This is a genomic window from Kribbella lupini (assembly GCF_039529595.1).
Classification (GTDB): Bacteria; Actinomycetota; Actinomycetes; order Propionibacteriales; family Kribbellaceae; genus Kribbella; species Kribbella lupini.
The window spans coordinates 2,609,776-2,693,741 of sequence record NZ_BAAANC010000002.1; the positions used below are offsets into that span (position 1 = coordinate 2,609,776).

At 70.0% G+C, this 83,966-nt stretch carries 81 protein-coding genes and 2 pseudogenes (1 of these 83 running past the window's edge); 51 read left to right on the plus strand and 32 right to left on the minus strand.

Features of this window, described 5'->3' with window-relative positions:
* A protein-coding gene (locus ABD235_RS25780; protein WP_344178470.1) for an aminoglycoside phosphotransferase family protein crosses the window boundary here: on the minus strand, positions 1-426 show its 5' portion. Its footprint begins 258 nt before the window's first position; the window shows 426 of its 684 coding nt (coding positions 1-426); its start codon is at positions 424-426; its stop codon lies beyond the left edge, outside the window.
* A gap of 77 nt (positions 427-503) precedes the next feature.
* The gene (locus tag ABD235_RS25785; RefSeq protein ID WP_344178472.1) at positions 504-908 is read right to left on the minus strand and encodes a PPOX class F420-dependent oxidoreductase; all 405 of its coding nucleotides are present in this window, start codon (positions 906-908) and stop codon (positions 504-506) included.
* Between the two features lie 770 nt (positions 909-1,678).
* On the opposite strand from ABD235_RS25785, the gene ABD235_RS25790 reads away from it, so the two are divergent.
* From ABD235_RS25790 to ABD235_RS25800, 3 genes are all read left to right on the plus strand, one after another.
* Complete coding sequence (locus tag ABD235_RS25790) at positions 1,679-2,290, plus strand: hypothetical protein (RefSeq protein WP_344178474.1); 612 nt, start codon at positions 1,679-1,681, stop codon at positions 2,288-2,290.
* Positions 2,290-2,640: an ArsC/Spx/MgsR family protein gene (locus tag ABD235_RS25795; protein WP_344178476.1), complete on the plus strand. Its 351-nt coding sequence runs from the start codon at positions 2,290-2,292 to the stop codon at positions 2,638-2,640. The genes ABD235_RS25790 and ABD235_RS25795 overlap by 1 nt, the downstream gene beginning before the upstream one ends.
* Positions 2,641-2,850: 210 nt before the next feature.
* Complete coding sequence (locus ABD235_RS25800; RefSeq protein ID WP_344178478.1) at positions 2,851-3,729, plus strand: hypothetical protein; 879 nt, start codon at positions 2,851-2,853, stop codon at positions 3,727-3,729.
* Positions 3,730-3,732: 3 nt separating this feature from the next.
* On the opposite strand, the gene ABD235_RS25805 is transcribed toward ABD235_RS25800, so the two are convergent.
* Complete coding sequence (locus ABD235_RS25805) at positions 3,733-4,884, minus strand: pyridoxal phosphate-dependent aminotransferase (RefSeq protein ID WP_344178480.1); 1,152 nt, start codon at positions 4,882-4,884, stop codon at positions 3,733-3,735.
* Between the two features lie 67 nt (positions 4,885-4,951).
* Positions 4,952-6,925 (minus strand): glycosyl hydrolase family 28-related protein, encoded by a 1,974-nt coding sequence (locus tag ABD235_RS25810; protein WP_344178482.1) that lies wholly within the window; start codon positions 6,923-6,925, stop codon positions 4,952-4,954.
* Positions 6,926-7,042: 117 nt separating this feature from the next.
* Here ABD235_RS25810 and ABD235_RS25815 point away from each other — a divergent pair, with 117 nt between their 5' ends.
* Positions 7,043-7,909: a DMT family transporter gene (locus ABD235_RS25815; protein ID WP_344178485.1), complete on the plus strand. Its 867-nt coding sequence runs from the start codon at positions 7,043-7,045 to the stop codon at positions 7,907-7,909.
* Here ABD235_RS25815 and ABD235_RS25820 read toward each other — a convergent pair.
* Positions 7,906-8,604: a FadR/GntR family transcriptional regulator gene (locus ABD235_RS25820; RefSeq protein WP_344178488.1), complete on the minus strand. Its 699-nt coding sequence runs from the start codon at positions 8,602-8,604 to the stop codon at positions 7,906-7,908. The genes ABD235_RS25815 and ABD235_RS25820 overlap by 4 nt on opposite strands.
* A gap of 208 nt (positions 8,605-8,812) precedes the next feature.
* Here ABD235_RS25820 and ABD235_RS25825 point away from each other — a divergent pair, with 208 nt between their 5' ends.
* The 3 genes from ABD235_RS25825 to ABD235_RS25835 are packed head-to-tail and all read left to right on the plus strand — an operon-like array spanning position 8,813 to position 11,943.
* The gene (locus ABD235_RS25825; RefSeq protein ID WP_344178490.1) at positions 8,813-10,126 is read left to right on the plus strand and encodes an ABC transporter substrate-binding protein; all 1,314 of its coding nucleotides are present in this window, start codon (positions 8,813-8,815) and stop codon (positions 10,124-10,126) included.
* A gap of 3 nt (positions 10,127-10,129) precedes the next feature.
* Positions 10,130-11,110, plus strand: coding sequence for a carbohydrate ABC transporter permease (locus tag ABD235_RS25830; protein WP_344178492.1), 981 nt, complete (start codon positions 10,130-10,132; stop codon positions 11,108-11,110).
* The gene (locus tag ABD235_RS25835; protein ID WP_344178494.1) at positions 11,107-11,943 is read left to right on the plus strand and encodes a carbohydrate ABC transporter permease; all 837 of its coding nucleotides are present in this window, start codon (positions 11,107-11,109) and stop codon (positions 11,941-11,943) included. The genes ABD235_RS25830 and ABD235_RS25835 overlap by 4 nt, the downstream gene beginning before the upstream one ends.
* Positions 11,944-11,979: 36 nt before the next feature.
* Here ABD235_RS25835 and ABD235_RS25840 read toward each other — a convergent pair whose 3' ends face one another.
* Positions 11,980-12,165, minus strand: a complete 186-nt coding sequence (locus ABD235_RS25840; RefSeq protein ID WP_344178496.1) for a hypothetical protein — start codon at positions 12,163-12,165, stop codon at positions 11,980-11,982.
* Positions 12,166-12,217: 52 nt separating this feature from the next.
* Between ABD235_RS25840 and ABD235_RS25845 the strand changes: the two genes are divergently transcribed.
* Positions 12,218-12,985, plus strand: a complete 768-nt coding sequence (locus ABD235_RS25845) for an SDR family NAD(P)-dependent oxidoreductase (RefSeq protein ID WP_344178498.1) — start codon at positions 12,218-12,220, stop codon at positions 12,983-12,985.
* A 267-nt stretch (positions 12,986-13,252) separates the two neighbouring features.
* Entirely contained in the window at positions 13,253-14,047 is a 795-nt protein-coding gene (locus ABD235_RS25850) for a hypothetical protein (protein ID WP_344178500.1), read from the plus strand.
* 52 nt (positions 14,048-14,099) lie between these two features.
* On the opposite strand, the gene ABD235_RS25855 is transcribed toward ABD235_RS25850, so the two are convergent.
* On the minus strand, positions 14,100-14,960 hold the full coding sequence (locus tag ABD235_RS25855) for an SDR family oxidoreductase (RefSeq protein ID WP_344178502.1): 861 nt from the start codon (positions 14,958-14,960) through the stop codon (positions 14,100-14,102).
* A 115-nt stretch (positions 14,961-15,075) separates the two neighbouring features.
* Here ABD235_RS25855 and ABD235_RS25860 point away from each other — a divergent pair, with 115 nt between their 5' ends.
* The 3 genes and pseudogenes from ABD235_RS25860 to ABD235_RS25870 form a co-directional block, all read left to right on the plus strand.
* Entirely contained in the window at positions 15,076-15,444 is a 369-nt protein-coding gene (locus tag ABD235_RS25860; RefSeq protein ID WP_344178504.1) for a winged helix-turn-helix transcriptional regulator, read from the plus strand.
* 38 nt (positions 15,445-15,482) lie between these two features.
* Positions 15,483-15,773, plus strand: coding sequence for a hypothetical protein (locus tag ABD235_RS25865; protein WP_344178506.1), 291 nt, complete (start codon positions 15,483-15,485; stop codon positions 15,771-15,773).
* Positions 15,770-17,569 (plus strand): annotated as a pseudogene (locus ABD235_RS25870) (helix-turn-helix domain-containing protein); the annotation flags it as partial. The gene ABD235_RS25865 and the pseudogene ABD235_RS25870, both read left to right, overlap by 4 nt.
* 537 nt (positions 17,570-18,106) lie before the next feature.
* Here ABD235_RS25870 and ABD235_RS25875 read toward each other — a convergent pair.
* Positions 18,107-19,015: a LysR family transcriptional regulator gene (locus ABD235_RS25875; RefSeq protein WP_344178507.1), complete on the minus strand. Its 909-nt coding sequence runs from the start codon at positions 19,013-19,015 to the stop codon at positions 18,107-18,109.
* A 268-nt stretch (positions 19,016-19,283) separates the two neighbouring features.
* On the opposite strand from ABD235_RS25875, the gene ABD235_RS25880 reads away from it, so the two are divergent.
* The gene (locus ABD235_RS25880; RefSeq protein ID WP_344178510.1) at positions 19,284-20,156 is read left to right on the plus strand and encodes a LysR family transcriptional regulator; all 873 of its coding nucleotides are present in this window, start codon (positions 19,284-19,286) and stop codon (positions 20,154-20,156) included.
* A 71-nt stretch (positions 20,157-20,227) separates the two neighbouring features.
* On the opposite strand, the gene ABD235_RS25885 is transcribed toward ABD235_RS25880, so the two are convergent.
* The 3 genes from ABD235_RS25885 to ABD235_RS25895 all read right to left on the minus strand — a co-directional run bounded on the left by ABD235_RS25885 (position 20,228) and on the right by ABD235_RS25895 (position 22,767).
* Entirely contained in the window at positions 20,228-21,052 is an 825-nt protein-coding gene (locus ABD235_RS25885) for an aldo/keto reductase (RefSeq protein WP_344178512.1), read from the minus strand.
* Between the two features lie 62 nt (positions 21,053-21,114).
* Entirely contained in the window at positions 21,115-22,200 is a 1,086-nt protein-coding gene (locus tag ABD235_RS25890; protein ID WP_344178514.1) for a winged helix DNA-binding domain-containing protein, read from the minus strand.
* 75 nt (positions 22,201-22,275) lie between these two features.
* Entirely contained in the window at positions 22,276-22,767 is a 492-nt protein-coding gene (locus ABD235_RS25895) for an RDD family protein (RefSeq protein ID WP_344178516.1), read from the minus strand.
* Positions 22,768-23,096: 329 nt separating this feature from the next.
* Between ABD235_RS25895 and ABD235_RS25900 the strand changes: the two genes are divergently transcribed.
* The 12 genes from ABD235_RS25900 to ABD235_RS25955 all read left to right on the plus strand — a co-directional run bounded on the left by ABD235_RS25900 (position 23,097) and on the right by ABD235_RS25955 (position 36,796).
* Entirely contained in the window at positions 23,097-24,071 is a 975-nt protein-coding gene (locus ABD235_RS25900) for an ABC transporter ATP-binding protein (RefSeq protein WP_344178519.1), read from the plus strand.
* Positions 24,068-24,901: an ABC transporter permease subunit gene (locus ABD235_RS25905; protein WP_344178520.1), complete on the plus strand. Its 834-nt coding sequence runs from the start codon at positions 24,068-24,070 to the stop codon at positions 24,899-24,901. Before ABD235_RS25900 ends, ABD235_RS25905 begins: the two co-directional genes overlap by 4 nt.
* A 162-nt stretch (positions 24,902-25,063) precedes the next feature.
* Complete coding sequence (locus ABD235_RS25910; protein WP_344178522.1) at positions 25,064-27,082, plus strand: hypothetical protein; 2,019 nt, start codon at positions 25,064-25,066, stop codon at positions 27,080-27,082.
* Positions 27,082-27,267 (plus strand): hypothetical protein, encoded by a 186-nt coding sequence (locus tag ABD235_RS25915; RefSeq protein ID WP_344178525.1) that lies wholly within the window; start codon positions 27,082-27,084, stop codon positions 27,265-27,267. The genes ABD235_RS25910 and ABD235_RS25915 overlap by 1 nt, the downstream gene beginning before the upstream one ends.
* 77 nt (positions 27,268-27,344) lie before the next feature.
* Positions 27,345-27,527, plus strand: coding sequence for a hypothetical protein (locus ABD235_RS25920; RefSeq protein ID WP_077018661.1), 183 nt, complete (start codon positions 27,345-27,347; stop codon positions 27,525-27,527).
* 115 nt (positions 27,528-27,642) lie between these two features.
* Positions 27,643-27,828, plus strand: coding sequence for a hypothetical protein (locus ABD235_RS25925; protein ID WP_077018662.1), 186 nt, complete (start codon positions 27,643-27,645; stop codon positions 27,826-27,828).
* 95 nt (positions 27,829-27,923) lie between these two features.
* Entirely contained in the window at positions 27,924-29,831 is a 1,908-nt protein-coding gene (locus ABD235_RS25930; protein WP_344178530.1) for a TOMM precursor leader peptide-binding protein, read from the plus strand.
* A gap of 37 nt (positions 29,832-29,868) precedes the next feature.
* Entirely contained in the window at positions 29,869-31,491 is a 1,623-nt protein-coding gene (locus ABD235_RS25935) for a SagB/ThcOx family dehydrogenase (RefSeq protein ID WP_344178534.1), read from the plus strand.
* The gene (locus ABD235_RS25940) at positions 31,488-34,283 is read left to right on the plus strand and encodes a lantibiotic dehydratase (protein WP_344178536.1); all 2,796 of its coding nucleotides are present in this window, start codon (positions 31,488-31,490) and stop codon (positions 34,281-34,283) included. The genes ABD235_RS25935 and ABD235_RS25940 overlap by 4 nt, the downstream gene beginning before the upstream one ends.
* A complete protein-coding gene (locus tag ABD235_RS25945) occupies positions 34,273-35,298 on the plus strand; it encodes a thiopeptide-type bacteriocin biosynthesis protein (protein ID WP_344178538.1) in 1,026 nt (341 codons plus the stop codon). Before ABD235_RS25940 ends, ABD235_RS25945 begins: the two co-directional genes overlap by 11 nt.
* The gene (locus tag ABD235_RS25950) at positions 35,295-36,536 is read left to right on the plus strand and encodes a M50 family metallopeptidase (protein WP_344178540.1); all 1,242 of its coding nucleotides are present in this window, start codon (positions 35,295-35,297) and stop codon (positions 36,534-36,536) included. The genes ABD235_RS25945 and ABD235_RS25950 overlap by 4 nt, the downstream gene beginning before the upstream one ends.
* Complete coding sequence (locus ABD235_RS25955; RefSeq protein WP_344178542.1) at positions 36,536-36,796, plus strand: hypothetical protein; 261 nt, start codon at positions 36,536-36,538, stop codon at positions 36,794-36,796. Before ABD235_RS25950 ends, ABD235_RS25955 begins: the two co-directional genes overlap by 1 nt.
* Here ABD235_RS25955 and ABD235_RS25960 read toward each other — a convergent pair.
* Together ABD235_RS25960 and tdh are read right to left on the minus strand one after the other, a co-directional pair.
* Positions 36,793-37,974: a glycine C-acetyltransferase gene (locus ABD235_RS25960; protein ID WP_344178544.1), complete on the minus strand. Its 1,182-nt coding sequence runs from the start codon at positions 37,972-37,974 to the stop codon at positions 36,793-36,795. The two genes, ABD235_RS25955 and ABD235_RS25960, sit on opposite strands and share 4 nt — an antisense overlap.
* Positions 37,974-39,023 (minus strand): L-threonine 3-dehydrogenase, encoded by a 1,050-nt coding sequence (gene tdh / locus ABD235_RS25965; protein WP_344178754.1) that lies wholly within the window; start codon positions 39,021-39,023, stop codon positions 37,974-37,976. The genes ABD235_RS25960 and tdh overlap by 1 nt, the downstream gene beginning before the upstream one ends.
* A gap of 105 nt (positions 39,024-39,128) precedes the next feature.
* Here tdh and ABD235_RS25970 point away from each other — a divergent pair, with 105 nt between their 5' ends.
* From ABD235_RS25970 to ABD235_RS25980, 3 genes are read left to right on the plus strand one after another with little or no spacing between them, the layout of a single operon-like run.
* Positions 39,129-39,761, plus strand: coding sequence for a class E sortase (locus ABD235_RS25970; RefSeq protein WP_344178547.1), 633 nt, complete (start codon positions 39,129-39,131; stop codon positions 39,759-39,761).
* 16 nt (positions 39,762-39,777) lie between these two features.
* The gene (pyrE, locus tag ABD235_RS25975) at positions 39,778-40,323 is read left to right on the plus strand and encodes an orotate phosphoribosyltransferase (protein WP_344178549.1); all 546 of its coding nucleotides are present in this window, start codon (positions 39,778-39,780) and stop codon (positions 40,321-40,323) included.
* On the plus strand, positions 40,323-41,018 hold the full coding sequence (locus tag ABD235_RS25980) for a hypothetical protein (RefSeq protein WP_344178551.1): 696 nt from the start codon (positions 40,323-40,325) through the stop codon (positions 41,016-41,018). Before pyrE ends, ABD235_RS25980 begins: the two co-directional genes overlap by 1 nt.
* On the opposite strand, the gene ABD235_RS25985 is transcribed toward ABD235_RS25980, so the two are convergent.
* Complete coding sequence (locus ABD235_RS25985) at positions 41,019-41,846, minus strand: IclR family transcriptional regulator domain-containing protein (RefSeq protein WP_344178553.1); 828 nt, start codon at positions 41,844-41,846, stop codon at positions 41,019-41,021.
* A gap of 72 nt (positions 41,847-41,918) precedes the next feature.
* The gene (locus tag ABD235_RS25990) at positions 41,919-43,397 is read right to left on the minus strand and encodes an amidohydrolase family protein (protein ID WP_344178555.1); all 1,479 of its coding nucleotides are present in this window, start codon (positions 43,395-43,397) and stop codon (positions 41,919-41,921) included.
* A gap of 166 nt (positions 43,398-43,563) precedes the next feature.
* Between ABD235_RS25990 and ABD235_RS25995 the strand changes: the two genes are divergently transcribed.
* The 8 genes from ABD235_RS25995 (at position 43,564) to ABD235_RS26030 (ending at position 52,310) form a co-directional block, all read left to right on the plus strand.
* Positions 43,564-44,742, plus strand: a complete 1,179-nt coding sequence (locus ABD235_RS25995; RefSeq protein ID WP_344178558.1) for a CaiB/BaiF CoA transferase family protein — start codon at positions 43,564-43,566, stop codon at positions 44,740-44,742.
* The gene (locus ABD235_RS26000; RefSeq protein WP_344178560.1) at positions 44,739-45,530 is read left to right on the plus strand and encodes a citryl-CoA lyase; all 792 of its coding nucleotides are present in this window, start codon (positions 44,739-44,741) and stop codon (positions 45,528-45,530) included. The genes ABD235_RS25995 and ABD235_RS26000 overlap by 4 nt, the downstream gene beginning before the upstream one ends.
* A gap of 30 nt (positions 45,531-45,560) precedes the next feature.
* On the plus strand, positions 45,561-46,424 hold the full coding sequence (locus ABD235_RS26005; RefSeq protein WP_344178562.1) for a DODA-type extradiol aromatic ring-opening family dioxygenase: 864 nt from the start codon (positions 45,561-45,563) through the stop codon (positions 46,422-46,424).
* Positions 46,421-46,780: a hypothetical protein gene (locus ABD235_RS26010; RefSeq protein ID WP_344178564.1), complete on the plus strand. Its 360-nt coding sequence runs from the start codon at positions 46,421-46,423 to the stop codon at positions 46,778-46,780. The genes ABD235_RS26005 and ABD235_RS26010 overlap by 4 nt, the downstream gene beginning before the upstream one ends.
* A gap of 17 nt (positions 46,781-46,797) precedes the next feature.
* Positions 46,798-47,769, plus strand: a complete 972-nt coding sequence (locus tag ABD235_RS26015; protein ID WP_344178567.1) for a quinone oxidoreductase family protein — start codon at positions 46,798-46,800, stop codon at positions 47,767-47,769.
* Between the two features lie 76 nt (positions 47,770-47,845).
* Positions 47,846-48,628, plus strand: a complete 783-nt coding sequence (locus ABD235_RS26020; RefSeq protein ID WP_344178569.1) for a LemA family protein — start codon at positions 47,846-47,848, stop codon at positions 48,626-48,628.
* Between the two features lie 199 nt (positions 48,629-48,827).
* On the plus strand, positions 48,828-51,806 hold the full coding sequence (locus ABD235_RS26025) for an AfsR/SARP family transcriptional regulator (protein ID WP_344178571.1): 2,979 nt from the start codon (positions 48,828-48,830) through the stop codon (positions 51,804-51,806).
* Between the two features lie 129 nt (positions 51,807-51,935).
* On the plus strand, positions 51,936-52,310 hold the full coding sequence (locus ABD235_RS26030) for a hypothetical protein (RefSeq protein ID WP_344178574.1): 375 nt from the start codon (positions 51,936-51,938) through the stop codon (positions 52,308-52,310).
* A 15-nt stretch (positions 52,311-52,325) separates the two neighbouring features.
* Here the strand turns inward: ABD235_RS26030 and ABD235_RS26035 are convergent, their stop codons facing one another.
* Positions 52,326-53,042, minus strand: coding sequence for a DedA family protein (locus tag ABD235_RS26035; protein WP_344178756.1), 717 nt, complete (start codon positions 53,040-53,042; stop codon positions 52,326-52,328).
* 27 nt (positions 53,043-53,069) lie between these two features.
* Here ABD235_RS26035 and ABD235_RS26040 point away from each other — a divergent pair, with 27 nt between their 5' ends.
* The 4 genes from ABD235_RS26040 (at position 53,070) to ABD235_RS26055 (ending at position 56,139) form a co-directional block, all read left to right on the plus strand.
* A complete protein-coding gene (locus ABD235_RS26040; protein ID WP_344178576.1) occupies positions 53,070-53,738 on the plus strand; it encodes a TrmH family RNA methyltransferase in 669 nt (222 codons plus the stop codon).
* On the plus strand, positions 53,735-54,520 hold the full coding sequence (locus ABD235_RS26045) for an endo alpha-1,4 polygalactosaminidase (protein WP_344178578.1): 786 nt from the start codon (positions 53,735-53,737) through the stop codon (positions 54,518-54,520). Before ABD235_RS26040 ends, ABD235_RS26045 begins: the two co-directional genes overlap by 4 nt.
* Before the next feature lie 137 nt (positions 54,521-54,657).
* Complete coding sequence (locus tag ABD235_RS26050; RefSeq protein WP_344178580.1) at positions 54,658-54,921, plus strand: hypothetical protein; 264 nt, start codon at positions 54,658-54,660, stop codon at positions 54,919-54,921.
* A gap of 27 nt (positions 54,922-54,948) precedes the next feature.
* Positions 54,949-56,139 carry an alpha-amylase family protein gene (locus ABD235_RS26055; protein WP_344178582.1) on the plus strand — a complete coding sequence of 397 codons (1,191 nt, stop codon included), beginning with the start codon at positions 54,949-54,951 and terminating at the stop codon, positions 56,137-56,139.
* On the opposite strand, the gene ABD235_RS26060 is transcribed toward ABD235_RS26055, so the two are convergent.
* From ABD235_RS26060 to ABD235_RS26085, 6 genes are read right to left on the minus strand one after another with little or no spacing between them, the layout of a single operon-like run.
* A complete protein-coding gene (locus ABD235_RS26060; RefSeq protein WP_344178585.1) occupies positions 56,128-57,867 on the minus strand; it encodes an FAD-dependent oxidoreductase in 1,740 nt (579 codons plus the stop codon). The genes ABD235_RS26055 and ABD235_RS26060 overlap by 12 nt on opposite strands.
* A complete protein-coding gene (locus ABD235_RS26065) occupies positions 57,864-58,721 on the minus strand; it encodes an intradiol ring-cleavage dioxygenase (RefSeq protein ID WP_344178588.1) in 858 nt (285 codons plus the stop codon). Before ABD235_RS26065 ends, ABD235_RS26060 begins: the two co-directional genes overlap by 4 nt.
* Before the next feature lie 11 nt (positions 58,722-58,732).
* Complete coding sequence (locus tag ABD235_RS26070) at positions 58,733-59,938, minus strand: thiolase family protein (RefSeq protein ID WP_344178590.1); 1,206 nt, start codon at positions 59,936-59,938, stop codon at positions 58,733-58,735.
* Positions 59,935-61,014, minus strand: coding sequence for a maleylacetate reductase (locus ABD235_RS26075; RefSeq protein ID WP_344178592.1), 1,080 nt, complete (start codon positions 61,012-61,014; stop codon positions 59,935-59,937). The genes ABD235_RS26070 and ABD235_RS26075 overlap by 4 nt, the downstream gene beginning before the upstream one ends.
* Positions 61,007-61,759 carry a CoA-transferase subunit beta gene (locus ABD235_RS26080; protein WP_344178594.1) on the minus strand — a complete coding sequence of 251 codons (753 nt, stop codon included), beginning with the start codon at positions 61,757-61,759 and terminating at the stop codon, positions 61,007-61,009. The genes ABD235_RS26075 and ABD235_RS26080 overlap by 8 nt, the downstream gene beginning before the upstream one ends.
* On the minus strand, positions 61,752-62,570 hold the full coding sequence (locus ABD235_RS26085; RefSeq protein ID WP_344178596.1) for a CoA transferase subunit A: 819 nt from the start codon (positions 62,568-62,570) through the stop codon (positions 61,752-61,754). The genes ABD235_RS26080 and ABD235_RS26085 overlap by 8 nt, the downstream gene beginning before the upstream one ends.
* Before the next feature lie 60 nt (positions 62,571-62,630).
* Here ABD235_RS26085 and ABD235_RS26090 point away from each other — a divergent pair, with 60 nt between their 5' ends.
* A complete protein-coding gene (locus ABD235_RS26090) occupies positions 62,631-63,413 on the plus strand; it encodes an IclR family transcriptional regulator domain-containing protein (RefSeq protein WP_344178598.1) in 783 nt (260 codons plus the stop codon).
* A 596-nt stretch (positions 63,414-64,009) separates the two neighbouring features.
* Here the strand turns inward: ABD235_RS26090 and ABD235_RS26095 are convergent.
* A complete protein-coding gene (locus tag ABD235_RS26095) occupies positions 64,010-65,029 on the minus strand; it encodes an SIS domain-containing protein (protein ID WP_344178601.1) in 1,020 nt (339 codons plus the stop codon).
* A gap of 142 nt (positions 65,030-65,171) precedes the next feature.
* On the opposite strand from ABD235_RS26095, the gene ABD235_RS26100 reads away from it, so the two are divergent.
* Both ABD235_RS26100 and fbaA read left to right on the plus strand, forming a co-directional pair.
* Positions 65,172-65,894, plus strand: a complete 723-nt coding sequence (locus tag ABD235_RS26100) for a GntR family transcriptional regulator (protein ID WP_145803939.1) — start codon at positions 65,172-65,174, stop codon at positions 65,892-65,894.
* Positions 65,895-66,058: 164 nt separating this feature from the next.
* Positions 66,059-67,084: a class II fructose-bisphosphate aldolase gene (fbaA, locus tag ABD235_RS26105; RefSeq protein WP_344178605.1), complete on the plus strand. Its 1,026-nt coding sequence runs from the start codon at positions 66,059-66,061 to the stop codon at positions 67,082-67,084.
* A 60-nt stretch (positions 67,085-67,144) separates the two neighbouring features.
* On the opposite strand, the gene ABD235_RS26110 is transcribed toward fbaA, so the two are convergent.
* The 3 genes from ABD235_RS26110 to ABD235_RS26120 form a co-directional block, all read right to left on the minus strand.
* Positions 67,145-68,434: a hypothetical protein gene (locus tag ABD235_RS26110; RefSeq protein ID WP_344178608.1), complete on the minus strand. Its 1,290-nt coding sequence runs from the start codon at positions 68,432-68,434 to the stop codon at positions 67,145-67,147.
* An 83-nt stretch (positions 68,435-68,517) separates the two neighbouring features.
* Complete coding sequence (locus ABD235_RS26115) at positions 68,518-69,654, minus strand: type IV toxin-antitoxin system AbiEi family antitoxin domain-containing protein (protein ID WP_344178611.1); 1,137 nt, start codon at positions 69,652-69,654, stop codon at positions 68,518-68,520.
* An 88-nt stretch (positions 69,655-69,742) separates the two neighbouring features.
* A complete protein-coding gene (locus tag ABD235_RS26120) occupies positions 69,743-70,192 on the minus strand; it encodes an HNH endonuclease (protein ID WP_077018696.1) in 450 nt (149 codons plus the stop codon).
* A gap of 145 nt (positions 70,193-70,337) precedes the next feature.
* On the opposite strand from ABD235_RS26120, the gene ABD235_RS26125 reads away from it, so the two are divergent.
* The 3 genes from ABD235_RS26125 (at position 70,338) to ABD235_RS26135 (ending at position 72,897) form a co-directional block, all read left to right on the plus strand.
* Positions 70,338-70,745, plus strand: coding sequence for a DUF3151 domain-containing protein (locus ABD235_RS26125; protein ID WP_344178614.1), 408 nt, complete (start codon positions 70,338-70,340; stop codon positions 70,743-70,745).
* Between the two features lie 43 nt (positions 70,746-70,788).
* On the plus strand, positions 70,789-71,526 hold the full coding sequence (locus ABD235_RS26130) for a 2-phosphosulfolactate phosphatase (protein WP_344178616.1): 738 nt from the start codon (positions 70,789-70,791) through the stop codon (positions 71,524-71,526).
* Positions 71,527-71,694: 168 nt separating this feature from the next.
* On the plus strand, positions 71,695-72,897 hold the full coding sequence (locus ABD235_RS26135) for an MFS transporter (protein ID WP_344178618.1): 1,203 nt from the start codon (positions 71,695-71,697) through the stop codon (positions 72,895-72,897).
* On the opposite strand, the gene ABD235_RS26140 is transcribed toward ABD235_RS26135, so the two are convergent.
* On the minus strand, positions 72,888-73,706 hold the full coding sequence (locus tag ABD235_RS26140; protein ID WP_344178621.1) for a DUF6597 domain-containing transcriptional factor: 819 nt from the start codon (positions 73,704-73,706) through the stop codon (positions 72,888-72,890). The genes ABD235_RS26135 and ABD235_RS26140 overlap by 10 nt on opposite strands.
* A gap of 57 nt (positions 73,707-73,763) precedes the next feature.
* Here ABD235_RS26140 and ABD235_RS26145 point away from each other — a divergent pair, with 57 nt between their 5' ends.
* Both ABD235_RS26145 and ABD235_RS26150 read left to right on the plus strand, forming a co-directional pair.
* Positions 73,764-74,252 carry a VOC family protein gene (locus tag ABD235_RS26145; protein ID WP_344178623.1) on the plus strand — a complete coding sequence of 163 codons (489 nt, stop codon included), beginning with the start codon at positions 73,764-73,766 and terminating at the stop codon, positions 74,250-74,252.
* 303 nt (positions 74,253-74,555) lie between these two features.
* Positions 74,556-75,848 carry an adenylosuccinate synthase gene (locus tag ABD235_RS26150; protein WP_344178625.1) on the plus strand — a complete coding sequence of 431 codons (1,293 nt, stop codon included), beginning with the start codon at positions 74,556-74,558 and terminating at the stop codon, positions 75,846-75,848.
* Positions 75,849-75,925: 77 nt separating this feature from the next.
* Here the strand turns inward: ABD235_RS26150 and ABD235_RS26155 are convergent, their stop codons facing one another.
* Complete coding sequence (locus ABD235_RS26155; RefSeq protein WP_344178627.1) at positions 75,926-77,923, minus strand: protein kinase domain-containing protein; 1,998 nt, start codon at positions 77,921-77,923, stop codon at positions 75,926-75,928.
* A 129-nt stretch (positions 77,924-78,052) separates the two neighbouring features.
* Here ABD235_RS26155 and ABD235_RS26160 point away from each other — a divergent pair, with 129 nt between their 5' ends.
* Positions 78,053-78,373 (plus strand): DUF1330 domain-containing protein, encoded by a 321-nt coding sequence (locus ABD235_RS26160; protein ID WP_344178629.1) that lies wholly within the window; start codon positions 78,053-78,055, stop codon positions 78,371-78,373.
* A gap of 47 nt (positions 78,374-78,420) precedes the next feature.
* Here ABD235_RS26160 and ABD235_RS26165 read toward each other — a convergent pair whose 3' ends face one another.
* The 3 genes from ABD235_RS26165 to ABD235_RS26175 all read right to left on the minus strand — a co-directional run bounded on the left by ABD235_RS26165 (position 78,421) and on the right by ABD235_RS26175 (position 82,337).
* Entirely contained in the window at positions 78,421-80,493 is a 2,073-nt protein-coding gene (locus ABD235_RS26165) for a sialate O-acetylesterase (RefSeq protein WP_344178631.1), read from the minus strand.
* Positions 80,494-80,600: 107 nt separating this feature from the next.
* A complete protein-coding gene (locus ABD235_RS26170; protein ID WP_344178633.1) occupies positions 80,601-81,719 on the minus strand; it encodes a class I SAM-dependent methyltransferase in 1,119 nt (372 codons plus the stop codon).
* A 51-nt stretch (positions 81,720-81,770) separates the two neighbouring features.
* Positions 81,771-82,337, minus strand: a complete 567-nt coding sequence (locus ABD235_RS26175) for a TetR/AcrR family transcriptional regulator (RefSeq protein WP_344178635.1) — start codon at positions 82,335-82,337, stop codon at positions 81,771-81,773.
* Positions 82,338-82,431: 94 nt separating this feature from the next.
* Between ABD235_RS26175 and ABD235_RS26180 the strand changes: the two genes are divergently transcribed.
* Positions 82,432-83,289, plus strand: coding sequence for an SDR family NAD(P)-dependent oxidoreductase (locus ABD235_RS26180; protein WP_344178637.1), 858 nt, complete (start codon positions 82,432-82,434; stop codon positions 83,287-83,289).
* Between the two features lie 15 nt (positions 83,290-83,304).
* Complete coding sequence (locus ABD235_RS26185) at positions 83,305-83,868, plus strand: DUF4232 domain-containing protein (protein WP_344178640.1); 564 nt, start codon at positions 83,305-83,307, stop codon at positions 83,866-83,868.
* Here ABD235_RS26185 and ABD235_RS26190 read toward each other — a convergent pair.
* A pseudogene (locus ABD235_RS26190) lies at positions 83,865-83,966 on the minus strand (IS481 family transposase); the annotation flags it as partial. The gene ABD235_RS26185 and the pseudogene ABD235_RS26190 sit on opposite strands and share 4 nt — an antisense overlap.

Consider the following 83,966-nt stretch of genomic DNA (forward strand, 5'->3'; position numbering starts at 1 on the left):
CGCCTTCGACGACACGCACCACACCCACGCCATGTACCCGACGTCCTCCAACGGACTCCCCGGCGCAGCCAGATCGAAGTCGATGAAGGCCACCGGTACGCCGTTCCGGAAGACCGCGTTGTTGGGTCCGAGGTCGTGATGGCAAACCACTGGCTGACTCCCCGCGAGGTGGCTGCCGCGAGTTGCCTCATGCAACTCCCGCGCCAACGCGCCTGCCGCGGCGACCTGTGCGTCGGACCAAGTCCGAAACTTCTCCGGAACCAGCCCTGGCAGATAGCTCAAGATGTCCCGCCCGGTGTCGTCCTGCCCGAGCCAGCGAGGCGCTCCAGCGAATCCGCGCTGTTCCAGGTGCCGGAGCACGGAGGCGGCAAAGGGCGAGGCCGGTCGGCGCACGGTGCTGCCGACACGCACAACACCCCGGGTCATCCGGCCTCCCCGGAGAACGACCTCTTCCTCAGCAACCGGCGAGCCCTCCCCGGTCTCGCCGTCGAGGACCACGAAGTTCAGCCGCGGGTGACGACGTGGTGCGGGGTGATGCGGACGACGACCCGGCGGACCTCGGGCGGAAGCTCGGCGTACTCGGCGGCGGCCTCGGCACCCGCGTACTTGGTGGCGAGCGCCTGGGCAACCACCCGGTCGACGTCTTCGGTGATGCTCGCCGTGCCGCGGATCTCGGCGTACCGAAGCGGATCGGTGGCGTCGATGACGATCAGACTGGTCCGCGGTTCGGCCTCGAGGTTGCGGATCTTGCGCAGCCCCGCGGTCGACGAGATGAGCACATCGTCGCCGTCGCGCCCGACCCAGACAGCGGACGTCTGCGGACTCCCGTCGGCGTTGACCGTCGCGAGGACGGCGAGATTCGCACCGTCGAGCAGTTTGCGGGCGTGGTCGTCCAGTTCGTTGGTCACCCAGCGGAGTGTAGATCCGCGCAGGGCTGACCTCTTCGACGTTGGTCCAGCCCGCGGGATCGGTACGACGGCGGTGGCCGTCGTGCCTCCGGTGCTGCAATTCGGGCTGACTCAGCCTCCTTGCCGACGATCGTGTCGTTGGGGGACCATCCGAACGATGTCGGCAGCGAGTACGGCGCTCGCGACCGTCGGGCGGTTGCTCGCGCGCTGCCGCTGCCGCGCTCGATGCCCCTGCCCCGCCCGCGCCGCTCGACGCCCCCGCCCCGCCCGCCCCGCCCGCGCCGCTCGGCGTGCGCGCTGACGGGTGCGGCGCGGCCGATCCGTCGGGCCTGGACGGTACCCCGATGACGCTCCTCGCGGGGTGCGGGCGGGCGGTTGGGCGATCTGGGAGGATCGGGGGAAGGAAGCGGAGGACACCCATTCACATGAGCGACCACCCCGGCGGCCCCGCCGCCCCGCACAACCCCGACGAGCCCACCCCGGCCGACGCCCCTGAGCAGACCCCGCCGGTCATCGGCCAGCCGGCGCCGTCGGCCGAGCAGCCGACCTCGCCGACGCCCGAGCAGCCGACGCAGGTCGCGCCTCGGTCAACTTCTTCGGCCCCTGCTCAGCCGACGCAGGCAACGTCGCCGGACGCCGCTCAGTCGATGCCATCGAATGACCAGGCGACGCCTTCCGGTGGTGAACAGTCGACATCGGGCAGGGCTCTACCGCCCGTTGCAGGTGGTGGGGTGCCGGCTCAGGGTGAGCAACCAGGGCCTTATCAAGGGGTGTTTGGCGCGGGTGGGCAGGCGCCGTCAGCTGGGCCTCAGTACGACTCGGCGGCGGGGGCTGAGCGGCCGGGGCCGTACGGCGGGGCGTTTGGGCAGCCGGCCGGTGGGTTGCCGTCGGGCGGTCAGGGCGGCGGGTTCGGGCAGCCGGGGGCCAGGCAGGGTGGCTACGGGCAACCAGGTACGCCGCCCAGCAACCAGTGGGGGCAGCCGGCGCCGTACGGGTATCAGCAGGGCGTGGTGGCGCCGCCGAAGCAGGTGACGATCGCTTCGGTGATTTCGTTCGGGCTGGGTGGGTTGTGCATCCTGCTCGGGCTGTTCGCGTTGACGTCGGCGGGCGACGAGATCGCCGAGACGCTGACCGGCGACGCGGGGGCGCGCGGACTGGTGGTCGCGTTGATCCTGATCTGCGGGGCCGCGTACATCCTGCCGGCGATCTACCTGCGCAAGCGGCGTCCGTGGGCACGGATCATGCTGATCGTCGTCGCGGCGCTCGGGATCATGGGCGGCGTCAGCGCGCTACCGGGCAGCCTGCTCGGGCTGGCGCTGCATGTCGCCCTGCTGGTGATGATGCTGCAGCAGCCGACCAAGCTCTGGTTCACCCACCGCTGATGGAGATCTGGGTCAACCCGGCCTGCTCCAAGTGCCGAGCCGCCACGGCCGCGCTCGACGAAGCCGGCATCGACTACACCGTACGGCGCTACCTCGACGATCCGCCCACGGCCGAGGAACTCAAAGCGACCCTCGAGCGCCTCGACCTGGATCCCTGGCACGTCGCCCGCATGAACGAGCCCGCGGCGAAGGCCCTCAAGTCTCTCCCCAAGGACGCCGCCCACCGCGCCGACTGGATCGCCGCGATGGTCGCCGACCCGATCCTCATCCAGCGCCCGATCATCACCGCCGACGACGGCACCACAGCCGTAGCCCGCGACCCCGAATCCCTCGCCCGCTTCCTGCCGTAAGCGCCGCCCTCAGCATGCGGTCGAATCTCGCGCCCGGGACCTCGGACACCAAGCGGGCACCTCGGACAGGGTATTTCCTGTTCAAGGTCCCCTGATCCTGTCCGAGGTCTTACCCGGAGGTGGGAACCATCGTGGGGGCGCGGCCCGTCTGAGCGGGCGCGGGGGTGAGTGGTTCTTGTCCTGGGCTCCCGCTGACTCGAAGGGAGTTTCATGCGTTCATCGCTTCTCTCCGGTGCGTCGGTGGCTGTTGCTGCCGTGGCCGGGCTGGTGCTCAACCCGCTGCAGGCGACGGCGGCGGTGGCCGACGTGCCGGCTGACTGTGGCGTCTACACCTCGGCGTACCGCTCGGACGGGCAGCGGCTGGCGTACGGGTACACCGCCCAGAAGACCAGCGTCATCTCCTACCCGGGCGACAAGCTCGCGTGGGTGCCGTCGGCGCACCAGCAGCTTGGTGGCGCCGGTGACACCGATCTGTTCATCAGCACGGAGGTCGCGGCGCATCCGACCGACGGCTATCTGTACCGCCTCGACCGGCGGGGTGAGCGCACGAACGGCGTCTGGAAGATGACGCAGAACACCGCGACCCGGATGAAGTCCGGCTTCGCCAACACCCGGGTCCTTGCCAGCGGCACCTACCTGTACCGGGTGGCGGGCACCTCGCTCTACCGGTACCAGCTGACCTGGACGAACGGCGTACCGACGCTGTCCACGCCGACGACGTTGAAGACGACCGGTTGGGACTCGGTGAAGACGCTGACCTTCGAGCGCACCGAGGGCACCGGCGCGGCGGCTGTCGACGTACTGGTTGGCACGAAGACGAACGGTGAGCTGAAGGAATGGCGGATCAACCTCGCCACCCCGACGACGATCGGCTCGACTGTACTGCGGGCCAGCGGGTGGAGCTCGTTCGCCAGTCTCAGCACGGGGTACTGCCAGTCGCACCCCCACGGCCGTCCGATCCTCGGCATCGCCGCGACCGGCAGCGCGTCGGTCTACTTCGACGCCAACGCGACCGACCGGATCGGCACCGACATCAAGGGCGGCTCACTCGGCTCGCTGGGCTGGACCGCGAAGGCGTACGGGCAGTAGTCGTCAGAGCTTGGTGAGGCGGTTGAGGGCCTCTTCGAGGACCTCGCGTTTCTTGCAGAACGCCCAGCGGACCAGCGGACGGCCGGCGTCGATGTTGTCGTAGAAGACCTGGTGGGGGATGGCGACGACGCCGGTCTTCTCCGGGAGCATGCGGCAGAACTCGACGCCGTCGGTGTGGCCGAGGGGACGGATGTCGGTGGTGACGAAGTACGTGCCCTGTGGGCGGTGGACGCCGAAGCCGAGGGACTCCAGGCCGTCGCAGAGCAGGTCGCGGCGGTGCTGGAGGTCGGCGCGCAGGCCGTCGAAGTAGTCGTTGCCCAGGGCAAGGGCTCCGGCGACGGCGGGCTGGAAGGGGGCGCCGGAGACGTAGGTGAGGAACTGCTTGGAGGTGTTCACCGCGGTCACGACCTCCGGCGTACCGGTGACCCAGCCGATCTTCCAGCCGGTGACCGAGAACGTCTTGCCGGCGCTGCCGATCGAGACGGTGCGGTCGGCCATGCCCTCGTACGCCGTGAGCGGGCGGTGCTGCCCGCCGTCGTAGATGAGGTGCTCGTAGACCTCGTCGGTGATCACGACGAGGTCGTGCTCGACGGCGAGCGCCGAGACGCCGCGCAGCTCCTCGTCGGTGAGCACGGTGCCGGTCGGGTTGTGCGGGGAGTTGATCAGCAGGACCTTCGTCCGCGGGGTGACGGCGGCGCGGAGCTCGTCGAGGTCGAGGCGGAAGTCGGGGGCGCGCAGCGTGACCGGTACGCGGCGGCCGCCGGCCATCGCGATGCAGGCGGCGTACGAGTCGTAGTACGGCTCGAGGGCGATCACCTCGTCGCCTGGTTCGACGTACGCGAGCAGCGCGGCGGCGATCGCCTCGGTGGCGCCGGTGGTGACGAGCACCTGCGTGTCGGGGTCGTACTCGAGCCCGTAGAACCGCTTCTGGTGGTCCACGATCGCCTGCCGGAGCGCGGGGATGCCGCGGCCCGGCGGGTACTGGTTGGCCCCGGCGCGGATCGCGGCGATCGCCGCCTCGAGCACGGAGCCGGGCCCGTCGGTGTCGGGGAAGCCCTGCCCGAGGTTCACCGCCCCCGTCCGCACCGCGAGCGCCGACATCTCGGCGAAGATCGTCGTCCCGAGCCCGTCCAGCCGCTGAGCATGTGCACGCATGCCACGACAGTAGTACGACGAGCCGCCGCGCCGCCTCGGGTGTCCAAGGCGGCGCGGCGTCCGGTGGTCAGTTCCAGGGAGACGGCGCAGGCGGCGGAACGACCGGGGGTCGGTCCTCGCACCAGGAGGCGTTCGTCCAGCCGCCGTCGTTGCCTTCCAGCAGCTGAACGTTGAACTCGGGTGGGCCTTCGAAGTGGAAGGTGCCGCAGTTGTTGATGAAGGGGGCGCCCACGTTGCGGGCGTCGACGTTCTCGAAGGTGGCGCCGCCGCCGACTCGGGCGTTGACGACGTTGGTGCCGGTGCCGTCCACGCGGATGTTGCGAACAGTCACGTTGGTCAGCGAGTACTCGTCCTTGACCGGCCAGTCGACGACGAACATGAACGCGTTGTACGTCGAGTCGAGGAACGAGCTGTCGGTGATCTCGATCTGGCCCTCCATGTCGGACTGGAGGGCGTAGAGCCAGATCGCGCCGAGGCCGAGGTCCCAGTTGAGGTCTCGGGGAGCGCCGCGGACTGTGGTGTTGCGGGCGAAGACGAGCTTGCCCTCGAACGGCGTCGAGGTGAACCGGGAGCCGGCGTGCAGCGTGCTGCCCTCTCGGATCGGGTCGGCGACCAGGTTGTCGGTGACGGCGTTGTCGCGGCCGCCGTAGATCGCGATGTTGTTGGCCAGCACCGGCGTCTGGACCGTGTTGTGGTCGTACACGTTGTTGTGGTTGACCAACCCGGCCGAGTTCACCTCCGACCACATCGCCAGCCCGTCGTCGCCGCTGTTGCGGACGAAGTTGTTCGTCGCCCGCACGGTGGAGACGCCCAGGTGCAGGTTCATCCCGTCGGCGATCTGGTCGACGATGATGTTGTCGCGGATCAGCAGCCCGTCCATCGGGCCGTCGAGCCAGATCCCGACCTTCGTGTGGTGCAGGTACAGCCCGCGGATCGACGAACCGCCGCCGATCGCACCGCCGACACCGTTCACCTGGTCGGTGTCGATCCGGTCCCGGACGTCGCTCTCGATCGCGAAGTCGGCCAGGTGCACGTGCGTGCTGCCACCGTCAGCGGCGTACTTCCCGTAGAAGCCAGGCGCCCAGTGCACCGACTTGTCGGGCGCGGGCTGGGCCAACGGAAGCACCGACCCCTTGATGATCGACCACCAGTTCCCGGCGCCCTGGACCGTCACCTTGTCGACGACGATGTGCCGGTTCACCTGGAACGTCCCCGCCGGGATGAACACCGACCAACCGATCTTCCGTGCCGCGGCGATCGCCCGGTCGATGGCCGGCGCAGCGTCCCGCCGCCCGGTCGGATCAGCGCCGAAGAGCCTCACATCAAGAGAGCGAGCAGGCGCCTTCTTCGGCGGCGCGACCAGCTCGAAGTCCGCGACGTCCAGCACGTACCAGGACGCGGGCGTGCTCCGCGGGATCTCGAACCGCACCCGGTCCCCCGCGCGATAGGTCTTCCCGAGCAGCAGCCGCTGCTCGTCGTAGAAGTGGTTCGGCCGGAACGGCTTGGTCACCGGGTCCGGCTCCGGCTTCCACCAACCGGGGATCGGGTCGACCTGAGGGTCGTTCGAGAACGGGTACATCCCGTACAGCCAGGCGTACTCCGAGGTCAGCGTCATCGTCTGCTTGCGCTTGCCGTTGACCGTGACGTCGAGCGGCGCGCGCAGGCCGCCGCCGTCCGCCGTGTCCGGGATGCTGTAGCGCAGGGTCAACGCGTTCGCGGGACGGGTGAGCGTGAACTCGACGTACTGGCCGCGCTCGGTCAGCCGTACGGCGGTCCGCCCGGAGGCCTCGGCGGGCAGCGTGTACGCCTCGCGGCTGGGGCCGATCCGCTCGCCGTTGGTGAAGGCGTTCTCGGCCTCCTGCTCGACGAACGGGACGGTCGCGCCGCGACCGGCGACGAGCGCCGGGTCGAGGCCCGCGCGCGTCTCCCGGGGCGCAGGGCGCGAATCAGCCGCGGCAGTCAGCGCGGAACCGGACAGCAGAGCGCCGATCACGATGCCGGTGACCACTAGGCGGCGACGGAACCTCAGGTGGTGGGACAAGGGAACCCCCTCGGACGTTGGTGCCCGGACAGTACGGCTGTACGACGGATCGTTGCAAGATCTCGACAGCAGAAAGAAATTTCCGGGCAATCAAGGCGGGTGGGAGACTACGAGGCGGTGAACTCGACAGCGCTTTCCCTCGTCCTCGGTGCCGCCGTCCTGCATGCCGCCTGGAACTTCGCGGCCAAGCGCGTACGACGGGGTGGCGCGGCCTTCGTCTGGGCCTATTACACCGCCGCGAGCATCCTCCTGCTCCCCGCGCTGGTGATCGCGTTGATCACCTCGGACGTCCACCCGCACTGGAACTGGGCCGTCGCGGCCCTGGTCACGGCGGTGCTGCACATCGGCTACGGCATCGTCCTGCAACGCGGGTACGACGTCGGTGACCTCTCCGTGGTCTACCCGGTCGCGCGAGGAACCGGCCCGCTGCTGTCGGTCGCCTTCGCGGTGCTCCTCCTCGGCGAGCGCCCGGGCGTGCTCGGCCTGGTCGGTGCCGCGCTGATCATCGCGGGCGTGCTCGGCATCAGTGGTGGCCGAAGGCAACAGTCGGCGCGCGGCGGGGTGAAGGCCGGCATCGTGTACGGCGTGGCGACCGGCGCGCTGATCGCGGCGTACACGTTGTGGGACGCGTACTCCGTCACCGACCTGGCCGTGCCGCCGCTGATCTACTTCGCCGCGGCGTCGATCCTGCAGAGCCTCCTGCTCGCGCCTCAGGTGCTGAGCAAGCCGCAGCCGTTGCGTCTGCTCTGGAAGGAGAACAAGCGCGAGATCATCGCGGTCGGGCTGCTGTCGCCGATCGCGTACCTGATGGTGCTGTACGCGATGCGGCTCGCGCCGGTGAGCCTGGTCGCACCGGCGCGCGAGGTGAGCATCGTGCTGAGCGGACTGGCAGCCTGGCTGGTTCTAGGCGAAGCAGACGCAAGACGCAGATTGATTGGCAGCGCTGTCGTACTGGCCGGCATTGTTGCGATCGCCGTTGCTTAGGGCAAGTCGACCTGCGGCACCGGACGCAGCGCTCGCAGCCAGAGCTCGGTCTGCGCGATGTGTGCCGACGCGGCAGTAGCGGCCGCGGCAGGATCGCGGTGAGTGATCGCCGCGAGGATCGCCCGGTGCCCCAGGTCGCTGGTGCGCTTGATCGCTTCGAAGTCCGCGCCGGGCTCGAAGATCCGGTAGTGCCCGCCGCGGCCGCGGATCACGCCGGTGAGCGCGGTGACCGTGGGGTTCCCGCCGGCTTCACAGATCGCGCCGTGGAACTCGGCGTCGAGGACCTGGATCTCGGTCGCGTCGGTCGTCTTCTCCAGCCGGTCGAGGATGTCGGCCAGTCGCTCGGCCAGCGCCGGGTCCTGCCGCGCGGCGGCGGCCGCGGTCGCGTGCGCCTCCAGGATCCGCCGGACCTCGAGCAGCTGCAGCACGCCTTCCAGCGGGATCAGCTCGACCGACAGCGAGAACCGGCTGATGATCTCCGCCGGGTCCAGCGCGGACACGTACGTTCCCGAACCGTGCCGGGACTCGATCACGCCCAGCGCCGCCAGCGACCGGGTTGCCTCGCGCAACGAGCTGCGGGAGACCCCGAGGTGGTCGCACAGTTCCGGTTCCGGCGGGAACTTCGCCCCCGGGCCGAGCTCGCCGGACGCGATCATCTGCCGCAGACCGGTCAGCGCGCGATCTGTCGCCGCCATCGCCGCCTCCTCCCGTTGCCGCCCGACGTACCGGCGTACTGATGTCCCGACGTACCGCCGTACTGATGTTAAGTCCTCAGACCACTTACGGTCACATCTTCGGCAAGTTCTTGTCCACCCCGCGCAAATCCGGTTAATGTGCGGACAACGGCTGACCAATTCGTCTGATGTCCCCACTCCTGGCCCACATCCCCTGAGGAGAAGCGCCATGCGTCACCGATCGATGTTCGCACCCCTGACCGCCGCGCTCGCCGCCGCCACGCTGGTGCTCACCGCGTGCGGCCCCGGCCCGGCCGAGAAAGCCCAGAGCGGCGGTGAGGTCAAGCTCCAGATGGTCGAGAGCCTGACCAACCCGACCCGTACGGCGCTGCTGAAGAAGCTGATCGCCGACTTCGAGGCGGCCAACTCCGGCGTGAAGGTGCAACTGATCTCACCGCCGACCAACCAGGCCGACCAGAAGATCCAGCAGATGCTGCAGTCCGGCAAGGGCGTCGACGTGCTCGAGGTCCGCGACACCACGGTCGGGCCGTTCTCGACCAACAAGTGGATCTACGACATGGCGCCGGACCTGAAGGACTGGGACGGACTGCAGGCCCTCACGCCGAACGCGCTCGCCGTGACCCAGCAGGGCGGCAAGTCGTACATGGTCCCGTACGGCTTCTACGGCCTGTCGCTGTTCTACCGCAAGGACCTGGTCCAGCAGGCCGGCTTCGCCGGGCCGCCGAAGAGCTGGTCGGAGATGGTCGAGCAGGCCAAGAAGATCAACGACCCGGCCAAGAACAAGTACGGCTACTCGTTCCGTGGCGGGCTCGGCGGTGCGGGCAACGCGATCGCGGTGATCTCCGGCTACGTGATCGACGACATCAACAAGGACAACGCGTTCAAGCTGACCAGCGGCAAGACGATCTTCTCGTCGCCGAAGGCGGTCGACGCGCTGAACCTGTACCTCGACCTGTTCAAGAACGCCTCCCCGCCGTCCTCGGTCAGCTGGGGCTACCCGGAGATGGTGCAGGGCTTCACCTCCGGTACGACGGGCTTCCTGCTCCAGGACCCCGAGGTGATCGCCACGGTCCGCGAGTCCAAGACGATCAAGGAGGACCAGTGGGGCACGGCGCCGCTGCCGGTCGGCCCGACCGGTAAGGCCGCGCAGCCGCTGGCCAACGCCGGCTGGGGTGTCGCGCAGGGCAGCGAGCACAAGGCCGAGGCGGTCAAGCTGGTCAAGTTCCTCACCTCGGGCGACGCCGCGCTGACGTTCTCGAAGGAGAACAGCCTGGTCCCGATCCTCAAGTCGGCCGCCGACGACCCGTTCTTCAAGGACGGCCCGTGGGCGTCGTACGTCGCGATGAACGCCTCCCCGGAGACCTACGTCGTGGTCACCCAGCCGCGCGGCGTGCCGTGGTCGACCGAGTGGGGCAACAAGGCCGACGCCGACGTGCAGAAGCTGATCACCGGGAAGGCCCAGCCGGCCGAGATCCTGAAGAGCTGGGACGAGTACTGGACGAAGAAGTGGGCCGGGAACTGATTCATGGCCGTCACTGAGACCAGGCCGGCCGCGAGCTCCCGCCGTACGGCGGGCTCGCGGCCCCCGGCCGGACGACGGCGGCGGTTCACCGGCCGGACCGCGCTGGTGCTGCTCGCCTTCATGCTGCCCGCGATCGTGTTCGTCGGGCTGTTCACCTACTACCCGTTGCTCAACGGCATCTCGATGGCGTTCCGCAACTACAACCTGAACGACCTGTCCGACACCTCGTGGGTCGGACTGAAGAACTTCCGCACGCTGGTCGGCGACGAGATGTTCCGCGGCACCGTGCGCAACTCGATCGTCTGGGTGGTCGGGTCGCTGGTACCGCAGTTCCTGATCGGGTTCACGATGGCGCTCTGGCTGCGGCGCAAGTTCCGCTTCCGCGGTGCGTACCAGGCGCTGGTGTTCTTCCCGTGGGCGGTGTCGGGGTTCCTGATCGGGATCCTGTTCCGCTGGATGTTCAACGGCGAGTTCGGCGTGGTCAACGACCTGCTGATGAAGACGCACCTGATCGACACCCCGGTGCCGTGGCTGGCCGACGCGAAGTACGCGATGGTCGCGGTGATCGCCGCGAACGTCTGGTACGGCGTGACGTTCTTCGCGATCATGATCCTGGCCGCGCTGCAGTCGGTGCCGGACGAGCTGTACGAGGCGTCCGCGATCGACGGCGCCGGCAAGGTCCGGACGCTGTTCAGCATCACGATCCCGTCGATCCGGACCACGCTCGCGCTGACCGTGCTGCTGCGGGTGATCTGGACGTTCAACTCGCCCGAGCTGATCTTCGGCATGACCGGCGGCGGGCCTGCGAACGAGACGCACATCGTGACGTCGTACATGATCCAGGTGACGCAGGAAGGCGACTACGGACGGGCCTCCGCGATGGGCGTGATGGTGGTGTTCGTGCTGGTGCTGTTCGCGATCTTCTACCTGCTCGCGGTCCGGACCCGTAACCCGCGCACTCGACGGAAGGTGGTGGCCGGATGATTCTCGACCAGACACTGGCCGGCAAGGTCGCGAAGTTCACCGGGCTCGGGATCTGCCTGGTGCTGACGGTGTTCCCGCTGTACTGGATCCTGGTCACGTCGTTCAAGGACCCGGGGTCGATCTTCGCCTACCCGCTGAAGTACTGGCCGGCGGACTTCTCACTGGCCAACTACACCGGGCTGTTCGAGCAGTCGAACTTCGGGGTGTTCATCGGCAACAGCCTGATCGTGTCGCTGGCCGCGGCCGCGGTGGCGACCGTGGTGTCGCTGCTGGCGGCGTACGTGCTGGCGCGCTTCGAGTTCGTGTCCAAGGGCGCGGTGATGGGCGCGTTCCTGGTCACGCAGATGATCCCCGGCTTCATCGCGCTGGGGTCGCTGTACATCCTGATGACCAGGCTGTACCTGGTCGACAGCCGCGCCGGCCTCGTGCTCGTGTACGTCGCGGTCTCGATCCCGCTGTGCACGGTGATGCTCCGGGGCTTCTTCGAGAACGTCCCCGCGTCGCTCGAAGAGGCCGCGATGGTCGACGGCTGCTCGCGGCTGTCCGCGCTGTTTCGCGTGCTCGTCCCGGTGATGACGCCCGGCATCGCCGCGTCGTTCATCTTCAACTTCGTGAACTGCTGGAACGAGCTGTTCCTGTCGGTCACCCTGCTCAACAGCGACAGCAACAAGACCGTCCCGGCCGCGCTGAACGGCTTCATCTCCAGCTACAACATCGACTGGGGCTCGATGTCGGCGGCCGCCGTGCTGTCGATCATCCCCACCATGATCCTGTTCGCCGTCGCCAGCCGCTACATCGTCCAGGGCCTCACCGCGGGAGCGGTCAAGGAGTAGAGGAAAGCCGTCAGGTCCCACACCCGCCAGCGGCGGTCACCAAGCACTTCGTACGCCGTACCGCTGCTGCCGGGTGATCCATCGAGTAGTCGATGCGGTGCTCGAACAACCGGCACGCAGGTACTCGCGGATGCGGATGTTCATCTGGTCGGCGAGGCCGGTGGACGGTGGGTAGAGGGTGTTGTCGAGATCCAGTACCCAGGTGTCCACGTGGGCGAGCATCTGGTCAGGATAGTGACAGACTGGGGGCATTCACCGACGGAGGGAGAGTGGCGTGGCTACTGCGCTGGTGACCGGGCCCACGGCGGGGATCGGGCGGGCTTTTGCGGACAAGCTGGCTCGGGAGGGGTACGACCTGGTGCTGGTGGCCCGGGACGAGGGGCGGCTGAAGGAGGTCGCGACCGAGATCAGCCGGCTGCACGGGGTGGCTTGTGAGGTGCTGGCGGCGGATCTGACGGATCCGGCCGAGCTGGCGCTGGTCGAGCGGCGGTTCGCGGACGGGCCGATCGAGGTACTGGTGAACAACGCCGGGTTCGGGCAGAAGAAGCCGTTCTGGGCGAACACGATCGAGCAGGAGGAGAAGCAGCTCGACCTGCTCGTGCGCGTCGTACTGCGGCTGACGCACGCCGCGGTGCTGCCGATGATCGAGCGGGGATCCGGCGCGGTGGTGAACGTGTCGTCCGTGGCCGGGTTCGTGCCGCGCGGGACGTACGCCGCGCACAAGGCCTGGGTGACAAGCTTCTCCTCGGGACTCGCGATCGAGCTGCACGCCAAGGGCGTCGCGGTGATGGCGCTGGCTCCGGGCTTCGTGCACACCGAGTTCCACGCGCGGATGGGGATGGACAAGAGCGCCGTCCCGTCGTTCCTCTGGCTCGACGCGACCGACCTGGTCGACGAGGCCTGGAAGGATCTGATGCAGGGCAAGGCGATCTCGATCCCGTCCTGGCGCTACAAGCTGATCGCGGCCGGCGCCCGCTACGTGCCGCGCACGCTGATCGCGCGCTTCTCCACCCTCGGCCTGGACGGCCGGCGCCGCGGCTGAAAGTTGCTGTCGGCAACACTTTGCCGGGTTGGGCTGCTCGGCGGCGACGAGACGCCGTGCCGGGTCTGACGCTCGTCGACGCCTGGGAGTTCGCCGTACGCAGTACCGCGACGCGCCGGTCGACGGCGTCCGGCCGTCGGGCCACGCGGCGGTGCTCGCGGTGATCGGGAACTGAGACACCGAAACCGGCGAGAAATCCGGGCCGAACCAAACCGTGCTCGCTAGCGTCCATCTGGTCGAGGCAGTGACGAGCAGAAGGTTGACGACATGTCCGTACGGGGATGGAAGGCCGTGGCCGGTTTGGCGCTGCTGCCGCTGGCGCTGGTTGCCTGTGGCAGCGACAAGCCGGGAACGGGCGGTCCGGCTGGTCCGGCCGCCGTAAGCAGCACGCCGGTGCCCAGCGAGACACCGTCCCAGACGCCGACCGGAACGCCTTCGAGCACCCCGCCGGCGACGCCCACCGCGACACCCACCGGCGTGCCCACGCCGACGAAGACTCCGGGGAAACCAGTGGAGACACCGACGCCGCTCAAGCCGATCCGCCTGACCAACTCGATGCTGCTGACCGGCGGCGAGGTCGCCAAGGGCGATCCCAAGCGCGGCTGGGCCGCGACCGGCGGCAGTGCCAGTACGCCGATCTGCGGTCCCGGGTCGACCCGCGGAGACGGAGTGCTGGGAGCGCTCAGCCGCAACTACACCAACGGGCTCGACGCGTCGGGCGGCCAGTGGCTGACCCGGTACAAGGACGCGGCGACCGCCACCGCGGCGTACGACTCGATCCTGAAGACCATCGCGTCGTGCAAGGCGGCCCGACCGGCTCCGACGCACGCGCGCAAGATCACCGAGGACCGCGCGGTCGCGGTCGGCGACGCGACCCGGATCGTCCGCTGGTACGACTACCCGCTGCCGTCGGACCAGGGCAGCGAGGACGGCGGCTTCCCGTACGCCGTGACGCGCAAGGGCGCGATCGTGTCGGTGGTCGCGTTCCGCGAGATGGGCAAGGGCATCAAGCCCGCCCACTTCGAGGCGATCGCGCGCTCGGCGGCGGCGCGGCTCGCCTGAGACCTGGGGGAAGGGGGATCCGTGGACACGTGTCCACGGATCCCCCTTGGGACTACTGGAAGACGGTGCGGACGGTCTCGGCCAGCGGCGTGGTGGGGCGGCCGATCAGCCGCGACAGGTCGCCCGGCGTACCGGCCAGGCGGCCGCGGGAGATCGCGTCGTCGACGTCCGCGAGGACCTTGGCGAGCCCCTCGGGCAGACCGAACCCGAGCAGCAGCGCGAGGTTGTCGTCGTGGCTGAGCGTCTTGTGCACGACCGGCTTCCCGGTCTGCTGCTCGATCTCGGCGGCGAGCTCACCGAACGTCCACGCGTGGTCGGCGCTCAGCTCGTACGCCTGGTTGAGATGCCCGTCCGTGCGCAGTACGGCGGCTGCTGCGGCGGCGAAGTCCGCCCGCGGCGCGGGCGCGACCCGGCTGTCCGGCGCGACACCGTTGGCGATCACGCCGCCCTCGACCGCAGGGGCTACGCCCTCGACCATCATGTCGGCGTACCAGTTGTTGCGCAGGAACGTGTGCGGCAGCCCGGAGTCGAGGATCGCCTGCTCGGTCGCACGGTGGTCCGCGGCGAGCAGGAAGTCCGCCTCGGGACCGCCGAAGATCCCCGTGTACGCGAGCTGCGCGACCCCCGCGGCCTTGGCCGCGTCGATCACGACCTGGTGCTGCGGGATGCGCCGGCCCGGCTCGCTGCCCGAGATCAGCAGCACCCGGTCGCCGGCCGCGAACACGCCGTCGAACGACTCCGGCTGGTCGTAGTCCGCGATCACGACCTGAGCGCCCCGCTCGGCCAGGTCGGCCGCCTTCTCCTTGCTCCGGGCAACGGCCTTGATCTCCCCGGCCGGCACCCCCGCCGCCAGCAGGTCCTGGACGACCAGCCGGCCCAGCGCTCCGGTCGACCCCGTCACAACGATGCTCATAGCTCTGTTCTTCCTCCGGTTCGAGTGCGTGTAGCACTCACCGTAGTCGGGGTACTAACTTTACGAAAGTACCCACTTTGAAGTAAGGTACTAGTCGTCGAGTGAGGAGAGGTCCATGACCGTCGTATCCCCTGACGTGAACCGCGTCGGCTGCCCGTCCCGCGTCATCCTGGAACACGTCACCAGCCGCTGGGGCGTCCTGGTCCTGGTCGCCCTGCTCGACCGCTCCTACCGCTTCAGCGAGCTCCGCCGCCACATCGAGGGCGTCAGCGAGAAGATGCTCGCCCAGACCCTCCAGTCCCTCGAACGCGACGGCTTCGTCCACCGCGCCGCCCAGCCGGTCATCCCGCCGCGCGTCGACTACTCCCTCACCCCCCTGGGCACCGAGGCCGCCACCCACGTCCGCAGCATCACCGAGTGGGTCGAGTCCAAGGTCCCCGAGGTCCAGAACGCGCGCCTGGAGTACGACGAAGCCCGCACCTGACGTTGCCGCCGGCCAACCCCAGGCCGCAGGATGAGCCGGTGAACCCCCGCCCCGGTTTCGCCCAACCGCCCTTGAGTGATTTCACCGGCCGGGCGGAGTCTGTCGACGAGCTGCTGGACCTGGTGAGGAACCCCGAGCGGGCAGCGCCGGAGATCGTGCTGTCTGCCATCGGAGGAATGGGCAGGGTCGGCAGAGCGGACGAAGCACACGAGGCGTGGCGGCGGGCGGCGATGCTCTACGACCGAGAAGCCGACGCCCGTGCCGCCGGCGTACGGCGGTTGCTGGCTGAGTCGCCGCCGGACCGTGGCAGAGCAGGACAGGGGCGGTGACCGCCGGTACCGGGTTCGCTCAGCTGCTCCGTGGTTTCCGCCTACGTTCGGGACTGACCCAGGAGCGCCTCGCAGAACTCTGCGGTCTCAGCTCGCAAGCCGTGAGTGCTCTCGAGAACGGTCGCCGTCGATACCCCCGCTCAACCACGGTGGATCAACTCAGCGGGGCCCTGGCTCTCGACGCCGATGATCGCCGTCGCTTGATCGCGGCGGCTCGGCGGCCGAAGGTGCCGAACGTTCGCGGCGGCGTGCCTCGGCAGTTGCCGCCGCCGTTGAGCGACTTCATCGGACGCTCGCGGGAACTCGACGAGCTCGTTGCGTTGCTGAGGTCTCCGGCAGCGGCGGCTCCTGGCATCGTCATCTCGGCGATCGGTGGAATGGGTGGGGTCGGCAAGACGGCCCTGGCGGTGCAGGCGGCGTCCCAGACTCTTGACGGGTTCCCGGACGGGCAGCTTTATCTCAATCTGCGGGGCGGGACGGAGCCGCGAACGGCCGAGGACGCGTTGGGCGCGCTGCTGGGGGCTCTAGCGCTGTCTATTGGCGAGACGATGTCCGTCGACGTGATGGCTTCGCGGTACCGGAGTGCTCTGGCCGGCCGGCGGATGCTGATCGTGCTCGACGACGCGGCGAGCGGTGAACAGGTGCAGCCGCTGCTGCCAGGCACGGCGGGAGTCGTGGTGATCGTCACGAGTCGTCAGCGGCTCACGACCTTGCCGGGGGCACGCCACATCGGCCTCGAGGTGATGCAGGAAGATGAAGGGCTCGACCTGCTACGCGAGGTGGTCGGAGCGGCGTGGGTCGACCGGGATCCAGAGGCCGCGAGGGAGGTCGTACGCCGTTGCGGCCTGCTCCCCTTGGCAATCCGTGTGGCCGGCGTCCAGGCGGCGAGGTCGGACGGCGGTCTTCGCGAACTCGCGCACCGGCTGGCCGAGGACTCAGAGCGCCTGGATCTCCTGTCGGGCAGTGTCGCGATGTCCCTCAAAACGCTCGCCAAGGGAAGCAACCTCGATCAGGCAGCCGCCCGGTCGTTCGTGTTGCTTTCGGTCTTCGACGGGGATCGGTTTCCTCTGCGTGCTGCGGCTGCGGTACTGGACCGGACACTTGCCGAGACCGAGAGCCTGCTCGAGCGGTTGGTGGACATCCACCTGCTCGAAACCCCTGCGTTGCATCAGTACCGGATGCACGACCTGGTTCGTGCCGTCGCCCGCGCGGACGCCGATCGTGTGCTCGACGAATCCGGCTGGGACCAGCTCCGCCGCCGCGAAGCCGATTGCTATCTCGCGATGCTCTGGCGCTTCGACGAGCTGGCCTGCGGTCCGGAGAAGTACGGTTCTCGAGGCGCGGTGCCCTGGTCGGCAGGTGCCGAGGACGTGACCGATCAGGAGCTGGCCGGCGACTGGCTCGAGGCCGAGCTTCCGAACTTGGTCCGCCTCATCCGCCGTACCGCGCAAGACGGCGAGTCGCAACTGACCGCCGTACGGATGGCCCTTGGGATGCCGAAGCTCTCCAACCACTTGATGCGCTTCGGTGAGGCACATCAGGCCCTGGCCGCGGTCGTAGACCTCCCGATCACGCTCGATCCACGGCTCGAACTCGGTGTGCTCTACCAGATGGGCTTCGCCTACAGCACCCTCGGCTTGTACGAGCAGGCCGTCCCGTGGCGGCAGCGAGCACTGCCACTGGCCCGCGCTCTGGGCGATCCTGAGGCGTTGGCGGCCGTCCTCACCGACCTCGGTTACAACCTGGGGCGCTCGGGCCGGGCGGCCGAGGGCTTGCCGTACGCCGAGGAGGCGCTCACGCTGACCGAAGCTCATCCGGGCGCAGGCAGGTACAGGATCGGTGCGCTGATCGGCTTCGGTGCCCTGACGGGGTGGTTGGGAGACCTGGACCGGCAGTGGTCCGCCTTCGAGCAGGCGATGGCGATGATGCCCGCGCGCAAAGCACCCGCGGTCGATGCGGTCCACTGCAACCTGATCGGGCAAGCGCTCATGGAGAGCGGCAACCGCGACGCCGCCGTACGTGTCCTCACCGAAAACCTCGACCTGGTGCGGCGACTGGGGACCGAGGTGGTCGAGTGCGACACCCTGGAGACTCTCGGCCGGGCATGGCTCGTCGCCGGCGATCATGCCCGGGCGCGCGGCGTACTGGAGACAGGTCTTGCCATCGCGGTCCGCCACCCGGGTGACCACCGGGAGGGGCGTCTACGCCACTACCTCGGCCAAGCGTTGGCTGGTCTCGAGTTGGCCGAAGAAGCTCGCGATCAGTGGGAACGAGCACAGGTTCTCTACAGCAGAGTCGCCGATCCGCGGGCGGAGGTTGTGCAGGGCTTGTTGTCAGAACTCCAGCTGGGCGGCGGTCTCGGCGAGGGTTTTGCAGGTGGCGGTGATCAACGGATGGTCGGCTCGCGCTCGCCGGGTGGCGATCAGGACCCGGCGGGTGGGGGTCGGGGGCTGCAAGGGCCGGATGACGGCCGGCGTGGTCGGCGGGAGGGTGAGGCGGGGGACCAGGGAGACGCCCGCGTTGGCGGCGCAGAGGGCGGCTACTGAGCGGAAGTCGTCTGAGGTGTGGACGATGCGGGGCTGGAAGCCGGCTTGTTCGCAGGCGAGGAGGACCACGTCGCGGATGGGGTTGCCGACGGAGGTCATGACCCAGTCGTCGGTGGCGAGGGCGGTGAGGTCGACCAGCGGTGAGGAAGCGGCGGGGTGGGTCGGGGGCAGGACGGCGACGAAGGGCTCGGCGTACAGCGGGGTGAGGGTGAGGCGGTGGTCGTCGGTGGGGCGGGGGGAACCTCGGTGTTCGACGGTGACGGCGAGGTCGACCTCGCCGTCGAGGAGTTGGGTGAGGGCCTGGTGGCCTTCGGCGTCCTGGACGACGAGGCGGAGGCCGGGGGTGGTTTCGCGCAGGCGGGCGAGGGACGGTGCGACCAGGAGGCTGATCGCGGTGGCGAAGGCGGCGATGCGGAGTTCGCCGTTGGTGCCGTCGGCGTACAGGCGCAGCGCGTCCTCGGCGCGTTCGACCTCGGTGAGGATCGTGTCGGCGTGGGTGAGCAGCAGGCGGCCGGCCGAGGTGATGGCGACGCGGCGGCCGCGGCGTTCCAGCAGCTCCTGGCCGACCTCGGACTCGAGGGCGGCCAGTTGCTGGGAGACGGCGGACGGCGTCAGGTGCAGGACCTCGGCGGCCGCCGTCACGGTGCCGTGGTCAGCAAGGGCCCGCAGTACTCGCAACCTGCGCACTTCGATCACGGCGATCAGCTTCGCACACGCCCTGCGGACGACGTCGCGCCCAGCGGCGCAGGGCGCGCAGCGGGTGCCGGCGCGGGACCTCGACGTACGGTACGACGGGCGCGTTGGGCAGCGCGGAGTTGATCTCGCGGCGGACTTTCTCGATCACTGTTACGGGGAAGACGTACACGGTGGTTCCTTTCGTCTCTTCGACGGTAGGTTCGCGTGTCTTCATGCGTCCAATGAAAGTTCTGGCCAAACTTCATGCAGCAGATGCATGATCAGGTCCATGGAACTCCGGCAGCTGCAGTCGTTCGTGGTCGTCGCCGAGGAGCTCAACGTCGGCCGCGCGGCGGTCCGCCTGCACCTGACCCAGCCCTCGCTGAGTCGTCAGATCGCTGCGCTGGAACGCGATCTCGGCGTCGAGCTGTTCGCCCGGGTGAAGAAGCGGTTCGTGCTCACCGCGGCCGGCGCCGCATTCCTCGACGACGCGCGGGACCTGCTGCGGCGGGCGGACGACGCCGTACTCACCGCACAGCGCACACAGCGCGGTGAGGTCGGGAAGCTGCGGTTGCGGTTCGTGCAGTCGGCGACGTTCGAGGCGTTGCCGCGGCTGCTCGGCGCGTTCCGTACGGCGTACCCGGAGGTCGTGCTCGACCTGGAGACGATGACGACGATCAACCAGACCGAGGCGTTGCGCGACGGCCGGATCGACGTCGGCCTGCTGCGCTTCCCGTACGACGAACCAGGGCTGCTGTCGAAGGTCGTCTCCGAGGACCCGCTGGTCGCCGCGTTGCCGGCCAAGCACCCGCTGGCCAAGCGGCGCCGGGTCGCGCTGACGGACCTGGCCGCGGACGAGTTCATCCTCTACACCCGGGCGACCGGGCCGTCGGTGCACGACGTCATCGTCGGCTACTGCCAGGCCGCGGGGTTCACGCCGCGGATCAGCCAGCAGGGCGCCGACGTCCAGACGATCGTGTCGCTGGTCGCCGCCGGGCTCGGGGTGTCGTTGCTGATCGCACCGACCCCGCCGATCGACCCGGCGGCCGTGGTCTACCGCGAGCTGTCCGACGACCTGCCGCCGTGGCGGCTTTCGGTGGCCTGGTCGCCGGCCAACCGATCGCCCGTACTACGCCAGTTCCTCCAGCTGACGGGTCCGTGACCAGGAAACCGGGACCTCGGACAGGGCGTGGCTTGTCCGAGGTCACCGGAAGGTGTTCACGGTCCCGCCGATCAGCCGAAGGTGTCCGGGTCGCCGCCGGTGCGCTGACCGGTCTCCAGGTCGGCGATCGCGGCCATGTCCTCGTTGTCCAGGGTGAAGTCGAAGACGTCGATGTTCTCCGCGATCCGCGCCGGGGTCTTCGACTTCGGGATCACCACGTTGCCGAGCTGCAGGTGCCAGCGGATCATCACCTGGGCGGGCGACTTGCCGTGCTTGCCGCCGAGCTCCTTCAGCACCGGGTGGTCGATCAGCTCGCCGGAGGCCAGCGGGCTCCACGCCTCGGTGACGATGTCGTTCTCGGCGTGGAACGCGCGCAGCTCGTCCTGCGGCAGCGCCGGGTGCAGCTCGATCTGGTTCACCGTCGGGCGGAGGTCGGTCTCGTCGAACAGCCGCTGCAGCGCCGGGATGTGGAAGTTGGAGACGCCGATCGCGCGCACGCGCTTGTCGGCGTACAGCTGCTCCATCGCCTTCCAGGTGTCGACGTACTTGTCCTGCTTCAGCGACTGCCAGTGGATCAGGTACAGGTCGACCGTCTCCAGGCCGAGCTTGCCGAGGCTCTTGTCGAAGGCGCGCAGGGTCGAGTCGTACCCCTGGTCGTTGTTCCACACCTTGGTGGTGACGAAGAGGTCGTCGCGGGGCAGCGCGGCGTTCGCGATCGCGCGACCGACGCCCTGCTCGTTGCCGTAGACGGCGGCCGTGTCGATGTGCCGGTAGCCGGCCTCGAAGGCGGCTTCGACGACACCGGTGACGATCCCGTCGTCGACCTGCCAGACGCCCAGGCCCAGCTGGGGGATCTCGACACCGTTGTCCAGAGTGATCGTGGGGACTGTGCTCATCTGCCTATTCCACTGGGCGCGAGGTCTCCAGCCCAGTCATCCGACGTGTGACAACAACCTCATCAACCGGCCGTAACCACCGTGTAGGTCTTCGCATCCGGTTCGAGAAACCGTAGTAACGCCTCGCCTTCACGCTCCAGCGCGGTCTTCACGCGCTTCGCGCTCGCCTCGAACGGGGTCAGCGTGAGAGTCGCCACAGCCCGCTTCTTCTCGGCCGTCCACAGCCCGGCGACCTGTCCGTCGACGAGGTACGTCGCCTTCACCCGCAGGTTTTTCGTGAACACCGCCGGGCGATAGGCGTCGGCTATCACCCGTTCGCGTTTGGCGTGCGCGAGCAGCAGGTTGTCGAACTCGGGCAAAAACCGTACCGGCGCGGGGGTGTCGGGATCGGGGCGCGGAGCGTTTGGTACGTCGTACAGCGTGCGCCCGTTCTCGTCCTCGAAGCGCTCCAGCTCGGCCGCGTCGAAGACCGCCTTCGCACCCGGCAGCCCCGACCAGGTCTGGAAATCGGCGGGCGTCGCCGGCCCGAAGGCGTCCAGATATCGGATGACCAGCTCGTCCGGTACGGCGTCCAGGAGCGGTTTCCGGCCGATCCACTGCTCGGCCGGCGTGAACCGCGCGTTCGCCGGCCAGCCCCAGCGGGTGTCGGTCGGGTACATCACCAGCGGCACCATCATCCGCGTGCAGAACCCGAGCGCGCGGTCGTTGACCTCGGGGAACTGCTGCTGCAGCGCGTCGCGCACTTCGGTAAAGGTCAGCGGCTCCTTCTTCAGCAGCTTCCGCGCCGCCGCGACGACCTTGTCGGGCTCCAGCCCTTCGCCGCGCTCCTTCAGCATCTTGAGCCCGGCCTCGAGCACCGGCGCCAGCGTCGTCCGAAACCGCAGGTAGTCCTCGGCGGTCACCAGATGCAACGTCCCGCGGAACAAGGTCGCCCGTACGACGTCGCGCGCCTCGACCGCCGCCGTCAGATCCGCGTCGGCGAACCCGTCGAGCCGGGTCCACAACCCGACGTACGGGTGCTTGGGCTCCTGCCCCTGCATCCCCACCAACCGCCGTACCGCCTCAGCCGGCCCGACCGCAGCCCGCTCGAGCAGCATCTGCCGACTCAGGGTCGCCCGATTGATCGCCTTCGCACTCAGTACCGCCATGAAAACATCCTGCCGGACCGCACCGACACATGGGCTGAGCGGCGCCAAGTGGTCCGCCGGGGCACGGCTGAGAGGTCAGGCCTGCTCGACTCGTGTCCCAGCGAGCTGGTCGGCGTACGTGCGCCGGTTGCGGAGGATGGCGGCGGCTTGCAGGCCGAGGGCGAGGTAGGCGCCGGCGGCGAGGACCGCGCCGCGGCGGGTGTTGTCTGCCCGGAACTCCCAGACGGCCTGGTGGCCCAGTTCCCAAGGCACGGCGGTCTTGGCGAAGGTCCTGATGAGGGTCTGCGGGTACGTCGGTTGGGTGCCGGACTGATCACGCACGGTGAGACCCAACGCTCGTTTGCCGGGTGAGCCGCCGGCTGCTTCGGTGGCTGCGAGGGCGGCGCTCAACGGCATCGTGAGTCCTACCGCGACCAGGACGCGGACCTTGGTGGGGGAGACGTCGGGAAGGGCGGAGTCCGGGCGTCGGCGCTGCCGGACGAGCGCGATCGCGGCGAGGACGCCGAGTGGAACGGCCATCGCCGTGTAGTCGATGGCCGTGGCCAGAGCCCGTCGCGCAGTCAGCATGGGGCGAGATTACGCCACCGGCGGCTGCGGTGAGATCGACCGGCGCGGCTCGGCTGAACAAATTTCAGTATTTCACCAACAGTAATTGTCAAACAATCATTTCAAGCGATTAGTCAAAGACTATCGAAACACTCGACATAGCCGATTGTTTGCTTCGATTTCCCTTGCCTGCTTGACGATCTGTTGACGAACATGAGCAGAACGAAAGAAGTTCTCGCGGTCGGAGAATTGTTCTGTTAGCCTCGGGCACGGCTGGGGAGCCTGAATTCGATGGCATTCGAACGGTGAGTTCCGTCTGTTCAGGAAACGGACCCGAAAGGCAGGTTCCCGTGCCCACCGAGACCGCCCCGTCCCGGCCGGAACGCGTCGTCGCGGCCGCCGCCACCGTCGAAGTCCGTGGTGTCCGGAAGAGCTTCGGCAAGGTCGACGCCCTGCGTGGTGTGAGCCTGGAAGTCCTTCCTGGCCAGGTCTACGGCCTGCTCGGCCCGAACGGCGCCGGCAAGACCACCCTGCTGCGTATCCTGCTCGGCCTGGTCCGCCCGGACGCGGGCTCGGTGAGCGTGTTCGGCCACCAGCCCGGTACGCCGGAAGTGCTGCGCCAGGTCGGCGCCCTGATCGAGACCCCCGCGTTCGTCCCGCACCTGTCCGGCCGCACCAACCTGCAGGTCCTGGCCCGGGCCAAAGGACTGCCCGACACCGAGGTGGACCGGGTGCTCGAGGTCGTCGAGCTGCGCCAGCGCCGCAACGACCGCTTCACCGGCTACTCGCTCGGAATGGGTCAGCGGCTCGGCGTCGCGGCCGCGTTGCTGGGCCGCCCGAAACTGCTGATCCTGGACGAGCCGACCAACGGCCTCGATCCCGAAGGTGTCGCCTCGATGCGCTCGCTGGTCCGGTCGCTCGGCGCGGACGGGACGACCGTGCTGTTCTCGTCCCACCAGCTCGGCGAGGTCCAGCAGATCTGCGACCGCGTGGTCGTCATCGACCGCGGGCTGGTGATCGCCGACGACACCGTGACCGCGATCAGGGACCAGCCGGGCAGCGTGGCCCTGGATCTGTGGGCGACGCCGGCCGACCAAGCCGGCGAGGTGCTGGCGGCGTACGCCGGCCGGACGCCGACAGAGACCGGTGATCCAGGAGACCGGCACTGGCATCTCGACGCGACCCCCGACGACATCCCCGGCCTGGTCCGGGCATTGGTTGCCGCAGGCATCGACATCCACGAGCTCCGGCGCGAACGCCAGACCCTGGAAGGCGTCTTCTTCGCCCTCACCGCGCACGACGACGAGCCGACGGAGGAGTCATGATCAACGCCGTGGCCGCCGAAGGGTTGCTGCTGCGCAAGCGGATGGCACCCGTCGTCATCGGGATCGCCTGGGTCCTGATGGTGGTCGGCTTCGCCTTCGTCGTGCCGTACATCATCTACAGCGTTCTCGACCCGTCCGACGCCGGCCGCGGCGAGCTGCTCGACATCCTGCTGCCGAACGCGGTCGCGTCGACCTCGCTGAGCAGCTACCCGCTGTTCGGTGGCGCGATCATGCTGATCCTCGGCGTGCTGGTGACCGGCTCGGAGTACCGGTGGAACACCTGGACCGCCCGGCTGAGCCAGGGGCCGGGCCGCGTGCAGGTGCTGCTGGCCAAGCTCGTCGTCGGTGCGATCGCGACCACCGTGATCGCCGTGGTCGCGGCCATCGCCGCGGTGGCCGCGTCCGCGATCATCGCAGCGGTCGAAGGCCGATCGGCCGACTGGCCCTCGGCCGGCGCGCTGGCTGGTTCGCTCGGGGCCGCGGCGCTGATCTCGGCCGCCTGGATGAGCGTCGGGGCCGCGCTCGGCGTCATCTTCCGCGGTACGACGGTCGCGCTGGCCGCCGGTCTCCTGTGGACCCTCGGCCTGGAGAACGCACTGTCCGGGCTGGCCGGCATCCTGCCCGGTCTCGAACCCGTCCGCTACGTCCTGCTCGGGTCAGCCAGCGGTTCGCTGGTCGGCGGGCTGGGCGCACCGACCCAAGGCGACGGCGGAACCCCCGGCGTCGTCGACTACCTGAGCACCCCCGCGGCCTGCCTCGTCCTGGTCGCCTACGTCGTCGTGAGCACCACCGTCGCCGCCCTGCTGATCCGCCGGCGCGACATCAGCTGACCCGCCCGCACCGACTCCACCCCGCACCCGCCCCCGATCAGTCGACCCGCCCGCACCGACTCCACCGCGCACCCGCCCCCGATCAGTCGACCCGCCGCACCGACTCCACCTCGCACCCGCCCCACCAGCACCGTTCCGCCTTCTTCCGCCCGAGGAGCGACCGTGACCAACCCGCCCGATGAACTCGTCCGTCCGCGGATGCGCCAGGACGTGGCCTTCCTGGAGACGCTCGACGGCGTCTACGTCCGTGGTGCCGACGGCCCCTTCGTGATCCGCGGTGCCGGCGCGTACCGGTACCTGTCGGCCCTGCTGCCGCACCTCGACGGCAGCAACTCGCTGGCCGACATCGTTGCCGGTCTCCCCGAAGCGCACGTGGGAGCGGTGAAGTCGCTGCTCGGTACGTTGGCCGGTCGCGGCGTCGTGCTCGACGGCCCAGGTGCCGCGGTCGACGAGGAAGTCCGGGAGAGCTTCCCGAGCCAGATCGCCCTGCTCGAGCACCACGGCGACGACGGCAGCGGCTTCGCCCGGGTGGCCGCCGCCCGCGTCCTCGTGACCGGCGACGACGCCGAGGCCACGGCCACACTCGCAGCCGCGCTGATCGCCAACGGCGTCGGCTCGGCAGCGGGGGGCTTCGTCAAAGTCGGAACCGAGGAGCCGGCCGACCTGATCTGCCTCGTGGCACTGGACGGCCCGTCGCAGCAGCTCTTCGCTCTCGCCGAGCAAGCACGACAGGCCGGTACGGCGTTCCTGCCGCTCATCAGGGTCGGCGACCAACTGGTTGCGGGCCCCTGGCAAGGATCGGTCTCGATCCAGTCGGCCCTCCTCCGGATGAGCGACAACGCACTGCCCGGTACGACGGAACTCTGGCAGGCCGCGGTCGCCGGTCCCTCGACGGCACCGGCGCGATCCGCGCTCCCCGGCGTGGCCGCCACGATGCTGCTGAACGTCGTGGGCTTCGAGATCTTCAAGCAGCTTTCGGGGACCATTCCGTCGGACCTGGACGAGACCGTCGTCCTGGTCGATCCGGACCGGCTGACCGTCCACACCGAGCACGTCGTCGCGCACCCGGCTGTCGAGCAGCCCGCGACCAACGCGAGCGCCGGCGGGCCCGCGACCAACGCGAGCGCCAGCGGACCCGTGGACAGCGTCGAGACCGCCTACCGACGCTTCGACGCGGTGGTCGCCGACACCGTCGGGCTGATGCGGCGCTTCGACGACGACGCCGTACCGCAGATCCCGGTGAAGACCGCCGTCCTGCTGGCGCCCGCCGCCGACAACGCGCCGCTGGTCACCTTCGGCGTCGAGACGGTGCTGGAGGCCAGGCTGGCCGCGCTGGAGGCGGCCTCGGTGCGGTACGCGCTGAACCTCCATCGGCGCTGTCAGCTGCTCCAAGAGCCGGCAGCGGACGCGGAGTACGTCGTACCGGAACGGCTCGAGACCTGGCTCGGGGTCGGTCCTTCCCGCCCGGCGCCGACCGCTGCGACCGAGGTCGGCAGCGGCAAGCCGCTCGCGGTGGACCGCGCAGCCGTCCTGGCCGGTCCGCTGGACTGGAACGCAGCGGAGTTCGAGCCGGACCTGGGTGGCCTCGCCGCCGCGCCGACCCACGCCGAGGCGGTTTCCCGTGCACTCGTGGCGGCCGCCGGATCAGCGGCAGTCGCCGCCGCGGCCCGTGGGGAGCTGCCGGTCACCGCCGTACCCGACGACCTGATCGCGCAGGCCCTCGACCCGCAGCAGCACCGCCGTCTGATGATCCTGGTCAACGAACTGACCGCCGCCGGCGACCGCGTCTCCTTCCAGCTGGCCCGAGCAGCAGTCCCGGTCGCCGTAGTTGCCATCAGCAACGGCAAGGGAACGGTCAAGCTGGCCAGAGCCGCAAGCTCCTGGGCAGCGGCCGCCGAGTCCGCGCTGCTCACCGCCGTCGGCGAACGCCAGCTCGCCGGTACGCCGTTCGCCCGTGTCGACCACCGCCTCGGCCTGGACGCCGACCTCACCGGCCTCCGCTCGGCCGCCCCGGAGACCGTCGACCTGACCAGTTCCACCACCGACGAAGACATCCTGGCCCGCCTCACCGACCACCGGGCCGCCGTCGTCGACCTGACCCCGCCCGACCTCGTCGGCGTCACCGCGGTCGCCCGGGTCCTGCTCTTCCGTTCGACCGCCCCCGCCCCGAAGGAGTCGTGATGACCGACCTGACCGCCGAACTGCTCTCGCTGGAGACCGTGACCTTCGAGGTCGAGGAGATCGCCGACGTCGGCATGGAAGCCGCGAGCTGGTGCAGCTCCAGCACCAGTACGTCGAGCTGCTCCTCCTGCAGCACCTCCAGCTGCTGCGGATGCTCCAGCTGCAGTTGCAGCAGTACCAGCTGAACCAGGTACTGCCTCCCCAAGGTTCCGCCGCCCGACCGGGTGGCGGCACTCCCCGCCCAGGAAGGAGGTGAATCACCATGGCGCTCCGCGAAGAGCTGCTCGTGCTCGAGACGGCGACGTTCGAGATCGAGGACATCATCGACCTCGGCCAGGACGCCGCCGGTTGGTGCAGCTCGAGCTGCTCCTGCTCGAGCTGCTCGTCCTGCAGCACGTCCAGCTGCTGCTCGACCAGCACCAGCACCGGGTGCGGCGGCGGCTGACCGCCGTCCGCCCGCCAGCGGTACGGCGACGTCCCTGCGCGTTGCCGGCACGGTACGACCCGCTCCGCCCAGCCGCGGCTGACCAGCCGCGCAGAACAAGGAAAGGAAGACCGCTATGAGCACTCAGTCGCTCGGCCTCGAACTGCTCGACCTCGAGGCCGTCACCTTCGAGGTCGACGAGATCACCGACCCGTCGCTCGACCTCGCAGCCACCAGCTCGTCCTGCAGCTGCTCCAGCTGCTGCTCCTGCAGCACCTCGAGCTGCTGCTCGACGAGCACCAGCACCTCCAGCTGCGGCTGACAGGTGCGTTCGTGAGCTGAGTGCTGCGGACCAAGGGCCCTGGTCCGCAGCATGTTCACCCCCTCCCGCCCCGGACCGCGAAGGAGCAGCACCCAGTGACCACAGTGGACGAGACAACTACGGCTCCTCCGACGGTGACCACCGTCGGTACGGCGGTCGCCGCGCTGCTGCCGCCCGGTCCAGTACTGACGCTGGACGTGGCGGTCCTCGGCCTGCCCGGTCAGGAGGAGCGGACCACGATCGGTCCGCCCGGAACCACCGCCACGGTCAGCATCCGGATCTACGCCGGCACCCTGGTGGTCGCCGCGACGCCTGGCGGCACCGGGCCCTGCCCGACCTGCTTCGACCGGCGCTGGGTGGTCTGCCGCCCGACCATCGAGCGGCGCATCCTCGACCACCCGCACGGCGTACTGACCACGGCGCCGACCACTCCGGCCCACCATGCGCTGACGATCGCCGCCGCCCTGTGCCGGATCGCAAGCGAGACGAGCCACGACGGACCGTCGTACCCGGTGTGGGAGATCGACACCCGGACCGCCAAGGTCGAGCGCTACGGGCTGATCCGCGACTCGTCCTGCGACGTCTGTGCCGAGCCCGAGCCCGACACCGCCGACGGCGCCCGGATCCGGCTCGTCCCCACGCCGGCGTCGAGTCCCGGCAGCGGCCGGTCCCGGAAGCCCGAGGACCTCGAGCTCCCGATGGACGCCCTGGCGAACCCGGTCTGCGGCATGCTCGGCGGACCCGCGATCCGCGCCTACCACGCCACGGCGACCGCGCCGGCGAGCGGGCACTTCGAGGTGCGGAGCAAGTACGGCCTGCACGAGATGTGGTGGAGCGGCCATGCCGAGAGCTACCGGCGCAGTGAGCTGCTGGGCGCGCTCGAGGGCCTGGAACGCGATGCCGGCCAGAAGCCGCGCCGCCTCGACGTCGCGCTGCGGGCGACCCCTGCCGAGCTGACCGTCCCGTACGTCGAGATGGAGCAGTGCGGTCTCTACACCCCGGACTTCTACGTCGACCACGCCGACAAGTACGTGCCCTGGGCAACCAACCCGAAGATCCCGTGGGTCTGGGGCTGGTCGGTCCGCGACGATCGCGCGCTGCTGGTTCCGGAGCAGATCGTCTACTACCTGGACCATCGCGAGGACCACCGCAACACCGTCCAGGAGTGCTCGAACGGGTGCGCCTCCGGCAGCTCGGTGACCGAGGCCGTGCTGCACGGTCAGCTCGAACTGATCGAGCGCGACGCCTTCCTGATCAGCTGGTACTCCGGTCTCACGCCGGTCGAGATCGACCTGGACACCGTGGACAACCCGCTGGTCCGCCAGATGCGGGCGCACGTCGATCTGCTCGGCTACGACCTGCGGTGCTTCGACATCCGGGTCGACCTGCCGGTGCCGGCGGTCGGAGCGGTCGCCGTACGGCGTGATGGTGGCCGGGGCACGCTGTGCTTCGCGGGAGGGGCTTCGCTGGACCCGGCGGACGCCGTACGGGCTGCTGTGTGTGAAGTGGCGTCCTACGTCACCGGGTTCGAGGAGCGGGTGACCGAGAGCCTGGACGAAGTCCGGCCGATGGTGACGGACTACCGCAACGTCGGTGAGCTGGCGCACCACGCGCTGCTGTTCGGGATGCCCGAGATGGCCGAGCACGCGCAGCACTGGCTGCGGCAGACCGAGGTCACTCCACTGGAGGACGTGTTCGCCAACTGGACCACCGGACGGGCTCCGGCCACCGACCTGCGGGAGCCGGTGGAGGAGATCGTCGCGCTGTTCGCCGAGCGGGGGATGGACACGGTCGTGGTGGACCAGACCACGCCCGAGCAGCTCGCGATGGGGCTGCGCACGGTCGCCACGATCGTGCCCGGCCTGATCCCGATCGACTTCGGCTGGCGGCGCCAGCGGGTGCTGACCATGCCGCGCACGCTGTGGGCGCCGTACGCCGCTGGGCTGACCTCCGAGCCGCTGAAGCCCGAGCAGTTGCACCGAGTCCCGCACCCGTTCCCCTAATGCCGTTTCCGCCGTCGTCCGTAGGAGTTGAGCGCAGGTGACCAGCCAGATCGATGCGACCGCCGGGCCGAGCCGCGCGGAAGTCGCGATGGACTACGCACGCCGGATGTTCGAGCGGCAGCGGGTGCCACTGCCGCCGCTGGGCTTCCAGGTGGACTGGGGTGACCAGCCGTCGCGGCACAAGCTGTACGTCGACGCGCCCAAGCTGCCGCTGCCCGTGCCGTTCGCGAACCTGCCGTCGCTGGCGGTGGAGGAGGCCGCGGCCCGTGCGGCCGGGCCGGCCGACGACGGGCTGCCTTCGCTCGACGTACTGGCTTCGGTACTCGGCTGCTACGGGCTGATCGATCGGCGTACCGGGCTGAACTGGAACGAGGACAGCGCCGCGAAGCTGAAGCCGGCAGCGCCGGTCTGGGCCAGGCCGACCGCGTCCGGCGGTGGCATGTACCCGGCGGAGAGCTACCTCGTGGCCGGCAGCCAGGCGCCACTGCGCACCGGGGTCTACCACTACGACACGGCTCACCACAGTCTGGACCGCCTGTCCTCGGCCAACCGCTGCGCCGAGTTGGCCGGGGCGACCGGGGTCGACGCCGGGCTGTATCTCGTGGCGACGTTGAAGTTCTGGAAGAACGCCTTCAAGTACAACTCGTTCAGCTACCACGTCGTGACCCAGGACGTGGGCGCACTGCTCGCCTCCTGGCGACTGGTCCTCGCGGCGGCCGGCTACGTGGTCGAGCCGGTGCTGTGGTTCGACGAAGGGCCCGTCAGTACGGCGCTCGCCGTGGACGGCCGCACCGAAGCGCCTTTCGTCGTCGTGCCGCTCGGTCCCAGCCGTGCGGCACAGGCCGCGGCGCAACCGGCTGCACCGCTGCAGCTGCGGGTCTGGGAGAAGTCCGAACGCGTCCGCGACTTCGAGCTGGTCGAGCGCGTCCACGCTGCCGCCCTGGTCGGCAGCGAACCCCGGCCGGCTCGAAGCTCCGCCGCGCCCGTGCCGATCGTCGGCGACGCCGTGCAGCTGCCACCACTCGACCCGCAGACCAAGGACCTCACCACCAGCCTGTGCACCAGGCGATCCAGCTTCGGCCTGTTCTCCGCCCACCCCAAGCTCTCCACCGCCGACCTGGGATCGGTCTTGGCCACCACGGCGCACCTGACGCGCGCCGGCTCGGACGTCGAGCCCGCACCAAGGCAGGACCCGTGGACGCGTCTCTGGGTGCTGCCGAACGCCGTAGAGGGCCTGGAAAAGCGTGCCTACGCCTATGACCCGGCGTCCCACCAGCTGATCCGCGGTGGTGAGTTCGACTACCGGGAAGTGCAGCGGCACTACGCACTGACCAACTACAACCTCAGCGAGGTCGCAGCCGTCCTGGTGATCACCGGGCGGTTGGAGGCGCTGGTGGAGGCCTACGGCGCTCGCGGCTACCGCATGCTGAGCGTCGAGGTCGGCCAGCTCGCCCAGACCAGCTATCTCGCCGCGACCGCGCGTGGCCTCGGCATCGGAGCAGTGCTCGGGATCGACAACCTCGCCGCCGACGAGTTCCTCGGCCTCGAGGAGACCGACGAGCGCAGCATGCTCTTCCTCCTGCTCGGCCACGAACGCGCCGGCCGGGCCGGCTACGACCACGGCCTGCACCACCGTCCGGCCCAAGGAGACCCACGATGACCGACGTCCTCTCGAACCCCTACAGCGCCGAGACCGGTACGGCGTCCGGCTGGCGACTCGGCTCCGGTTTCCTCCTGCGGGTCGCCGGTCAGCCGGCCGAAGCAGTCGCCGTACTGCGGACTCCGGCCGCCGTCGCCTGGACCGAGCGGGTACTCGCCGCCGAGGCCGTTCGGGACGCGCTGGCGAGCGAACTCCGGGAGGCGCTGGAGACGGCCCTGGCGGAGCGCGCCCCGGAGGATCCCGAGCGGGTCGCGCTGATCAACCTCCGCCGGGACGCCTTCAACGGACGCCGCCCGCGTCCGGCCACGGTGACCCGGGCCGAGCCGCTGCTCCCGGACCGGACCCGCGCCCTGACCCACCAGTGGATCGCGGCGATCAACCGGGTGAGTGAGCTGCTCGACCAGGGCGTCGCCGTACTGGGTGAGGACCTCGCGGCGGCGCGGGCGCGAGCTCGGCAAGTCCTGGCCGACGACAAGCTCCGCAGTGCCGTCCTGCTGCAGTCGGAAGTGCTCGAGAAGAACATGGACCGGTATCTCGACCCCACCCGGAAGGTCGACAAGCACGGCCGTCAGGTCGAGCGGACGCTGCTGGAGCTGCTCTACCGGGCCGCGCTCAAGACCAGCCCGTTCAGCACCCTGACCTCGGTCGGCCTCGGCCGCTTCAGCGACACGGCGACCCGGCCGCGTCCCGAACCCACCTCGCTGGAGCAGCGCTCGACGGTCCGGCTGAACGTCGCCGTCCTCGCCCGGCTGGCGGCCGTCGTACTGGCCGATCCGACCCTGCGCTCCGGTCTGCGGGTCAGCCTCGCGCCGGGGGCCAGCTCGGACGGCGAGACGATGCGGTACGTCCGCCGCCGGACCGCCGCCGGCAGCGACCCGGACGCAGTAGTTGCCATCGACAACGTTCATGAGAACCTGTTCTTCCTGCCCAGTGGTCCGGCGCTCGACGACGTGGTGGCGCTGACCCGCGACGCCAGGCCGACGCTGGCCGAGCTGAGCCGCCAGGTCGCCGCGCAGGCAGCGGAGCGGACGGATGCCGAAGCCGACCAGTTGATCGGCCACCTGCTCCGCCTCGGCTTCCTGCTCGCGCCCGATCTCCAGATCGACCTGCGCGCCAGTGACCCCACCAAGGTCCTGATCGCTGCTCTCGAGGCGCAGGACCACCCGACCCTGCAGCAGTTGGCGGCTTCGCTGCGGGCGGCCGTCGACCTGATCGACGCCTATCCCGGTACGCCGGCCCGCGGTCGCGCGGCGGTGCTCGTCGGCGTACGGGATCAGGTCCGGGCCTGCTTCGAGCTGCTCGGTGCGGCCGAGCAGCTGGTGCCGCGGACGGTGATCTACGAGGACACGACGATCACCGGCGACGGGATGGAGGTCGACCGGAAGCTGTGGGAGCGCACGCGGCTGCCGGATCTCGCCGACCTGGCGGATCTGCTGCCGGCGTTCGACCTCAACGTGTCCAGACGCCTTACGGCCAAGGGATTCTTCAAGGCGCGCTACGGCATCGGCGGCGACTGCCAGGACGTCGTCCGGTTCTGCCACGAGTTCCAGCGCGACTTCTTCGACCCCTACACCCGCCGGTCGCTGCGGCGCCGGCAGTTCGACGACGACAACGTCTTCGTACCGCAGGAGAACTGGTTCAAGCTGCCGGACATCGTCGCCGTCGACAAGGCCCGCGAGGCGGCGTCGCTGCACCTGCGCGACCTGAGCGCGGCCGATTCCGAACCGGTCGAGGAGATCCGCCTCGGCCCGGACTTCGTCGACGCCGTACGGCGTGAGCTGCCGCCCGCCGAGCAGGTCGCGCAGCCCTGGTCGTTCTTCGTCCAACTGGCGGCCGGCCCCCAGGACCCCGGGCGGTTGGTCCTCAACCAGGCCTACGCCGGGCTGACGCTGATGTTCTCGCGGTTCGCGCACAGCCTCGACACCGAGGGCACCCGGGCCCGCGACCTGATCAGCGAGATCCTGCGCGACTACGCGCCGGACGGCGCGGTCCTGGCCGAGCTGCGCGGCGGCTACGAGACGACGAACCTCAACGTGCACCCGGCCGTCACGCAGTACGAGATCGTCTGTCCGGGCGACGCGAGCACCCGGCCGAAGGACGAGCAGATCGCGCTGGACGACCTGTTCCTCGTGCACGACGCCGTGGCCGATCGGGTGCGGCTGATGTCGAGGCGGCTCGGCCGCGAAGTGGTGCCGGTCTACTTGGGCTTCCTGATGCCGATGGCGCTGCCGGAGATCCAGCAGATCCTGCTCTGTTTCTCGCCCAGCGGGATGGCCCAGATCGACCTGTGGGCAGGAACCGGCGATCCGATCCCGGTCGACGGCATCCAGTCCTACCCGCGGCTGGTGCTCGGTGACCTGGTGCTGCAGCGACGGATGTGGAAGCTGAACACCGCGGACTTCCCGTTCCGCGATCCAGGGCACTCCGACGCCGAGCACCTGCTCCGGGTCCGGCGGTGGCGGCTCGACCACGGGTTGCCCACCCGGCTGTTCGCCCAGATCGACAACGCGGCGGCCAAGTCCGCGGTCGACGACGGTGCGGCGCCCGACACCCCGGAGACCCCTGGCGCCGAACGCAAGGCCGGCCGCAAACCGCTGCCGGTGGACTTCGACAGCTGGATGTCCCTGCAACTGCTGGAACAACTGGCCCTGGGCGCCTCGGCGCGGATCGTGCTGACCGAGGCGAACCCGGACACCGACCAACTCTGGCTGACCGACGAGCACGGCCGGCCGCACGTCTGCGAACTGCTGCTGGAGCTCTACGACACCGGGAGGGACAACGATGACGAATGACTGGGTGGCCCTGCACGTCTTCTACGCCAGTGACGCGAACCCGATCCTGGTCGAGGCGGTCCGGCCGCTGGTCGAGGAGCTGCGCGAGGAGGAGCTGATCGACCGCTGGTTCTTCATCAAGTACTGGATGGAGGGCCCGCACCTGCGGATCAGGTTCCGGCCGTCGCGGCCCGAGCTCCGCGACGAGGTGACCAAGCGTGCGACGGCGGCGATCGAGGCGTTCCTGGCCCGGCGCCCCGCGCTCTACGACACCGACGTCGAGGGCCTCGGCGACATCTACAAGAAGATGTACCTGGCCGAGTACGGCGAGGAGCGCTTCGTCGAGGAGTACGGCGTCGACGGCGAGATGCCGTTCCGGCCGAACAACAGCATCGCGCTGATGGACTACGACCAGGAGTTCGACCGGTACGGCGGACCCGTCGGCATGGAGCTCGGGGAATGGCACTTCGAGGCGTCCAGCGACCTGGTCGCCAAGCTGCTGGCCACCTCGAACACCCACGTCCGGCCGGTGCTGCTCGGGCTGGCGACCCAGTTGTCGCTGCTGACGGCGTACTCGTTCCTCGAGACCGACGAAGCGGTCCGGGAGTTCTTCCAGCGCTACCGGGGCTTCTGGGAGACGTCGTACCAGGAGCCGTCGGACGACTACCACGACTCCTTCGACAAGAGCTTCGAGCTGACCCGGGCGTCGCTGACCGAGCGCGTCGACCGGATCCGGACGATCAGCGCGGGTGACTTCGGGCAGCAGCTCTCCGGCATCGAGCGGACCTGGCTGACGCACTGCCGCGAGCTCCGCGGCAAGCTCGACGCGGAGGCCGGACGGTTGCTGTTCCCGAGCCGGACCGGTGGTAGCGAACGCGAGCCGATCACCGACCCCGCCGCACGGGCGGCGGTGCTGCTGAGCTCCTACATCCACATGACCAACAACCGCCTCGGGGTGGCCATCCTGGACGAGATCTACCTGTCCTACCTGATCGAGCGGGCGCTGGAACCCGCGGCGGCCCAGGCGTCGGTATGACCACCGTCAGCGACCCCGCGGCCGGCAGCTGGCTGGACGAGGCCAGGCCGGCCCTGCGCGCCAGGGTCCAGATCGGTCCTGGTCTGCTCAAAGGGCCTTCGGTCGTTCACATCGTCGGCGACCGGGAGACCCAGGCCTTCCTGAAGGTCGGTCCGCGGGAGGCGTTCCTGATGGCGCAGCTCGACGGGCGCCGGACGCTGGCCGAGATCGGCGTCGCCTACGCTGAGCAGTTCGGCAAACGGCTGGGCGAGGCGCACTGGCAGCAGCTGCTCGGTTTGCTGCACTCCCACGCGCTGGTCGAGCCCGCCGTACCCGAGCAGTTGGACGCCGTACGGGAGAAGGCCGCGGTGGCCCGTCGGGCAGCCGGGCGGTCTCCGCTGCTGTGGCGTCGGCCTGTTCCGGGCGCGGCAGAGCTCGCCGTGCCGTTGGCCCGCAGGATCGGCTGGCTGCTCAGTCCGTGGGCCGCGGTGCCTCTGACGGTGATCGGATCGCTGGTCGCAGTCCTCGTCCTGCTGAACTGGGCGACGCTGTGGTCGGCCGTCGCTGACTCGCCCTCGCGCTGGACCGCGACGCTGGTCGGGTTGACCGTCGGCTGGCTGGTGATCGCCGGGCACGAGTTCTTCCACGGCATCGCCTGCGTCCGGTACGGCGGCCGCCCGACCGAGATCGGGGTGATGTGGCGGTTCCCGATGATCGCGCCGTACTGCAAGGTCGACGACGTCGTCACGTTCCCGCGGCCGGGCCAGCGCGTGGTCACGTCGTTCGCCGGGATCTACGTCAACCTGGTCGCGCTGATCCCGTTCGCCGCCCTCTGGCGGTGGGGACCGCAGGAAGGCTGGTGGCACGGCCTCGCGGCCGCGCTGCTGCTGTTCGGCGTGGTCGCGGCGGTGGCGAACCTCGTCCCGGTGCTGAAGCTGGACGGCTACCACATGCTCGAGCACGCCACCTCGACGTCGAACCTGCAGGGGGAGTCGTTCCGGTACGCCGGGGCGTTCCTGCGCCGCGGACCGGCGGGGATCGCCGGGTACCCGCGTCGCGCCAAGGTGATCTACACCGGGTACGCCGTACTGGCGACCGCGATCCTCGGGCCGGCGATCGTGCTGCTGGTCCGCAGCTGGTACCTCACGCTGGCGGACCTGTGGAGCCCGGGAGTGGCGGTCGGCGTACTGGCTGTCGAGGCCGTTGCGGTCGGCGGGCTGCTGCGCTGGGCCGTGGTGTGGAGAAAGAGAGCTGCCTGATGGAATTGCTGCAGACCCTGCTCGGCGTCCTGTTCGTGCTCGGCCTGAGCTGCGGCGGCTGGCTGATCTGGGGAGTGACGCAGAGCCGGCAGCGCAAGCACGAGCTGGCTCTCGCGCGAGAGCGTGAACTCACCAAACGCGAGCAGTTGCGGATCGAGTCGGAGGAGCGCGTTCAGGAACGCGCCGACCGGATCTACCTGGACGCCGTCCGGCGGCACACCGACCCGCCCCCGATCGAGGGCGGGCCGGGCAAGCCTTAGGCCAGCGCGGCGCGGGCCTCGACGAAGGCGGCGACGGCGCGCTCGACGTCTTCGGTCGAGTGCGCGGCCGACAGCTGGGTGCGGATGCGGGCCTTGCCGTGGGGGACGACCGGGTACGAGAAGCCGATCACGTAGATGCCGAGCTCGAGGAGCTTGTCGGCCAGGCGGCCGGCTTCGGCGGCGTCGCCGATCATCACCGGGGAGATCGGGTGATCACCGGGCAGGACGTCGAAGCCTGCCTCGGTCATCTTCGAGCGGAACAGGGCGGTGTTGGCGGCGAGCTTGTCGCGCAGGTCGCTGGAACCACCGATCAGCTCCAGGGCCTTCAGCGAAGCGGCCGTCACCGACGGGGCCAGGGAGTTGGAGAACAGGTACGGGCGGGAGCGCTGGCGCAGCAGTTCGACGATCTCGGCGCGGCCGGAGACGTAGCCGCCGGAGGCGCCGCCGAGGGCCTTGCCGAGCGTGCCGGTGACGACGTCGACGCGGTCCTTGACGCCGAACAGCGACGGCGTCCCGGCGCCGTCCGGGCCGACGAAGCCGACCGCGTGCGAGTCGTCGACCATCACCAGCGCGTCGTACCGCTCGGCCAGGTCGCAGATCTCGTCCAGCGGGGCGACGTACCCGTCCATCGAGAACACGCCGTCGGTCGCGATCAGCCGGTACCGCGCGTCGGCGGCGTCCTTCAACTGCGCCTCGAGATCGGCCATGTCGCGGTTCTTGTAGCGGTAGCGCTTGGCCTTGGACAGCCGGATGCCGTCGATGATGCTGGCGTGGTTCAGCTCGTCGGAGATCACCGCGTCCTCGGCGCCGAGCAGCGTCTCGAACAGTCCGCCGTTGGCGTCGAAGCACGAGCTGTACAGGATCGTGTCGTCGGTGCCGAGGAAGTTGCTCAGGGCACCTTCCAGGTCCTTGTGGATCTGCTGGGTGCCGCAGATGAAGCGCACCGACGCCATCCCGAAGCCCCACCGGTCCAGCGCGTCGCGCGCGGCGCCGACGACCTCGGGGTGGTCGGCCAGCCCGAGGTAGTTGTTGGCGCAGAAGTTCAGCACCTCGTCGCCGGAGGCCACCGAGATGGCGGCGTTCTGCGGGGAGCTGATCACCCGCTCCGACTTGTAGAGACCGGCGTCCCGGATCTCGCCGATGGTGGTCGTCAGGTCGTCGCGCATCCGGCCGAACATCAGTGCTTCTCCTCGTACGTCGGGGTGGTCCAGTCCATGATCACCTTGCCGCACTGCCCGTGCCGCGCGGTGTCGAAGGCGTGCTCGAAGTCGGCGTAACCGAACCGGTGGGTGATCACCGGGCCGAGATCCAGGCCGCGTTCCAGCATCACCGACATCGAGTACCAGGTCTCGAACATCTCCCGGCCGTAGATGCCCTTGATGGTGAGCATGTTGAGCACGACGGTGCCCCAGTCGATCGCGATCTCGTCCGACGGCAGCCCGAGCATCGCGATCTTGCCGCCGTGGTTCATGTTCGCGAGCATGTCGCGCAGCGCGACCGGCTGCCCGGACATCTCCATCCCGACGTCGAAGCCCTCGCGCATCCCCAGCTCGCGCTGGGCGTCGGCGATGCTCTCCTCACCGACGTTGACCGCGCGGGTGACGCCGAGCTTGCGGGCCAGTTCCAGCCGGTACTCCGACAGGTCGGTGATCACCACGTTCCGCGCGCCGGCGTGCAGCGCGACCGCCGCGGCCATGATCCCGATCGGCCCGGCGCCGGTGATCAGCACGTCCTCGCCGACGACCGGGAACGACAACGCGGTGTGGACGGCGTTGCCGAACGGGTCGAAGATCGCGGCCACGTCGAGGTCGACCGGGTCGCGGTGCACCCAGACGTTCGTCGCCGGCAGCGCGACGTACTCGGCGAACGCGCCGGGCACGTGGACGCCGAGGCCGCGGGTCTTGATGCACAGGTGCCGGCGGCCGGCCCGGCAGTTGCGGCAGCGGCCGCAGACCAGGTGGCCCTCGCCGCTGACCACGTCACCGACCGCGACGTCGCGGACGCCGGCGCCGATCTCGACCACCTCGCCGCAGAACTCGTGCCCGGTGACCATCGGGACCGGCACGTTCTTCCGCGCCCAGGCGTCCCAGTTCTGGATGTGCAGATCGGTGCCGCACAGCCCCGTCCGCAGCACCTTGATCAGGACCTCGTCGGCCTCGATCGTCGGCTCCGGGACGTCCTGGAGCCACAGCCCGGGCTCGTTCTTCGCCTTCACCAGCGCCTTCACTGCATCCTCCTCGACGTCGCCGTCCACATCGTCGTCCTCGGCAACGGTGCGCGTCCATCGACACGTCGTACACAGGCTTTGCAGTCGATCTGCATACTGGTCGCCATGGGTCGGCGGCTGGTCAGAGGGCTGGGCGTCGTCCTGCTGCTGGCGGGGATCGGACTGCTCGGCTGGGTCGGCTGGCAGTACGTCGGCACCGGAATCACCTCGAACCAAGCGATGGACCGGGCCGAGCAGGACCTGCGCGACGGCTGGCAGGCACCGTCGGCCGCGCCTGACAAGAAGCCGGCGACTGGTACGGCGATCACGCTGCTCCGGATCCCCAAGTTCGGACCGGACTGGGAGAAGCCCGTCGTCGAGGGCGTCGGCAAGGACGAGCTGGCCCGCGGGATCGGGCACTACCCGCAGACCGCGCTGCCGGGCGAACCGGGCAACTTCGCGATCGCCGGTCACCGCGTCACCCACGGTTCGCCGTTCCGCAAGCTGCTGGAACTGACCAAGGGCGACCAGGTGATCGTCGAGACCGCCGACGCCGTCTACACCTACGAGCTGGACGGCTCCCCGAAGGACCTGACCGTGAAACCGGCCGACACCTGGGTCCTCGACCCGGTCCCCGGCAAGCCCGGCGCAGCGCCCACCGGGCCGATGCTCACGCTCACCACCTGCCAGGACCTGTTCCACTCCCCGGACCGTTCGGTCGCCTTCGCGCACTTGGTGAGAACCGACCGGAAGTCCTGATTTAGGCTGTCGGCCCATGAGCTCAGATCGCGATGCCCTGCTGGACCAGGTGAAGACCAAGGCCGTCGTGCACGGGAAGGTGACGCTGGCGTCGGGCAAGGAAGCCGACTACTACGTCGACCTGCGCCGGGTCACCCTGGACGCCGAGGCGGCGCCGCTGATCGGGCCGCAGTTGCTCGAGCTGACCGCTGACCTGGAGTACGACGCCGTCGGCGGCCTGACGCTGGGTGCCGACCCGGTCGCGCTGGCGATGCTGCACGCGGCCGCGGCGAAGGGGCGCAAGCTGGACGCGTTCGTCGTCCGGAAGGCCGAGAAGGCGCACGGCCTGCAGCGCCGCGTCGAAGGGCCCGAGGTGAAGGGTCGCCGGGTGCTGGCGGTCGAGGACACCTCGACGACCGGTGGCTCGGTGCTGACCGCCGTCGAGGCGCTGCGCGAGGCCGGCGCCGAGGTGGTCGCGGTCGTCGTGATCGTGGACCGTGCGACCGGCGCGCAGGAGAAGGTCGAGGCCGAGGGCCTGGAGTACCGCTGGCTGTTCGGCCTGGACGACCTCGGCCTCAGCTGATGGACGTCGCGCTGATCGTCGTCCTGGTGGTCGCGGTCGCCGGTGCGGCGATCTGGTTCAACTACGTCGCGGCGAAGAAGCGGCGCGAGGAGTTCGCCGCCTTCGCCGCGCAGCAAGGGCTGGCCTACACGCCGGAGAACAACGCGCTGGCCGGGCAGTGGAGCGGTGAGCCGTTCGAGCGGGGTGACCACCGGCGGGTCAAGAACGTCCTGTCCGGAGCGTTCCAGGGCCGGCAGATCGTTGCCTTCGACTACAGCTACCAGACCCACTCGACCGACTCGAAGGGCCGGCGGACGACGCAGACCCACAAGTACGGCGTGGTGGTGATGCAGCTGCCCGGGCCGCTGCCGCACCTGCAGGTCACCCACGAGGGCATCTTCGGCGGCGCGGTCGCGAACGCGCTCGGCTTCCGCGACCTGCAGTTCGAGAGCGACCAGTTCAACCGCGCGTTCCGGGTGAAGGCCGACGACGAGCGCTTCGGCCACGCCGTCGTGCACCCGCGGATGATGGAGCTCCTGCTCGCCCGCGGCGAGATCGGCTGGCGGTTCGAGGGCAACTCCCTGGTCGGCTGGGACGGCGGCGCGCACACGCCCGTCGAGGTGATGAACCGCCTGCACCTGCTGCAGCAGGTGGTCGACCAGGTCCCGCCGTACGTCTGGCGCGACTACGCCGGCGTCGACCCGCGCCAGGGCTGACTACGCGCTGGTCGAGCCGCGGGTCTCCTGAGGGAGCTCGACGTGCGGACGCGACTGCCACAGGGCCCACTCGGCGCTGACGTCACCGGCGGTGCGCAGGAGCAGCGGCAGGTAGTCGGTCAGGAGCTTGTCGGTCGAGGTCTCGGCGGCGTGCACGGTGACGTTCATCGCGGCCTGGACCGTTCCGGTGCCGTCCCGGACCGGAGCAGCCACAGACCGTACGCCGGGCGCCAGCTCCTCGTCGGCCAGCGCCCAGCCGCGGGCGCGGATCTCGGTCAGCTGCTCGTGGAGCTGGTCCACCGACCGACCGATGTACGCCGGCAGCCCGGCCCGGCTCGGCTGCGCGAGAGTCTCGGCCAGCGCGTCGGCTGACAGACCGGCGAGCAGCACCTTGCCCTGCGACGTCTGCGCCGCGGGGAACCGGGTGCCGATGTCCACCCGGAGCGCGATGATCTTGGGCACCGACACCCGCGCCACGTAGACGATGTCGGACCCGTCGAGCTGCGCCATCGAGGACGACTCGCCGGTCCGGGCGACCAGCGCCTCCAGGTGCGGCCGGGCGATGTCCCACAGGCCGAGCGCGCCGACGTACGCCATGCCGAGCGTGAGCACCTTCGGCGTGAGCTGGAACGCGCCGCCGGTCGAGCGGACGAAGCCCAGCTCCTCCAGCGTCAGCAGCAGCCGGCGCGCGGTCGGCCGGGCGAGTCCGGCCGCGGCCGCGACCTCGCTGAGCGACATGCTGCGGTGGTCGGCGTCGAAGCAGGCGAGCACGTCCAGACCGCGAGCCAGCGACTCGACGAAATCGGGACCCGCTCCTCGTCCTGCCATCGGTGCCTGCCTCCGCTTCTGCCGCGGTCCACGGCGCGGACCGGTCGTCGCCCGAGCCTAAGGGCGCTGCCGTCAGCTGCCCGCGCCGGGCTCGCCGAACATGCTGCCCCGCGCCTCCCGCGTCGACTCCGACTTGTACGCCGTGTACTGGTACGGGTTGTCCAGCACGTCCTCGTCCGGCAGCCCGGGATTCATCCCGCCGAGCCAGGCCTCCTCGCCCAGCGTCGACCGCAGGTGCTCGACGGTCGCCTCGACGTCCCGCCGTACGGCGGGCAGGTCGGCGCCGACGAGCCGGTGCTCGTGCTTCACCACGCGGCCGTTGACGAGCACGGTGTGGACGTCGCCGCGCTGAGCCTGGAACGCCACCTGCCCGTACGGGTTGAGCAACGGGAACGAGACCGGTGAGGCGTCGTTCTTGATCAGTACGACGTCCGCCTTCTTGCCCGGCTCCAGGCTGCCGAGGTCGTCGCGGCCAAGGGCACGAGCGCCGCCGCGGGTCGCCCAGTCGACCACCTGCTCGGCCCGCAAGTGCACGTGCGTCACGGTCTCGCCCTTGACGTGCGCCTCCAGGTGCTCGCGGGACCGGTCGGCGCCGAGCGTGGTCCGCATCGCCGAGAACAGGTCGCCGCTCCACCAGACGCTGGTGTCCATCGACAACGACACCCCGATGCCGTAGCGGCGGACCTGCCAGGTGGGCGGGTAGCCCTGGCCCGCGCTCTGCTCGGACTCCGTCGACACCGAGACCGAGGCGCCGCTGGCCGCGATCCGCTGGTACGAGTCGGTGGTGAGCGTGGCTGCGTGCACGAGAACGGTCTCAGGCGTCAGGAAACCGTTCTCGTGCATCAGCCTGATGCCGTCGTCGTTGGTCGCACCCCAGACGCCGGCATGAGTCGTCACCGCCACCCCCAGGTCGCGGGCCACCTCGAACGCGGCCCGCTCCGGAAACGCCGGGTCGCCGGTCACGTCGAAGGCCAGTTGGAGGCCGAGCAGGTCGTCGGTCCGCCGGCGCTCCAGGAACGACCGGACCGCAGGGTCGGCGGTCCACTCCCAGGGCCCGGCCTGAATGTTGCCGTAGGCAAGTACGAACCGGCCCGGCACCGCCTGCAGCGCGTCGACGGCGGCCTCGGCGTGGTCGACGGTCTGCAACCCGTGCGACCAGTCCACGGTGGTGGTGACGCCGGCCTCCAGCGACTCCCACGCCGACAGCAGGTTGCCGGCCCGGATGTCCTCGGGCCGGAACACCTTGCCGTGCTCGAGGTAGTACCAGACGAAGTACTGCGTCAGTGTCCAGTCGGCGCCGTACCCGCGCATCGCGGTCTGCCACATGTGCCGGTGGGTGTCGATCATGCCGGGCATCACGAGGCCGCCGCGGGCGTCGATCTGGGCCGTTCCCTCGGGCACCTCGAGCGCGGGTCCGACGGCCACGATCCGGTCGTCGACGACCAGGACGTCGGCGTCGGCGAGCACGGTGTGGGCGTCGTCCATGGTCAGCACGGTGCCGCCGCGCAGCACCACCGGCCGGCCGGGCGCCGGGGCCTCGGATGTGGTCATGGCTTCCTCCCGGAGGTACGGCGGACGAGCGTCCGTATGACGGTCAAGCTCACTATCGAAGCGGTGGCGGGGACTGTCAAGAGTTCAACCGTCGTCCCTTGACAGTCGCCGTGGGCCGCGCGGAGACTTCAACGGACAGATGTCCGCGAAGCGAGGAGTTGGGCGCATGACCGATCCTCGCCCCGGCCCGCTCGCCGGTCTGGTGGTCGCCGACTTCTCCCGGATCCTGGCCGGCCCGTACGCGACGATGCTGCTGGCCGACCTGGGCGCCGAGGTGATCAAGGTCGAGGGGCCCGGTGGGGACGACACCCGTTCCTGGCAACCCCCGGTGCGCGACGGCGTCTCGACGTACTACCTGGCCGTGAACCGGAACAAGCGCTCGATCGCGCTCGACCTCAAGGATCCCGACGACCTCGCCGTCGCGCAGGCGCTGGCCGCGCGGGCCGACGTCCTGATCGAGAACTTCAAGCCGGGCGGGCTCGCGCGCTTCGGCCTCGACTACGACACAGTTGCCGCAGGCAACCAGAGGATCGTCTACGCGTCGATCAGCGGGTTCGGCAGCGGGCCGAAGGGCGCCGCGCTGCCCGGGTACGACCTGATCGTGCAGGCGATCTCCGGGTTGATGAGCCTGACCGGGGATCCCGGTGGTGAACCGTTCCGGGCCGGCATCTCGGTGTTCGACGTGATGGCCGGGATGCACGCCACGATCGGCGTCCTGTCCGCGCTCAACGCCCGGCACGCGACCGGTCGCGGCCAGCACGTCGAGGTCAACCTGATGTCCTCGGCCCTGTCCGGCCTGGTCAACCAGTCCAGCGCGTACGTCGCCGGCGGCGTCGTCCCGTCGCGGATGGGCAACAGTCATCCGAGCCTGTTCCCCTACGAGCCGCTGCCGTGCTCCGACGGGGACCTGATCATCACGGCCGGGAACAACGGTCAGTTCCGCAAGCTGGTCGAGGTGCTCGGCGTGCCCGAGCTCGCCGACGATCCGCGGTTCGACCGGAACGAGAAGCGCACCGAGCACCGGGACGAGCTGCGGCCGCTGCTGGTCGAGCGGCTGAAGACCCGGACCAAGTCCGAGTGGTTCCACGCGATCATCGCCGCGGGGGTGCCGTGCGGGCCGATCAACACCATCGACGCCGGGGTGGCCTTCGCCGAGGAGATCGGCCTCGACCCGGTGGTGAACGTCGGGCCGCCGGGTCACGCCGTACCGAGTGTGCGCAACCCGATCACGTTCTCGGAGACGCCGGCGGACTACCTGCTGCCCCCTCCCGCGCTCGACGAGCACGGCGAGGAGATCCGGCAGTGGCTCGCGGCGGAACGGCGTACGGAGGAAGGACCGGCATGACCGAGACCCCCAGCTTCCCGACCTCGCTCGGGACGTCCACGGCCGACGAGATCCGGCTGCTCGGCCAGGACCTGACCGCCGACCTGATGGGCAAGGTCGGCTTCGGCGAACTGGCCTTCTGGCTGGTCGCGCTCCGCCGTCCGACGCCTTCGGAGGTCCGGGTCTTCGAGGCCGTTCTCGTCGCCCTGGCCGACCACGGCTTCACGCCGACGGCGATCGCCGCGCGGCTCACCTACTTGTCCGCGCCGGACTCGCTGCAGGGCGCGCTCGCGGCCGGCCTGCTCGGCGGCGGTTCCCGCTTCCTGGGCGTCACGGAGGACTGCGGTGCCTTCCTGCACACGGCACTCGAGCGGCTCGACGGCGAACTGCCGGACGACGACGCCGGCTGGGACGCGGTCGCGCTGGACGTGGTCAGCGAGGCGAAGGCGGCCAAGCGATTCGTGCCGGGCCTGGGTCATCCCGTGCACAAGGTGCGCGACCCGCGGACGCCGGTGCTGATCGGCATCGCGGAGGAGGAAGGGCTTCGCGGCCCACACTTGAAGCTGTTCGAGGCGATCGGGCGCGTGCACGAGCAGGTCCTCGGCCGTCGGCTGCCACTGAACGGCGCCGGAGTGTGCGGCGCGGCGCTGGCCGACCTCGGACTGCCGGTCGAGCTGCTGCGCGGGTTCGCGTTGCTGGCCCGGGCCGCCGGCCTGCTGGGGCAGATCGCCGAGGAGCAGCGCCGCCCGATCGGCATGGACGCCTACCTGACCGTCGACCGCAACGCCGTCTACGTCGATCCCACCTGAGCACGCCGCCCGAGATCCGAGGAGCACGTCATGGCCCAAGTCGTCGCGGTCATCGCGTCCACGCACCACCCGTTCTACTACCGCGCCAGTACGGCGACCGGCGACGACCGCCCGCCGTTCGCCGACGAGTGGGTGGCCAAGATCGAAGCGTTCCGCGAGACGCTGACCAAGGCCCGGCCGGACGTGCTGGTGATGGTCGGCAGCGACCACTTCCACCAGCTCTGGCTGGACAACATGCCGCAGTTCCTGGTCGGCAAGGCGCCGTACTTCGACGCCAACTTCTACAACGAGGAACGCGAGTTCGGGCTGCCCCGGATGACCCTGGCCGGGCAGGAGGACCTGTCCGCGCACATCCTGCGCGACGGCCTGGACGCCGGCTTCGACCTTGCCTTCAGCAACGAACTGCGGATCGACCACAGCATCACCTGCCCGATCATCACGCTGCGACCGGAGGCGGACCTGCCGATCGTGCCGATCTACACCAACATCTTCGCGCCGCCGCTGCCCCGGCCGCAGCGGTTCGTGCAGCTCGGCCGGACGATCCGGCAGCTGGTGGAGTCCTGGCCGACCGACCAGCGGGTGGCGATCATCGGCACCGGCCACCTGTCGCTCGAGCTCGGCGGGCCGCGCCAGTTCGGTGCCCACGGCCCCGATCCGGAGTTCGACCGGAAGGCGGTCGACTGGATCTCCTCCGGCGACATCGAGGGCGCGCTGGCCGAGGTGACGCTGGACAGCCTGCACCTGCCGGGCAACGCGACCCACGGCTTCATGGACTTCCTGCTGATGATGGGCGCGGCCGGAGACGGCGCGAAGGCCGATCACGTCGACTCCCTCGACCTGTTCCACACGATGGAGGCCTACTTCACCTGGTACCCGAACGGAGCGCCGGCATGAGCAAGTACCTGCTGGACAAGTTCCTCTACACCGTCGACCGCGATCCCGAGCTGGTCGAGCGGTACCGCGACGACCCGGCCGGCACCGTCACCTGGTGGGAGGCGGAGATGGCCAACAAGCTGCTCAACTGCACGAGCGACGAGCGGACGACCTGGCTGGCCTTCACCGAGGAGGAGCGCACCGCGTTGAGCGAGTGCGACCACGTGGCGCTGTTCGGCCTGGGCGCCCACCCGTTCCTCACGCTCACCCTGTTCATCGCGATGTTCGAGCGCGACCACGGCCCGCTGGAGTACCAGCTCGCCTACGCCAAGGCGATGGAGCACATCACGCTGCCGTACCCCGACATCGCCACCTGAGCTGCGAGGAGAACGCCGTGCGAGCCGCCGTTGTGGGCACCTTGGGCCAACCGCCGTCCCTCACCGACCACCCGGACCCGGTCCCGGCCGAGGGGTGGAGCGTCGTCCGGGTCGCCGCCGCGCCCGTCGTACCGCTTGATCTGCTGTGTGCGTCCGGTACGTCGTACTTCGGTGCGCCGCCGGTCCCGTACGTGCCCGGCGTTCAGGGCGTCGGCGTGGTCGAGCAGTCGGCGGTCGTCGCGCCGGGGACCAGGGTCTTCTTCGCGACCTCGGCCGGGATGACGGCCGGCGACGGCAGCTTCGCCGAGCGCTGCGCGGTACCGGATGCCGATCTGGTCCCCCTGCCGGACGACGTACCGGACACTGTCGTCGCCGCACTCGGGCTGTCCGGCGTGGCCGCGTGGATGGCGTTGACGTGGCGGGCGCGGATGCAGCCGGGAGAGCGAGTGCTGGTTCTCGGTGCCGGGGGAGCGGTCGGGCAGATCGCGATCGGCGCCGCGCGGGCGCTCGAAGCGAGCCGGGTGACGGCGGTGTGCCGCTCCGAGCAGTCCCGGCGGCGGGCGCTGGCGGCCGGTGCGGACGAGGTGGTCATCCCCACCGGGAACGTCGACGAGCTGACGGCACGCCTCGGCGAGGTCACCGGCGGCGAGGTCGACGTGGTGATCGATCCGGTCTTCGGTACTGCGGCCACCGCCGCCTCCCGCCTGCTCGCTCCCGGTGGCCGGCTGGTGAACCTCGGGGGAGCTTCGGGCGACGAGGCAACGTTCTCGTCGTCGGTCCTGCGGGGGCGCTCGGCGAACGTCCTCGGCTACACCAACAACTCGCTGACGCCGGAGCAGCGGGCCGAAGCGCTGACCGAGGTCCTGCGGCACGCCGCGGCAGGCCGGATCGCCGTCGCCCACGAGACCGTCGGACTGCCGGACGTCGCGGCGGCCTGGCAACGCCAGGCGGCCGGGGAGATCGCCGGACGGCTGGTTCTGACCATTTGACAGCGCCAGCGCTGCACCTGAGGAGCGGACCCGGCGAGGACTAGAGTCACCGGGTAACCGACAACGGGAGCAGGGAATGACCGCAGTCATCATCATCGTCGTGGCGCTCGTCGTGATTCTCGCGATCGCGCTGATCGTCTCGTACAACCGTTTCGTCAAGCAGCGCAACCTGATCCAGGAGTCCTGGCGGCAGATCGACGTCGAGCTGCACCGCCGGTACGACCTGATCCCGAACCTGGTCGAGACCGTCCGCGCGTACGCCGCGCACGAGCGGCACGTGTTCGAGGAGGTCGCGCGGCTGCGCACCCAGGCGGTCGGCGCCGAGGGCGCCACCCCGGAGCAGCGGGCCGCCGCGGAGGGTCAGCTGTCCGGTGCGCTGCGCCAGATGATGATCTCGGTCGAGGCCTACCCGCAGCTGCAGTCGAACCAGAACTTCCTCGGCCTGCAGCGCGAGCTGACCGACACCGAGGACCGGATCGCGGCCGGGCGCCGGTTCTACAACGCCAACGTCGGGGACTACAACACCCGGATCGAGGCGTTCCCGTCGAACCTGATCGCGAGCAGCTTCAAGTTCGAGAAGGCCGGCTACTTCGAGGTCAAGGACGAGAGCGTCCGCTCGGTGCCGCAGGTCTCGTTCGGCACGATCGGCTCGGTCGCCGGTGAGCAGGCGCCGCCGCAGATGCCGGCCGGCAACCAGTCCTCGGGCCAGATCCACCCGCAGATGCCGGGCGACCAGCAGGGCGGCTACCAGCAGCTCCCGCCGCAGAACCAGGGCTACCAGGGTCAGCCCCCGGCCGGCGGTCCGCCCGCCGGGGCCCCCGGCCCGCAGGACGGTCAGCCGCCGTTCACCGGCGCCTAGACAAAATTCAGGCCCGGGGGCGACGGCGTCTAGTCCGTCATCCCCGGGCCTGCCCTCCCCCCGGTACCTGCCCCCAGACTGCCCGGCCCGCATACATCCGGCGTACATCGGTGCGTACATCGCTTCCGATCGAGCCTTCCCGGACGGACGTCGGGATGCCACGATGGGGCGCGAGCGGAACAGTTGAGAGGGCAGCCAAGTGGACAGTCTGAGGTACGAGATCCTCGGGCCTCTGCGTGTCGCGCACCTCTCCAGCCAGCAGCTACGCGCCAGTAAGCCCCGTCAGCTGCTCGCCACCCTCCTGCTGCACCCGAACCGTTTCGTCTCCACCGACCTGATCGCCGACGCGCTGTGGGAGACCTCCCCGCCGCGATCCGCGACCGCCAACATCCGCACCTACGTGCGCGCGCTCCGGGGAGCTCTCCAGGACGCCGGCCTGCCCGCACCGATCGACACCTCGGCCGCCGGCTACAGCATCGAGGTCGGCGTCGACGAGCTGGACTCCAGCATGTTCGAGTCGCTGCTGGCCGAGGGTGGCCACCTGCGCGACGCCGGTGACACCCGCCAGGCGATGCAGGTGCTGTCCCGGGCCTATGCGCTGTGGCGCGGCCACCCGCTCGCCGACCTGGGCATCTCGTCGGCCTGGGAAGGCTCGATCGCCCGCCTGGAGGCACAGCACCGCGGCCTGGTCGACAGCCTGCTCGATTTGCGCCTGCAGTACGGCGACCCGGCCGGCGCCGCCGTACTGCTCAGTGATCGGCTCACCGAGGACCCGTACGACGAACAGCTCTGGCGCCGGCTCGTCGACACCCTGGTGGCGGCCGGCCGGACCAGCGAGGCGCGAGCGGCGTACTCCAAGGCAGTCCGCACGCTGGCTGACGAGCTGGGCGTCGAGCCCGGCCCCGAACTCGAGGCAGCGGGCGCCCGCGCCCAGAACGGCCACACCGCGAACTGGCCGGACCCAGGCATCCCAGCAGTCCGTACGCCGGAGCCGGAGTCCCCTGAGCCGCCCGGACCGATGTCCGCACCGGCCCTGACCGAACCACAGCGGCCGCCCTCCCAGCTGCCGCTCGACCTGCCCGACTTCAGCGGCCGCGCCGATTACCTGGACCAGCTGCGCGACCTGGTCTGCGGACGCGACCCGGTTCGTCCGCCGATCGCGGTGATCTCCGGAGCGCCTGGGACCGGCAAGAGCTCGCTGGCCGTTCGGCTGGGCCATCAGGTCAGGGAGTACTTCCCGGACGGGCAGATCTACCTGGACATGCGCGGGGCGACCGATCCCCGCGACCCGGCGGGTGCGCTGACCGACCTGCTGCTCAGCCTGAACCTGCCGGACTTCGCCGTACCGGCCGATCCGGACCGCCGATCCGCGATGCTGCGGTCCGAACTGGCCAGCCGCCGGGTGCTGATCATCCTGGACGACGTGGCCTCGGCCAGCCAGGTCGCGCCACTGATGCCGGGTACCGGGGCGTCCGCGGTCGTGGTGACCAGCCGGAACCGGCTGATGGACCTGGCCGGTGCCGACCCGATGCCGCTGGACACGTTCGACGACGGTGAGGCCACCGAGCTGCTGCTACGGGTTGCGGGTCCCGGGCGGATCGACCGCGGCTCTCCGGCGGCCGAGGAGATCCTGCTGGCCTGCGGGAACCTGCCGCTGGCGATCCGGATCGTGGCGAGCCGTCTGGCCCAGCGGCCTGACCTGAGCCCGAGCGAGCTGGCCCGGCGGCTCCGCGACGAGACGCACCGGCTGGACGAGCTGACCATCGGTGAGCTGGCGGTCCGGACCAGCGCTGACCTCAGCTACGACTCGCTCAGCCCGGAGGAGGCCCGGCTCTACCGGCTGATCGGCCACTTCGCCGTGGGCGAGTTCTCCGCTCGGGTGCTGGAGCCGGTGGCCAGTCCGGCCGTCGTACGGCGGAGTCTGGACCGGCTGATCGAGGTCAACCTGGTGCAGATCAGCTCGATCGACCCCACCGGCAAGGCCCGCTACCGGGTGCACGACCTGCTGCGGCTGCACGCCATCGGAGTCGGCAACGAGACCGAGAAGGCTGATGCCCTGAAGGACCTGGCCACGCTGCTCGACGCCTTGCTGGCCAAGGTACGGCGGGCTGCGGCGGCGCTGCCGTTCGGCTACTTCGGCAGCCTCGACTACCAGGGTCCGCTGCTGGCACCGGACCCGCAGCCCTTCACGGACACGGATGCGATCGCCTGGTTCGACAGCGAGCGCAGCAGCTTCGTACCGGCCATCCGGGCCGCGGCCCAGAACGGTCTGCACGAGCACGCCTGGCGGCTGGCCGCGGCCTGGGGTCCGTACCTCGACATGCGCGCGGGCTTCGACGACTGGAACGAGTCGCACCAGCCCGGTCTGCTGAGCGCGGTCGCCTGCGGGGACCGCCGCGGCGCCGCGATCCTGCACCGCAACCTCGGCCAGCTCGCGCTGTACCAGGACGACTGGGACTCGGCCTGGCAGCACCTGACCACCTCGGCCGAGCTGTTCGCCGAGGTCGGGGACCGGTTCGGTGACGGCATCGCCGCGGTCGGCGTCGGGACCTGGCTGCGCGAGCGCGGCCGGCCGGACGAGGCACTGGTCCACTACGAGAACGCCGTCCGGGCTTTCGTCGAGGTCGGCGACAGCAACGGCGAGGCGGTGGCCCGCAGCGCGGCCGCGTCGATCTGGCTGGCCCGCAACGACACGGTGACCGCGGGGCGCTACCTGGCCGAGGCGTTCCTGCTCGGCGTACGCCGGGGAGACCGGCACCGGGAGGCGAAGGTCCGGCGGCGGATCGCCACGCTGCGGTCCCACCAGGGCCGGCCGGAGCAGGCGGTCAGGCAGCTGCAGGCCTCGCTGGCGATCTTCACCAAGATCGGCGACGACCACTGCGCGGCGTACGCGCGGGCCGATCTCGGGCGGGCGCTGGTCGCGGTCGGTGACGACGCGGCGGCCCGCAAGATGCTGCTGGACGCGATCGAGATCGGCCACCGGCTCGGCGACCGCAGCGTCGAGGGCGAGGCGGCGTACCACCTCGGCCGGCTGCACGCGACGACCGGCAACGGCGACTTCGCCCGCCGGTACCTGAACCGCGCGGTGCGTGCCTGGCAGCAGATCGGCAACGAGGCCCGGGTGGCCGACGCCCGCGACCAGCTGGCCGGGCTGGGCACCGACCTCGCCGTCAGCTGACGCCGTACGTCGTTCAAATCTGGAATGTACGGGCGCTGTATGCCGGACCGACAGGCTGGTGGTGCCACGGCGTGAGGGCCGGCGGGCGGGGGAGCACGGCCGGGGGGGGAGAGCGTCATGGAGCGCCAGATGGCAGAGCGGGTCACGAACCCGAGGGATACCGAGTCCGCACTGGACTGGCAGCTGGAGCGCGTCGGCTCCACGGCCTGGCAGGAGTGGACGCTGAAGTTCCAGCGGATGGCGTTCGGTTACGCCAACGACAGCGGTTGGCACGACTCGGCCGACGCGCTGCAGTGGCTGGACCACCACGCACTCCTGCACGAAGGGGTGGCTCCACGGGGGGCGCTGGTCTGGTACCAGGCGGACCGGATCCGGGTGGCGTGCTCACTCGGGTCCGGTCAGGTGATCGGGCCGCTGCCGTACGGCGAGGTCGCCGTGGCCGCGCTGATCACGCTGAGCACCGACTACGTCTGGTCGGACCCGCAGTTCCCCTTCGCGCACTGAGCTGCGCGGGGGAGGTCACTCGTTGTTGAGCTTCTCCATCACCGCGGTGCGCTCGGCCTCGGTGTCGTAGCGCTCGTCGTGGCCCTGGCCGTTGTCGTGCGCCTTCGCGCGGCGCTTGGCCAGCACGTACTCGACGATCATCGGGATGATCGAGACGAACACCAGCAGGATCAGCGCCGACTCGAGGTGCTCGTGGATGAACTTGATCCGGCCGAGCGCGTGGCCGAGCAGCGTGACGCCGGTGCCCCAGAGCACGGCGCCGATCCCGGTCCAGAAGAAGAACTTGCGCGGGTCCATCCGGCCGGCGCCGGCGGTGACGGTGATGAACGTCCGGACGATCGGCACGAACCGGGCCAGCACCAGCGCCCGCGGTCCGTACTTGTCGAAGAACGCGTGGGTGTCCTCGATGTACTTGGGCTTGAGGAACTTCGCGTTCGGGTTCTTGAACAGCGTCGTCCCGAGCGCCCGGCCGATGTAGTAGCCGGACACGTTGCCGGCGAAGGCCGCGACGGTCAGCACCACGCAGGCCAGCCAGAGCGGGACGTCGATCGTGCCGAGGGCGACGAACAGGCCGACCGCGAACAGCAGCGAGTCACCGGGCAGGATCGGGAACAGCAGCCCGCACTCGATGAAGATCACCGCGGCGGTGCCCCACAGAGCCCAGTCGCCCAGCCAGTGCAGCAGGAACTCCGGGTCCATCCAGTTCGGCATGAGCATCGCCATCTGCATCATCACGTCGACAGGGTAGCGTCCCGACCTGTGCAACAAGCTAATCGTGACAGCGCTGCTGACCTGGTCGGAGCCGATCTGGTCGGCACCGCGGAGGTCGGTGTCGGCCCCTGGCCGGGCGATCCGCCGACCGATCCGAAGTTCGATCCGGAGCTGCTCGCCCACGGCGACCGCCGCAACGTGGTCGACAAGTACCGGTACTGGCGGCTGGAGGCGATCGTCGAGGACCTGGACGCGCAGCGGCACCCCTTCCACGTCGCGATCGAGAACTGGCAGCACGACCTGAACATCGGTTCGGTGGTCCGGACCGCGAACGCCTTCCTGGCCCGCGAGGTGCACATCGTCGGCCACCGGAAGTGGAACCGCCGTGGCGCGATGGTGACCGACCGCTACCAGCACGTCCGCCACCACCCCCAGCTCGCCGACCTGGCCGCGTACGCCGAGGAGCAGGGCGTACCGGTGATCGGCATCGACAACCTGCCCGGATCCGTACCGCTGGAGACCTACCAGCTGCCCGAGGCCTGCATTCTGCTGTTCGGGCAGGAGGGCCCGGGCCTGACCGAGGCCGCCCACGAGATCTGCACCGACGTCCTGAACATCGCCCAGTACGGCTCGACCCGCTCGATCAACGCCAGCGCGGCGGCCGCGATCGCCATGCACGCCTGGATCCGCCGTCACACCTTCCAGCAGCAGCCGTGAGATTCTGGGCGGCTGCCCTGTTGTTGGTGCTGACCGGCTGCGCGGATGGAGCAGAAACGCCGGTCGCCACCTCTCAGCAGCAGCGGTGGGCTCCTGAGCAGGGTGTCGCCTGGCAGTGGCAGCTGTCCGGCGAGCTGGACCTCTCGGTGGACGTGCCGGTGTACGACGTCGACTACGAGAAGACGTCGGCCGCACAGGTGGCCGAGCTGCACCAGAAGGGCCGGCGGGTGATCTGCTACGTCAGCGTCGGCTCGTACGAGAACTTCCGGCCCGACCAGGCGAAGTTCCCGGCCGCCGTGCTGGGCAAGGCTCTGGACGGGTGGCCCGACGAGCGCTGGCTCGACATCCGGCAGTGGGGCCGGCTGAAGCCGCTGCTTGCGGCTCGCTTCGACCAGTGCCGGGACAGAGGGTTCGACGCGGTCGAGCCGGACAACGTCGACGGCTACGCCAACGACACCGGCTTCCCGCTGACCGCCGACGACCAGCTGACCTTCAACCGGCGGATCGCCGCACTGGCGCACGAGCGCGGGCTGTCGGTCGGCCTGAAGAACGACCTCGACCAGATCGAGCAGCTGCAGCCGGACTTCGACTTCGCGGTCAACGAGGAGTGCATGCGGTACGACGAGTGCGACCTGCTGCGGCCGTTCGTCGCGGCCGGCAAGGCGGTGCTGCACGTCGAGTACGAGCTGGCACCGGACTCGTTCTGCGCGAAGGCCCGCGCGCTGCGGTTCAGCTCGATGCGCAAACCGGTCGAGCTGGGCGCGGCCCGGCAATCCTGCTGAGCGCATTTCGAGACACGGCCGTAACTCTGGGCTCGCTGCGGCGTTGTTGGTGCATCAAGTCAGTCCCAACTCGGGCGGGGACGGCTCGTCACTGTGGCGTGCCGTACTGGGTGTGCGACGACGTGGGGGAGAAGACGGTGAGTTCTGGGCTGTACGCGCATCGACCGGACGAGCTGGACGAGATCGCGGTGGTTCCGCCTGCCCAACGGGCAGCGATGCGGGAGACCGCGCAGATCTGGTCCGAGCTGATCCATGAGCTCGCGACGCTGCAGGCGCTGACCGCGGCGGCGCTCGGCGCTGCCGACGACTCGGCGCGGGTCGCGATGCTGATGCTCATCGAGGCCGAGACCAACGAGGCGACCGCTCTGGCCCGGCAGCTCCGCGCCGACCCGGCCGCCTGACCCGACTCGAGCCGGTACGGTCGTCAGATGTGGACCGACCATGCGATCTGGTGGCACGTGTACCCGCTCGGCTTCACCGGCGCCGAGCGGGCTCTGGCTGACCTGAGCTCCGAGCCGCACCGGTTCGGGCACCTGGAGAACTGGCTCGACCACGCGATCGAGCTGGGCTGCTCGGGGCTGCTGCTCGGTCCGGTGTTCGCGTCCGAGACGCACGGGTACGACACGATCGACCACTTCCGGATCGATCCGCGGCTCGGCACCGACGAGGACTTCGACCAGCTGGTCGCGGCGGCGCACGCCCGGGGTCTGCGGGTGGCGCTGGACGGGGTCTTCAACCATGTCGCCCGGTCGTTCGCGGGTCCGCACGAGTGGTTCCGCCGGACCGGCGAAGGGCTCGCGTACTTCGAGGGCCACGACCACTTGATCGCCCTCGACCACGAGCTGCCCGCCGTCCGCCGGTACGTCGTCGACGTGATGACGCACTGGCTCGGGCGCGGTGTCGACGCCTGGCGGCTGGACGCGGCGTACGCCGTACCGGCGTCGTTCTGGCGGGACGTGCTGGCCGAGGTGCGGGCGCGGTACCCGGAGGCGTGGTTCTTCGGTGAGCTGATCCACGGCGACTACGCGGCGTACGCGCAGGAGAGCACGCTCGACTCGATCACGCAGTACGAGCTGTGGAAGGCGATCTGGAGCTCGCTGAACGACGGCAACTTCTACGAGCTGGCCTCGGCGCTGGAGCGGCACGACCAGTTCCTCGACGCGTTCGTGCCGCAGACCTTCGTCGGCAACCACGACGTCACCCGGATCGCCAGCAAGCTCACGGACGAGCGCCATCTCGGGCACGCGGTCGCGATTCTGTTCACGGTGGCAGGGATTCCGAGCGTGTACGCCGGGGACGAGTTCGGCTGGCCCGGCGTGAAGGAGGACCGGGCCGGCGGCGACGACGCGATCCGTCAGCTCTTCCCGGACAAGCCCGGTGACGCCAACGCGACGTACCGGTTGCACCAGGAGCTGATCGGCGTACGGCGACGCAATCCCTGGCTGGTCAGGGCGCGGACGACGGTCGAGCACCTCACCAACGAAGCCGTCGCGCTCAGGTCGGCCGCCGACGGCCAGAGCCTCGTCCTGCTGCTCAACGTGGGCGACGAGCCCTACCACTTCCCGGGTGAAGTGGCAGAGCCCGTCGTCGAAGCGCACAGCTGGAAGCTAACGACCTAGAACCGCCGCGAAAGCCTCGTGCAGGGCGGCCGTCGGATCCTCCGGAAGCTCACTCGAACGGAAGGCGATGTGAGCGTCGGGCCGGACGACCAGGCAGCCGTTGTCGGGGATCTCGCGCAGCCGCGCCCAGTCGCCGTACAGGTCGTCGAGCTCGCGGCCGGGGCCGATCACCGCGGCCTCGATCGGGAGGCCGAGCGACTCGGAGACGGCCTGGGCGGCCTTCACCCAGGACTCGCCGCCGATGCCGGTGAGCACGGTGAAGCGGCCCTTGCCGACCACGTCGAGGGTCGAGACCGTCTCGGAGCCTCGGGTCAGCCAGCAGTGCGGGATCCGCGCGCCCGGCCACGTGGTCGGGTGGTAGTACAGCTCGGCATCCCGCTCGTACGCCGGTTCGGGGGTCCCGTCCGGCACGACCGCCGACGAGGCGTAGCGCTGACCGAGCTCGACGCCGTGCGCGTTGAACTCGTAGTCCTTCAGCTCGATCGCCTCCCGCAATTCGTTGCGCTGGGCAACGCCTTCGGGAGTGTCGTCCTTGCGCGAGTCGATCGTCCGCCCGGCGGGCGCGTCCGGCGTCATGCCGAGCGCGCGGAAGATCTGCCCGAACTGGGTCCGGCTCTTGTTGGCCCGTTCGACGATCTGCCGCGCGATCGGCACGCGTTCCTCGTCGTACGACGACAGCAGCGCCGGCGAGGCCTGGCCCTTCAGCACCAGCGACAGCTTCCAGGCCAGGTTGTACGCGTCCTGGATCGACGTGTTCGAGCCGAGCCCGTTGCTCGGCGGGTGCCGGTGGATCGCGTCGCCCATGCAGAACACCCGGCCCACCGACGCCTGCTCGGCGTACATGTGGTTGACGCTCCACACCGAGGTGCCCTTGAGTTTCACGTCGATCGTGTCGTCACCCACCAGGTTGTGCACGATCTCGGTCGCCATCGCCTCGTCCACCACCGGCGGCGGCTGGTTGATGTCGTAGCCCCAGACGACCAGCCACTCGTTCCACGGCCGGACCATCCGGATCAGCCCGGCGCCGATCCCGCCGATCTGCGCGCCCGGCTGCAGCACCCAGTACAGGACGCTCGGCCGGTGCGCGACGTACTTGGACAGGTCCGCCTCGAAGACGATGTTCATCGAGCCCTCGACGTCCATCTGCCCGGCCATCGGCAGCCCGATGTCCTGCGCGACCTTGCTCCGGCCGCCGTCAGCGCCGATCAGGTACTTGGCGCGGATGTCGTACTCCGAGCCGCTGAGCCGGTCCCGGACGTGCGCGGTGACGCCGTCGGCGTCCTGCTCCAGCGACAGGTACTCGGTGTCGAACCGGACCCGCGCGCCGCGGGTGGCCGCCGTACTGACCAGGATCGGCTCGAACAGTGTCTGCGGCAGGTCGCACGGCAGCGTGGGTGAGGCCTCGGTGTAGTCGGCGAGCCGGCGCGGGTGCGTTCCCCAGGTTCGGATCCGGCCGATCTCCTCACCCGCGAGACTCGTGCAGAAGGCGGTCTGGCCCATCAGCGCGTGCTCGGTGCCCTTGTCGGTGATCTGGTCCTCGATGCCCATGTCCCGCATCAGCTCGACCGTGCGCTGGTTGGTGATGTGCGCCCGCGGGGTGTTCGCGGTCCAGCGGTAGCGGGTCAGGACGACGTTGTCGACGCCGTACGACGACAGGAACAGCGACGCGGCACCACCGGCGGGCCCGCTGCCGACGATCAGGACGTCGGTCTCGAAGGAATCCGTCACAGCGTCTCCTCGGTGGTGGCGAGCACGAGGTCGTAGTGCACGGTCGCGTACGGCTGGTCGACCACGCGGCCGTCCGGCGCCGTACCGGCCGCGTGCTCGGTGAACTCGGCGATCAGCGAGTCCTTCACCCCGAACACGGCGTCGTCGACCAGGTGCTCGTCACCGGCCGCGAACACGTGCGTGATCAGCCGGGCGAAACCGGGCGCGGTGACCATGAAGTGGATGTGGGCCGGCCGCATCGGGCCGCGGCCGCCGGCGCGGAGCAGCTCGCCGACCGGACCGTCGCTCGGGATCGGGTAGGCGACCGGGCGGACCGACCAGAACGAGAAGTTGCCATCGGCATCAGTCGTGAAGTGCCCGCGGTTCTGCGGGACGTCGAGGTCCTTCTGGACGTCGTAGAAGCCGTCCTCGTCGGCCTGCCAGGTCTCCAGCAGCGCGCCGCCGACCGGCTGACCCTTGGTGTCCAGCACCCGGCCGCTCACCAGGCACGGCGTACCGGGGGCGCCGTTGGCGATGTCGTCGCCGAGCTCGTACGCCGGGGAGCCCTCGACGAAGAACGGGCCGAAGACGGTCGCCGCGGTCGCCTCCGCCGGGAGCTTGGTGTCCAGCCCGACGGTCAGCATCGACAGGCCCAGGACGTCGGCCAGCAGCACGAACTCCTGCCGGGTCCCGGTCGAGATCTGCCCGGTCCGGGTCAGGAAGTCGATGCCGCGGAAGTACTCCTCCTCGGTCAGGTCGACCTCCCGCGCGAACGCGTGCAGGTGCCGGACCAGCGCGCCCATCACTTCCTTGGTCCGCGCGTCCGGGCTGCCGTCGAAGCTGGCCACCACCTCGTCGGTCAGGTTGTCGCTCATGTCGTGTCCCCTCATGCCTCGATCACCATCGCCAGTCCCTGGCCGACGCCGATGCACAGCGTCGCCAGGCCGTAGCCACCGCCGCGCCGGTGCAGCTCGTGCGCGAGAGTGGTGAGAATCCTTGTGCCCGAGCTGCCCAGCGGGTGCCCGAGGGCGATCGCCCCGCCGTTCACGTTGACCTTCGCGCGGTCCAGCTCGGGCCACTCGCCCAGGCACGCCAGGCTCTGCGCGGCGTACGCCTCGTTCAGCTCGACCAGCTTCAGGTCGTCCCAGCCGATGCCGGCCTTGGCGAGCGCCTTGCGGGAGGCCTCGACCGGACCGATGCCGAAGTACTGCGGCTCGACGCCGTGCACGCCGCGGCTGACGATCCGGGCCAGTGGGTTGATGCCGAGGCGCTGCGCGGTCTGCTCATCACCGATCAGTACGGCGGACGCGCCGTCGTTCAGCGTGGACGCGTTGCCCGCGGTGACCGTGCCGTTCTCGCGGAAGGCCGGTTTGAGCTTGGCCATCACCTCAGGGGTGCCGCCGTCGCGGATGGACTCGTCGCGGGTCAGCGGCTTCGTCTTGGCCGGCAGGTACGGCGCCAGGTGCTCCCACGGCACGATCTCGCCGTCGAACGTGCCGGCTGCCCAGGCCTTCGCGGCCTTCTCGTGCGACTCCAGGGCGAACAGGTCCTGCGCCTCGCGAGTGATGCCGTACTTCTCGGCGAGCTGCTCGGTCGCCTCGCCGAGCGAGACGGTCCACTCCTTCGGCATCCGCGGATTGACCAGCCGCCAGCCGAGCGAGGTCGACTCCGCGGTCATGCTGCCGTGCGGGAAGGCCCGGTCGGGCTTCGGCAGCACCCAGGGCGCGCGGCTCATCGACTCGACGCCACCGGCGACGACCAGTCCGGCGTCGCCGGTCTCGACGGCCCTTGCTGCCTGGATGGCTGCTTCGAGACCGGAGCCGCAGAGCCGGTTGACCGTCGTACCGGGGACGCTGGTCGGGTATCCCGCGAGCAGCGCGGCCATCCGTGCGACGTCGCGGTTCTCTTCGCCGGCGCCGTTGGCGTTGCCGAGGAAGACGTCGTCGATCTGCGCCGGATCGAGGCCGGGGTGGCGCACGAGTAGTTCGCGCAGGGTGACGGCGGCGAGGTCGTCCGGTCGCCCACCCGCCAGCGCGCCGCCGAGCTTTCCGACGGGAGTGCGGACGGCGTCGTACAGGAACGCGGAGGTCATCGGGTGACTCCTTGCAGGGAAGGACGTTCGCCGGACCAGGCGGCGAGCAGGAGTTCTGTCAGTGTCTTTTCGTCGACCGGCACGACGTTCGCCGGGTTGCCGGCGGCGAACTGCTGGGCGGCTTCCTTGGCCTGTTGTTCGCTGAGACCGAGGGCGCGAAGACTGGTCGGAACGCCTGTGGTGCTGAAGAAATCGTACAAACCAGTGGCCAGATTCTCTGCCTGGATGGCAGATTCCAGCCGCGATTTGGCGCGCGGGACAGCGGGCGCGTTCAGGTGTGTTACCTGGGGCAGGACGGCCGCGTGCGTCTCCGCGTGCGGCAGGCCGTAGGTGCCGCCGAGCAGGTGGCAGAGCTTGTGGTGCAGGCCCGTCCCGGCCGTGGCGAGCGCTGAGCCGGCCAGGCAGGCGCCGTACAGAAGGTTGCCTCGGGCATCCAAGTCGTGCGGGTCCTCGACGACGGCGAGCAGGCCGTCGTGGAGAGCGCGGGCGCCTTCGACCGCGGTGAGCTCGGTGATCGGATCGGCTTTGACCGTCCAGGTCGCCTCGACACAGTGAGCCAGCGCGTTCGCGACGCTGGCCGCGGTGATGCCGAGCGGGAGGCCGCGGCTGAGGACCGGGTCGTAGACGACGGTCCGGGGGAGTACGGCGAGGTCGGTGCCGGTGGTCTTGGCGCCGTCGGCGGTCTGGCCCCACACCGGGGTCATCTCCGAACCGGCGTACGTCGTCGGTACGGCGACGATCGGCAGCCCGGTGGTGAGGGCGATCGCCTTCGCCAGGCCGATCGCGGATCCGCCGCCCAGAGCGACGATCCCGTCGGCGCTGATCTCGCGGGCTTTGGCGCGGGCCGCGTCGGCCCGTTCGACCGGTACGTGCTGCCGGACCTCGTCGATCCGCCCGGCGAACCGATCCTCCAGTCCGAGTTCCACGACATCCGCCGCATCGCGGGCAGAGCCCGTCGCGATCACCAGCGCCTTGGAGATCTGGAGGCTTTCCACCTCGGCGGCGACCTGGTCCAAGGTCCCGGCTCCGAAGACGATCCGGCTCGGAAAGCCTGTGTGCACGAAGGATTCAGGCATCGATCGGCTCCCGGTTGCGCAGCTTCCGCAGTACGGTCAGTTCGTGCTCGGTCGGCGCCGGCACCTCTTCGATGCTGTCGGCAACTTTCAGTGCCCACCCGGTCGCGGCGACCGCCTGCTCGACGGTCACGCCCGGGTGCAACCGGGTCATGGTCAACTCGTGCGTCACCGGATCCGGCTCCAGGACGCCGTGGTCGGTGATCACCAGCGTCGGCCCCGCGCCGGGCGCCTCGCGTTCCTGCCCGGTCGGCCCGTAGCCGACCGAGGAAACGAAGTCGACGGTCTCCACGAACGTCCGCGGCGACTGCTTGACGATCACGATCACCCGTCGCGCGGCCGCCGCGATCTCCGGCGCGCCGCCCGCTCCGGGCAGGCGGACCTTCGGGTGCGCGTGGTCGCCGATCACCGTCGTGTTGATGTTGCCGAACCGGTCGATCTGCGCGGCGCCGAGGAAGCCGACGTCGATCCGCCCGGCGCCGACCCAGAAGTTGAACATCTCCGGGACCGACACCACCGCGGTCGCGGTCGCGGCCAGGTCGTCGTCGCCGATCGACAACGGCAACCGGTGCGGCTTGGCGTCGATCGCCCCCGACTCGTAGACCAGCCGGCAGTTCGGCGCGTGTGTCCGGCGGGCGAGGTTGGCCGCGAGGTTCGGCGGCCCGACCCCGACCAGGCAGACGTCGCCGTCGTACAGCTCGCGGGCGGCCGCGACGTTCATCATCTCGGCGCTGTCCCACTCAGACATCCGCGCTCTCCTTCAGGTCGTTGTCCGCGGCCCAGGCCAGGAACGACTCCCGGTCCCGCGCGATCGCGTCCCAGCGCTGGTAGAAGTCGTTGTCGCGGACGGAGAAGCCGGCGGCGTACGACGGCCAGGCGCCGTTCGGTACGACGCAGACCGCGGACAGCACCCAGTTCGGCAGGATCACCGCGCCGGTCCGCTCGGGGAACTCGTCGACGACCTCCTCGACGGTGACGATCGCCCGGTCCGCGGCCAGCACGGCCTCGCGCTGAACGCCCGTGATGCCCCAGAGCATCACGTTGCCGTCGCGGTCGGCGAGCTGCGCGTGGATCACGGTGACGTCCGGGTTGACCGCTCGCACCGCGGCCAGTTGCTCGCCGGTGAACGGGCAGGTGACGCGGGAGATGATGTCGCGCTGCTGCTCGAGATCGGTCCCGCGGTAGCCCCGCAGTACGGCGAACGGCAGCCGCGCGGCGCCGGCCGAGTACGCGTTCGCGAGCCCGGCGTGGCTGTGCTCCTGCACGTCGAGCTGGTGCGGCCAGGCGTTCTCGACGGCGTCACGCAGCCGGTGCAGGGAGCCGACGCCGGGGTTGCCGCCGTACGAGAAGACGAGCTTGTCGGCGACCCCCAGCCCGATCAGCTGGTCGTAGACGAGGTCCGGCGTCATCCGGACCAAGGTCAGGTGCCGGCGGCCCTGGCGCGCGATCTCGTGCGCGGCGGCGAACGGGATCAGGTGCGTGAAGCCCTCGAGCGCGACCGTGTCCCCGTCGTGCACGTGCTCGGCGATGGCGTCGTGGAGAAGTACTGGACTCGGCATCGAAGCTCCGCTAGGATTTCGCTCAGCGAAAAGTTCTTCTTTCAACGAAAAGGCTAGCCGATGTCCGGTGACGCGTCCACAGGCACGTTCCTGCAGGGGCTCGAGCGCGGGTTGGCGGTGATCCGCGCGTTCTCGGCGGAAACGCCGTCGCTGACGCTCAGCGAGGTCGCCCGCGACGTCGGCATCACGCCGGCGACCGCCCGGCGGATCCTGCTCACGCTGGAGCAGCTCGGGTACGTCCGCAGCGACGGGCGCCGCTTCACGCTGACGCCACGCGTCCTGGCTCTGGGCTGGGCGTACCTGTCGTCGCTGGACCTGGGCGACATCGCCGGGCCATTCATGGAGGAGCTGAGCGCCCAGACCCGCGAGTCCTGCTCGATCGCGACCTTGGACCTGCCCGACATCGTGTACGTCGCCCGGGTGCCCACGCGGCGGATCATGACGGTCGCGTTGGGCGTCGGAGCCCGCCTACCGGCGTACGCGACATCGATGGGCCGAGTCTTGCTGGCCGGGCTCCCCGAGGACGAGCTCACGGCGTACCTGTCATCGGCCGAAACCGAGCAGCTCACCGAGCACACCCTGACCGCACCGCACGACCTGCGGGAGGTCATCCACCAAGCAGGCACCGACGGCTACGCCCTGGTCGACCAGGAGCTGGAGCTGGGCCTCCGCTCGATCGCCGTCCCCATCCTGGACTCCCGCGGCCGAGCAGCCGCCGCCCTGAACGTCTCAGCCCACGCTTCCCGCAGCACCAAAACAGCCCTCAAAACCGAAACACTGAAGCCACTGCAGGACTGCGCCGAACAAATCAGCACAGCCCTACGCCAACGAGGCCGCATCTGAGGACCTCGGCACCGGGTGCAGGATCGGGTGCACCCGAATGCGGGGGATTTTGTGCTGGGTGCTGGGGTGTCGAGCAGGCGGCAAGCGCGCGGGCGCGGGGGCGCGGGGCGGCGAGTGCGGGGCGCGGGGCAGCGTCCGGGGAGCCTGCTCTCGTCTACTACTTCGTCTACAACCGTCTTCCGGCCGCCGCGGCATCAGCTCCAGCAAGCCTGCCCGGCCGCATCGGCGCCGAGCGCGGGGCGGCGTCCGGGGAGCCCGCTCCCGTCGACTACTTCGTCTACAGCTGTCTCCCGGCCGCCGCGGCATCAGCTCCAGCGAGCCTGTCCGGCCGCATTGACGCCGAGCAGCTACCACGGGCGACGACGCCCACCCTCGACCGGCCGCTCGCTCGACAAACCCGACAGTGGACCACCTGAGCGGTCCACCGTCGGCTGCTTCGTCTACAGCGACTTCCGAGGGCGGGGCGGGGATTGGCGCGGCGACCGGCGGCGACTGCCCGCTCCCGCCGACTGCTTCGTCTACAACTGTTTTCCGGCCGGTGCGGCATCAGCCAGGTTGGACCTTCTCGGCCGCATAGATGCCGGGTTGTAGTTCGGTCAGTCGGTTTGGGTTACCTTGCGGAGGCCTCGGGGGGCGTCGGGGTCCAGGCCCAGCTTGCGGGCGAGGGCTTCGATGGCGCGTTGGGCGGGGATGACCAACGCGAGCGGAGCCAGGGTTTCGGGGAGGTCCGGTCCGGCCAGGTTCACATCGCAGAGGGAGGCGAACTTGGCGTCGCCGCCGATGCCGAGGATCTTGCTGCCCTTCTCGCGGACGATCGTCGCGAGCTCGGTCATGCCGGGCAGCGCGGGACCGTCGGCGGCGGCGACCAGGATGGTGACGAGGTCGGCGTCGACGACTGCGATCGGGCCGTGCTTGAGGTCGGCGTACGAGAGACCGCGCACCGGCTGCAGACACGTCTCCTCGAGCTTGAGCGCGACCTCCAGCGTCGTACCGAAGGTGAGCCCCCGACCACTGGAGAGCACATCGTGCGCACCAGCGAGCAGGTCGGCAGCAGCCTCGACAGACCCCTCGAGCATCTTCGCGGCAGCCTCCGGCACCCGCGCGATGTCGGCGTCGAGCGTCCCGGGCTTCTGCGCGAGCGCGTCGACGGCGACCGTGATCGCCGCCAGCTGCGTCGTGTACGTCTTCGTCGCCGGCACCGCCAGCTCCTGGCCGGCCTGCGTGATCAGCGCGACGTCGGCGGTCGACGCCAGCGGGCTGTTGCCGTCGTTGGTGATCCCGACGATCGCGGCGCCGTTGCGCTTGGCCCACTCGGCGGTGTCGACGATCTCCTGCGTAGCGCCCGACTGGCTGACCGCGACGACCAGCGAGTTCGACAGGTCGAGGTTCGCGCCGTACAGCGTCGCCACCGACGGCGCCGCCAGCGAGGCCTGCCGGCCGGCGTGGATCTCGGTCAGGTAGCGGCCGTAGACGCCGGCGTTGTCGGAGGAGCCCCGGGCGAGGAAGATCACGTTCCGGCGGCCGGCCGCGAGCCGGGTGATGTCGTGCCGGCTGGGCAGCACGTGCTCGAACGTCGCGGCCAAGGCGGCCGGCTGCTCGGCGATCTCGCGTGCCATCTGGGTGGCAGGGGCGGGGACAGACACCACTGGGATCACTGGTCCTATCTGGTCTTAACAGGTATGCTGCGCACGATAGCAGTGAGCGGTCGTCCGGGGCACCCCCGCGGGCAACGCCGATGGTCTGGAGGATCGAGATTCGATGGTGGCTACCAAGCGGGCCCAGGTCCGGTCGGTGCTGGAACGGCTGATCGACGTCGAGCTGCACCCCGGCGACCCGATCCCCTCCGAGCGCGCCCTGGTCGACAAACTGAACGTCTCCCGGGTGACCGTGCGGCAGGCGATCAGCGACCTGGTCGAGTCCGGCGCGCTGGAACGCGTGCACGGCAAGGGAACTTTCGTCACCGGGCCGCAGGTCGACTCCCAGCTGCACCTGACCTCGTTCTCCCGCGAGATGCGGGCCCGCGGCCTGGAGCCCGGCACGGTGGTGCTGTCGGCCACCGAGATCGAGGCCTCCGACGAGACGGCCAAGGGGCTGCGGGTGGCGAAAGGCACGAAGGTCATCCGGGTCGAGCGGCTGCGCACGGCCGACGCGTCACCGATGGCGTACGAGGTCGGTTACTACCCGTCCGCGCTGTTCCCCGGCCTGCTCGGCCGTGAGCTCGGCACCCTGTACGACGTCTTCGCCAGCGAGTACGACGTCGTCGTCACCTCGGGTGAGCAGACCGTCCGGGCGGACAACGCCGACGGTCACGTCGCCCGCGTCCTCGGCGTGGCCCGGCGGGCACCCCTGCTGGTCCTCGAGCGGACCACCTTCGCCGGCCGCAAGGTCGTCGAACTGTCCTGGTCGGCGTATCGCGCCGACCGCTACCGGTTGCACATGGCCCTCACCCCGCGTGGCCCGCGGACCGGTTCCTCCACCTGATCCAACTGGACCTGTCCTGTTCGATCACTGGTCTGTTCGCCTGCTGTTCGCTCCCCGGTCACCCGGCCGGCTCAGCAGGTGGCCCGCCGAGTACGACGAGGTGCCCGGCCGCAATACTGGAGCTACAACCCACATGAACTTTGCTGTGAGGAGTACCGCGAGACATGCCTATTGCCACCCCTGAGGTCTACGCCGAGATGCTGGACAAGGCCAAGCAGAACCGCTTCGCCTACCCGGCCATCAACGTCAGCTCGTCGCAGACGCTGACCGCCGCGATCCGCGGTTTCGCCGAGGCGGGCTCGGACGGCATCGTCCAGGTCTCCACCGGCGGTGCGGAGTACCTGTCCGGCTCGACGATCAAGAACATGGTCACCGGCTCGGTCGCGCTGGCCGCCTACGCGCACGAGGTCGCCAAGAACTACGGCGTCAACATCGCGCTGCACACCGACCACTGCCCGAAGGACAAGCTGGACGGCTTCGTCCGGCCGCTGCTAGAGATCTCCGCCGAGCGCGTCGCCCGCGGCGAGAACCCGCTGTTCCAGTCGCACATGTGGGACGGTTCGGCCGTTCCGCTGGACGAGAACCTCGAGATCGCCAAGGACCTGCTGGCCCGCGCGCACGCGGCCAAGATCGTGCTGGAGATCGAGGTGGGCGTCGTCGGCGGTGAGGAGGACGGCGTCGCGAACGAGATCAACGACAAGCTGTACACGACCGTCGAGGACGGCCTGGCCACGGTCGAGGCGCTCGGCACCGGCGAGAACGGCCGCTACCTGACCGCGCTCACCTTCGGCAACGTGCACGGCGTCTACAAGCCGGGTTCGGTCAAGCTGCGCCCGGAGATCCTGAAGGAGATCCAGGACGCGGTCGGCGCGAAGGTCGGCAAGGACCGCCCGTTCGACCTGGTCTTCCACGGTGGCTCCGGCTCGACCCTGGAGGAGATCCGGGCCGCGGTCGACAACGGCGTCATCAAGATGAACGTCGACACCGACACGCAGTACGCCTTCACCCGCCCGGCCGCCGCGCACATGTTCACCAACTACGACGGCGTGCTGAAGGTCGACGGCGAGGTCGGCAACAAGAAGGCCTACGACCCGCGCGCCTGGGGCAAGGCCGCCGAGGCCGGCATGGCCCAGCGCGTCGCCGAGGCCTGCGAGAACCTGCGCTCGACGGGCACGTCGCTCAACGCCTGAGCAAGACGAACACAAAAGTTCTGACGGACCCGCTGCCTCGGCAGCGGGTCCGTTCTGGTTTCAACGGACCAGGAGGCCTCCCCAGTCCGGCGCGTAGAAGGGCGTGATCGACTGGCAGTCGGTGATCGGTTCGTCGGTGGGGGTGAAGCCCCAGAGCCAGCCGAGGCGGTCCGTGCGCCCGTCCTTCAGGGAGAACGAGACCGGCTTGCCGACCAAGGTCGGGTCGACGGACTGAGTGACAACGCCGGTGGCGACGCCGACCGGGCCGCCGACGGCCAGGCAGGTGATGCGGCCCTGGAAATCGGCGACGACCCGGCCGTCGGGCTTGTGGTGCGTGACGTGGAACCCGCCCTTCACCTGCAGGGCGTTGTCACCGGGTGCGATCCGCGCGGCGACTGTGAAGCGGAGTGGATCGCCGGAGAAGTCGGGAGTCTTGCTCGTACCACCGAGCACCGCAAGCACGTTCGTGCCGGTGGCGTCCGACGTCAGGTCGACCCGCTCGGAAGAGGGCGCGGAGTCGCCCGCGGCGGATGGTGACGATTGCCGGCTGAGAGCGGGCTGCCGACCGAGGCCTCGGTGGCCCGGTCCGCCGCCCTGCCCTGGGCCCGCCTGGGCCGCCGCGGCACCGTGGACGCGGAAGTTGCCCCAGGCGACGGGGAAGTGCGGAGCGGTGCCCTGGACCCGGCTGACCGGGGCGCCGAAGAATCCCCACACCCAACCGATCCGATCGCCCTTGCTGCCACCGTCGTACACGGTGAGAGCGATCTGCTTGCCGATGAACTCCAGCGGTACGCCGGGGTGGTCGGCGCGGTCGATGGTGCCGGTGACGATCCCCACCTCGTCGACGGCGTACAGGCTGGAGACCTTGCCGCTGAACTCGGCGACCAGGCTTCCGTCCGGGTTGCTGTGGACGACGTGGAAGGTGCCGGTCGGGTGCAGCGGGTCGTTGCCTTGGGCATTGACCTCGAAACTCACCGGGTCACCGGCGAAGTCCGGTCCCCACTCCTTCCCGAGCACCCCACCGGCCTTGCCCTTCACCTCCATCACCTCATCCCGCGTCGTCGACGAGGGAAAAGGCAGGCCCGCGGTCGCCGGATCGCCCGGGGTCGCTTGCGCCACCGCGGTCGTCGGATCGCCTGGGGTTGCCTGCGTCGACGCGGTTGCTCGATCGAGTGGCGCTGTCTGGGCCGCCGCGGTCGCCGGACCGCCGTCGGCTGCTTGGGCCGCGGTTGTGGTCAAAGTCGCGAGCGCGCCGGCGGTGGCGAGGCCGGCGATCGCGGCGCGGCGGATCCGTCGGCGGCTTGGGGCCGCGACAGCGGTGGTGCGGAGGACTCTTCGTCGGGCGGACAACACTGCGGCTCCTTCGGTTCGATTTTCTTCAACCAGCGTGGCCGTTCCGGCGCTGGGACAGATCCCTCCCAGGAGTGAATCGCCTACCTCTGACGGGGGATTCGGCCCGACGCCAGCCGGCGTCGGCGGCGGGTCGGGTCGAATGATCTGACGGCGGTGGAGCGTTGGGCTCGAGCGAACGTCGTACGGATCTCCTCGACGACGGCGGGTGGGTTGTCGAGGTCGGACCAGGAGATCCAGCAGTAACCGGCCGGGGACGGGTCGGCGGGCAGGCCGGGGCGGGGGACGCCGAAGGCGCGGTCGGCGGCCTCGGCGAGGTAGGCGGCGAGGGCGGGAGTGGGTTCGTCGGGAGCGTTCGACCAGTACGGGCGATGGGGCTCGAACTCGACGACGGTCCGCTCGGCCGGGAACCACAGCGAGCACCCGACCTGGTCGGCGTCGACGCCGGGTGGGGGAGACGAGGACGGCGTCGGCAGGCCGGCGTCGGCGAGGATGACTCGCAGCCGCGACTCGGCGACCGACGCCGACTCAGGGGTGGCGCGAGCGACGACGTCGCGGGCTTGTTCGACGCCGTCGATCAGATGGTCGGTCGCCTTCCGGAGCGCAGTGGGCGTGGCCAGGCCGGAGTACAGGCTGGCATCGGCGACCGCCTGCGCGGGCGCGCGTGGACAGGTCGCGGCGACCTCCGCGACGGCCCGCGGCGGTGAAGTCACCCGCAAGCCGTTCCACACCACCACGCCAGGCCCCAACGGACTCCGCACATGCCGCACGACATCGTCCTCGAATGCGGCGGCACCCCGGCCGCTACCGACGGCGCCGCGCCGGCGCTCGCCTGCCGGCTGCCGCTCCCTCTGCGTACGGTCGGCGCCGCCGATCACTCGGCCGCGGAGTACCTCGGGGACCTCTTCGAGGGTCAGGTGCACCTTCGACAGATCGAGGCCCCACAACGGCAAGCCGTGCAGGGCTGCCGCCGACTGGTGGCTGGCCGTGCGGCCTGAGGACTCGCGCAGCAGCTGGAAGGTCCGCCGGACGTGCAGCGTCTCGTCGGTGACCAGCGCGAGGTCGCGGAACGCGGCGTACCGGCCGGGCCGGATGCGGCGCCAGCCGCCGGAGCGGAGCAGGGAGTCGATGTCGGGGTCGGAGTAGCCGCAGGCGCGGGCGTCGGCGCGGGTGAAGACGCCGCCGCGGATCGCGCGCAGCACGTTGAGAGTTGGGTTCACACCTCAGAAGATGCCGCGATCAGCCCTTCGCCGGACGACCTTCAGCACATCTGTGGACGACCCCGGAAAAGGGCATAAAAAAGGCCCGTCATGTCTCGATGACGAGCTCCGCGCGGGTTGGTACCCAGGGTTGCCACAGCAGGGGCATGTTGGCCTCGGACGGCGTCCGGTTGCCCTTCCGCTCGTTGCAGGCGGCATGGGCGGCGACCGCGTTCAGCCACTCCGTGCGGCCGCCCCTGGATCTGGGTTGCACATGATCCATCGTGTCGGCGTTGTCCAGGCCGCAGTAGGCACACCGGAACCTGTCCCGCCGCAGGACGCCGTGCTTGCTGTACTTCATCCGGCCGGCCGCGTAGCGCCAGTGGGTGACCACGTAGCGCACCAGCCGGAGCACCCTGGGGACCGGAAAAGGGCCGATGGTCCGTTCGCCGTGCGCCTCTTCGACCACCGCGACCTCACGCACCAGCATCCGGATGGCGTGCTGGATCGAGACGGTGTGCAGCGGCTCGTACGACGCGTTCAGGACGATGACACTCATCCGGTGCCTCCTTTCCGGCCGTAGCTGGGAACCACGGCGGTACGACGCAGGGTCTCAAGCATCCGTGGCCGGTACGTGAACGGTCAACGGATTTCGTCAGACGGTCACGTGCCGGGCCGGCTGCGTGATCGGCGAAGATGTGCCTATGGAATTGAACAATCTGCTGAGCGGTCCTCCCGAGACCCTACTCCCCGAGGACCCGGCCGCGGCGGAACTCGCCGCCGGACTCCCCGCGGTGGACGCGGCCGCCAAGTACCCGACCTCGTCGCTGGCCTGGTCCCAGCTGGCCGAGGCCGCCTTCGCCGACGGCCGCACCATCGAGGCCTACGCCTACGCCCGGACCGGTTACCACCGCGGGCTCGACCTGCTCCGCCGCAACGGCTGGAAGGGCCACGGCCCGGTTCCGTGGGAGCACGAGCCGAACCGCGGCTTCCTGCGCTGCCTGGCGGTGCTCGGCAAGGCGGCTGCGGTGATCGACGAGAAGGAGGAGGCCGAACGCTGCGCCACCTTCCTGCGCGACTCCTCGCCGACCGCGGCCGACGTCCTGAGCTGAAACCTGCTTGTACGGCGGGCCGCCGGCGGGCACCATCTCGCCGGTGACCAGTCCTTACGCGCAGTCCGGGTACCGCGTCGGCTTCGACTGGGGGCCGGCCGGTGCCGCCGCGGTGCCCGGTGCGCTCGTCGCGGTCGTCGACGTCCTCTCGTTCACCACCTCGGTGACGGTCGCCGCCGACCGCGGCATCACAGTGCTCCCGTACCGCTGGCGCGACAGCACCGCCATCCAGTACGCCGAACAGCACGCCGCCGCGCTCGCGGTCGGCCGGTCGGAGGCCGGCGCGGACGGCATCAGCCTGTCCCCGGCCAGCATCCGCCAGGCCCGCAACGTCGAGCGCCTGGTCCTGCCGTCCCCCAACGGCTCCACCATCTCCCAGCAGCTGGCGGACAGCGGGTCCACGGTCCTGGCAGTCTCCCTACGCAACGCAGCCGCAGCTGCGGAGTGGGCAACAGCAAAGGGAAGACAGATCGTTGTCATCGCTGCGGGTGAGCGCTGGGCAGATGGGTCGCTGCGGCCTGCTGTCGAAGACCTCTGGGGTGCTGGAGCCTTCATCACCGCTCTGCAGGAACGTGGAGTAGGTCCGGTGTCGCCGGAGGCACGGGCCGCCGCGGCGGCATGGCGAGAGGTGCGGGCGGAGCTGCCGGGGCTCCTCAGAGAGTGTGCGGGTGGCCGAGAGTTGATCCAGTACGGCTTCCCGCAGGACGTGGCGGTCGCGGCGGAGGTCGGCAGCAGCGCGTCCGTTCCGGTCCTGCGGGCTGGGGCCTTCGTAGTAGACTGAGCGCGCTAGAACACCCTCATCGATGTTCTGCCCGGCGACATAGCCGGCAGGCGGCGTGCGTCCCCGCTTCCTGCCGAAAATGGACGGTTGTAGGCGGCACTGACGGACCGAACGAGCTGGACGCCCACGGTCAGATCACCGCCCCGCCGGGTAGCGAAAGGCTCTACCGTGCCGGCACTCACCGGACGGATCAGCACGCCCCGCACCAGCTACGGCAGCGTCCTCAGGACGCCGGGAGCGTGGAAGTTCTTCCTGGCGGCGGCTCCAGCGCGCATCGGCATCGCCATGACCGGCCTCGGCATCGTCTGGCTGGTGCACGGCTCCACCGGCTCGTACGCCGTGGCCGGCACCGTGACCGGCGGCTTCGCCGTCGCCGAGGCATTGGCCGGCCCGCAGGTGGCGAGGCTGATCGACCGCTACGGCCAGACCCGCATGCTGCCGATCACGCTGCTGCTCCACGCGGCCGCAGTCGCCCTGCTGATCACCCTCACCACCAGTCACCAAGCGCAGAGCACGCTCATCGCAGCCGGCGTGCTCGCCGGCGGCACTCTGCCCCAGGTGGGCGCGCAGACCTCGGCCCGCTGGGCCTACGCCCTCCGCGGCAAGCCAGGACTCAACACAGCCTTCGCACTGGAGGCGCTGAGCACCGGTGTCGCCTTCATGGTCGGCCCGGCCCTCATCGGCACAGTCAGCTCAGTCACCACACCAGTAGCCGGCTCTGCCTTGGCCACAGGGCTCCTGGTGGCAGGAGGTCTGTCGCTCGCAGTACAACGCAGTACTGCCCCACCGATCACTCAAGCGCACGAGCGGCAGAGCTCAGCTCGCCTTCTGCACAAGGGATTCCTCGCACTGGTTGCCACGAACATCGGCATCGGCCTGTTCTTCGGCAGCATGCAGGTGTCGGTCACCGCGTTCGCCGTCGGCAGCGGCAGTCCGTCACTGGCCGGTCCGCTCTACGCGATCACCAGCCTGGTCAGCCTGTTCGCCGGTTTCGCGTACGGCGCCAAACACTGGCCGATGCAGCCGTCGAAGCAGTTCGTCCTGGCCCTGACCGCCCTCACCGTCAGCACCGTCCCGCTGCTCCTGGCCGGCACCCCACTGGCCCTGGGTCTCGCACTAGCCCTTCCAGGCTTGGCGATCGCGCCCATCCAGACCCTGTCGGCAGTCATCACCGAGTCGGAGGTGGAGCCGTCGGTCCTCACCCAGGCCTTCACCTGGCTCAACTCCGGAGGCGCCGCCGGAGTAGCCCTCGGCGCAGCCTTCGCCGGCCGAGCAGTGGACGGCCACTCCGCCCAGCACGGCTTCGCGCTCGCCCTCGCGGCAGCCCTGCTGGCAACGCTGTTCGGTCTGGGGGTCCGGCGTCAGCGGTAGGTGATCTGGCGTTCGGCAGCTGTGCGCGCGGCGTACTCGGTGGGGGTGAGGCCGATCTGGTCCTTGAACTCCCGGGTGAAGTGGGCCTGGTCGAAGTAGCCCAGCGCGACGGCCAGGTCGGCGAGCTCGGTGACTTCGCCGCGGGCCAGGAGCTCGGCGCCGTCGTGCAGGCGGTAGCGGCGCAGCACCCACTTCGGGCCGACGCCGACGTACCGGCGGAAGAGGCGTTGCAGGGTGCGGATCGGTACGCCGAACCGCTCGGTGATCTGGTCGACGCGGGTGATCGAGCGGTCCTCGGCCATCGCCGCGACGATCCGCCGGACCAGCGCGTACGACGGGTCGTCGGCGACCAGGTGGTCGGCCAGGTAGGCCTCGACCACCGCGCGCCGCCGTACGTCGGACTCCTCGGCGAAGACCAGGTCGGCCAGCCTGTCCGCGTCCGGGAAGACGTCGGTCAGCGGCAGCACCTGATCGCGGAACGTCGCGACGTCGCGCCCGGTCAGCGCGCCGAAGCCGCCGGCCCAGAACTTGACCCCGAAGGCCCGGCCGCGGCCCACCAGTTCACGCTCGAACTTGCGCGTGCAGACCCCGTTCAGGAACGCGCCGCCGGGCTGCTCGAAGGTCACGTTCACGCTCGGGTACGGCAGCACCTCGGCGACGTACGGCTCGGTCAGGTCCCACTCGACGATCCAGTACCACTCGACGAACCGGCCGACCGTCGGCCCCGCGGCGAGCCGGCTCAGCGAACGGTGCCGGGCCTGTTCCTGCGGGTGCAGGATGCCCTTCTCGCTGTCCGGGGGCTGCGTCACGGTGGCTGTCGCTTTCTTCCAAGACCCGGCGGGCCGGTACGGCGTTGACTGAACGGCATGACGACGAACACGGTAAACCCCGTCCCCGACGGTTATCACTCGCTGACCCCGTACCTGGCCGTCGACGACGGGCCGAAGGCGATCGAGTTCTACCAGCAGGTCTTCGGCGCCGAGGTGGTCAGCCGGCAGGACATGCCCGACGGCCGGCTCGGACAGGCCGAGCTGCGGTTCGGGAACTCGATGCTGCAGCTCAGCGACCAGATGCCGCAGATCGGGCTGCGGGCCCCGAACGGCGAGTGGGTGCACTCGTCGCTGGTGCACTACGTGCCGGACGTCGACGCGACGTTCGCGAAGGCGATCGAGGCCGGCGCGCGGCAGGTCGAGCCGGTCTCGACGTTCATGACCGGCGACCGGTACGGCACGGTGATCGACCCGTTCGGGCACCGCTGGGCGATCCTGACCAAGGTCGAGGACGTCTCGCGGGAAGAGGCCGACCGGCGGGTCAAGGAATGGCTGGCCTCGAACCCGGAAGGGCTGGACGCCTAGGGCAACGGAAAAGCTCGCGCACGTAAGGAAGCGGCCCGCCGGAACCGTCCCCTGCGGCAGTTTCGGCGGGCCGCTGACTAAGAGTGTGCACGTGATCACGGAAAATGGCAACCCCGTTGGAGGCCGAGGTCACTGACGCGGAAACCTCTGCGCGGCCCGCGGGTCCGGTAGGCTTCGGTCGTAAGAGCCTGGAACGCTAGCCGGATGAACGTCTGGTGAAGTGTGCCGGGCTTCACCGTTTCCAGCGGCCGACCGACGAAGGCGACGACGCCTTGGGTCGACGCGTTGAAGAGGAGGGCTGAGATGCCCGCAATCGTGCTCGTCGGCGCCCAGTGGGGCGATGAGGGCAAAGGCAAGGCCACCGATCTGCTCGGCAACACCGGGACCGCGATCGACTACGTGGTGAAGTTCAACGGCGGGAACAACGCCGGCCACACCGTTGTCATCGGCACCGAGAAGTACGCGCTGCACCTGCTGCCGAGCGGCATCCTGACCCCGGGCGTGACGCCGGTGATCGGCAACGGCGTGGTGGTCGACCTGAGCGTGCTGTTCGAGGAGCTGGACGCGCTCCAGGCCCGCGGGGTCGACACGAGCCGGCTGGTGGTGAGCGCCAACGCGCACATCATCCCGCCGTACAACCGGACCCTGGACAAGGTGGCCGAGCGGTTCCTCGGCAGCCGAAAGATCGGCACCACCGGCCGCGGCATCGGGCCGACGTACGCCGACAAGATGAACCGGATCGGGATCCGGGTCCAGGACCTGTACGACGAGAAGATCCTCGAGCAGAAGATCACCGGCGCGCTGGAGCAGAAGAACCAGCTGCTGGTGAAGGTCTACAACCGCCGCGCGGTGGAGATCTCCGAGGTCCTCGACGAGCTGCTCGGGTACGCCGAGCGCCTGCGCCCGATGGTCGCCGACACCAGCCTGCTGCTCGGCAAGGCGCTCGACGCCGGCAAGACCGTGCTGATGGAGGCCGGCCAGGCCACGCTGCTCGACGTCGACCACGGGACGTACCCGTTCGTCACGTCGTCGAGCGCGATCTCCGCGGGCGCCTGCACCGGCGCCGGCATCCCGCCGACCCGGATCGACCGGGTGATGGCGGTCGTCAAGGCCTACACCACCCGCGTCGGCGAGGGGCCGTTCCCGACCGAGCTGCTGGACGCGGACGGCGAGTGGCTGCGCCAGCAGGGCTTCGAGTTCGGTACGACGACCGGCCGGCCGCGTCGCTGCGGCTGGTACGACGCCGTGATCGCGCGGTACGCGGCCCGGGTCAACGGCGTCACCGACTTCGTGCTGACCAAGCTGGACACGCTGACCGGCCGGGAGAAGATCCCGGTCTGCGTCGCCTACGACGTAAACGGCGTGCGGCACGAGGAGATGCCGATGACGCAGACCGACTTCCACCACGCGAAGCCGGTCTACGAGGAGCTCGACGGCTGGGACGAGGACATCACCGGCTGCCGCAACTTCGACGACCTGCCGAAGAACGCGCAGACCTACATCCGCACGGTCGAGGCGATGAGCGGTGCGCCGATCTCCGCGGTCGGGGTCGGCCCGGAGCGCTCGCAGATCGTCATGCTCGACAACCGCAACTGAGCTGACCGCCGCGCACGTCCCGCGTGTGCGGCTCGTCCTCACCCTCTCCGCGTCGGCCCCGCAGGGCCGGCGCGGAGTCAGTTGACGAACGGCAGGTCGCGGATCACCGGGAGCTGGCGCAGGTCACTGATGGTCGGGCTCGGCAGATCGGGCAGCCGGAAGGCGTCAGCGAGCGGCGTCCAGTTCGTGCCGGTGTCGTAGGCACGGAAGGCCAGCACCGCGGTGACGACCAGCAGCCCGAGAGATACCACAGTGCTCAGCCAGGCCGGCCGGAACACCGTCCGTAGACCGGCCCGCGCACCTCGTCGCAGCGAACCTCCACCCGGACCACCCCACGCGGTGAGCAGTCCGAACACAGCTCCGACGGCAACGCTCGCCGGAGCCAGCGGCGCCCAGTCGAAGCCCATGGCCAGGGCGATGACCAGCGTGGTGATCCCACCGACGCTGAAGCCGACGATCAGCGGCAGCAGCGCGCTGGGCAGGGACACCAGCGCCGCACTGGCGAGGTGAACCGGGCTGGCGGCAACAGCCACGAGCCCGTCCGACCTGCCGCGGTAGCCGCGCGCTTCGCGTCGGCGCAGCAACGCCGTACTGGACTTGTCGACCATCCGGGCCAGCACCGTCAGCGCTGCAGCGACCAGCATGCCGAGGACCGGCAGTACGGCGATCAGCGCGGTCAGCACGAGCAGGATCGCGAACAGCAGCCCGCCACGAGACGCCGGCGGTAGTGGCGGACCAGACGGCCGCTGCTCCAACGCCTTGTTCTGCTGGGGCACCGGGTGGTTCTGCTGCTGCGGGACCGGATAGTTCTGTGGCTGGGCGTAGATCGGGCCGGTCGGCGGTGCATAGTTCGGTCCGGTCGCAGGCCCGCCCAGGCCGGCCGGTGCCGGTTGGTACGGCAGCGGCATCGCCGCCGGGGCAGCAGCGCCAGGAACCGGGCTGTACGTCGCCGGGTGCACCGGCACGGCCGCAGCCTTGGCCGCCAGTCGCGCGGCCTTCTGCTCGGCAGCAGCGTCCCGCAGCTTGTCCCGGAGCGGAGCAAAGGCAGACAGAGGAGGAATGACCGACGGGACCAGCTGGGCGACTTCGGCCGGGTCCGGTTCAGCGGGCATCACGCGAGTGCCGTCAGGCATCACCTGAGTACCGGCTTCGGAAGCGGGCATCACCGTGGTCGGCGGGTGCAGGTGGATGGTCTCGGGCGCGGTCAGCACCGTCTTGGCCTCGGTCGGCGGGACCAGCGCGTCGCGGCCCTCGGCGTACCGATTGAGGCCGGTCATGATCTCGAGCTGGGTCGGCCGGTCCCGCCGGTCCGGCGACAGCGCGGCGGCGAGCAGCGGCTTCAGCCGCGGGTCCAGACCTTCCAGGTCGGCCTGGCCGCTGTGGACGCGGCTCAGCACCACCTCGAACGGACCCTTGCCGAACGGCCGGCGGCCGGTCGCGGCGTACGCGGCGGTCGCCGCCCAGCCCCACCAGTCGGCCGACTCGGACACCATCTCGCCCTCGATCAGCTCCGGCGCCAGGTAGCCCGGCGTACCGATCACGAGCCCGGTCTGGGTCAGCCGCAGGTCGTCGGTCGCCTGGGCGATGCCGAAGTCGATCATCACCGGCTTGCCGTTGAACATCATCACGTTGCCGGGCTTGAGGTCGCGGTGGATCACTCCGGTCGCGTGGATCGCCTGCAGCGACTCGGCCAGGCAGCCCGCCAGCGGCAGCCAGCGCTGCGGCGTCAGCGGCCCGCGGTCGTCCACCTGCTCGTCCAGCGGACGGCCCGGCACGAAGCGCGTGACCAGGTACGGCCGGTCGCCCTGGAGGTCGTGGTCGAGCACGCCGGCCACGCCAGGGTGGTCGATCCGCTGCAGGGTCTTCACCTCGCGCTCCAGCCGCGCCCGCGCGGTCGGATCGTGCGCCACGTGCGACCGCAGCACCTTGAGCGCGACCTCGCGGCGCTCCGGTCCCTCGGCCAGGTAGACCACACCCATGCCGCCCTGCCCGAGGCGCCGGATCAGCCGGTACGGCCCGATCCGCTCCTCGACCTCCGCCGGCTTGTCCACCGGCAGGCCCCCTGTACCCGACATGCCATCTACCGTACGTCGGCACCAGCCCACCCGCCCGGGCCCGATCGCATGACCCCGGAGGTAATCGTCGCGGTACAGCTTCTCCGCCAGCCTGGTCGGCATCAGCCGAGATCACCAGGAGGGACCACCATGACGCACTACGCGATCGCCAACCTGACCAACGTCCGCGTCGGCGCCGGCATCGTCGAGTACCTGGAGCGCATCGACGCCACGCTCGCGCCGTACGACGGGCACTTCATCGTGCACGGCAACCCGCCGGAGCACCTGGAGGGGGAGTGGGCCGGCGCGCTGGTCGTGATCGAGTTCCCCAGCTACGAGGCCGCCCGCGGGTGGTACGACTCCCCGGCGTACCAGGAGATCCTGCCGCTGCGTACGAACAACTCCGACGGCGTGACGATGATCGTCGAGGGCGTCGACCGCGACCACGTCGCCACGGACGTGCTGGCGTGAAGGACGCGGCCGGTGCCTCGGGGCGGTGGGCGCCGGCCGCGTCCTGTTCAGGTGACCGGCAGCTTGAAGGCCAGCAGCCCGGTGCCGGTCGCGTTGGTGATCCAGGGGCCTGCGCCGAGGTGCCCCTGGTAGGTCAAGCCGGTCACACCCGTTGCCGGGCCGGACAGGGTGAGCACGAGCTTGCCGCCGGGTTGGTAGGCGACTGACGAGACCGTGACGGCTCCACCTTCCAGCACGAAGTCCGCCGCGGCTCCTGCCTGCACTGTGAGCGGATCGGTCGACCGCAGCTGTACGACGAGCTGCGACCCAGCTGCGGTGACAGCGGACGGGTTCGGCGGAGCGACACCGGCCGACGGGCCGCCGTACAGGTCTCTGCCCAGTACGGCGAACGTGTGGTCGCCCATCTCGCGGTAGCCACCGATGTACGCGTAGTGGCAGCCGTCGTGGCCCGACAACCCGTTGGTGGACAGCAGGGTCACGCCCGCCGTGTCGCCGAGCTGCCGCTGGGCCTCACGGACGTTCATGGTGGTCGTGGTGCCGCAGGGCGACGTACGGACCTGGTAGACGTAGTACTTGATCGAGCCGAAGTCGCTGCGCCAGTCCTGCAGCAGGGCGTTGAAGCCGGTGACGTGGACCGCGGCGTTGTCGTTGTCCGACTCGCCCTGGTACCAGAGCACGCCCTTGACGTTGCCCAGTACGCCGGCCGCCTGCAGGCGTTGCCGGAGCCGGCCGTAATTCGTGGCGAGGTCGTTGGGGCTGCCGTCGTTGCGCTGGAAGAAGCTGATCGGCTGACCGCCGTGCGCGCCGTTGAACAGCGCCACCGGGACCTTGTAGGTGTCCACGATCCTGCGGCCCATCCGGATCGCCCACTGGCCGACCGAGCCGGACTGGTTGGTCACGTCGCCGGTCGCGTAGTGCCAGACCCGGTCGGCGCCGGAGATGGTGCCGTCCGACGTCGACGTACCGAAGCTGCGCAGGTACGGCGACTCCTCCGCGTTCGCGGCGCCGTTGAACTTGGCCGCCTCCGCGTTGGACTGCCCCTGGACCACCAGCACGTCCCCGGAGACCACACCGTCGCGCCGAGCGACCACGCGATCCAGTCCGGGGCCGGTGGCCCGCAGCTCGAAGCTGTACTTGTGCAGCCCCGCGGTGATCCGCGGAGTGAAGCGGAACGCCTTGGACGACGAGCTGAAGGTCTCGGTCCGGCCGGCGCCGGTCACGCGCAGCTGCACCCGCCGTACGCGCGGATCGGTGACAGCACCCGCCACCGGTACGACGGCGCCGTTGCGGCTGTCGCGCGGTACGAGCTGCCGGTCCTGCGGCGACTCCGTCACGCTCACCAGAGACGTGCGGACGTACGCCGTCAGCCGGCGCTGCGAGTAGCGGTTGGCGTTGTTGGCGAAGGTCCAGTCCGGCTGGCCGCTCGGGTTCGTCCCGATGCCCAGCGACAGCAGGCCGTCGGCCGACTCGGTGAACGTGTTGATCGCGAACACCTGCTTGGCCGCCAGGCTCGACGGCCGGTCCGCACCGATCTGGCCAACCTGGAACGAGCCGTAGCCGAGCGGTGAGGTCGGGTTGTCGTCCACGTCGAAGGTGATCGGCGAGGCGTTGGCGACCTGCGTGCTGGCGCTCTCCTGGTACTGGTTCGGCCACATCTCCAGGTAGCCGGTCTGGCCGCTGCCGTTGGTCACACCCGGCACGTTCGAGCGGACCTCCAGATCGCCGACCCGCTGCCGGACGAGCTCACCGGGCCGCGTCGGCAGCCCGATCCGGGCGGCGGTCGCGGTGAACGGCTCCATCGCCGTCCAGACCCACTGCGGGCCGTCCGGTCCGTTCAGCTCGACGCAGTAGCCGACCCGGTCGAAGTTCGAGCCGACCTCACCGGTCCGGTCCAGGCTGTACGGCGGTGTCTGGTTCAGGTAGCTGCCGCGCTCCGGCAGGTCGAGCTGGAGCACGGGAGTGAAGCCGGCCGCCGCACTGTCGCAGGCGGTCGCAGCGACTGAGGCGTCCCGGACGGCAGACGCTGGAGTGGTCAGTGCACTGGCGACCAGCAGGGTGGTGGCGACACCGATGGCATGGGAGCGACGTACCAGGGCGCGGGCGGGCGCAGAACGAGGCATGGACGGACCTCCGATGGCGGGATGTCTCCACCATGGGTAGTGGCCCGCTCACTGTTCGTGCCAGCCCCTTGCGCCCAGCGGTCCGATCCCTGCGCCCAGTGGCACGGTCAGCGGCGGCGGAGTAGTGCGCCGTGGCTGCCGGGTTTGCGGTGGTAGGCGCGGCCGCCGGCGACTGGCTCGAGGCGGGGGCGGGCCAGCTCGACCTGTTCCTCGACGGTCCAGCCTGACGGCCAGGACTGTGCTGCCAGCTTGGCCGGCTCCATTGCCACGAACAGGTGGTCGGTGGGGAAGCGATCCAGCAGGGTCAGGTCCTGCTCGTAGTACAGGACCTCGATCAGCAGGTACGCCGAGCCGGTGAGGCGCCGGGTGGTCGCCAGATCCTCGTAGCTGTGGGGATGCACCCGCACGTCGCCCTGCAGCTCGCGCAGCCGCTCGTAGAAGGACTCGTCTGGCTCGGTCGCGTCGACGGAGTAGTGCTCGGCCAACAGTCGTCGGGTCAGTGCGCCCTCGCACGCGCCCACCTCGATCACCCGCCCGGCCGCTGGGTCCAGGTGCGACCGCACCCAGGCCGCCGTCGCGTCCAGCCGCTCCAGCTCGTACGGCGACGAGGCGAACTCCCACGGGTCAGGCACCAGCGCCGCGTTGCCCCTCAGTGAGAACAGCCGGGCCCGCTCGTCCGGTGTGGAGCCGAAGAACCGCTCGACCGAGTGGACCTTGCCGGTGAGCAGCGCGTTCTCGTCGTCCTCGTCCAGCCCGAGCAGGTCGGTCCCGTGGGTGTTGAGGAAGTCCAGCTTGGCGTCGATCAGTGCGGGGCTGAGGCGCTCGTCGGTGTCGGTGACCCACTGGAACCAGGCGGCGTCGCCGACCGCGTGCAGCACGGGCGCACGGCGTACGAGCCCTGCCAGTTCGAGACCCCAGCGGCCACGACTCTCGCGGTTGTCGGCCGGGTTGTGCGTCCAGACGGTCGCCTCGACGTCGCCGGTCTCCAGGGCGATCGCGTCGGCGGCAGCGCCGGGGGAGAGGGGCTTGGCGCCCTCGGCAGAGGTGCCGAGCAGCTCGGCGAGGGGAGCGAGCCGGCCGGCCAGCGGGACTCCCGCCGGCAGCTTCAGGTAGGTGCCGCGGTCGGCGACGAGCAGGTGCACCTCACGGCCGCGCGCCGGGTCGAGAACGGACAGGAAATCGACGACTACATCTTCCGGACGGAGTACCGCGACGACATCGACCACTCACCCATTTTACGCAAGATCTCTGCGAAATGCGGGTCGAAGCGTGTCGTGTCAGTCCCGCAGCAGCGCGGCGACCGACTCGGTGACGACCTTGCGGCGGTCGGCCGACGACGTGTGCTCGACCAGCGCGGCGTACTCCGGCGTCATGTTCGCCCACAGGGTCGCCTGGTGGATGACCAGGCTGAGCAGCACGATCGGCTCGTACCTGCTCGGCAGTACGCCGTCGCGCTGCGCCTGCGCGATCGCCTCGGTCTTGTGCCGGTTGCTCTCGACGATCGCGTCCAGCGGGTCGGTCGTGCCGGCCCGCTCCAGTCGGTACCACGTCGCGAGCCGCTGGACCTCCGGGTACTGCTCGTAGCCGTCGAACAAGCGGCCGGCGTACTCCGGCAGGTCGGTCGGATCGATCGGCACCGCGCTGACGGTGTGCTCGACGATCTCGTTGAAGACCGCGTCGAACAGGCCGTCCTTGCTGCCGAAGTAGTGGTAGATCTGCGCCTTGTTCGAGCCGGACTCGGCCGCGATCCGGTCGACCCGCGCGCCGGCGATGCCGTACGCGCCGAACTCCTTGCGGGCTGCCTGCAGCAGCCGCTTCTTGGTCGCCTCAGCGTCTCCGGCCATGCGGCCAGAATACCGCAACTAACTGGATAGTTGACTCACTCGCAGGCTCGTGCTTCACTTCAACTAACCAGTCAGTCAGGACAGATGAGCAACGATGAAGGTCTTTCTCGTCACCGGCAGTTCACGAGGTCTCGGCCGAGAGATCGCGCAGGCCGCACTCGCCGTCGGCCACCAGGTCGTCGCCACCGCCCGCCGGCCCGAGCAGCTCTCCGATCTCGTCAGTCAGTACGGCGACCAGGTGCGCACTGTGGCGCTGGACGTCACCGACCCGGCCGCCGCGGAGTCCGCGGTCCAGGCCGCGGTCGACGCGTTCGGGCGGCTGGACGTGGTCGTCAACAACGCGGGGTACGCCAACTTCGTCGCCTTCGAGGACATCCCGATGGACGACTTCCGCGAGCAGGTCGAGACCAACCTGTTCGGTGTCGTCAACGTGACCCGGGCCGCGCTGCCGGTCTTCCGCGCGCAGGGCTCCGGGTACTTCGTCCAGGTGTCGTCGGTCGGTGGCCGGTCCGTCGCGCCCGGGCTGTCGGCGTACCAGACCGCGAAGTGGGCCGTCGGCGGCTTCTCGGGCGTGCTCGCCCGCGAGCTCAACCCGCTGGGGATCAAGGTCACCGTGCTCGAGCCGGGCGGCATGAGCACGGACTGGGCCGGCTCGTCGATGAAGGTCTACCCGGTCAGTACGGCGTACGAGGAGTCGATCGGCCGGCTGCGGGACTACATGGCGAACGGGGTCGTGGGCAGCGATCCGGCGAAGGTCGCACAGGTCGTCCTGCACCTGGCGGACAGCGAGGAGGTGCCGGAGCGGCTGCTGCTGGGCAACGACGCGCTCATCGTCGCCGAGGCCTACGAGCAGGACCGCGCCGCCGAGGCCGCCCGCTGGATCGAGACCTCCCGATCCACCGACGCCGACGGCGTCACTCGCGAGGAGCTGGACCCGCTGGCCCACATCTGACGTAGCTTTCACGGGGTGAGGACGATCTGGGTGCTGGCCGTCGTGCTGCTGCTCGGCGGGTGCGGGACCGAGGTCGCGAGCCAAGGGTCACCGCCGCCGGCGACGCCGGTTCCGACCGGTGAGGCGACCGGCGGCCCGATCCCGACGCCGCCGCCGAAGGTGTGCCCCGCGTCCGGCGCGCAGGTCGGCGTCGGTCCGGTCGAGGCGGCGCTCGGGCATCGCGCTGTGGTGCTCACGGTGACCAACTGCCGGGCTACAACCCTGACGCTCAACGGGTATCCGGCGGTCGTCGTACTGGACTACTGGCGCAAGCCGCTCGGGACGACGGTCGCGCACGACTCGTCGTACATGGCGATCGATCCCGGACCGCAGCGCTTGCGGCTGGGCAAGGGGCAGACCGCGGTGTCAGTAGTTGCCTGGAGCAACACCGTGGCGGACGGCCCCGACCCGCAGACCGGGCAGTTCCTGAAAGTTGCCGCGAGCAAGGGTGACGCCCAGGCCGTCTGGCCGGTGATGACCGATCTCGGGACCACCGGCAAGCTCGAAGTGACAGCCTGGGCGCGAAAGCTGAAGTCCTAGGTGTGATGTCCAGGGAGGTTGGTCAGTCGGGTGATGGGTGGCTGGCCTCCGATGGCGCTGTGGGGTCGGTGGTGATTGTAGAAGTGCAGCCAGCCGGG

Bases quoted from the DNA above. Each gene is read 5' to 3' on its own strand.
- ABD235_RS25795 (WP_344178476.1), top strand. From the start codon at position 2,290: ATGGAGATCTGGGTCAACCCGGCCTGCTCCAAGTGCCGAGCCGCCACG.
- ABD235_RS25800 (WP_344178478.1), top strand. From the start codon at position 2,851: ATGCGTTCATCGCTTCTCTCCGGTGCGTCGGTGGCTGTTGCTGCCGTG.
- ABD235_RS25805 (WP_344178480.1), bottom strand. From the start codon at position 4,884: ATGCGTGCACATGCTCAGCGGCTGGACGGGCTCGGGACGACGATCTTC.
- ABD235_RS25820 (WP_344178488.1), bottom strand. From the start codon at position 8,604: ATGGCGGCGACAGATCGCGCGCTGACCGGTCTGCGGCAGATGATCGCG.
- ABD235_RS25825 (WP_344178490.1), top strand. From the start codon at position 8,813: ATGCGTCACCGATCGATGTTCGCACCCCTGACCGCCGCGCTCGCCGCC.
- ABD235_RS25830 (WP_344178492.1), top strand. From the start codon at position 10,130: ATGGCCGTCACTGAGACCAGGCCGGCCGCGAGCTCCCGCCGTACGGCG.
- ABD235_RS25835 (WP_344178494.1), top strand. From the start codon at position 11,107: ATGATTCTCGACCAGACACTGGCCGGCAAGGTCGCGAAGTTCACCGGG.
- ABD235_RS25840 (WP_344178496.1), bottom strand. From the start codon at position 12,165: ATGCTCGCCCACGTGGACACCTGGGTACTGGATCTCGACAACACCCTC.
- ABD235_RS25850 (WP_344178500.1), top strand. From the start codon at position 13,253: ATGTCCGTACGGGGATGGAAGGCCGTGGCCGGTTTGGCGCTGCTGCCG.
- ABD235_RS25855 (WP_344178502.1), bottom strand. From the start codon at position 14,960: ATGAGCATCGTTGTGACGGGGTCGACCGGAGCGCTGGGCCGGCTGGTC.
- ABD235_RS25860 (WP_344178504.1), top strand. From the start codon at position 15,076: ATGACCGTCGTATCCCCTGACGTGAACCGCGTCGGCTGCCCGTCCCGC.
- ABD235_RS25880 (WP_344178510.1), top strand. From the start codon at position 19,284: ATGGAACTCCGGCAGCTGCAGTCGTTCGTGGTCGTCGCCGAGGAGCTC.
- ABD235_RS25885 (WP_344178512.1), bottom strand. From the start codon at position 21,052: ATGAGCACAGTCCCCACGATCACTCTGGACAACGGTGTCGAGATCCCC.
- ABD235_RS25890 (WP_344178514.1), bottom strand. From the start codon at position 22,200: ATGGCGGTACTGAGTGCGAAGGCGATCAATCGGGCGACCCTGAGTCGG.
- ABD235_RS25895 (WP_344178516.1), bottom strand. From the start codon at position 22,767: ATGCTGACTGCGCGACGGGCTCTGGCCACGGCCATCGACTACACGGCG.
- ABD235_RS25905 (WP_344178520.1), top strand. From the start codon at position 24,068: ATGATCAACGCCGTGGCCGCCGAAGGGTTGCTGCTGCGCAAGCGGATG.
- ABD235_RS25915 (WP_344178525.1), top strand. From the start codon at position 27,082: ATGACCGACCTGACCGCCGAACTGCTCTCGCTGGAGACCGTGACCTTC.
- ABD235_RS25920 (WP_077018661.1), top strand. From the start codon at position 27,345: ATGGCGCTCCGCGAAGAGCTGCTCGTGCTCGAGACGGCGACGTTCGAG.
- ABD235_RS25925 (WP_077018662.1), top strand. From the start codon at position 27,643: ATGAGCACTCAGTCGCTCGGCCTCGAACTGCTCGACCTCGAGGCCGTC.
- ABD235_RS25940 (WP_344178536.1), top strand. From the start codon at position 31,488: ATGACCGACGTCCTCTCGAACCCCTACAGCGCCGAGACCGGTACGGCG.
- ABD235_RS25945 (WP_344178538.1), top strand. From the start codon at position 34,273: ATGACGAATGACTGGGTGGCCCTGCACGTCTTCTACGCCAGTGACGCG.
- ABD235_RS25950 (WP_344178540.1), top strand. From the start codon at position 35,295: ATGACCACCGTCAGCGACCCCGCGGCCGGCAGCTGGCTGGACGAGGCC.
- ABD235_RS25955 (WP_344178542.1), top strand. From the start codon at position 36,536: ATGGAATTGCTGCAGACCCTGCTCGGCGTCCTGTTCGTGCTCGGCCTG.
- ABD235_RS25960 (WP_344178544.1), bottom strand. From the start codon at position 37,974: ATGTTCGGCCGGATGCGCGACGACCTGACGACCACCATCGGCGAGATC.
- ABD235_RS25970 (WP_344178547.1), top strand. From the start codon at position 39,129: ATGGGTCGGCGGCTGGTCAGAGGGCTGGGCGTCGTCCTGCTGCTGGCG.
- pyrE (WP_344178549.1), top strand. From the start codon at position 39,778: ATGAGCTCAGATCGCGATGCCCTGCTGGACCAGGTGAAGACCAAGGCC.
- ABD235_RS25980 (WP_344178551.1), top strand. From the start codon at position 40,323: ATGGACGTCGCGCTGATCGTCGTCCTGGTGGTCGCGGTCGCCGGTGCG.
- ABD235_RS25985 (WP_344178553.1), bottom strand. From the start codon at position 41,846: ATGGCAGGACGAGGAGCGGGTCCCGATTTCGTCGAGTCGCTGGCTCGC.
- ABD235_RS25990 (WP_344178555.1), bottom strand. From the start codon at position 43,397: ATGACCACATCCGAGGCCCCGGCGCCCGGCCGGCCGGTGGTGCTGCGC.
- ABD235_RS25995 (WP_344178558.1), top strand. From the start codon at position 43,564: ATGACCGATCCTCGCCCCGGCCCGCTCGCCGGTCTGGTGGTCGCCGAC.
- ABD235_RS26000 (WP_344178560.1), top strand. From the start codon at position 44,739: ATGACCGAGACCCCCAGCTTCCCGACCTCGCTCGGGACGTCCACGGCC.
- ABD235_RS26005 (WP_344178562.1), top strand. From the start codon at position 45,561: ATGGCCCAAGTCGTCGCGGTCATCGCGTCCACGCACCACCCGTTCTAC.
- ABD235_RS26010 (WP_344178564.1), top strand. From the start codon at position 46,421: ATGAGCAAGTACCTGCTGGACAAGTTCCTCTACACCGTCGACCGCGAT.
- ABD235_RS26020 (WP_344178569.1), top strand. From the start codon at position 47,846: ATGACCGCAGTCATCATCATCGTCGTGGCGCTCGTCGTGATTCTCGCG.
- ABD235_RS26030 (WP_344178574.1), top strand. From the start codon at position 51,936: ATGGCAGAGCGGGTCACGAACCCGAGGGATACCGAGTCCGCACTGGAC.
- ABD235_RS26035 (WP_344178756.1), bottom strand. From the start codon at position 53,042: ATGATGCAGATGGCGATGCTCATGCCGAACTGGATGGACCCGGAGTTC.
- ABD235_RS26055 (WP_344178582.1), top strand. From the start codon at position 54,949: ATGTGGACCGACCATGCGATCTGGTGGCACGTGTACCCGCTCGGCTTC.
- ABD235_RS26065 (WP_344178588.1), bottom strand. From the start codon at position 58,721: ATGAGCGACAACCTGACCGACGAGGTGGTGGCCAGCTTCGACGGCAGC.
- ABD235_RS26070 (WP_344178590.1), bottom strand. From the start codon at position 59,938: ATGACCTCCGCGTTCCTGTACGACGCCGTCCGCACTCCCGTCGGAAAG.
- ABD235_RS26075 (WP_344178592.1), bottom strand. From the start codon at position 61,014: ATGCCTGAATCCTTCGTGCACACAGGCTTTCCGAGCCGGATCGTCTTC.
- ABD235_RS26080 (WP_344178594.1), bottom strand. From the start codon at position 61,759: ATGTCTGAGTGGGACAGCGCCGAGATGATGAACGTCGCGGCCGCCCGC.
- ABD235_RS26085 (WP_344178596.1), bottom strand. From the start codon at position 62,570: ATGCCGAGTCCAGTACTTCTCCACGACGCCATCGCCGAGCACGTGCAC.
- ABD235_RS26090 (WP_344178598.1), top strand. From the start codon at position 62,631: ATGTCCGGTGACGCGTCCACAGGCACGTTCCTGCAGGGGCTCGAGCGC.
- ABD235_RS26095 (WP_344178601.1), bottom strand. From the start codon at position 65,029: ATGGCACGCGAGATCGCCGAGCAGCCGGCCGCCTTGGCCGCGACGTTC.
- ABD235_RS26100 (WP_145803939.1), top strand. From the start codon at position 65,172: ATGGTGGCTACCAAGCGGGCCCAGGTCCGGTCGGTGCTGGAACGGCTG.
- fbaA (WP_344178605.1), top strand. From the start codon at position 66,059: ATGCCTATTGCCACCCCTGAGGTCTACGCCGAGATGCTGGACAAGGCC.
- ABD235_RS26120 (WP_077018696.1), bottom strand. From the start codon at position 70,192: ATGAGTGTCATCGTCCTGAACGCGTCGTACGAGCCGCTGCACACCGTC.
- ABD235_RS26125 (WP_344178614.1), top strand. From the start codon at position 70,338: ATGGAATTGAACAATCTGCTGAGCGGTCCTCCCGAGACCCTACTCCCC.
- ABD235_RS26145 (WP_344178623.1), top strand. From the start codon at position 73,764: ATGACGACGAACACGGTAAACCCCGTCCCCGACGGTTATCACTCGCTG.
- ABD235_RS26150 (WP_344178625.1), top strand. From the start codon at position 74,556: ATGCCCGCAATCGTGCTCGTCGGCGCCCAGTGGGGCGATGAGGGCAAA.
- ABD235_RS26155 (WP_344178627.1), bottom strand. From the start codon at position 77,923: ATGTCGGGTACAGGGGGCCTGCCGGTGGACAAGCCGGCGGAGGTCGAG.
- ABD235_RS26160 (WP_344178629.1), top strand. From the start codon at position 78,053: ATGACGCACTACGCGATCGCCAACCTGACCAACGTCCGCGTCGGCGCC.
- ABD235_RS26165 (WP_344178631.1), bottom strand. From the start codon at position 80,493: ATGCCTCGTTCTGCGCCCGCCCGCGCCCTGGTACGTCGCTCCCATGCC.
- ABD235_RS26175 (WP_344178635.1), bottom strand. From the start codon at position 82,337: ATGGCCGGAGACGCTGAGGCGACCAAGAAGCGGCTGCTGCAGGCAGCC.
- ABD235_RS26180 (WP_344178637.1), top strand. From the start codon at position 82,432: ATGAAGGTCTTTCTCGTCACCGGCAGTTCACGAGGTCTCGGCCGAGAG.